Below are 111005 nucleotides of genomic sequence, written 5' to 3'. Positions count from 1 at the left end.
CCCTTCTCGCCGACGAAGTCGATCACTGCTTCCGCACCGTTTCCACCGGTCAGGCCCAGAACGGCTTCCACTTCGTTGCCGTCGGCTTTCACGAGATGATCGGCGCCCGATTTTTCGGCCAGTTTCAGCGATGCTTCGGACTTGTCGACGACAATGATGTCGGCCGCACACATCGCTTTGAGGCACTGGATTCCGATGTGGCCCAACCCGCCCGCACCGATAACAACGCAAGATTCGCCTGGCAAAAGGTGACGCGTGGCCTTCTTGACAGCGCGATAGGCGGTGAGGCCCGCATCGGCGTATGGCGCGACATCCTTGGGCGCCAAAGTCCGTGGCAGCGGGACGATGTTGCGTTCCGAGGTGCAAAGGAACTCTGCATAGCCGCCGTTGCAATCGAGGCCTGGAAACGTTCCGGGACCATGCATATCGAATCCTCGGCGACAGGCGAGACACGTCCCGCCGCTGATCTTCGGATGGACGATGACGGGATCGCCCTTCTTCAGTCCCTCGACTTCCTTGCCAATTTCTTCGATCCAGCCTGCATTTTCGTGCCCCATAATGAGGGGAAGCAGCTTGTCACCGCTCGGATCCATGTGCGGCTTCCACACGCCTTCGACGATGTGAAGGTCGGTTCGGCATACGCCCGCACCACCTATGCGGACAATGACGTCGGTCGATTTCGTCAACTTCGGATCAGGCACCTTCTCTTCCCCGACCCAAAGGTCGCTGGAAAGTTTCTCGTCGTAGGCTCTCAATACTTGGGCTCTCATTTTCTCCTCCGTGCCCCCGGCGAACTTCGGTGCGCCATCAGGTCATTCGAGCCTCAGCATTTTTTGTGCCAGTAGATTTATGTCGCGGCGCCAACGCCCATTGTCCGAGACGCGCCAACAGCCTTTCTGCGTTGCAGCGCGGACGTCACTGTTCATCCATGATGAAACAGCCGGTTACTACCAGGCATGGATCAGCGTCATCTAAAGTCCTCAATCATCGGAGGATCGATGGTCACGCTAAGCACGACAAAAACGAACAGGGGGTGGACTTTGCTGCGCATTGTTTGCGGCGCACCCCGCTCATGCCCAGATGCGCTTGCCTGCCGTCAGTCCAGGGAGCGGTCGAACTGGCCCTCCACCCTGCCCTCCACGAGCCGAGATCGCGGCCAAACGGAAGGCGGCCGACTATGTTGCCAGAATTCGCTCACGTGGAGCTGCAGCGGGACGGTTCGCCGGTGTCGATCTCTTCGTCACCGGCGATCATCGGCATAGCCTCACCGCCCCTGGAAGACCGCCGGACGCCGTTCGATAAAGGACTGAATACCTTCTCGCGCGTCAGCACTCTTGAGAACGCGGTCCCTGATCGCGGGGATGCACGCAATCGCGGCCGCCTCGCCCTGCTCGGCATATTTCGCGGCCGCTTCCTTTGTCACCTGAATGCCAAGCGGTGCGTTGCGGGCGATGATCGCCGCGATCTCCATGGCGCGGGCGACCTGCTGACCCGCCGGCACGACCTCCTGCACGAGACCGATCTCCCGGGCGCGCTGCGCGGTGAATTCATCGCAGAGGAAGAGATGGTACATGGCATTGCCCCAGCCTGCGCGGGACAGGTAGCGGAAATGTGCGCCGCCAAGGGGGGCGATACCGCGCTTTGCCTCCATCTGGCAGAACCGGCTGTCGTCGGCGGCGACCACGATGTCGCCGGCCAGCATCAGCTCGATGCCGACGGTGTAGATGATGCCCTGCGTCGCCGTCACGATCGGCTTCTTGCAACGCTTGGTGAGGCCGAAGACGTCGACATTGCCTTCCTTGATGTTCCGCCTCTCCGCATTCGGACCGAAGAATTTCGGCATGTCGAGTCCGGCGGTGAAGTCCTTGCCTTCGGCGCAGATCACGCCGACCCAGTAGCTGTCGTTGTTGTGCAGCTCGGTCAACGCGTCCGAAAGCTGGTCCATCATCGCCGGCGAGAAGGAGTTCTTCTTCGCGGGATTGTCGATGATGATCTTCAGAATGTGATCATGTGCCTCGGTGCGGATCGTGCCCTCGGTGGTCATTGCGTCGCCTCTTGTTTATCGGTCGTTCTTGATGGCAAGTGCGGTTCGAATGGCGGCGGCCCGCTCGGGCGGGAACGCTGCCGCGCCCTCCTGGAGAATATCGAGGAACGACAGCACGCCACCGCGTGAGCCCCAGTTGCCCTCTTCGATGATGCGGAAATTGACCCACCAGCCCGGAGGCGGATCCTTCAGCTCACAAGCATCCGCGAGGGCCCTGAGAACGTTGCGAATGACGGTGGCTCGATCCTCGCGGGTCCAGCAGCAGTCCATCACGACGACATCCACCACCATGACATCGCTCGGCTGGTCCGACAGCAACTCTCCGCCGTGCGCGATCATGTCGAGCGACCGCTCGAGGAAATGCACCTGGTAACCTCGCCGCGCCTGAGGAACGAGCCGGCCGACCTCCGGCACCAGCACGGCATCCGTCAGCGTCTTGGCAAGCACCCGACGCTGCTGGCCGGTCAATCGTCCTTGCGGGCTCATTACATGGATAAAGGTCATCGCAATCTCTCCAGGCCAACTATGTCACGTGACATACACTCACGAAGCACTGGCTATGTCAACTGTCATATTGTAGCTTCGGTAACGAGGTGCCTGATGACGTCTGACACGAGAGCGAAAATGGTGGCCGGGGCCGCCGATCTGATGAGCCGCCGCGGCGTGAATGCGACGAGCGTGCGGGAAGTCGTGCGTCACACCGGCACGCCGCGCGGATCGATCAGCCATCATTTCCCCGGGGGCAAACAGCAGCTCATCGAAGATGCCATTGTCTTTGCAGGCGCCCAGGTCAGCGGTCCCCTGCGGCACCTCACCAGCGAACGGGGGGCCATGGCCGGCCTGCGCGCCTTCATCGCGCTCTGGAAGAAGACGCTGGAGCGGACGAATTATCAGGCCGGATGTCCGATCCTGGCGGTCGCCGTCGAGGAATATGTGAGCGACCCCGCCGATCAGGACACCGCCGGCGGACAGGCGGTCCAGCGCCATCTGCTGGATCTTGCTCAAGGCATCTTTGCGGATTGGCAGGAGATCCTGTCGAGTGCGCTGAAGCGCGAGGGTCTTACCCCGTCGCGGGCGTGGCGGCTCGCGACGCTTGTCGTCGCGTCCGTCGAGGGCACGGTCGCAATGTGCCGGGCCGCGCGGAGCGCCGAGCCGTTGGAGGAAGTCAGTCACGAGCTCGAACTCGTCTTGAAGGGCGCGATCGGAAAGCTATAGCCAACCGCGCCAGAGCGTTTAGCGAGGTTGGCCTCATTCAATCCGCAATGCGATCGAGTTGATCACATCCCGCCATTTGGGAATTTCCTGCGCCATGAACTTCCCCAGATAAGCGGGACTGTTCGACGGCGCCGGGATGATTCCTTGCGCATCGAGGATCGGCTTGATCGAGCTGTCATTCATGGCGGCCACGAACGCCGCATTGAGCTTCTCGATGATCGGCTCAGGTACGCCCTTCGGCGCGACGACGCCGAAGAAGACGCTGACGTCGAAACCCTTCAGACCTTGCTCGTCGAAAGTCGGCACATCGGGCAGGACCGGCGTCCGCTCGATCGTCGTGACGCCGAGCGCGCGAAGGATTCCGGCCTTGATGTGAGGGGCTGAAACGAAAATGTCGGCGAAGCTCATCTGAACCTGGCCGCCGACGAGATCGTTTATCGCAGGTGCGCCCCCGCGATAGGGCACATGCAGGATGTCGGTGCCGGCGGCGGCGTTGAACATGACTCCGGCGAGATGAGTGGATGCGCCGTTGCCGGACGAGGAGAAGCTCAATTTTCCCGGGTTCGCCTTCGCATACGCGATCAACTCCTGCACATTCTGCGCCGGCACCGAGGGATGTACCGAGAGCACATTAGGCATTTTGCCGATCATGATGATCGGATCGAAGCTCTTGATCGGATCGTAGCTGAGCTTCGTGTACAGGCTCACATTGATGGCGAGCGGGCCCGATGTCCCGAACAGGAGGGTGTAACCGTCGGCCGGCGCATTCGCGACGAAGTCGGCTCCGACGTTGGCGCCGGCGCCGGCCCGGTTTTCGACAATGACGGCTTGGCCGAGCTTGGCTCTGACGCCCTCGGCCAGAGACCGCGCCAACGCGTCCGTCGGTCCGCCGGCCGCAAAAGGCACGACGAATTTAATCGGCCGCTCGGGAAATTCCGCCCACGCCATCGTGGGCATGGACAACACAATGGTCGCAAGAATTAATCTGCGGCAAAGACCGATGAACCCCATAAGCTTCTCCCTCCCCGAGGCAAGGCTTGAGCCACGCCGTTTCCAACTCCTTGCCGGTTGGGTGTGGCGACACTGTCGCGCAGCACATCCGACTATTGTTCTAGGAAAGTGTCCGTTCGGTCAGGTCACGCGTACGTCACCGTCACGTTGCCGAAGCGTCCAAAATCAGCGACGAACGTCTCACCGGCCTTCGGTCTCAACATTCCGGTCACCGTGCCCGTGCTGATCATCTGCCCCGCCTTCAGGCCGATGCCGGTCCGCGAGAGCTCGTTGGCGAGCCATGTCACCGGCACGATCGGATGGTCGAGCGCGATCGCCGCATTCCCTTTCCGCCTCAATGTCCCGTTGCAGGTCAGCACGACCTCCTGGCCGGCAACATCGCGCTCCCGCCAATTCTCGATCGGCGGACCGTATGCGATGGTCCCACTGCCGGCTCCGTCTGCAAGGATCGCCGGCAGAGGGGGAAATGCTGCGTCATGGACGAAGCGACACTCGGCCAATTCCACGCCCGGATGCAGCGAAACGACGGCTTCCTTGACTTCTGCCATGCTGTAAGGAGCTTCGCGCGGCGGAAGATCCGCGCCGAGCAGTGCCTGGTATTCGACTTCCGGGATGGGGCTGCACTGGCGTGCATGCTCAACCGTAACCGGCGATGCCTTGATGAGCGGAGCGTAGACCCGGCCATAGATCGGCGAGTCCGTGCGCAACTCGCGCTGCAACCCTTCCTTCATGGCCGCAATCTTCCAGCCCCCGACGTCCCAGCCGAGCTCCTCCTCGACCATGCGCGCGACGCGATAGGCAGTCGGCTTGTCCGGCGGCACGAGACGCTGGTCGAGGCCGCTCTGCTGGCGTCGTTCGCGGCGCAGGCCTGCGAGCAGGCGGGCGAGTTCGCGTTGAGCCGACTGATCCATCGTGACTACCTCACCAGGAGCTCGGCCGCGCGCGACAGCGGCACCGGCGCCTCACCCAACAGCAGGTCGATGGCCTCGCCCTCCCAGCGCTGGCCTTCCAGGTTCAGCGTGTTCGGCTCTTGCAGGCGATGCTCCAGCACGAAGCGGGCGAGCAGCAAGCGGCGAGCATCGCCGCCGGACGCCCCCAGGCGCAAGCCTTCCTGGATGAACAGCGCGGCGGTGACGGCGTGATAGAGCTTGCCCGCTGCCGCACGGCAGAAACGCTCGTTCTCCTTGCGTGAGGCGACTTCTTCGGCAAAGCGCAGCGCGCCGTTGATCGCCCCGTCGAGACGCGTACGGAATTGACCGGGAACACCTTGCGCGTCGCCGAGCCGGCTGAGGAGATCATCGCGCAAGGCGGCATGGGCGCCGACCTTTCCAACTGCGCGCTGCACGGCATCGAGCGCGTTGATGTTGCTGGTGCCCTCCCAGATCAGGCCGAGATGGGCATCACGCACCAGCCGTGCATTCGGCCAGTCCTCGATGTACCCGTTGCCGCCGCGCGCCTCCATCGCACCGGTCGCGACCGTGACATTGTCACGGCAGGCGCGGTACTTGACGATCGGCGTCAGCAGCCGCAGCACCTTCTCCTGCGCGGTCGCCGAATAGAGCAGCGCCGACAGCGCCTGCTCGGTCGGCACCATCAGCTTCACGAGCTGCCGGCGCATCAGGGGATGATCGACCACCGCGCGGCCGAAGGCATTGCGGTGACGGGAGGCCTGAAGCGCCTCGTTGAGGCAGCGACGCATCATGCCGGCGGCACGTGCCAGATGCGACACGCGGCTGGAGTTCACCATCACCAGCATGTGCTTGAGGCCCTGGTCGAGCTCACCGAGTTGGTAGGCAACGGCGCCATCGAAAACGATCTCGCCGCTCGCCATCGTTCGACTGCCGAGCTTGTCCTTGAGCCGCATGATCCGATAGGCGTTGCGGCTGCCATCCGGCAGTGTCTTCGGCATCAGGAACAGGCCGAGGCCGCGCCCGCCGGCCGGTGCGCCCTCCGGCCGTGCCAGCAACACGGCAAGCTCCGCATCTGCGTTTGAGCAAAACCATTTTTCGCCATAGAGCTTCCAGTGCGCGCCATCGCGCACGGCGGTCAGTTCGGCCGCACCGACATCGGAGCCGCCGGCCTTCTCGGTCATGAACTGCGCACATTTGAACAGCGTGGCCGGATCCTGACTCCACATGCGCGGAAGATATCGCTCATGAAGCTCGGCGCTGCCGAAGCGGCGCACCAGCTCCGAGGAGCTGTCGGTGAGGTTCACCGGGCAGAGCAGGCCGAACTCGGCCTGGGCGAAGAGGTAGTGAAACACGTATTTCGCGATCGGCGGCATTGCGGAGGGCCAGCCCAGCACGCCACTGCGGTTGCACATCGCGTGCATGCCGAACTGCCCGAACGCAATCCGTTCCATCTCGCGATAGGCGGGGTGATATTCGACCCACTCCTCGTCGCGGCCATAGCCGTCGCGGGGATGGAGCACCGGCTGATGGCGCTCAGCCTGATCGGACAGATCGTGCAGCCTGTTTCCGGCGAGCGCGCCGAGCTCGGCAAGATGCGGCTCGAGATGCGCCAGCAATGGCGCGTCCATGTAGAGGGGAAGCAAATCCCGAACGCTCTGGTCGATGGAATAGTAATTCAGCCCACGGCAGGTGGGCGCTAACGCCATCGAGCGCCGGGACGACGCTTCGCGACGGGCCAAACCGGCATGAACGGTCATAAGCTTCCTCTCCGGATGAGCGTGTCTTGGGCGGGGCGGACCCGGGCCAATTTTCGGGTATGACTTGACAGCGTTCCACGCAAACGACTTCTTGGGTGGGGGCCTTGAGCCAAACTCAAGGCTCGCTTATCCGCGGGGCGCACGATCATGGCTTCACGACGACTTCCTCCACTCCATGCCGTGCGCGCATTCGAAGCGGCCGCACGACATCTGTCGATCACGCGCGCCGCCGACGAGTTGAACGTGACAGTCGGCGCTGTCAGCAGGCACGTCCGCGCACTCGAAGTGCGAATGAACACGGCGCTGTTCCTGCGGGGATCGCGGGGCCTGGTCCTGACTTCGGCCGGCAAGGCTTTCGCCGATTCCGCCCGCGAAGCGCTGGACCGTATTGCGGATGCGGCTGAAGGCCTGCACCTGCGGCAGTTCAGGCGGCTATCCGTCGGCGTCTACGGATTCTTCCTGTCGCGCTTTCTCCTGCCGATGTGGCCGGGGCTCAAGGCGGCACATCCCGAGTTGGAGATCGACCTGCACACCAGTGCCAATCCGGTTGACCTTCTTGCCAGCCGCTACGACGCCGTCATTGCCGTCTCGGACGGAGAACCGAGAGCCGGCCTCGTCACCCGGCCTTTGCTCCCGATCGCCACCGTGCCGGTCTGCTCGCCAACTCTGCTGAAGGATGGCGCGCTGGACTTCACGTCGGTTCCGCTTCTGCACAACAGGCCGCGGCCGGACGATTGGCGGCGCTGGCTGGACCATGCGCAGCTCACCAAGGTGCCGGTCCGCGGCGGCAGCAGCTTCGAAAACCTTGGCCTTGCCATCGAAGCTGCGGCCGCAGGCCTCGGTGCCGCCATCGCGATCGAGAGCCTGCTCGACACCGATCTTGCGCAGCTCGACCTCGTCAGAGCGCATCCTATTGTCCGGCCGACGCGACGTCACTTCGTGCTCGAATACGAACAGCGCATGGCGGATGACCCGGCCGTCGCCGCATTTTCCAAATGGCTGTGTGACGCCTGTAAGCAGCAAGGCAGCAAGAAAACAGCGGCCAGGAAATCCGCGCGGAAGGGTTCGCTCGGCTGAGCGTTGAGTTTCACTCAAGACGCACCGAAAAAACCTCGTTTGCCAGCCTGATCCGGCTCTGACACAGACCCTTCATCACGCAGCGATGATGGGGGGAAACGCCGGATGAGATCAGTATTCGGACTGCTCGTCGCAGGACTGGCAATCGGGGCAAGCGCGCCTGTTCGTGCACAGATCTCCGGCGACGTCGTGAAGATCGGCGTATTGACCGACATGTCGGGCATCGTCTCCGACGCAACGGGCGAGGGCTCGGTCGTCGCCGCGCAGCTGGCTGCGGAGGAATTCGGCAACCGCGTCGCCGGCAAGCCCGTGCAGATCGTCTTCGCGGACCATCAGCTCAAGCCCGACGTCGGCGCCAGCATCGCCCGCAAATGGTTCGAACAAGATGGCGTGGACGCCATCGCCGATGTTCCCAACTCCGCCGTCGCACTCGCAGTGCAGGAGGTCGCCCGGACACGGTCGCGCGTCATGCTGTTCTCATCGCCTGGAACGACCGCGCTTACCAACCAGTTCTGCTCTCCGACCAGCGTCGCCTGGACGTTCGACACCTATGCCCTTGCCCGGGGAACGGCCAAGACCGTGGTCGAGGGCGGCGGCAAGACCTGGTACTTCGTGACTGCGGACTACGCTTTCGGTCATCAGCTTCAGAAGGATGCCAGCGCCGTCGTTCAGGCCAACGGCGGCAAGGTGCTGGGAGCCTCGGCGCACCCGCAAGGCACCACCGATTTCGCTTCGTTCCTTCTGCAGGCGCAGGCGTCCAAGGCAAGCATCGTCGGGCTCGCAAATGCCGCCGGCGACACAGTGGCAACCATCAAGCAGGCCGAAGAGTTCGGCTTGACGGCGGGCGGACAGAAGATGGCCGCGATGCTCCTGCTGCTCACCGACGTCCACTCGCTTGGCCTCCAGGCGACGCAAGGCACTTTCCTCACGACGCCCTTCTATTGGGACCTCAACGGACAGACCCGCGCCTGGTCGGACAAGTTCGCGGCACGGCGTAAAGGGCAGCGCCCCACCTTCATGCAGATCGGCGTCTACGAGGCCGTTCGTCACTATCTTCAGGCCATCGAAGCAACCGGTTCGGACGACGCAAACAACGTCGTCGCAAAAATGCGCGCAACACCGATCGAAAGCGCCTTCACGCATGGCGCCACGATCCGCGAGGACGGCCGCGTGGTTCGCGACATGTATCTCGCCGAGGTCAAGGCTCCCAAGGAGTCCAAGGGAGAGTGGGACCTCTACAAGATCCTGCGCACGATCCCGGCTCAAGACGTGACCATCCCCCTGGCCGAGAGCACCTGTCCGCTCGTGAAGCGCTGACGGGATATCAGACATCCGACTTCAACACCCGAGGACGACAATGACGATACCCGAAAGCGAGTGGCAGTATCCTTATGGTTCCAAGCAACGCTATCACCTGCAGCATGTGCATCTGTTTGCATCCAACGTCGATGCTACCATCGACTTCTACAAGAAATGGTTCGATGCCGAGGTAATGTGGGACGGCGACGTCGCCGGCGCACGTAACGTCTTCATCAAGGTCGGCATCGGCGCGCTGCATCTCTACGACCAGCTTCCGCGCGGCGAAGGCAAGAATGCCGTCCACCATCTCGGCATGCAGGTCGTCGGCATCGACGAGCTCTACGACCGCATGAAGGCCGCGGGCCTGCACATTCCCAATCCCATCCGGCGCCTGGGCGGTGGCGGCGGCTATTTCATGCTCGGCGCGCCCGATGGCGTCGTCATCGAGATCTTCGAGCCGGGCAAGCTGCGCGAGCCGGTGGTCCGCAGCTACTATGGCTTTGGAGGCTAAAGCCCGTGGAAACCGCTCCCCCGCTCGATACCGTCGCCGATCTCGTTGCCGCTCACGCTCTGAGGACGCCTGACAAGACGGCCCTGACATTCGTGGACGTGGCGGCTGACAGTACTTATCGGACGGAGGAGCGCTCCTACGCCCAGTTGGAACGAAACGGCGCTGCGCTCGCGTGGCGCCTCGCCGCGCTCGGCCTTCGGCGCGGCGACACGTTCGCGCTGATGATGGCCAATCATCCGGAATTCGTCGAAGCCATGCTGGCCGCCGCCATGCTGGGAGCGGTCTTCGTCCCGATCGATCCTCGAACAATCGGTGAGAAACTGAACTTCATGCTGTCGCATGCGGAGTGCCGCGGAGTGATCTGCTCGGCAGATTGTGCGGCCGCCATTGCTGGCCTTGACGGCAATGCCCTCTCCTGGGCCGTGATCCTCACGGAGAATGGCGCCTGGCCTCCCTCGGTCGCACGGGTGAACCTGAGCTACCGGGATGTCCTGGAGGAAGGCGGATCCTGCGATCGCATCGACGTTTCGCCGGCCGATCCCATGATGCTGATGTTCACGTCGGGGACGACGGGCAACCCCAAGGCCGTGGTCATCTCGCACGGCGCCTATATGAGCCGGGCCCGCGGCATGCACGGCATCGAGCTCAATGCCGATGATGTGCTCTACACCGGCCTGTCGCTAACGCATATCAATGCACAGGGCACGCTGCGCATCGGCCTGACCGCAGGCTTGCCGGTCGTGATCAGCCGCAAATTCAGCAAGCGGCATCTCTGGCCGATCTGCCGGAGGTTCGGCTGCACCATGTTCAACATTCTCGGCGGCATGATCCCTGAGATCTACAGCATCCCGGAAGCGCCCGACGATGCGAGCAACCCGGTCCGGCTTATCATCAGCGCCGGCATGCCGCCCGACCTCTGGAAAGAGTATGAGCGCCGCTATGGCGTGCGTATCTGCGAGATCTACGGCTCGACCGAAGGCGGCGGCGCCCTCACCAACCCGCCTGGATCCGGACCGGTCGGAAGCCTGGGCAAGCCACCGCCCGAGGTCGAAGCGGCCGTATTCGATGACGACGGACGGCGCTGCCCGGCGATGCAACCCGGAGAGCTGCGCTTCCGGCGCAAGGATGGTGTGCCCATCAAGACCACATACTTCAGAAATCCGGAGGCGAGCGAGGCAAAGGTTGTCGATGGCTGGTTCCGCACCGGCGACGTCGTGCACGAAGATGAAAACGGCTGGTTCTTCTTCCATTACCGGGTTGGAGGCGGCGTCCGGCGCAACGGCGATTTCATCAACACCGCTCTGGTTGAGGCGGCTCTGATCAGATCAGGCCTCGTCTCCGACGTCTTTGTCTATGGCGTCGCGACGCCCCGGAACGTAGCGGGGGAGAAGACGCTGGTTGCCGCCGTCGTCCCGTGCGCCGCCAATTTCAGAGAAGCAGATCTCCTGGCGTATTGCAGCAAGTCGCTACAAAAGCGAGACATCCCCGAGATATTTCAGGCGCTGGATGCCATTCCGAAAACCATCTCCGAGAAGCCGATCGAGCGGGCCTGCATCGAGCGGCTGCGGGAACATGGCATGCTGAGCCGACCGGCGGCCGAGCATTGAAGCCCGACTGTGACACCCCGAGCGAATTCACCGACCTCGATCTTGGTCGCCACCGCAGCGGCGTCTTGTGCGCGGCAGAGGGCGTGAGGACGTCACGGTGGCGGTCGTAACCCTCACCTTTGCTTGGCGATAAAGTCCTGCAACACCGCCGCGACCTCCGGCATGACCGGGTCCAGAACGACTGGCCCCGTCATCTCTGCACTGTCCTGAAGGGTGTGAAACAGAGGATGCAGACCAAACATGCCCAGGAAATTTGTATATCCGGCGCCCTTGACATCTCGCAACTCACCTGCCGCTGCACGATCGCCAACGAGCCATGTGGCCTGCTCCTGCTGCAGGTGATTCCGCGCGGACGCTGCCAGCGTCTCGCTCACACCGAAAAATCGGAGTTGAGCGTCGACTTCGGGCAAGATTTTCCACTGATCGCCATTCCTTACGCGCTGATAGCAGGCCAGTGACGCACCATAATGCAACCACAAGATCTTAGCATCGGGCCGTGGCGCCTTGTCGCGAAGGAAAAGCTCCATTCCGCCGTGTCCAATCTCGTGACCTGAGGTGGCGACGAAGATGAAGTTGGCATCGGGGAGTGACCTGGCCGCGAGAGCCGCAGTTGCGAGAAACGCGGCAATGCCGGGCCCTCGCTCGCAAGTGCTGGTGAACCAGCTGGTTACCGGGGTGGACACGATGATGGTCGTGTCCTTGCCGCGATCAAGCCGTCCGATCACGTTCTGACCGCCAACATTCCTTTCATAGCGCCCCTTCACAGCCACGGTGACGGGGCTGTCGGTCCGCCCTGCCTCTTCGAGCAGGGGCTCGTCTTTTGGCGCAACCAAGAGCACCGGTACGCTCCAGGGGGCGTCGGCCTGGGCAACATTGTAAGTGAAGATTTCTCCACTGGGATGATCGATCGTCAGCAGGATTGCCGCGGGCCCACTGCGCGACGCGGCGGCAATCGCGGCGCGATGCTTCTCGTTAAGATAGGCACCTCGGTCATATGGAATCTTAAGTCTGACAAATTTTCCGGCGACGTTTCCGTCTCGGGCTATCGGTGCGGTGAGCGTGAAGCTGGATTTGTCTTCCGGTATCCACCATTGCGGCACGATCGAAGCCGTCTTTTTCCCCACCGTCATGGTTGCGGAATCAAGGACGTATTGCCGCTCTATGGAAAACCGCTGGGCTTCGACCGCAAGGCCCGTGGCCTGAAGTCGTTCGGCGATCCAATCTAGCGCGGCGTTGGCGCCGACCGTACCGAACCGATGGAGACCGAACCGTTCATAGCGCTTCACATCATCGTACAAGGCACTACCCGCAAGGGGGTCAGTGGCTTGAACGACGGACGACGTGGAATTCACGGAATTTTGAGCCGACGCGCCGGCCAGCCCAGCCGCCGCCAAGCAGCAGGTGAGCATCAAAAACAGCTGCCTCATCCTCAGGCCCCTTCGATCCAGAGCGCTCCGATCAGACCTTGATCATACATCATCGCTCCTCGCCTGACGAGAAAGTTGCCGCGCCCTGAATTCAGTGCGCTGAAGCGCCTCACGCGTTCGCGATCACCAGACTGGGGGTAAGCATGTCGACGAACCCGCGCCCTAGAGTTCGGCTTCCAAAGCGGAAAACGTTTGCTTGATGAAGCTCGCGAGCGGCTCTGACCTGGTTCGTCGGCCGATGCGTCGTCGATCCCCTGAGTGCACTCATTATGCAGATACGGCAGACGGCGGAGATCTCGACCCGTCGACATGTCGACGGACTGTGCGCCTCTTCACGGGAAGCGGTACGCTCGGACCTGGAGTTTGCCTATGGGGATCCGAGCAGGTCAAATCTCGCGCGTACAAGGGTTCCGTTATGGTTTGCTCGGTGCGCTACAAGCCGCTCGCAGGTCACAATCCGGACGCGAGAACGACGAGGTTCATGATGTCCCACACGGGGATCAAGGTCCGGCTGGCTGCCTTGCAGGATATTCCTTATGCCCCGCTGATATTGGCGGTGCCGCTTCCTCGGGGAACGGGCAGCGTTCAGCTCGCTATGGCTGCACCACCTGTATCGGCAATTCTGGCCCCCTCGCACCCGTCATGGCGGAGGCAATCGCTTCAAGGACGATCGCGCCGGTCGCGGTGTTCAGGCGAGTTGATGACCGCAGGCGCGGCTTGTCGACAATGTTCAGCGCAAAGAGACAGCTACGCTTGTCGAGGTTAGATTCTCTTTGATCTCCCGGTGCACACGTCGTGCACACGCCGCCTTCTAACTGATTGAAGTCTCGCTCCAATCCATCATGGTCAAGTTTGAGCCAACTCCAGCAATCGATGTCCATTCGGATCGAAGAGGCACAGAGACACCCCTCCTCCTCATCACCGCGGCGGTCGCCACCACCTACGCCCTGTCGCTGCGGTACGAGCGCCATTTCATTGTCGCCGAGCGAGCGCGTTTAGGCAGACCATAGCGCTGCCGCCCGGCCGCGGCATCGCCGGGAACAACCGGTCATCGCGGTGCTGCACGACGGGCACAGCTTTCGGCTCGCGTACAGCACAGTCCTCGGATTTTTCCTGCCACCCGCATGCGTAGTTCATCGCTTGACGTCGGTGCAACAGTGTCGCCGAAAGTTGTCCGCGATCTCCTCAGCTCTTGACCTCTCCGCCGGCCGATAGTGAAATCCGGCTTTCAGTAATTGTTGCGGGGGTGGCGTCGTGGAAGAGTTCTACAGAGACTTCGCGCAGCGGGCGCGCGATCTGGCGGAGAATGCGGGCCCGTTCACCAAGCGGTGGCTGCTCGACCTGGCCAGCGGTACGATCTCAAGAGCGGATCAAGCTACGGACGCTCCGGTGCCAAGGGCAACGCCGCCGAACTTGCTGTTCTCCGGCTCGGGTGAAGTGAGTAAGGGCGGCATCGCAGAGATCCGGTGCACTTAGTCCGCAACGCACGAGAGCGCAGCGTTGGACGAGGATGTCACTCGGTTTGATTCACGCTCTCGATTCTGAGGACATCCATTCCTTCCGCGACGAAATATGGCATGTGATCTCCAACCCGGAGGCCGACAAGCGCGGCGCCCAAACCCGACAAAACGGAAAGCTGAGCCGGATTGGACGTGACGTCTTCAGGCCAGACCAACTGCACGGTGCGTCTGCGAATGCCCCAATTCGTCCAGAACTCGACCCAGAGCCGATCGCGACGAGCGATTTGACCTCGGGAGCGTTATCCGAGACGATACTTGCTCGATCGATTTCAGCAAGCAGAAACGCCCCACCCGTGTCTCCTTGCTGTGCAGCTACGCGCGCGAGTGTGTCTAGGCGCGGAAAGTCGGACGCGGTTAGAGCGATGGAAGGCAGAGGCATCACTACACTCTTCGTCAAGGTAAAGGGAGGCGATCCCGCAACGAAGCGCTGGAACAACCTGTTGGATCGAAAGACAGTCCGGACGGGCGAGGCTACCCGTCCGGCTAAATGCCTAGTTGCAAGCGTCCGCCATGCAGAGAACGCCGCGCAACGTGCGTATCAGGCTCAACCGCGTGAATCATAACAACTCCAACATAGTCCTTACTGACATTGCGAGCATTGCGGCGAATAGGGCACAAAACAATTGACGTAGTTCGGCTGATGCGACTGCATTCACAAAAGCTCACGCTCCTCGTCCGCAGAATAGCCATCCGTTCAATCGGCGCGAGTAGATCGCATGGGGGCCGAAAACGTCCCGGCTCGCGCTGCCGCTAAGCTCATCCAATCGCGAAGAAGCCCCTTGTCATGCCTCGAATGGGAGGCCCGGTGCCGAAGGTCTTCAATTGTATCGTCGGGATAACAGCGCGCAAAGTCTTCTCGGATCAAGGTTTCAAGGAAGTCTCGCTCAGCTTCGTCCGCTGGCTCTACGTAATGGAGGCAAGTACTCAACACTGCGTTGTTCACCCCTCTCTGCTTATTGCGCTTTTAGATTCGAGGCGGCCGAGCGCGCACGTTATTCATTCCGCAAGGCAGAACAAGTACTACCCCGCTGTACATCGCGATTACCATTGTCCCTTCGGAGCCTCAGGCACTCTATGGTAAGCGGACCTCAAGAACCGTCAATCGCCGAAGGTCGCCGGTCCGCGTCTCCCAGGTGATCGAGTTACCGGTATTAAGACCAATTAGAGCGGCGCCGACGGGCGTCAGGACGGAAAGCCTTCGCCGGGAGATGTCCGCGTCGTCCGGATAAACGAGCGTCGCGGTCCGAACGATCCCGGTCGAGTCGTCCCGGAACCGCACCTCGGAGCCCATGCAAACAGTTTGTACAGGATGACCATCCGCAAGCACGTGTGCCCGCTCCAGCTCCTCGGTTAGTACAGAGGCCACGTCGGGCATTTTGTTCTCCGCTGCTCGCGCGAGCAGCGAGAGCTGCTTGTAGTCATTTGCTGTGAGCGTTATCGGCGGCTTGATCTCACTACGCGTGGTCGTCTTAGTTGATGTTATTGACATCGTGTTCTTCTCCATTTTATTTTTTGCGTTCGGGTGTCGGCCCGACAAGACGTCTTCGGTCTGCTCGTCTGGTGGTTTGGGTCCCCTCGCCGCGCCAGTTCGAGTAGAGCTTGTCCAGGTAAATGAAGCGGCCCGAGCTTCTGAGCCGATCTGGGACCGGCCAAGTTCGGTTGCTCGGACTTGATTCATGACATCGGATGCATACGCCTCGCATCTACGGGCGCTCTAACACGCTTGCAGGCGGATTTTGGCTCGACCGAATGCAATGCGCTTTAGTTTGCCTAGTCGGCGGTCGCCCCGAGCTCGGAGCGGACAAGCGCGCTGAGCTCGGGGCTATTCGCCCGCGATCGGATACCTTGCTAGGTAAAGGCTCCCACGGAATGTTGCCAAGCTCACCATGATAAAGCTTAAGTGGGCATTCCTGGCATGAAGTCAAACGCGACATTTCGTCAGCAACGCATAACGCCTCAAGAAGAATAGAAGACCCTTCCCAGCCCGAAGGAGGTACACTTCCTCTCCTGCGCAAAAAGCCGCGGGCTTCTCTCATTGGCATTAAGTTTCAGTGATTGATCGCCTCTTCGGCGGGCAATATTCAAAGCCCTCTCAAACGAGAACCTCAATTCCGCTCGCTTTTTGATGGTACTTGTGCGTTTGCCACCGAGGTTCTCTGGCAAAAAGACGGCCGGTCGCCTGCTAAAAAGCGGAGATTGATAATGCCGAAAGAATACGAAACATCGGAGCAGCGAGAAAAGCGAGAACTGGACGAGGAGCTGGACCGGCAACTGCGGGAAACTTTTCCGGCCAGCGATCCCCCAAAAATCACGCGACCAGCCAAACGAGCTGCACGGAAATCAGCTGTCCGCGACACTGGGCGAACACGCGGCTGAGTCATCTCGGGAGAGCCATGGCGATCCGCGGACATGCGAATGCCCTGCGGACGCCAGGCTGCTGCGCAGGGGATCTCGCGCTCTGGTGCTGTTGAGACCCTGGGCCTCTCCCGGCGAGTCCCCAGTCGTTTCGCGTCACGCCTCAGAAGAGGCAGCCGTGGCCACCTTTGGAGGTCTGAGGTCAGCGCGGGTGGGAGGAACGACGAGAACGTCCACGTTCACGGACCGCAGAACTTCTTCTGTGACGCTGCCAATCAACGCTCGGAGCAACCCAGATCGGCCGTGAGTACCCAGTACGAGCATGTCCGGCCGCTTTTCCGCAATAGCGCGCGCGATCACCTGCATTGGTAAGCCCTCGTCGACCCTCAGCGACCATCGCCCGGTGCCGAACTCATTCGCCACGAGAAACCTGCTCATTTCCTCCATTGCGCCGTGGCGCTGGCTGTCGACATATCCACTGATGACCTCGGCGCTCGCACCGGAGCTGAGCAATCGTCTCTTAGCCACCGGCGAGAAGGCGTGAAGAAGGGTCGCTCCGTCTTCCAAGAGCCCGGCGGACAGGCCGAAGCGGATGGCATCGGCCGACGTCTCCGACATGTCGACCGGCACTAGAACCCGTTCGTAGTGCCGCTGCGCCTCGTTGTTCACCATCAAGACGGGATACTTTCCTCCGCGAATGACACGCTCGATAGTAGTCCCTGTAAAGATGTCGCGCAGAAACTGCTTGCGATGAGCGCCCATCACGATGAGATCGGCGCCAACCGCGGCGCTCGCACGCAAGATCCCGTCAAGGGGGTGCCCCCTGATCACGGTTGCATGGCAACGCGCGTCAGGCACCTCGGGGATGGACCCGATCTGCTCCGTCAGCACCCGCTGAGCCTCGCGTTCTTCCATGCGGACCAGATCGGCCGGCAAGTCTTCATCAACGACGTGAACAAGGTGCAGCTCGGCACGGCGGGCGCGAGCCAGAAGGCCGGCTTGACGCAGGGCGCGATGAGAACGCGTAGAGAAATCGGTCGCAGCGACGATGATCATGTTAGAACCTTTATATAGGTTGAGCGCGCCGAGCCGATTTCGGCAGGGCGCGATTTGATTGCCGGCTCATGACGCGGCCACACGCAAACGGCCCCGAGATCCGGAGCGCAGCTGCGTGTCGCGGTCGAAAACCCTAGGAGCGGGAGCGCGAGGTGACGAAGCACCTTCCAGCATCACCCTTCCGGGTGATGCTGTATCGGGGGCGCACGGCGCGCAAAAGCCGCGCGGAACCCATCGGGATCATAAATCCAGATGAACAGGATCCACGAGGTCAGGACCAGTAGTGCCAAAAAGACAGACATGAAGAACTCCCGGCTTGCTCAGAATCGTTGTTTGCGACGCCCGGGCGATGCGGAATCGCCCGGGTTACCGGCCGATTTGCAGCTGGTTCTCCCGAATTCTGTCTGGTCGCACGTTGGTCATCACGTCCTCTGTTGGGATACGCCTATTTCTCGTTCGGCATCCGCATGATCAGGCTGCCGCGACAGCCCGGGCGGTCGGGCTGGAGGGTCGCGGCAAATGCGAGTTCGGCTCAGCATTTTGCCCACACTGGACATAGGCATGCACCGCGCGAGATCAATTGCGACATTTAGCCGGCCTTGCCCTGCACAGCGTCGCCCGGAACCGGGCGCCTGGAAGCGCTCGTGCTATCTCTCGTCTGGATCCCCCCGCTGCGCCCTGTCGGCGGTGTCGCGAAAGCGAGCTGCGCCGACCAGAACGGTCAGCGCAATCGGGGTGGTCACGACGCCGAGTGCGACGATCAGGATTTCGTGCAGCACCGGTCTGCTCTGCAGAACCGAGAAGCAGACCATCGAAGCGGCCGCGATGAAGACGGTACCGAGCGTGGTTCCGAGCGTCGGCGCATGGACCCGCTCGTAGAATGTACCGAGCCGCAAAAGGCCCAGCGAGCCGATCAGCGCGGCGGCAGCGCCGGTCAAAAGGGAGACCGCTGTGAGGACGGCCGCCCAAGGGGGCAAGTGCTCGATGCCGTTCATTCGATCACCTCGCCGCGGAGGAGGAACTTGGCGAGCGCAACCGTGCCGACGAAACCGAACAGGGCCATGCCCAGGGCAGCCTCGAAATAGAGCGCCTCGCCGGTTCGAATCCCGACCGTCAGAAGCAACAACATCGCATTGACGGACAACGTGTCGAAACCGAGAACGCGATCCTGCGCGCGCGGTCCAAGGAAGATGCGCAAAGCGCCGCAGCCGATCGCCAATCCCAGCAACGCTTGCGCGACCAGGAGCGAGTAGGTCAGCATGAGCTGGCTCATTCAAATATCTCCAGCAGATGACGTTCGTAACGGTCCTTGATGGTGCGGACCCACTCCTCTTCATCGACGAGGTCCAGAACGTGGATGGTCAGCGCCCCTCGTTGGGTGTCGAAATTCACCCACAGCGTCCCCGGGGTCGACGTAATGATGCAGGCGAGCGAGGCCAGTCCGTAGGGGTCGCGCATGTCGAGCGGAATCTCCACAAAACCCGATCTGCGCTGTCGCCGCCCGAAACCGAGAACGATCCGTCCCACCGCCAGGTTCGAGTGAACGATGTCGACCGCAACCAGTTGCAACAGCCGCAAAATGACGCCAGGTCGCCTGATCCGCACGGGTGGTAATTCCAGCGCGGTCAGCATCTGCCCGCCGACCAGAGCGACCAGGCTGCCCAGCAGGATGTGCCCGAAGGTGACCGCTTGATTGAGCAGCAGCCACAGTGCGAGCAGGCAGACGCTGACAAGGGGAAAGGGCAGCAAGCGTGTCATTTGCCCTCCGGTTGTCGGCTGCTGGAGCGGTTGTCCAGGACGTCGCTGATGTAGTCCGCCGGCGCGTGGAGGGAATGCGCCGCGGCCTGCATGAAGCGGATCACGGGACCGGCCAGAACCGTTTGCGCAGCACAGATGAACAGCAGGAACATGATCGGGGCCATCTCGATCACGCGCACGCGCGGCACAGTGCGATCCGGCGAGGCCCAGAAGATGCGGATTCCCGCGCGCGCCATCGCGACCAAGGTCGCGAAACCCGAGAGGACCAGCACGGCGAGCAGAACCCATCCGCTGCCGGGAGCGGCTCCGCCCGGCTCGGCCGGATGCAGCGCCGCTGCGAGCAGCGCGAATTTGGCGATAAATCCGGACAGCGGCGGCAAGCCGGCGATAACCAGCGCACAGCCGATGAAAGCGATGCCGAGCCATGCCATGGTGGCCACGATCGCGATGCCCACGTCCGCTTCGGCTTCGTCTGTCTCGACCTCCTCGCCATAAGCTTCCCGCGTGACAGCGATCATGTCCGCTCCAGGTTCGCGGCCGCGCTCGATGAGCTCGACGAGGAGAAAGAATGCGCCGATGCCGAGCGTCGAGCTGACCAGGTAGAAGAGCGCTCCACTGGTGACGCCGACCTGCCCCATCCCCGTGGCAGCGAGCACCGTTCCGGAGGATATGAGCACCGAGAAGCCGCCCAGTCGGGCGGTGTCCTGCGAGGCCAGTGTTCCGATTGCTCCGAACAGGATCGTCGCCAAGCCGGCGAACAACAAGAACTCCCTCCCGAAGCCCGCCGATGCGCCGGCGTCCTCGCCGAAAAGCAAGAGCGACAGGCGCAGCACGATATAGACGCCGACCTTGGTCAGGATTGCGAAGATCGACGCCACCGGCGGACTTGCGGCGGCGTAGGCGGTCGGCAACCAGAAGTTCAAGGGCCACATTCCCGCCTTGAGCAGGAAGGCCACCGCCAGCACGCCCGCACCTGCCTCGAGCAAGCCGCGGCTCTCGGCGGTGACCGCCGGCACGCGTGCCGCGAGATCCGCCATGTTGAGCGTTCCGGTCACGCCGTAGATCAGGCTGACCCCGATCAGAAACAGCAGCGAGGCGGCGAGGTTGACGACGATGTAATGCAGCCCCGCCTTCACCCGGGCAAGGCCGGATCCGTGCAACAGAAGGCCGTATGACGCCGCCAGCAACAACTCGAAGAACACGAACAGGTTGAAGAGATCGCCCGTGAGGAAGGCGCCGTTGAGGCCCATCAGCAGGAATTGAAACAGCGAATGGAAATGCGCGCCTGCCCGGTGCCAGCGTGCAAGGGAGTACACGATCGAGGCCAGCGCGAGGATATTGGTCAGCAGCAGCATCAGAGCCGACAGCCGATCGAGCACGAGGACAATTCCGAACGGCGCAGGCCAATTGCCCAGACGATAGATGTCCCTTGTGCCGGTATCGGAGATTTCGATCAGGATCGCGGCAATGCAAACGAGGGCAAATGTTGCGCCGACGTTGAGGCCGGCGACGATCCACCGGTGCCTCTCTCCGTTAAGCAGCAGCATGCCGGCACCTGCCAGCAGGGGCAGGAGGATCGGGGCAATCACCAGAGCAGAGGCGCCGCTCACGCTTCCGGCTCCTGGCCGTCGACATGATCGGTTCGGGCAAGGCCGCGGGACGCCAGCAGCACCACCAGGAAGAGCGCGGTGGTCGCGAAACTGATGACGATCGCCGTCAGTACCAGCGCCTGCGGGAGCGGATCGGCATACCGGGCAGGATCTCCGGCCTCCTTTGCGATGAGCACCGGAGCTCCGCTCCGCACCCGCCCCATGGCCACGATGAAGAGATTGACGGCGTAAGAGAGCAACGACAGCCCGATGATGACCTGAAAGGTGCGCGGCCTGAGGATCAGCCAAACGCCGGACGCCGCAAGCGTACCGATACCGATCGCCAGCACGAGCTCCATCAGACCAGTTCCTCCCTCGATGGCTCACTTGCCAAGCCTCGACCGCTTTGAGGCGGAACTGCGTAGCGACGCACCGATTGATGCGCGATCGCGATGAGCATCAGCACCGTGGCGCCGATCACGAGTGAGAATACGCCGACGTCGAACAGGAATGCGCTTGCCGTGGGGACCCGGCCGATCAGCGGCAGCTCGGCATAGGCAAAGTACGAGGTCAGGAACGGATATCCGAAAACGCAGGCGGCGGCCCCCGTACACCCGGCGAGCAGAAGCCCGATCCCCATCCAGCGTACCGGCATGACGTTCAGACGAGCTTCCACCCATGTCGTGCCGCGCGCCATGTACTGCAGGATGAATGCAGTCGCCATGGCGACGCCGGCCACGAAGCCTCCGCCCGGAAGATCGTGCCCGCGCAACAGCAGGAAGATCGCCACGACACCGATCACGGGAAACATCAGCCTCATCATCAGCGCCGCCGTCTCCGTCGTATCCTTGGCGGTGTCACCCTTCTGTCGGTCAGGATGCGCCTCGTCGTGGGTGTCCTGGGCGTGCTGCTGTTCGGGAACGGGAATGCTCTCGGGTGCCGGACGGAAGCGGCGCAACAGCGCGTAGACGGTGAGCGCAACGACGGCGAGCACCGTGATCTCACCCATCGTATCGAATCCGCGGAAGTCCACCAGGATGACGTTGACCACGTTGGTTCCGCCACCTTTTGTATAGGCGTTTTCGATGAAGTATTGCGAGATGCTGTTCGTATCCGGGTGCTGCATGGCCGCAAAAGCGAGCGTCGCCAGGCCGACGCCGACGGAGAGCGCGATCGCGAAGTCACGCACGCGGTGCCATCGAATCGTGCCGGTTGGCGCGTCCGCCTCGGCCGGCGCGATACGTTTTGGCAACCACCGCAAGCCGAGCAAAAGGAGGGCTGTCGTAACCGTCTCGACGACGATCTGCGTCAGCGCCACATCGGGAGCCGATAGCCATACGAAGCTGACGCAGGTCACGAGACCGGCAGACCCGAGCAGGATCAGCGCAGCGACGCGATGAAATTTGGCCTGGATTGCGGCGCCGACCGCGCAGGCGGCGCCGACCGTCCAAAGCAAAGCGAACGCAAGGTCGAATGTAGTGCGCAGGGGATCCGCAAGCGGGACGCCGCGCGAATAGAGCGGCAGCAAGGCAGAGAGGAACGCTGTACCGGCCAGGACTCTCAATTGTGGCTGGAGACGTCTCGTTCCGAGCTTGCTCTCGAGCCAGCGTGCAAGACGCCAGGATAGCGTCACCATCGTCCAGTCGAAGATCTGCTTCCCGCTGAAACGGCCGAGCAGAGGCGGCCCCTCGTTAACGAGAAGGTAGGAGCGCAGCATCACATAGACGCCAACGCCACCAACCATCGCCAGGCCGCTCATCAGCAATTCGGGCGTGAAGCCGTGCCAGATCCTGAGACTGTACTCCGGCATGTTGGAGCCGAGCACGGCGCCAGCGGCGGTGTTGAGGACCGGTGCAACGGTCAACGCCGGAGCGATGCCCACCACGACGCATGCAAGCACGAGAAGCTCGGCTGGAAGCCGCATCAGGAGGGGCGGCTCGTGAGGCGTGCGCGGAAGGCCGACGGGGGCAGGACCGAAGAACACGTCGCGAATGAACCGGAGAGAATAGGCAACGGTGAAAGTGCTTGCCGCAGTGACGATGTAGGGAAGCGCCTGATCGACAAATGAATTGTCATGGACTTCGATTGTCTCGGCGAAGAACATCTCTTTCGAGAGGAAGCCATTCAGCAGCGGCACGCCGGCCATCGATCCGGCCGCAACCATGGCCAGCGTCGCAGTGATCGGCATGAACGCGTAGAGACCGCTCAAGCGCCTGATGTCGCGCGTGCCGGTTTCGTGGTCGATGATGCCCGCAGCCATGAACAGCGAGGCCTTGAAGGTGGCATGGTTCATGATGTGAAAGATCGCCGCGATCTGCCCGAACGGCGTGTCCAGTCCAGTCAGGAGCGTGATCAAGCCAAGATGGCTGATGGTCGAGTAAGCCAGCAAACCCTTTAGATCCTGCTGGAATACCGCGAGGAACGCGCCCAGCAGAAAGGTGATCAGGCCGGCCGATCCCACCAGCCACAGCCATTCGTTCGATCCGCCGAGGGCGGGCCAGAGTCTGACCAGAAGAAACACGCCCGCCTTCACCATCGTTGCCGAGTGCAGATAGGCGGATACGGGAGTCGGAGCCGCCATCGCGTGCGGCAGCCAAAAATGAAATGGAAATTGGGCGCTCTTGGTCAGGGCGCCGAGCAGGATCAGCACGAGCGCGGGAACATAGAGCGGATGCGAACGGATCGCCTCTCCTGACGCCAACACCTTGTCCAGGTCGTAGCTGCCGACGATGTGACCGATCAGCAGGACGCCGGCAAAGAGGCAGAGTCCGCCACTCGAGGTGATCACCAGCGCCATTCGTGCGCCGTCCCTCGCAGCCGAATTGTGATGCCAATAGCTGATCAGCAAGAACGAAAACAGGCTGGTCAGCTCCCAGAAGAAAACGAGCTGGAGCAGATTGCCGGAAAGCACGATCCCCAGCATCGCCCCCATGAATGCGAGCAGGAGAGAAAAGAACCGCGGAACGGGATCGCTAGGCGACATGTAATAGCGGGCGTACAGCACCACCAGAAATCCGATGCCGGTGACCAGCATGGCGAACGCCCAGGCGAAGCCGTCGAGTCTCAGAGCGAACGAAAGGCCAAGTTCGGCGATCCACGCCGTGCGCCAGCCGACGACCCCGCCGTGCGTCACGCTCGGATAGGCCACAGCAATGATGCAAAAGGCTGCAAGTGCAACTCCTCCGGCGAGCCATGCCGCAGCATTGCGGGCATGGACCCGCAGGAGCGCCGCAATGAAGCTTCCGACGAAGGGAAGGACGAGAACGGCAAGGAGGAACATGCCTTCGCTGCCCCAGCTGCTAGATGGAGGGTATATTTTCGCGACCCAGCTTGCTTAGCCGAGACAGACGCGTATCGCCACTGTAAGGTTTGGCGCCGCTCTGCGGGTCGACCGGCACGCCCCGGGGCCACCGGCCAGCCCTCATTCACAATCGAACGGTTCAGATCCAATGAGGAAGAGTGCCTACCAAGGCAGCAATTGCGGCCGCCAGCGCGCCAAGAAACGCGTACAATCCGCAGAGCGCGACCACCCGCCAGGCGCTTAGCGCAACGGCCTCGCCGTCTTTGGCTTCACTGAACTCTGAGCGGCGTCGCATGTCGTCGATGCCATTCGTCGTACCACGCAGGTGAGTCCAGCCAATATAACGATGTGCTGCGGAATTGCGGCTCACATTCACGTCAAAGGAGGCCGGCTCGGCCCAATTCGGACGACAGAACGTTAGGGTCCTCAGATGCGGACCGACATACTGTTCAGCGTACTATGTGCGTGCACAAATGTGTATGGCCGCCGCCTACTTCACCCAGCAGGGGTTTCACTCGCGTCAGTGCAAGCGACTGTGCGGTTTCGCCGCAATGTCGCCGACGGGCTAAGGACACCATATTAGTTGTAGTATGGCTTATAGCATCGACATTGATACGCGCGCGGCGCGCTTTGATCTTCACGCCGGCCTCCTTCATGCAGGCGGTTAGCCGGACGGCGTGCGCGCCGTCCGGGCTCTTTTCCAGCTTTCGTGATCTCCACCCGAGAGATCGAATTGAAGCAGAAGGAGTTTGTCATGCTGCCTCTTCCAAAACTCGCGCTCACCGCATCTGACTATCCACGGCTTGAACAACTCGCCCACATTGCCGCCCGACAAGGAGACTTGGACGGGATCTTCCTTATGGGTGAGATCAACAGGGCCGAGATCGTACCCGAAGAGTCGGAGGATCTCCCCTCATTCGTGACCATAGGATCGTGGGTCACCTATTCCCTCAACTGGGGCGTTCCTCCGCGAAGGGTCCAACTGGTCTGGCCCGAGGAGTGTCAAGCGGATCTTGCCCGCATTTCAGTTTTGACACCGCTAGGTGCGGCTTTGATCGGGCTTCAGGTCGGCGACCAAATGCCATACTTCGTTGCCGGCTGTTTGAACGTTGTCAGGGTGCAAAACGTGGCCCAGTCGGACGCCAAGGCAGTGCCACTCCTGCCCAAGGCGGCGCGTCGGCAGAGCAAGCCTCTTGATGATGACCCAGGACCATCTGCGGCATAGGAGAGATCAATGGCCAATTTCGGAGCCGAAAAGCGTCAGCGGATCGACTTCGAGTCACCCGGCAGGCGCAAAAGAGATCTAACCGTTCTGTCGGTTTCGGATGACAGCCAGATAGGTCGGTCCATCGGCGACGCTGGACCCACCATACGAGCGCGGCTTAGAGCCACGGTGTTTCCTCGTAAATGCCACGGATCAGTCCGGCCGCATCAAACTTGCAGCCCAACGCAAACCTCGGAAGAACGGGAGCAGGATATGAGAAAGACTAAAGGCGCAGAACTCGCTCTGTTGACCATTCTAACAGCCATATTGTTGCTCACCGGCGCTGGAGCTCTTATCACGTGGGGAGCGACCACCGGTGTGGAAATCGGAAAGCATGGCTGGATAGCCCTTGGCCTCGGAACATTCTTCTCCCTGTTGGTCGGTTGCGGGCTGATGGCGCTGATGTTTTTCAGCAGTCGCAGCGGCCACGACGATATGGCGGACCCCTTCCGTCGGACAGAGGTCAGATAGTCGTATCGTGCCCCTCGCGACAGTCGCCGGTCGCCGTAGCGGCTACCCGTGGCGCACAGCGCCTGATCGTACTTCCTACCGGCTACGCCTGCGCTCTTGAGCAGCCACCAGTCGGGGCTGTTGCAATTGCCTTGCATGCACTGACTTTGCTGATCGGGTGCCAACTGATAAACGAGTTTCAGAGACATGGTATTGACTGTTTTGTTGTGCCGCCGCTCTGTCCGCCGACCGAAAAGCCGTATTAAACAGTGGCCGCTAGAGCTGCTATCGAAGGATGCAAGTCCATCCGCACTTATCATCTTTTCTGAGGTTGACGCGCAATATTTATCGCTTGTCAAAGGCGGACAAGAGACAACACTAATGGCGCGACGTTAACCGCGGTCTTTGGATATCTGAGGTGCTTCGGTGTGAACAGCGGCGTCATCCAAATCCGTCGCCAGACGACCGGAGCACATCCATCGCCTCGCGCCGCGTCTATGCCCGTCGCATTCAACACGGAGGTAGCGCGATGAATCCGACAAGAACGCTTCACGATTTCGGTCAAAGCTTGTGGCTCGACAACATCACTCGCGATTTGCTCAACGATGGCACTCTGCAACATTACATGGACGAGCTCTCGGTGTCGGGTCTGACATCGAACCCCGCAATCTTCAACCATGCGATCAACAACAGCACAACCTATGACGTCGACATTTCGCGGCAAGCGTTGCCGACAAAATCGGCTGAGGATCTTTTTTTCGATCTGGCCCTGGCAGATTTGACCCGCGCCGCCGAGTTGTTTCAACCTGTTTTCGCGCGGACAAATGGGATCGACGGCTGGGTGTCGCTGGAAGTCTCGCCCGCCTTAGCTCATGACAGCGACAAAACCGTCGAGGCGGCGCTCGAGCTTCACCGGCGTGGCGGCAAGCCCAACCTGTTTATTAAGATTCCCGGCACTGCGGAAGGGCTGCCTGCCATCGAGGCGGCTATCTTTGCCGGCGTTCCCATCAACGTCACGCTGCTTTTTTCGCGCGAGCAATACGTCGCGGCTGCCGAGTCCTACCTGCGCGGCGTCGAGCGGCGCATCGCGGCGGGGCTGAATCCGGCAGTGGCCTCGGTTGCCTCGCTCTTCGTCAGCCGCTGGGATGTCGCAGTCGCCGGCAAGGTTCCGGGCGCGCTGACAACCCGGCTCGGCATAGCCGTCGCTCAGCGGACCTACAAGGCTTATCGAGAGTTGTTGGCCTCCCCGCGCTTCCTGCGCGCCGCCAACGCCGGCGCACTACCTCAGCGCCTGCTATGGGCCAGCACGGGCACCAAAGATCCGCACGCCTCCGATATCCTCTACATCAAAGCACTCGCGGCACCTTTCACGATCAATACGATACCGGACGCTACCCTCAAGGCCTTTGAAGACCACGGCGAGGTCGACACGACCCTCGATCCTGACGGAGGAGACTGCGAGAGGGTTCTCGCCGAATTCCTGAAGGCCGGCATCGATATCGACGTACTCGCTGCCAAGCTGCAGAACGACGGCGCCCAGTCTTTCGTCAAGTCTTGGAAAGATTTGATGGGCCGTATCAACTCCAAGGGGATCGCGATCCGCAAAGCAAGCTGACGTAGACGGTTATAACGTCCCGTACACCAGGCTTTGCGGGGAGCATTAGGCCGGTCACCCACGCCATGCCCCGCCTTTCTATAAAGCTGCAGCCTATCCCGTGCCCGTGCGCGGCGCCGCGGCGCGATCGGCGATTGCGGTCCCGCAAGATCTATTCAAGCGCCGCTTGTATCTCGCCACTCTCGCGCATCGCGTGGAGTGCTATTCACGCAGACCTTTACCTTTACGCCGATTTCCGCCGCACTCGCGGGTCGCCAGCGGGGGCATTTCAAAGCCCCGAAAATGACTTGGATACTGCATCGAGTTTGCGCTGCTAACTCTCGCCATTCGTCCGCCGCGTCTATCTCTGGATTGAATTCCTTAGCGTTGCCAACTCGAGGAACGCGTCTGCTTGCCGTCTCAGCTCTTCGGACGCCATCGCCGGTGTGGTCTGTAAACTCGACACGACCGTGACTCTGACCCCCAAACGCTGAACCGCTTCGACAAGGGCACGAAAATCGCCGTCGCCAGAGAAAAGGAACAGTTCATCCAGTTGCGGAGCGATCTCGAGCGCGTCAATGGTGAGGTCTATACCAATGCTGCGCCTCGACCTCCTACCCTCATCCTCATGGCGCCTGATCAACTTCGTACGAACGGTGAACCGATTGACCTCGAGCCAGTCAGTGAGACGCTGAACGTCGCCGGCCGCGCTTTCTCTTATCGCCAAGTAGAAGTAAGAACGGACAATGCTCCCGGATTCTTCGAATTCCAGCAACAATCTTTTGTAGTCGATCTCGAAGCCAAGGTTTCCGGCCGTCCGATCCAGATTGGCTCCATCGATGAAGAGCGCTCTTCGTCCTGTCATGCCTCTTGCTTCCGCGGCGATCTGAGCCGCCTGCTTCTTCGCGCCAACGTGCGCAGGGTCCCTAATGATCTCCCGAAATCCGAGGCAATACTTGGAATTGGTGGAACGGCGGCGGAGACGAAAGCGTCCACTCTAGCGTAGTCGCGCCGGGTCCCCACGGGTTGCTCGCTGCCCTCTCTTTCCGGACGAAGGCATACACCATGGTTACGAAGAACGTGATCAGACCTGCGGCCGAGAGATAGGATCCGATGGAGGCAATCTGATTCATGCCGCCGAATGCGTCCGGATAGTCTGCTATTCGTCGCGGCATTCCCGACAATCCGAGAAAATGCATAGGGAAAAACGCAATGTTGACGCCGACAAACGTCAGCCAGAAGTGCAGTTTGCCGAGGGTTTCCGAGAACATGTATCCGGTCATCTTCGGAAACCAATAATACCAGCCTGCAAAAATTGCGAACACGGCACCAAGCGACAGGACGTAATGGAAATGCGCAACGACGTAATAGGTGTCCTGCAGCGATCGATCGATGCCTGGGTTGGCGAGCACAACGCCGGTAACTCCGCCAACGGTGAACACGAAGATGAATCCGACAGCCCACAGCATCGGCGTCCTAAAGGATATGGAGCCGCCCCACATCGTGGCGGTCCAGGAAAAGATCTTGATGCCCGTCGGCACAGCGATAACCATGCTGGCCAAGGCGAAATACGCCTGCGCGCTGCTGGACATGCCGACGGTGTACATATGATGGGCCCAGACGAGGAACCCGATGACCCCAATTGCGAGCAGCGCATAGACCATGCCCAGATAGCCGAAGATCGGCTTGCGGCTGAACGTGGCGACGACATGGCTCACCATGCCGAAACCCGGCAGGATCATGATGTAGACCTCGGGATGACCGAAGAACCAGAACAGATGCTGGTACAGGATCGGGTCTCCGCCGCCTTCAGGCGCGAAGAACGTCGTTCCGAAATTGCGGTCGGTGAGAAGCATGGTAATGGCGCCGGCCAGTACAGGCAGAGACAGCAGCAGCAGGAAAGCCGTGACGAGGACCGACCAGACGAACAGCGGCATCTTATGCATCGTCATGCCGGGCGCTCGCATATTGAAGATCGTCGTGATGAAGTTGATCGAGCCGAGAATCGACGACGCACCCGCGAGATGCATCGACAAGATCACGAAATCGACTGCCGGTCCCGGATGACCAGCGGTCGACAACGGGGCGTAGAGCGTCCACCCGGTGCCGGCACCATCCGATCCAGGCGCGCCTTCGACGAACATCGAAATGATGAGCAGAGCAAACGACGCCGGCAGCAGCCAGAATGAAATGTTGTTCATGCGGGGAAATGCCATGTCGGGCGCGCCGATCATGAGCGGCACCATCCAGTTGCCGAATCCGCCCATCATCGCAGGCATCAGCGTGAAGAAAATCATGATCAGGCCGTGGCCCGTTACGAATACGTTGTAGACGTGCGGGTCCGTGAAGATTTGCAGGCCGGTATGCTGCAACTCCATCCGAATCAAAACTGAGAAGGTTCCGCCGATAAAGCCTGCACATATGGCGAGCACGAAGTACATCGTGCCGATATCTTTGTGGTTAGTCGAATAGAGATATCGACGCCAGCCGCCCCGATATGCCCGCCCCGCATCGTGCGCCTCGCCAACTGTCGACATGGTTGTCATCGTCAATTCCGATCAAGCATCGAATGCTAGACCTGCTTGCCTCGCGACCTTAAAAGCAGGCGCTTGCATCTTTCTTCCATCAGAGCACCCGGGCGGCAATCGATTTTAATTGCAGCTTAAATGCATGATTCTTGATCTTTGAAACTTCATGTCCTTCTTCCGCGCCGACGTCGGAGACGTTGCGGACCACGTCCATTTGGATTGCGCGATGTCACATGTGGCTCTCTGGTGATTGAAGACTTGAGCCAAAGGAGCGGGACACACCTCTTCGCCGGCGGCGGAACGGCATGTCGGCTTCAGACCGGGCGAGCATTTGCGCCCGCCGGTCGCGTCACTCACTTAAGATCGCCAGGAAGGTCTCGAGTATCTGGGAACCACCACCGGACACATCTCGCGGACTTTCCGAAATTCGCGTGCAATCTCTTCGTAGCCGACTGCGTCGAGGAACTCGCAGATCACCGTTTCGGCGCTGCTGTGCACGTTGCAGCCGTCGCTGCTTCGTTGCAGCGATTTCAGTTTAGCGATCGTGTCATGCTTGATGACGGCGTGCTCGAATTGCGGTTTGGACAAAGCGGGCATTTCAACGTGCTCCCTATCCGACGTGGCACGAACCTGTTCTTCCGCGCCTTCACATCGAAACCACCTCAATGCGGTTGTTCCGTCGCAAGCCGATGTCTCAAAGCCCGAGGTAAGCACGTCGGACTTCTGGATCGTCGATGAGCTGCTTGGCGGACCCGCTACGAACGATATGTCCTGTTTCCATGACATAACCCCGATTGGCGACCGAGAGAGCCAGATTGACGTCCTGTTCGACCAACAGAACTGTCACGCCCTCGCTGCGGATCGCCACCAGCGCATCGATCAACTGCTCCACAACTACGGGTGCCAATCCCAAGCTCATCTCGTCGATCATCAAGAGGATCGGAGCGGCCATCAATCCGCGGGCCATCGCGCACATTTGCTGTTCGCCTCCCGACAAGCTGCCGGCAAGCTGACGCCGGCGCTCCGCCAGGCGCGGAAATAGAGAATACATTCTGTTCAGGTCTCGGCTTATTCCAGACTTGTCCGCGCGTACGAACGCGCCCATCAACAGATTGTCCCTTACGCTCATGTGGTCGAAGAGCTGACGACCTTCAGGAACCTGCACGAGGCCGGCTCTAAAGGCACCGTCGGACGTCATCGGCAAGAGATCCCGGGAATTCAAGGTCATGCTGCCCTGGCAGGGAAGCACGCGCGACAGCGCGCGCAGCAGAGTGGTCTTGCCCGCCCCGTTGCTGCCGACCAGCGCCACGACCTCGGCCGGGTAAATCTTCAAGGTTATGTCCTGCAAGACCGGCATTCCGCTGTAGCCCGCACTTACTCCGCGCACGTCGAGCAGCGGGACCGCTTTGGCTGCCGAATCCAATTTCATGCCCGCCTCTTGCCGAGATAGGCCTCAACAACCGTTTGGTTCGACAGGACGCGGCCTGGATCGCCCTCGGCGATCTTCACGCCATGATTTAGCACCAGCAGCCGATCCGACAGACTTCTGATGGCCTTGATGACGTGCTCGATAACAAGGACGCTGATCCCCTCATTGCGAACTTTGCGGATCACTCCGATCACGTCTTCGATCTCGACCTGATTGAGGCCAGCCATGACCTCATCGCAAAGAAGAACCTTCGGCTTCATTGCCAGCGCCTTTGCCAGCTCAAGCCGCTTGCGGCCTGGCCCTCCTAGTTCGTCGGCGCGCTGATCGATATTTCTGGCCAGTCCGACGAACTCCAGCTGAGCGCGGGCCTGCTCACGGGCTTTCGCCATCTGGACCTGTCCGCCTCCCCGTCCGAACAGTGCCCCTACGGCAACGTTGTCCAGGACCGATAGGCCGGCAAATGGACGCATGATCTGGAAGGTGCGGCCTATGCCCAGTCTCGCACGGCGATATGCAGGCAAGTGGACAATGGACCTTCCTTCGAAGAGGATGTCGCCGGAGCTCGGAGCCAGCGTTCCGCTTATGAGGCTGACCAGCGTGGATTTGCCTGCACCGTTTGGACCGATCAGGCCGAGGATCTCGCCACGCAGCAGCATGAAGCTGACGTCGTCGACGGCGACTAGGCCCTCAAACCGCCGGGTGACGTGATTGATCTCGAGCATCGCCGTCATAGTTGGTGGCTCCGAATATTTTCGCCGAAGTAACGCCAGCCCGTGCCGCGAAAGCGCCGCAGCACGTCGGCCAGGCCACGCGGCATCAAGACGACCGCGACGACGACGACAACGCCGAAGAACAGGCCCGCGAAACTAGTGATCTCGCTCGACAGAAGCTCTGAGACGGCCGAGAGCGAAAGCGCCCCGACGACGGGACCGAAAACCGTCCCGGGTCCGCCAAATACTGCCATGATGATCATCTTGACGTTCAGGCCTATATCGAATGCGCTTTCCGGGTCGATGAACGTAACCCAGTAGGCGTGAATGCCGCCCGCCAGCGCACTGAATACGCCCGAGATGGCGAAAGCCACGGTTTTGTAAAGGGTCGTATTGACACCCATCACCGCCGCGCCTTCTTCGTTTTCGCGGATCGCGATCAGTCCAAAGCCGAAGCGGCTACGTGTCAGCCAGTAGACGGTTAGCGTCGCGAGCACGAGCAGGAGCAGCGACAACTCGTAAAAAAGCGGGTCGTTGTTGAGGGGCGGCAAGACGAGTCCGACGTTCCGCCCAGCCAATTTCACGTTGGAGACGATCGCGGCCATGACCTGGGCGAGCGCCAACGTCGCGATCGCGAAGTAGTGCCCCCTCAACCGCAGCACCGGCATCCCGATGAGCACGGCAAACACGACCGCAAGCGCAGCGCCGAACAAGAGGCCGACCCAGAAAGGCAATTGCCACTGCGCCATCGCGATGGCCACGCCGTAGCTACCGAGCCCGTAGAAAACCGAATTGCCGAACGAGGCATAGCCCGCATAGCCCCCAATGACGTTCCAGCTCTGCGCCAGAACGGCCAGAAGAAGGGCATTGATGCCGAACTGGATGAGCACGTCCGAACCGAACCACGGCACCGCAGCCAGGACGGCAAGCGCGGCCAGAAGTAGCATGGTACGTGCCGTCTTCATGCCGCCTTCCCCAATAGACCGTGGGGACGCACGATTAGCACCAACACCAGCACGCCGAAGCTTGCCACGTCGGAGAAGGTCGATCCGATATAGAGCGCGGTCAGGGACTCCAGGACTCCCAGGAACAAGCCGCCGACGATCACGCCGAGCGGATTGTCCAGTCCGCCGATAATCGAGATGGCAAAGCTTTTTGCCGTCAGCGCCGCGCCAATATACGGGTTGATTTGTGACACTGTTCCGTAGAGGCCTCCGGCGGCGCCAGCCAGCGCAACCCCGATTCCAAACGTCATGGCGTAGAGGTGCCGGGGATCGACGCCGTAGAGCCGGGCCGCAACCAGATTTTGCGCGGTGGCGCGGATCGCACGTCCGAGCCGTGTGCGCAGCAAGAAGAGCCACATGCCGACCGTCAACACGATCGCAATGCCGAACGCAAAAAGACGCGACACCGGCAGCACCACCGCTCCGAAGGCGATGCTGTTCCCGGCAGAGGACGGGTTGATGGTGCGAAAGTCGGCTGAGAACGCCAACTGAGCCAGGTAGGTGATCACGACCTCGATCCCGAAGGTCACCAGCAGAGTGTTGAATATCGGGGCCCTGACGATCAGGTTCAAAAGACCTCGCTGCACGCCATATCCCACCGCGAACATCACCACAGCAGTCAGGGGCAGCCCCAGAAATGGGTCGATGCCGGCATAAGTGTAGAGGTACCAGGACACATAGCCGCCGAGCATGATGAACGCGCCATGCGCAAGGTTGACGATATTGAGGACGCCCCAGACCAGGGCGAGACCGAGCGCCATCACGGCGTACAGACCGCCCAGGAGCATTCCGTTGATAAGAACTTGCGCGAGCAGGTCCACATCTTCCTCTTCTCAGCCGAAGGCTCGTTCACAGTCTACCTAGCGCACGTCCCAGGCCGGCATGGGATATTTCGGCCCCGCAATCTTGCCATTGCCACCGTAAATCGCGACCAAGCGGTCGCCCTGGACCTGAATGACCGTCTGGGGCAGATCAATCTGGCCGTTCTCATCGAATGCAATCGAACCATACAGGCTGTCGAACTTCACTTTCGAGAGCGCATCGCGCACCTTCGTGGGATCCGTCGAGCCTGCCATTTCCGCGGCCTGCACAAGGGCTTCAACGTCGGCGACACCGGAGGCGGCATGATAATCGGGGTCGTAGCCGAATTTCGCCTTGTAGACGGCCGCGAACTGCGCGGCGTCGCCAAACCAGCGGTCCTTCAGCTCTGTCGAAGGCAGCCAGGCCGTCATACCGAAGGCATAATCGGCATCCTTGCCCAGCGCCTTGCGGAAATCCTCGCTCGGAACGCCCACAGTGAAGGAATACATCTTCGGGGCGACCGCCAGGCTCTTCGCCTGTCGCACGAAATTCAGGATCTCGGTTTCATGACCCGCGACCAGCACCGCATCGATGTTCTTGCTTTTGATCTGCGCCAGAAGCGAACTGAAGTCCGTGGCGTTCGTGCTGTATCGCTCGTCCAAGACCAACGTCAGACCCGCCTTCTTCAATTTTGGCCGAGTCCCCTCCGCGACCGAAACGTCGAAGGCATCGTCCGCGTATAGCAGCGCGACCGATTTGGGAGCGGGATCGAGCCCGCTCAACATCTCGATTGTCGAGCCAAAATAGTTGCTGGCCGGCGCCAGCGTCCCGAAGATGTACTTGAAGCCGCGCGAGAAGATCTGGTCTGACGCGCCGCCCCCCTGCACCATGGGAATTCTGTATTTTTCGGACACAGCCGAATCCGCCAGCGCGAAATTGCTCGCAAACGGCCCCAGCAGGAAATCGACCTTGTCCTGCGAAACCAACTGTGTGTACTGACGCACACTCAAGTTCACGTCGGACTGATTGTCGTAGAGCTTGAGCGCGAGCTTGTACGATTCATTGCCGATCTTGACGCCGCCCGAGGCATTAACGCGATCGATCGCGAGTTGGTAAGCGTCGCGATAGTAGCGGCCGGTATTGGCGACGGGTCCCGTCAGCTGCACCGACGCTCCCAAGACGATCTCCTTTGCAAGGACCTCGCCCGAAGGCATCGAGACGGCTGCGGCACACATCAGAAGAGCCGACAGACGGGAGATTTTGAACACGAAGTTCATGCCTTCCTCCTCGTCTTTGGTTGCTGCATCGGCGTGACGCTGCTCGCCGTCCGCTGGGGCTTTATGGCGATCAGAACGCTGCAGGGCGGCTGGTGCAGGATCGACTCGCCGACCGATCCGTTCAGCCACCGCGCAAGAGCCCCTTGATCGCGATGGCCCACGACAATCAACCTGGCGCCCATTTCCCGGGCACACAGCACTATCTGTTCGGCCGGCCTTCCATACCGGATCTCGCTGGTCGCGATGCATCCGGCGCGTTGAAACCGCTTGACGCCCTCCTCGAGCACTCTCTGCATCACAAACTTCTGATTCTCCGGGATATAAGTCATCGCTTCCCCGATGAGCATGCTTTCGGCAGCATCGACGACCGCCAGAAGATGAACCGTCGCACCGCACCTTGATGCCAATGTCTCGGCCTGCGCCAGCGCCTCGCGGCCATCGGGCGAGCCGTCGAAAGCCAACAAGATTTTCTTATACATGGGGGCTTCCTTTCCGTACTGATGTGCGCGGCCGGAACACGCCCGGCCGCTAACGCATGCGGCAATCTATGGCGCGAGCGGCAGGCGCCTTCATCGACACGTTCGAGCCGCTAGGGCAAAGATGGTCGACACCCATCGAGCTTTCAGGACAGTCTCGACGCCACCGCACGTCGAAGGCCCGGCGAGGCGTTTTGAAAGATCACTTACTGAAGTTCGCGTCATCTCGGCATTCCTCTGTAGCACGCGCTCGGTGCCAACGATCTGCACCATCAAGCCGCCATCAACGTATGTCCGGGATCAAGTTTGACAAACGAAATGTATCAACACTTGATATCAGTTTTGTTGCTGCGGGATTTCGTGCGGCACCAACGTACAATTCGAGAATGCTCGAAGGTGTGACATGCGACGAAGCGACAAGGGATCCGACGCTGTCGGTCGAACATCCATCTGCATCGAACTTGCACTGAACTGGCAACGAATTTCGTTTGCGCCGTTCAACCACGGATGAATACAGTTCTCTCAAGCACACAACAAAGCGGCTCAGGTCCGCCCAAGGAGGTTTCGATGTCGCGAGACGTAGTACGGCAGCTTGCCCATCGTCGTGAGCTTCTCACCGTCGGCGCCGCTATCGCCGGTCTTCTGCCTCTCTCCAACAGTGGGTACGCGGCCGCCAGGCGCTCGCGCACCAACAAGGGAAACACTCGCACCGACAAGACTTCCGAGACGGCGGCCACGCTTCGCGATCTTTGGATCGGACACATTTTCTGGGTAAGAGCCGTCTCGCTCGCGACGATCGAGAAACAGGGAGCGATCGCAAAAACGGCAGAACGACAAGCCGTCGCCAATGCTCAGTCCATCGCCGCGACCATAGAGCCATTCTACGGCGCAGCGGCCAAGGACGCCTTCTTCAAGCTCCTTGCGGGACACTATGGTGCCGTAAAAGCCTATCTTGCAGCGACGGTCGCAGGCGACACCACCAGGCAAGGCGCAGCAACTCAGTCTCTAACTTCGAACGCCGAGGAAATTGCAAGCTTCCTGAGCAAGGCAAACCCATATCTGCAGAAGGATGCCGTGAACGGCCTACTCCAGGCCCACGGTAGTCATCACATCCAGCAGATCCAGCAATTGACCGATCACCAGTACGACGCCGAGGCTCAAACCTGGGAAGAGATGAAGAATCACATCTATCAGATCGCGGATGCCACCGCTGATGCTCTGGCAAAGCAATTTGCCGAGAAGTTCTCCTGACTTTCAAGGCAGACAAGAGCACCGAGAAGCACTGCTCGTCGCCGCGATCCATCCTGCCAGCACGAGCGGCAACGGCATCAGAACTAGCCGAAAAGACCGGCCGAGCCCCGCGAGCTCGGCCGGAACGAAGCGCCGTTCAATCGGATGTGAACCGCGACCCGTCACGGCACGGACGTCATGCGCGCCCATGCGGCGATGAAATTGTGCCGCATGGGACCCAATCCTTCATGAGCTGGGCTGAATGCGCGATAAATGCCGATCGCCGCAGGCTGGCGATCTTGCCGAACTCGCTGTCGACCGGAGGACGGTCACGCTGCTCGGCTCGCCGCTTGCTGAACACCAGTCGACAGAGTGGCCTTCCGACAGCCCGATCAAGGCTGCTCCCAGAGGACTCAATACCGAAACCGCGTTCTGTTGTTCCGACGTTTCGTGGGGCATGACGAGGACGACCTGCCTTGTCGTGCCGGTAACATTATCGCGCACGTCCACGTGCGAGTTGACTGCTACGACGTTCTCTGGAAGCTCGTCGTCAGGGACGATTTTCGCCCGAGATATCTCCCGTAGTACGTTCGATGCGGACGACGCCATACGGCTGTTCGTCAGCGCGGAAATGGCGATGGCGTATAGCCTGTCTCGGTCTGCTTCTGAAAGCATGACTGGAGGAAGTGCAATCGGATGGTCGTGGGGCGCATTCATGGCGGACTCCTGGCGGGTCAAACCTCGCTATTTTCGCTCACCGCTTGCTATCCGCAAGCGAAAAACATTGCGCGTCATGATCAAGAAAATTGATCTATCCTTCTTACGCTTGAGCGTCGTTTCCGATGTACTCGACGATTAAAGCGCTGCAACGTGAACTTCGGCGCCCCGCGAGAGTTGACGACGGAACGCCCCACGAGGGCCAGAGGATATCGTTTACTAGAGGGCTCCATGAAAAACGACCTCTTGTTTGAGATAATTCTCGACCAAATTGCCGACGCCATCATCTACGCGGACCGATCGGGTGAGATCGCGCGATGGAATCGCGCTTCGGTGGCCATGTTCGGCTTCTCCTCGGAAGAGGCGCTCGGCCAACGTCTCGATCTGATCATTCCAGAGCATCTGCGCGCTCCGCATTGGCGGGGGTTCGACGCAGCTATGTCAACCGGCGTATTGAAGCTACAAGGTCGTCCGACTTTGACGCGAGCCCTGCATAAGAGCGGACGCAAGCTCTACGTCGAGATGACCTTTGCCCTCGTGAAGGGTGTCGACGGCGACGTGCTTGGCTCGGTCGCCATGGCCGCGACGTCACCGAACGCATCGAGCGAGAGCGTTCTGCAACACGCGCGGCCTGACTTCGGCGGTCATAGCCGCTCGACTCTACGCTGCGCGGTCGCAAGGAAGCGCGACAGGAGCTTGGCGCAAGCGCACCCGTCGCGCTCCCACGAGCCAACAACATTCTTGATGCAAACTTGCAATACTTTTCGCTTGTCGAACTCGACCGAATAGCTGGTACTGGTGCGCGGCAGCCCAAGACTTCGATGGCCCAATGAGCCAAGGACTGCAGATCCTTCTCGTTCTCGCAGGGAAACGACATCATGCGGAAAGCCCGTGTACCCCAACAAACGAACGCGGACGTCACAATCCGTCAGTTTGCGCCCTCTCCTCTCAAGGCGAATGCGCTCGGCTCCAGCTACTTTGGCTATTGGTCCAAAGAGGAGATACTGAGCTTTCTCAAGCATCTGCTTGACGGCGAACACATCGGCCTGACCGCATACGCAGCGATCGGTCGTGCGGCCTGCACCCAACTTGCAGACCTGGCCTTGGAGGCCGAAATGGGCCAGGGAGCGATTTGCATCCTGCTCAGAAAGGAGATTGCCGCGAGAGGCGAGACCGGCATGCTTCGCGCAAAGGCGGCGGACGCCATTCCCAATATCGATTGCAGTCTCCGAAGCCGGATCAGATTTGCAAGCCGCAATCAGGCCATGCTGGCCGACATGATCGAGGATGCTGTCGTGGACATATTCGACTCCAAACTGAATGCGAAGCTCATTTACTTGCTGCTGCTACACCGCAAACAGGTCGAGCAGCTTGAAGCCATCGCCGCATAGCCCACGTGGGGCCAGCAGGTCTTTCGTGTCGCGCGGCACATGCAGAAACGAAGGGAGATTGTCGTGACCGCCAAAGAGTCTTTTGCACAGTGGGAGAAGAGAGAGATCGATCGTCGACTGAACGATGAGCTGGAGGGCACATTTCCGGCAAGCGATCCACCCAAGATTACCCGCTTTTCCGCGAAGTCGCATGGCGCCCCGGACGATACACGGCAGGGCGCCCGTGTGCCCAAGTTGCGAATGAAGCACCGATCAATCTTGTGATGTTCAATCAAAATCCGCCGACGTCGCGTAGGACGCCGCAGCGCTGACGAAGCAATGAGGTCATGGGAGGATATCATGGCCGGACTGTGCGGTCTCGACTCTCAATACGACGCGTTCTTGTTTGCCTCAATATGCGAGACAGATCAGAGCAACTTGAGCGTCTTGTCACTACTCGCACGCCAGGACGTCGATCCCTGGCAGGAGGCGGCTCGCCTATCCAGCCTTTCAAAGGCTCAGGCAATACAAAGCTTTGCCGCGACGATTTCACAATCGAAGAGCGAGCAATGGTCTCCGTCGGAGGCAATCGTGCTCGCTGGTCCCTTGATCGATCTATTGCCGTCGCATGGCCGTCTCTCATCGGCAGCGCCCTGGGCAGGGGATGGAATCGGTGGCTTGACGGTGTGGCTGGTGGTCGGGGCGTTATTCATCTCGATCGCCATATCGGGAAACAACCTGCGGAATTCGACCAGGGACTCCGGCGAGCCGATCAACGTCGTCAGCAAGACTGCACGGGCGGATACGGCCACACGATCGTCGAGTAGAATCGGAACGGATTAGAGCGTCGCTCCGAATAGAACGAACCGGTCGAGAGAAGGGAGAGGCATCAATGGGACGCAAGATTGTCGCGGAGAACATCAAGTTGAAGCGCGCATACGATGATGTTCACTCCGGTGACGGCACGCGAATTCTGGTGGACCGTCTTTGGCCTCGCGGCGTCAGGAAAGTGGACGCGGCGATCGATCTGTGGGCCAAGGACGTGGCGCCTAGCACGGGGCTGCGGAAGTGGTTCGGGCACAATCCCGATCGTTGGACCGAGTTCCGCCGCCGTTACTCGGAAGAGATACGCCAGCACCGCGAGCGGCTTGACGAGCTACGCGCCCTTGCCCAGCGGGGGCGTATCACGCTCGTTTTCGCAGCGCATGATGCTGCTCACAACGATGCCGTCGTTCTTAGGGAAATCTTGCTCGGCCGGAGCACCTCCGGAGCGCCTTAGCCTCGCATCGGCCGGTAACCAAGCGCGATGCGAGACTTGACTATCTCGTGATTAGCAAAATGTTTCTCGCGCTCTCGATGGATCAAGGCCAAGTTCGCGCCGCGGATATAAAAACACCTAATCGCAGCGCCCGCGCGCCCGTATTGTCTGCGGTGAGAGTATGGGGAAAGACCCGTCAGGGCGTCCATGATCCGCGGTCGCAGAAGCCCCGCGGGCCGGACCGTTCTGCCCTACCTGCCTCCCCTAGCTGGAGCAGAGCGCGTGATTTTCGGCGGATCGCTCGCGGGAAATGTTTGTTCCAGCTGCCTGTCCAATTCCTCATCCAGTTCCCGTCTCTCGCGCTGTTCTCGGGTCTCAATTTCTCTTGTCACGACTAATCTCTCCTATCTCGGCGGACAACCAAACCTGTTGACCTTCTCCGCGACCGCGCTGAATGCGTGGTTGGCGAATGGATTTCTTGCGGCAAGGGGTTGCGACCGCAAGACGAGGCCCCTGCTTCACTGCGGGACCAGATTTGGGGGCTTCGGACCTCCGGGCGCGAGCACGCGATGCGGCGCACGCCCGGTTCACGAGCGGATTTGTCGATACCCCGGGCTGCGAGGAGAATGCTTGGAAACTCGATTAAACATCATTGCTCTCATGTATGGTCTAAAGACGGGATCCCAAGGCAGCTGCGGACTTTTGCCGCACAGTCACACTGCTGCGAACTCGATTCAGGCGAGCATCATCAGCCGCCGTCAGACCAGGAGGGATTGGTGGCGCACCGGGGTTCGACAAAAGAGGCTCGCGCCCGGTAGCCTCGTCTGCGCCTCATGGGCGTTAAGCTGCTTGCGTGCGCTCAGACTTCGCCAATACAAGCACGCTGCATGGCAGTGGAGACAAGGTCGACCCATCTGCCAGGCCATTGAAGTAGCGGGCGAGCGCTCCGTGATCTCGGCGACCGACGATAATCAGATCCGCGCCTGTCTCAACGGCGGCGAGCATTATCTGCTCCGCCGGCTTCCCGTAGTGCAGCTTGCCTGCTGCCGCGCATCCGGTGCCCGTGAGCTGCCTCACAGCCTCGTCGAGCACTGCCTGGGTCTCAACTCCCTGATTCACGAAGGACGATGCCCCCGCCTCGACGGCAAGCATTCGCTCGGGCGATTCAACGATCGCAACGAGATGAACTATCGAACCGCACGCGGCCGCCACATTCTGGGCATGAACGAGTGCGTCGCGGCCTTCCGGTGATCCATCAAAAACCAGGAGAATCCTTCTGTACATCAGAGTCCTTGGTTCGACATACGTTGAAGCTCGGAACGTCGACGGCACCGCAATGGTTCCTCGAGGGCATGGTCGGTCGGCATTTTTCTCGCTCCTGGTGCGCGGATCACGCTGAGGTCACCCTGCACGTCGATCAACATTCGACAAACGAAAACCGTCATCGGTTGATGCCGATTGACCGAAGGAAAATGGGGCGAGAATTCTTCAATCTAAACGACCATGGACGCACGACTTGCCGGGCGTTGCACCTAACATTCTCGTCGATGAGAACTGACAACATTTTTCGTTTGCAAGACTCGCACAATGGACGACAACTCAGGAGGCTCCATGGGGACGCCGAACGCGGACTATCACAACGGATGCAATGCCTCTGCCGCTCGAAATTTTCGCCAAGCATGCAATGAGCACCCCCGCGCTCACAGCGCCCCAACTGACATTGCTCCTTTTGGCAATTATTGTCTGCCTGGGCATTGCTCTCGTGTGGACCCTTTGGGAGATCGAGCACGATGCGAATCCGCGACACGATAGATATCGGTCGGATTAGGTATAGCCAATCGCAGCCCAGCAACGAGCTGATTGGATCAAAGTGGGCGCGATGGCACCCGTCGCGTCCACGTTCTCTCTTCGGCGCCCGACTAGTCTTCGCGGCCGACCTTGAGCACGGTTAGCTCGCGCCTTTCGCCGGTCCTGGTGCGGAACGAAATCGTCTGATTGACCGAAAGTCCCAGAAGTGCGACGCCAACCGGCGTCAGCACCGATACACGTCGGCATGCAATATCGGCATCAGGTGGATAAACTAGAACTACTTCTTGAACCTTTCCGGTCTGTTCATCCCGAAATTTCACTTTACTGCCGAAAGTGACGATATCGGGACGGAATTTATCTGCCGGCAGGACATGCGCTCGCTCGAGTTCCTCCCGAAGATATTCGCATACCTCGGCCATCGGCCCGCTTGCCACCGACGAGAGCGCCGATAGTCTGGCGAAATGATCAGCATCAATGGCAATCGGCGGTCTCATCTCAGCTACTCTGTCGCGCTGCATTTCCCACTCCTCAAGTCTTATCGAGCGATCCAGCTCTCTGCGAACACATCCGCTCCTAAGCCGCCTGAGGGCCGTCGTCATCGGACCCAGGAGAGCTAGTGGAAGCCCGACCGGAGCTGGGGCGGGATTTTGCCGGAAACAACAGGGGTGCTCCCGCCGGTGGCAGGACGCCTTCGACAATGACGGAATGAAGCCCGCCCTCGATACTGAAGAACTTCATACGCTGCCCAACTCTCATTCCGAGAAGGGCGGCACCAAGCGGCGAGAGGACCGATAGTTCCATCAGCCCGTTTCTAAGAGCTGGCGGGCACACCAGGATTTTGCTTTCCGGCTGCCGACCACCATCGACCCTGTAGGTCACCCACTCGTTGAGACGCACAGTACCATCCGGTACCTGGTTCGTATCGAACACGACGGCCCGCCGAATCTCTGACATCAGGAATCTGCCGACCGGATGACCTTCTTTCATGGCATCATCGGCTAACCGTTCAAGGCGCGCATGGTCTCGTCGCGCTATAGAGATCGAGGGCAATTGCTCGGTGGGTTCGAATTGAATGTTTGACATCGCGCAATACTCCTCAGTGTTCACGAGCCGGTAAGACGCCTTTGTCCGCCTCTTGGCGTTCGGTGGGGGCTAGACATATGCTTCGCATCCTCTGGGTTAGGTCGATCAGATTGTTCGCGTGCTGCCCCAGCGCACCTATCTGATTTCGATAATACGCGTTTGAAACCTCGATCGCTTCCACTGCAGTTTTGGCGCCTGCAAGTCGGGCAAGATGTGCAAATGACTGCAACGTGTTGTTGCCGGCCAGTTGCATGGTTTTGCGACTATGGTCTGCAATGCTGGCGACTACATCGCTCGCGGCGTTCATGTACACTCGCCCGATCTCTCTCACCTCTGTCATCGTTTGACTCCTTGTGTTAGCTCGATCGTGCGTCCTTTGCTGGACGCGCACTGACGCAGCTTCGTATCGCGGCGCACCTTCGCCGACAGGCTCATGTCAAGCGAGCGCGCAGCGCGTGCTACGCACTTCGTGACAGAGCAGGAAAGATTGTTTTAGAAGTAGTTAGCCCGGACAGCCATTAAGGCTACCCGGGTCACCTGCCAATTTGCAGGTGGCCCTCGACGCAATTTGGCTGATCGAGCGCAATGATATTCATGCCAACATACTTGGCGCGACGGTCTGCGAAATCAAGATACTCCGTTGGTCCGCGCCGTTTTGTCGCGAATTGCTTCGTACCTTCGTACTTAGACACCTTCCGATCTCCGCGGAATGAAAACGCGATGAGATAACGGCTTCCCATCGCGATCAAGTTGTCCTGCCCGTGAAACCTCCCCCGGAATCAACAACGAACGAGGTGGCTCTCGCCTGACATCTCAGACGATAAAGCGCGGGCTTGTGATCTGGATAGCGCGTCATTCGGAGAACGCGCACAACCCCACCGTCGTGCGGTCACGTTGCCCCGCCCAATTGCACAGCGCGCTCGGTGGCTCTTATCGCTGCGACTTTTGCGCGCTGCCGCATTGGATCTGTGTCGCTCAGCCCAGCGTTTCATTGCATCGAACGGTCAAATAGATTCGTTTGTCGACTGGGGCGGCCGATGGGAAAGTGTCGCTTTCCGGGAGAAGAGTACCATGACCAGCGCTGGACAGAGACGCCCTGATCGACCGTCCATAGTTCTAACGAGAATGGACCGACAAAAGCTGCTCAGGCTGCTTCAAGACTATCCGACGAGGAGCGTCGGTACCGATTGCCTTCTTCGAGACGAGATTGATCGCGCCGATATGATTTCAGACACCGCCGCATGGAGTTCGGCCGTCAGACTGGGATGCGAGGTGAAGTTCGTCGAGCTTGGAACCTCACATATTCGTCGCGGTCGTCTCGTACTTCCGGACGAAACCAGAACCGCTCATTGCATCTCGGTTCTAAGTCCGATTGGTACCGCCCTCATTGGACTTGGACCTGGGCAGTCAATTCATTGGACCGAGTCTGGTAGGGAACGAGGCCTCGCGGTGCTTGAAGTGCGGGCGAGCGGAGTATCACCACCGACCTAATCGGGGGGCACAGCGTGTCGATGATGCATGGTAACGGTCTTGGCGGCGTTGCCTTAGCGCTTCGCTAATGCTGACGCGATTGCGCGTGCTCTTACTGCGCGAGCGGCCACACTTTCCTATCGAGCTAGTTCCCCGTGCTTGCAGCCTTCCGCAATGCGACGAGTGCCGCCTCCAACGCTGCGGCATCAACGTTTGTCGCGTGTGTGGCGTAAACGGGGAATGAGAACCGAGGCGCGCCAGGAACGAGGTGAAGTTTCCGCTCGGCAAGATATGACTGAACCGCATGCATTCGGAAGTATCCGGAGCCTCCCTCCAGGAGAATATAGCTCAGCGCAAGCGGACCGAGATTTGTTACGAGACTCGGCACGGTTTCCGGAAAGCTCACTGCATGATGAAGAGCGAACTCAGAACCCCATTCGACGTGAACATATCGAGGATCGTTCTCGTGATACTTCGCGAGATCGGTGGTCACGAGTACGAGTTCTTCCTCCATGACCAGATCGACCTCCAACCCTGGTCGATGTTGGGGAGCGTACATGATCGCGATATCTACAAGCCCGGCAGCAACGTGCGTAATCAAATCCTGAGGAACGTCGACGTGAACACGAAGCGCAATGTCTGGGTTTGATCGCCTCAACTCCCTGACCCATTCGATCAAAAGCGGCCGCCATAAGCTGACTTCGCTTCCAATCGTCAAGACAGCGCTGTGTCCTTCCGGCACTGCCACTTGCTGTTTTGCACGCTGCCACAATTGCACGAAACTCGGCGCGAACCGAAGGAACTGTTCACCAGCCGGCGTGAGGCTCGCACCGCCCTTGTTTCTAACGAACAGCGGGCGCCCGAGCTGCTGCTCGAGGAGGCGCACGCGCGCGCTGACCGTGGTCTGGGCAACATGCAAGCGGTCGGCAGCTTTGATGAAACTACCGGTTGACACGATCTCGATGAAAGTTCTGGCGAGTTCGATATCCATCGTTTCATAGCATAATTGCTGCAGCAAAATGTCAATTGAATTCGTTTATTTGCTTTGTTCGTGCGATCGGCGGGATTGAACTACGGCCAGGCCATTATTCCTCATGGCTTTAAATGGCCGACGTTCCACAAGCGCCGCCGCAAGGAAGCGTCCGTCCCAAGCAAATCAAGATCGAGTGCGACCGAATCTTCTTGCCAAAGGCCGGCGGATCGATCCCCGATCCATCGGCCGGTCGCCGGCCACCTACCCGCCGCCCCTGACGTCGGACCTGCCTTTTCGCCGAAAGTCTATGCCGCCGAAATCCCGCAGCCGGAACCCAAGGGCGAGACGCCCATTGGTCTCGACTGGGTACGTTGAATGGCTCGGATCGAAGACTATGCGTTGATCGGCGATTGTGAGACCGGAGCCCTGGTTGGGCGCGACGGGTCGATCGATTGGCTCTGCCTGCCTCGTTTCGATTTCGATAGCTGCTTCGGACGGCTCCTCGGCAACGAGGAGAACGGGTACTGGAAGCTTTGTCCGGTCTATGGACATCCAAGCGAGCGCCGCTACCGGCCAGGGACGCTGATCCTGGAGACGGTCTTCACCACCGATCGGGGGCGTGTCCGCCTCACCGATTTCATGCCTCCAAAGACAGACGTTTCAAAGGTCGTGCGGATCGTCGAGGGCCTCGAGGGCAAGGTCGACATGCGCAGCGAGCTGGTCGCGCGCTTCGACTACGGCATCAGCGTGCCATGGGTCAGTCGCATTGAAGACGGGGCGCTCAGCCTAGTTGCGGGGGACTCGATGCTGCTGTTGAGAACCGAAGCGCCCATGCGCGGCGAGTCCATGAAGAGCATCAGCTCGTTTTCGGTCAAGAAGGGGCAGCGCGTCGCTTTCGTCCTTTCCTACCAGATTTCGTACCAGGACCCTGCGGCTGCCGAGGATCCAGGCGCGCTATTGGGCGCAACGGACCGTTTCTGGCGCGAGTGGTCTGGCCGCTGCGAAGCAGCAGGAGCGTACTCCGATGCTGTTCAGCGCTCTTTGATCACTCTGAAGGCACTGACGTTCGCCCCGAGCAGCGGCATGGTTGCCGCGGCGACGACCTCCCTTCCTGAGAAGATCGGCGGCCCAAGAAACTGGGATTATCGGTTCTGCTGGGTGCGCGATGCCACGCTGACCCTCTTGGCCCTCATGGGAGCTGGGTACTACGACGAGGCGCGCGCCTGGCGAGATTGGCTCGTCCGCGCTGTGGCGGGAAGCCCCAAGCAACTCCAGATCATGTACGCGGTCACGGGCGAGCGCCGGCTGACCGAGTGGGAGGTGCCGTGGCTCTCGGGATATGAAGGTTCGAAGCCGGTGCGCATCGGAAACGCGGCGCACACCCAGCTTCAGCTCGATGTCTACGGCGAGTTGATGGACGCTCTCTATCAGGCGCGTCGCGGCGGGCTTCATGAGAACAAGCGGGCATGGGCGATCCAATGTGCCCTGCTCGACCATCTCAAAGGCATCTGGACCGAACCAGACGAAGGCATTTGGGAAGTTCGCGGCGGCGCCAAGCACTTCACCTACTCGAAGATCATGGCGTGGGTGGCCTTCGATCGTGCCATCAAGTCGGCGGCCGAGTTCGGCATGCATGGGCCGGTACGAGAGTGGGAAGCACAACGCGCCGCGATCCACGAAGATGTGTGTCGGCACGGTTACGATGAACATCGGCAGAGTTTCGTGCAGGTGTATGGCGAGCCGCAGCTCGATGCCAGCCTACTGCTGATTCCGGCAGTCGGCTTCTTGCCGCCCGATGATCCGCGCGTGATCTCGACCATCAAGGCGATCGAGCGGGAATTGCTCCAGGACGGTTTCGTCCGCCGATATGACACGGGTGCAACAAAGGACGGTCTCCCGCCCGGCGAAGGCATGTTCCTCGCCTGCAGCTTCTGGCTTGCCGACGCGTATCACCTGATTGGCCGTGACGCGGATGCCAAGGCCTTGTTCGAGCGGCTTCTGGCGCTGCGCAATGACATTGGCCTGCTCTCGGAAGAGTACGACGTCGAACGCCGGCGCTTCGTCGGGAATTTCCCACAGGCGTTCTCGCACATCGCACTGGTGAGTACGGCCCACAACCTCACACACCGCGAGAAACCCTCTGAGCACCGCGGCAGCAAGAAGCCGGTTCCCAGCAAAGGACAGCAGGCGACGAACTCGCTTTAGGAGGCAACCATGGCTGAGAGCACGACCGACCCCACAGCACCAGCCCTCCCCGGCGAACGTCCTCGACCCGCAGCCCGTTTTCCGGTCGTGCTGGAGGGCCAGCCAGCCCTCGTCACCGGCGCAAACTCTGGGATCGGCCGTGTCGCCCTGGGTCTCGCCGCCTCTGGCGCCGACGTTGCCGTCAACTACATCGTGGACCCGCAAGCGGCTGAAGACGTGGCCCACCGGATCGAAGCGTTGGGTCGGAAGGCGATCACGGTCAAGGCGGACGTCAGCAGTGAGGAGGACGTCCAGTCGATGTTTGCCCGCGCTGTCGAGCACTTCGGGACACTGCACATCGTGGTCAGCAATGCGGGTCTGCAGCGCGATGCTCCATTCCATGACATGACTCTCGAACAATGGAATAAGGTCATCGGCGTCAACCTGACCGGCCAGTTTCTCTGCGCCAGGGAAGCCATCCGCGAATTCAAGAGGCGAGGTGTCGTGAAGGACGTCTCCGTCGCGGCCGGCAAGCTCGTCTGCATGAGCTCTGTCCATCAGGAGATACCCTGGGCGGGGCACGCAAACTATGCAGCCTCGAAAGGCGCCGTCATGCAGATGATGCGAAGCGTGGCCCGGGAGGTGGCTCCGCTCGCCATTCGTGTCAACGGGATTGCACCGGGCGCCATTCGCACGCCCATCAACCGGCCGGCCTGGGAGACCAAAGAGGCCTACGAAAGCCTGATGACCTTGGTGCCCTATAAGCGCATAGGAGAGCCAGACGACATCGCCCAGGCGGTCGCGTGGTTGGTGTCGGACGCCGCCGACTACGTGACGGGCGCGACCCTGTTCATCGACGGCGGCATGATGCTCTTCCCCGGCTTTGCGACCGGAGGGTAGGTCGTCACCGCTGATGGAGCATGTCTCGGGCCGCCTCGACGCCTGAATTCCCCAACATGCCGGCAGCAGCCGGCGACCGCTTCGCACGTTACACGTCTGCTTCCCGGGGACCGGGAAGAGGGATTTTCGGCTATTCCAACCGGCAAGCGCTTGCACAATAAACGAAGCAAATGACTCAAGCGGTCGTCAACATCGTCGATCTTTGCGTCCCCTCGTGGGAGCGGAGGCAACCAGCAAGTGCGCTTTCTCCCCTCCCGTCGGAATTTTTCGGTCGTGCGTGCGCCAACCGGAGGCGGCTCCGCCCTTCTTCAGAAGGTCTGCTCACACTGGATGCAGCAAGATTTTTCCTGATCTCCCGGTGCACACGTCGTGCACACTCCGTCTGCTAACCGACTGAATAACTTGAACTCTCGCTCCAATCCATCATCGGAGCTACAGAAAGACAGAAGTCCCACCATTTCAAGGAATCACGAGATCCTCTTAGCGGATGAAACATCAAACGCGCACTCGAAATTAGCCGAAATTGCACACGTTTGTATTCACCTTGATCTTTCAGTGCGCACGTAGCGCACACGAAATAAGGAGTTCACAGGGCATGGCTGCGCTCATCCAACTGCCAGCATCGATCACAGTGAATTACCAAGGCCAAAAGCCACTGCAAGGGCCAGTGCGTTCTGTGCCATCGACATTCGTCCGGGAGCATGTACGAGGTCGGCGTGCCCCGACGTCTCAAGACTGCAGCATTGGCTGAAGAAGTTCTAGAGAAACTCGAAACCGTCCCAGCCGAGTCGATCAAGAGAACATGATCGCCATCCTCTTCTTCGACTTCGCTAGCTCAAGATGATTTTTGGCTCTTTCGACTATCTCACAATAGTCCAAGTTTTATCTGCCTTCACTAGCTGACTACTGAACGCCGTGGTTGAATAAATCAACGTGGCGCTCTCTCACGTGCCATTCCTCCTTCGGTTTCGCGGCAACCAACGCGGAGGCTGATGCTAAACGCGCTGTGGTGCGCACTCGGAATGATTGGTGTCGCGTGATGGGAAGCGCGCAGCCGGAACGTTCACACGATAGGAGAAAGGTCATGCCGCGGCGTCCGGCAAAGGTTACACAAGCCGACCTAGCTCGCGCGATCCGCGCCGCCAAGGAAGCCGGCGCGAGCGCGGTCAGCGTCGATGCAGACGGCGTTATTCGGATCGCGCTGATCTCGAGCGCCGCGCCAGCCCTGCCCACAACAAGTCTCGACGAAATATGGGTACCATCGGAGGCGTTGCAGCGTTACCTGAAGCGCACCGAAAGCGGGTGAAAGGCACCTTATGCAATTGATGCGGACTCAACGCGTCGCTAGACTCCAGGCATTGGTTTACGGAGACCGCCAATGCTTGGAACTGAGAAACGCGCCCCCGGGGATCTGCGCAGGTATCTCTACTTCGATTATTCTGCGCGGGGCGCGCTGCGCTGGTATGTGAAGGTGAGCGCCAAGGGCCGCCGGATCGGCATCAGTGAGGAATACGGCACCGAAGCGTTCGACATCGCCTACGACGCGGCGATCTCGGTGCTCGGCGGAGTGAAGCGTATGCGTCGGGTGAAGCCCACGGTGAAGCCGGACCAGCCGGAGCGGCGTTATCTTCATGTTGACGTCAGCCAATGGGGACAGGTGCGCTATTACGTGCAACTGCGCAACAAGCTGCCGAAGATCCGGATCAAGGCCGAATTCGGCTTACCCGAATTCAACGCCGAGGTCGATACCGCTGTCGCCGCCCAAATCGCGCTCTATGGCAACGAGGGCGATTACATCAACGCGCAGAAGCAGCGCAACGAGCCACGCCCTACTCTGCCCGCGACGCCGCCGAAGCCGGGTACCTTGCGATGGTACTGGAGCGTGTACAAGGAGAGCGACCACTGGTTTGGCGATCTCAGCGTCGGCCAACAAGGCCTTGCGGACTCAACGCGACTTCAGCGCACCGGGCTGATTGAGTCGCTGCTGCCGGAAAACGGCGAGAAGCCATTTGCGGTGCTGACTCGCAGGGTCATCAAGGCCGAGATGAAAGCGCGCACACCGTCACAAGCGGGCAACCTGCTGTCGGCGCTGCGCGGCATGATCCGCTGGATGATCGATGAAGGTCATCTCGACGAGGACGACGATCCGACCATTGGGCTGAAGTCCGGCAAGGCGAAGGCGAGCCGCGAGAGCGGCGGTTTCCTGCCCTGGACCGAGGAGGACATGGCACTCTTTCGGGCGAGGTGGTCGCTCGGCACCGAGGCGCGGCTGATGTTCGACATCCTGCACTACACCTTCCTCCGGCTTGGTGACGCGCACCGCTTCGGGCCGCCGCATCTACGACAGATTGTCCGCAAGATGGCCGTGCAGATCACGACCGAGAAGAGCCGAGGCAACACCACTGTGACGGTGCCAGTGCACCCGGAGTTCGCTGACAGCCTGCGGGCGGCGCGGGCGGCGGGGATCATAGGCGCGGAGGTGTTCACCGGCAAGAAGCTGCGCGGCCGGGTACTGCCTATGAACAAGAAGGCATGGGCGATGAAGTTCAAGAAGTACGCGGTCCTGGCCGGCGTCAACGAGCCCAAGAAAAGCTGCCATGGGGTCCGCAAGGCGCGGGCCGAGGTGGCCGCGTATGCCGACTGCACCGAGAGCCAGATGATGGCGATGTTCGGCTGGACCGATCCGAAAATGCCCGCGCACTACATCGGAAGGGCGAACCGGGAGAAGCTCGGGATGAGCGGCATGGAGAAGATCGTGGCGTTCGATCATAGCCAGTCGCTGGATGAATTCATGTTCGCGCCCGGCGCGAACACAGCCGGAACAGCCAGCGAGAACAGAGTAGTAACTTTGCGTAGTAACTCACGCAAAAAAGTCTAGCGATTTCAATGCCAAAACTGGGTTTATGGTGCGCTCGGAGGGACTCGAACCCCCACGGTGTTACCCACTGCCACCTCAAGGCAGCGCGTCTACCAGTTCCGCCACGAGCGCTAGGAGATGCCGGCCTGAGGTCGTTAGGCTGGCCGGATCAGCGGCCGCCGATCTAACAAATCCATCAGGGGGATACAAGCCTGCAAGGGCCCCGAATTCCACAAGCTTGGCAGGAAAGTTTCCGGCCCCTTCCCCAGGGATCGGCCCTATCGGGCGCCCAGGACGCTCCCGCGTGCCCGGCCCGCGACCGCGTCCCCGGGGCGCTACCGCGTCCCCGGCGTGCGCGGCAGCATCTGCTTGACCTCGACCGCGATCCGGTTGCGATCGACCAGCACGACGCCGGAGGCGACCGGCAAATTGTTGGCCAAGACCTTGACCTCGTCGGCCTCGGTTGCGTCCAGCTCGATGATGGCGCCGCGGGAAAGACGTAATACCTGATGGATCGGCATGGTGGTCGTGCCGAGGACGACCATGAGATCCACGGTGACTTTATCGAGAGTGGGCACTGTCAGGACCGCCGCAACTTGGGACTTTGAACCAAAGGACTTGGTATTTGCTCCCGTGATGATCACCACGTTATGGTTAGCCAATGGTTAATTCGCCTAAAAGCCCCCGCCAAAACCAGCGTCAAGAGCTGGATTTGACGTCGTTTTCCGCCGCCAGCGGCGAGCCCGTCGCGTGGCATATCTCGGACGCTCCGGTGCCCTATCCGGACGCGGTGGCCGCCATGGAGGCCCGCGTCGCGGCGATCGCCGCAGGCGAGGCTCCCGAGTTGGTCTGGCTGCTCGAACATCCCCCGCTCTACACCTCCGGCACCTCGGGCAAGGAATCCGACCTGCTCGATCCCCGATTCCCGACCTTTGCGACTGGACGGGGCGGCCAGCTCACCTACCACGGCCCCGGCCAGCGGGTGGCCTATGTCATGCTCGACCTCAAGCGCCGCCGGCCGGACGTCCGGGCCTATGTCGCGAGCCTGGAGGAGCTGATTCTGCGCACGCTGGCCGCCTTCAACGTCCGCGGCGAGCGGCGCGAGGACCGGGTCGGCGTCTGGGTGAAGCGGCCCGACAAGGGGCCTGAGCACGAGGACAAGATCGCGGCGATCGGCGTCCGGCTGAAGCGCTGGGTGTCATTCCATGGCATTGCCATCAACATCGAGCCGGAGCTGTCGCACTTCGACGGCATCGTGCCTTGCGGCGTCGCCGATCCCCGCTACGGCGTCACCTCGCTGGTCGATCTCGGCCAGCTCGTGACCATGGCCGATGTCGACATCGCGCTCCGGCAGGCGTTCGAGGAGCTGTTCGGGCCGACCCGCGCGCTGCTGCCGGAAGCGGCAGTCTAACATTTATTTGTTCGAGGCCGATCGCGCGTGCTCTCCGCTCGCCGCGGAATCGGCTATGTTTGATTCTGGTGCCGCCCACGCCTCCCCCCCTCCGCCGGGAAAGCAGACGTCATGCCGGGCGATTCGATCATCGGACCGACTGTTCGAGCGCCAGGCATAAGGAGGGATTGCGCTTTCTGCTCGCAATGGGAGGTTCTCTCGATGAAGTTGTCTGCACCCATTTATCGTCTGAAGCGAAACGCAAAGCGCCTGTCGCACGAGCAAGGCATTCCGCTCCACGCCGCGCTTGACCGCATCGCCACGGCGGAAGGCTTTTCCGCCTGGAGCATGCTGGCGGCGAAAGCTGCCGCGGTGACGCCGGCCAACAGGCTGTTTCCGCAATTCCGGCCGGGCGACCTCGTGCTGGTCGGCGCTCGCCCCGGGCAAGGTAAGACACTGATGAGCCTCGAGCTTGCCGTCGAAGCCATGCGGTCGGGCCATCGCGCTGCGTTCTTCTCGCTCGAATATACCGAGAAAGACGTTCTGGACCGCCTCAGCGCGATCGGCGTAGACCCCGTGCAGTTCGACAAACTGTTCGAGATCGATTGCTCAGACGCCATCAGCGCCGACTACGTCGTGAAGCAAATGGCCGCAGCTCCCCGCGGCACAGTCGTGGTGATCGACTATCTGCAACTGCTCGACCAGAGGCGGGACAACCCCGACCTCTCCGTTCAGGTGCGCGCGCTGAAATCGTTCGCACGCGACGGGGGATTGATCGTCGTCTTTATCGCACAGATCGATCGATCCTATGATCCCTCAGTCAAGCCCTGCCCCGATCTCAGCGATGTCAGGCTGCCGAATCCGCTGGACCTGAAGCTGTTCGACAAGACGTGCTTCCTGAACAATTCCGAGGTTCAGTTCCGGGCGGCGAGCTGAAATTCGGGCCGCGGGTGAGATCATCACCCGCGGCTTCCTGTCTCACGCCGCCTTAAGCGAAACCTCGAGCTTGCCGGCGATGTAGCGCCGCTCCTGGGTCAGGCCGCCAAAGCCATAGGCATCGCCCTTGACCTCGTCGACGTGCAGATAGGTCTCGGGATGCAGCGGGCCCAAAATCTCGGCCATGCGCTTGAACATGGCAGCGAGATAGGCAGCTTTCTCGTCCTTGGTGTTGGTGCCTTCGCTGACGTGGATGTCGATCCAGTAGCTCGCAAGCTTGTGCTCGGCGAGCGACTTGCCGCCGGCGAACCAGTCGCCCGCATCGACCGATTTCACGATGATGGCGGTCACCTCGGGATCCTTGTGCAGGATCTTTGCGGTGAGCTCGGACACGGCGTTCGCGATGTCGGCCTTCAGCGACGGCGACTGGCGGGACGTGGTGTAGGATACGGTGATCAGGGGCATGATGGTTCTCCCAAGAATGTCGCGCGATTTGCGCGGCGTCGATGAGAAGCTAGACCTCCCCTCATCATTTTGGTATCTTATCTCTGTTGATACCAGTGATAAAGCCTTATAATGACAGCTACGCTCGACATCGCCACCGTTCAGGCTTTTCTGCTGGTTGCCGACCTCCAGAGCTTTACGCGCGCCGCCGAAGCGCTCGGCACGACGCAGGCGGCGGTCAGCCTCAAGCTGCAACGGCTGGAGGCGTTACTGGGAAAACGTCTCGTCGAGCGTTCGCCGCGCGCGGTCCGGCTCACCGCCGACGGCGCCGCGTTCCTCGATCGCGCCCGCGCGCTGATCGCGGCGCATGACCGCGCGCTGTCGGGTGAGGCGGCGACCGCGCAGTCGCTTTCCCTCGGCATCTCCGACCACGCCGCGGGCCCTGAGCTGGTGCCGCTGCTCGAACGACTGCATGCGATGTCTGCGAATCTCACCCTCGCCGTCACCATCGGCTTCTCGCGCGAAATGCAGGATGCTTATGACGCGGGAGAACTCGACGCCGTGATCGTCCGCCAGGAAGGCAGCCGCCGCGGCGGCAAAAAATTGGCCGAGGACGAGTTTGGCTGGTTTGCCGCACGCCGCCTCACGCTGCCGAAGGGCGAGCCGCTGCCGCTCGCAACGCTCGCCCCGCCCTGCGGCGTCCGCGCCATCGCCGTGCGCGCGCTCGACAAAGCCGGCATCGCCTGGCGCGAACGCTTTGTCGGCGGCGGCGTCGCCGCGGTGGTGGCGGCCGCGCTTGCCGGGCTCGCCATCGCACCGCTGGCGCGGCGGATCGCACCTCCCGGATTGATCGACATCGGGCCGGCGCAGAAGCTGCCGAAACTCGGCAGCTCGAAGGTGATGCTACATTCGAAGGTCAGCGATCCCGCCAAGCTGGCGGCGCTGCGCGCGGTGGCGGCGACCTTCCGGAGCATGCCGGCTTGAGACCGCGAACGCTCACAAGATCGCTTCGAGCGCGCTGCGTGGCGTCTCGTGGGGGGTGGTGGCCGATCTGCATACGGCCCCTGATGTTTGCCTAAAAATGTCCCAGATCCCGGGAACCAATCCGCCGCCCCCAGCGTTTGTCCCCGTCGAGGCGGGGTCCGGAATGGTAAAAAAGTCTAATCAACAGAGAGACTTGTTCGAGAGCGAACGCAGTTTCCGGCTGTTGGTCGAAGGCGTTGCGGACTACGCCCTCTATATGCTCGATCCCGCCGGGATCATCACGAGTTGGAACATCGGCGGCGAGCGCATCAAGGGCTACGCGCCCGAGGAGATCCTCGGCCAGCATTTTTCCCGTTTCTACACCGAGACCGACCGCGCCAATGGCAAGCCCGCGCGCGCTCTGGGCATCGCGCGGGAAAGGGGCCGCTACGAGGAGGAAGGCTGGCGCGTCCGTAAGGACGGCACGTTCTTCTGGGCCAGCGTCGTGATCGATCCGATCTACGAGGACGGCGAGCTGGTCGGCTTCGCCAAGATCACGCGCGACATCACCGAACGCCGCAATACGCAGATCAAGCTCGAAACGATGCAGAAGCAGCTCGCCGAAGCCCAGAAGTTCGATGCACTCGGGCAGCTCACCGGCGGGGTCGCCCACGACTTCAACAATCTCCTGATGATCATCAGCGGCAGCCTCCACATGCTCAAGAGAGGGGCCAAGGACGAGGCCAAGCTGCAGCGCGCGATCTCGGCCATCGAGACCGCCGCCAAGCGCGGCGCGGCGCTGACCAACCAGCTGCTCACCTTCGCGCGCCGGCAGAGCGTCAATCCGCAGGCGATCGACTTCGCCGAGCGTATCGCCGCGATCCGCGAGGTGCTCGATGCCGGCGTCGGCAGCTCCGTGCGCCTCGCCTTCGACATCAGCCCCGATCTCTGGCCGATCAAGACCGACGTCTCCGAACTCGAGACTGCGCTGCTCAATCTCGTCATCAATGCCCGCGATGCGCTGCCCGACGGCGGCACGGTGACGATCGGTGCGCACAACGTCGTGCTGCATGAGGACCCCTTCGCCGGCAGGTTCGTCGCGATCAACGTCACCGATACCGGGCTTGGCATTCCCGATGACGTTCTCGACAAGATCTTCGAGCCGTTCTTTACGACCAAGCCCATCGGAAAGGGCACTGGCCTTGGCCTCTCCCAGGTGCACGGCTTTGCTCATCAGGCGGGGGGAACGATCAAAGTCGCAAGCGAGCTCGGCAAGGGGACCACCTTCACCATCCTCCTGCCACGCGCAGACGACGCGCCATCACGTGAGACGGCGGGAGCATCACCGTTCCGCGGCAGCGGCACGGTGCTGCTGGTCGAGGACAATCCCGAGGTCGCATCCGTCAGCGTCGGCCTGCTGGAACAGCTCGGCTACAGCGTGCGCAGGGTCGCCGATGCCGAAGCCGCGTTGCGCGAGATCGAGACGAACGGCGTCGACTTCGTCTTCTCGGACATCGTCATGCCCGGCAAGATGGACGGGCTCAGCCTCGCCCAGCATCTGCGCCAGATCCGCCCAGGCCTGCCGATCCTGCTCGCCACCGGCTATAGCGAGGTCGCCGCAGGCGTACGCGGCGATTTCCCGATCCTGCGCAAGCCCTATGAGATCCACGAGCTGAGCGAGGCCATTGCCAAGCTGCCACGGTGAAGGCTTCGTTTGCCTCTTCCCCCGCGCGCGGGCGAGGGAGTCGATGCACCTACACCGTCGGCAAGACCGAAAACGCCTCCCCTGCCCGGCGCAGGTTTAGCTCATCCGCACCGGCGGTCTCGCTGGTGACGCTGTCGACGCGTGAGGACGGCGGGCCGTGGCGGCACAGAGCCACCATGTCGGCGACGTGCTTGGGCGCGCCCGCGAACAGCGCCTCGACGCTGCCGTCGCGGCGGTTGCGGACCCAGCCTTCGAGACCGCTGGTGGTCGCCTGGTACTCGACCCAGGCGCGGTAGCCGACGCCCTGGACGCGACCGCGGATCATGACCTGGAGGATCGCCCTGCTCATTTTTTCAGCCCAAGAAAGTTGGCGCTGCGCGCCCTCACGTCGGCCTCGCGCATGACGCCGCTGGTCAATTCCGCTGCGGGCAATCCCTTCAGCGCTTTCGGCGCCGTGCCGTCACGCAACGCTTTCTGAACCTCGTACACGGCCTGCATTGCGGCCGCGATCGGGGCATGCCCCTGGAGGGCGATGCGCACGCGTCGGCTCTCGAGATAGTCGGTCGCGTTCAATTCCTCCGGAACGCCGCCGAGCACGAGCGGCAGGTGCGTGGCGGATGCGATGGCCGCAAGCTCCGCGCGCGACTTGATGCCGGTGAAGAACAGCGCGTCCACACCGGCGGCCTCATAGGCCACGGCGCGCCGGATCGCATCTTCGATCGAAGTGATCGAGGCAGCTCCAGTGCGGCCCATGATCACGAGCGAGGGATCGCTGCGGCCGTCGAGCGCCGCCTTCATCTTGCCGACGCCTTCCTCGAGCGGGATCAGCTGCGTCTTCGCCTCGCCGAACGCCGCCGGCAGCAGCGTGTCCTCGATGGTGAGCCCGGCAGCCCCCGCTGTCTCCAGCTCCTGCACCGTTCGGCGCACGTTCAGAGCATTGCCATAGCCGTGATCGGCATCGACGAGGACGGGGAGCGCGGAGGCGCGCGACATCCGCCGCATCTGCTCGGCAAGCTCGGTGAGCGTGATCAGCGTGACATCGGGATCGCCGAGCACGGCGAGCGAGGCCACCGAACCGCCAAACATGCCGAGCGGAAAGCCGAGGTCCTCGGCAATGCGGATCGAGATGGCGTCGTAGACCGAGCCGGGACGGACGCAAGTCCCGCCCGACAGGATCGATCGCAGTTTCTCGCGGCGGGAACGAAAGGCCATGGTGCTGTCTCGGTTAAATCACGGAGGCCGCAGCATACCCCGTCATTGCGAGCGAAGCGAAGCATCCAGAAATGTATCCGCGGAAAACAGACTGGATTGCTTCGTCGCTTCAGCGCAAAATTGTTTTGCAATTTTGTCGCCCGCTCCTCGCAATGACGGTGGTTGCGGGCAGACCGCCCGCCTCACTCACACGTTTACGCAAACTCCAAAATCAGCGCATCCACCGCGAGCGTCGCACCGGCGCTGGCGTGGATCTTCTTCACGGTACCGTCCTGCTCGGCGCGCAGCACGTTCTGCATCTTCATGGCTTCGACCACCGCGAGCGTCTCGCCGGCCTTGACCTCCTGCCCTTCGTTCACGGCGATCGAGACCACGAGGCCCGGCATCGGACAGAGCAGCTTCTTGCCGGTATCGGAGGCCGTCGTCACCGGCATCAAGCGTGCCGAGGCCGCTTCCGCCTCGGTCCAGACATAGACCGGCACCTCGACGCCCTGATGCGCGAGGCGGATGCCATTGGCAATCGGACGCGTCTGCACCGCGATGAACTGGCCGTCGATGGTGCCCTGCCAGACCGGATCGCCGGGCTTCCACGGTGACTGCAACAGATGCGCATTGCCGGCCTTGCCCTCGGCATCGATGAAGCTCACCGCGATCGCCTCGCTCTCGCGTCCGACCTCGAGCAGGATCTCCTGGTGATCGAGCCAGACCGCGCGACGACGCTCGCGCTGTACGATGCGGCCGCCTAACTGGCCCGAGATCTGCCGCTTGCGCTCGCCAAGCACATGATCGATGGCGGCGCCGACCGCAGCGATCCGCCGCGCGACCTCGCCTTCGGGTACGCGCACCGCAAAGCCCTTCGGGAATTCCTCGGCGATGAAGCCGGTCGAGAGCCGGCCTTCGCGCCAGCGCGGATGATGCATCAGCGCGGACAGGAACGGGATGTTGTGACGGATGCCGTCGACATAGAACGAGTCCAGCGCGGTCGCCTGCGCTTCGATCGCGGCGGCGCGCGAGGGTGCATGCGTGACCAGCTTGGCGATCATCGGATCATAATGGATCGAGATCTCGCCGCCCTCCTGCACGCCGGTGTCGTTCCGCACGGTGATGCCATCCTTGCCGGCTTCCGCCGGCGGGCGGTATTTCACCAAGCGCCCGATCGAAGGGAGGAAGTTGCGGAACGGATCTTCGGCATAGAGGCGCGATTCCACCGCCCAGCCGGTGAGCGTGACGTCCCTCTGCGCGATGGCGAGCTTCTCGCCCGCGGCAACGCGGATCATCTGCTCGACGAGATCGATGCCGGTGACGAGCTCGGTGACGGGATGCTCGACCTGGAGACGCGTGTTCATCTCCAGGAAGTAGAAGCTCTTGTCCTGCCCTGCGACGAACTCGACGGTGCCGGCGGAATCGTAGTGCACGGCCTTGGCCAGCGCGACGGCCTGCTCGCCCATCTTGCGGCGGGTTTCCTCGTCGAGCAGCGGCGACGGCGCCTCCTCGATGACCTTCTGGTTGCGGCGCTGGATCGAGCATTCACGCTCGCCGAGATGGATCACGTTGCCGTGCTTGTCGCCCAGCACCTGAATCTCGATGTGGCGGGGATCGACGATGAACTTCTCGACGAAGACGCGGTCGTCGCCGAACGAGGCCTTGGCCTCGGCCTTGGCGAGGTTGAAGCCTTCGGCGACCTCCGCCTTGGAGTTTGCGATACGCATGCCCTTGCCGCCGCCGCCGGCGGAGGCCTTGATCATCACGGGATAACCGATCTCGTCGGCGATGCGGACCGCGTGCTTGTCGTCCTCGATGACGCCGAGATAGCCCGGCACGGTCGAGACCTTGGCCTTGGCGGCCGCCTTCTTGGATTCGATCTTGTCGCCCATCGCCGCGATCGCGCCGGGGTTCGGGCCGATGAAGACGAGGCCGGCCGCCTCCAGCGCGCGCGGAAACGCCTCGCGCTCGGACAGGAAGCCGTAGCCGGGATGCACGGCCTCGGCGCCGGTCTTGCGGCAGGCGTCCACGATCTTCTCGATCACCAGGTAACTCTCGGCCGCAGCCGGCGGGCCGATCAGCACGGCCTCGTCGGCCATCTCGACATGGAGGGCATCGCGGTCGGCCTCGGAATAGACCGCAACCGTCTGAACGCCCATCCGGCGGGCAGTCTTGATGACCCGGCAGGCGATTTCGCCGCGATTGGCGATCAGAATGCGTTTGAACATGCTTTTCTTGAGTCTCGACCTTGGGCGGGGACCCTTTCCTGGCCGTCGGGGCCTATGGGAAATGGGCCGTGTGGCTCCCGTGGTACATCAAAATGGGCCGGAGGCAACGGTCTAAATCCCTCCCCTCTGGCGTACCAGCGCAAGACCGGAACGGGCTTGCGGAACGGGGCCGGCGGGCCCTGGCACCGCCTACGGCTTCCCGGCCTTGGCTACGTCCCGCACGAGGCTGTGAACAAAGCCCAGTTTGGCGATCACGGCGGGCGACAGGATGAAGGGATAGAGGTCGCGCAGGCCCATGGCGCGGTTGACGCTGTTCATGGCGAAGGTAAAGGGCAGCCATGCGCTGACCAGCGCCTCCACATCCCGGGCCTCGTAGGGGTTGAAACGAATGCGCGTCGTCAGCTCCCCGTCGCGGTCGACCTTGGGGCGTACCTCCATGCCGAACTCGGCGGCCATCTCCAGCGTGTCGACGATGTGGAGATAGTGCGCCCAGGTCTCGGCGAAGTCCTCCCACGGATGCGTCGTCGCGTAGGCGGAGACGTAGTTCTGCCGCCAGTCCGGCGGCGCGCCTTCGGCATAATGGCGCTGCAAGGCCTGGCCGTAATCGGCCGAATCGTCGCCGAACATGGCGCGGCATTGGTCGAGCTTGCCGCCGTCCCGCACCAGCACGTCCCAGAAATAGTGTCCGACCTCGTGGCGGAAATGCCCGAGCAGCGTCCGGTAGGGCTCGCCCATCTCGAGCCTGCGCCGCTCGCGCTCGATGTCGTCGGCCTCGGTGAGCGCGATCGTGATCAGGCCGTTGTCATGACCGGTCATGACCTTCTCTCCGCTGTGCGGATCGTCGGCGAGGAAATTGAAGATCAGCCCATGCTTAGGGTTGTCCTGCCGGGTCTGGAGCGGCAGCTTCCAGCGGATCAGGGAATAAAACAGGCGGTGCTTTGCCACCTCCAGCTCGCGCCAGCCGGCGAGCTGCGCCGGATCCGACAGATCCGGCACGATGCCGTTGTGACGACAGGCGCGGCAATAGCCCGTGCGGTCGACCGTATCCGTCAGCCAGTTGCAGGAATCGTATTCGGCATTGCGGCACAGCATGCGGATTTCGCCCGCGTCGGTCAGCGTCTTCCAGGCCTCGCCGTCGGGCTCGACGGCCGACATCGTCTCCTTCTCCGGCAGGAAGGCCACGCGGTGACCGCAGCGTTCGCAGGCGCGGTTCTCGAAATAGAGGACGTTGCCGCAGGCCTGGCAGACAAAGAGCTTCAAGATTTAGCCTCTTCGCAAAGGGAGTCTTGTGGAATCAGAGTTGTCGCGCCTCGCAGATACGCGCGCAGAGGGCGCATCGTTCCAACGTCAGGAACAAATAGCCGGTGGAGGCATTCGTTCATACCCGCCGGAATCCGCGCCCTTCCCTGCATATTCCCTTCTAAGCGATGGCCATCACGCTCCGACTGTGTGAATATCGGTCCGGCACGTGCGCACCCGCATGACAACGGCCCATGCCTTGAACAAACCCTTGCCCGAGACAATCGCTGCCGAAAGGCTGCGCCAGCACCTCGAAGACGTCGCGCGCGAGCGTGACAACGCCTATCGCGCGCTTCAGGAGCGCGAGGCCGAGCTCGCGCGCATCCAGCGCATCGGCAAGGTCGGCGGCGTCGAGGTCGACTTCCGTGAGGGCTTCAAGAACCGTCGCTCGCCCGAATATCTGATGATCCATGGGTTGCCCCCGGAAGCCGCGGACGAGACGCACGAGGACTGGGTCAACCGCATCCATCCCGAGGATCGCGACGCGACCGTCAAACATTTCTTCGAGGCTCTCGCCGGAACGAGCGAAGACTACACCGCCGAATACCGCATTATCCGCCCCAATGACGGCGAGACTCGCTGGATTCGGGTCGTTGCCAAGATCGAGCGCGACAAGGACGGCCGCGCCATCCGCCTCGTCGGCGCCCACATCGACATCACCGCCCAGGCGCTCGCGCGCGAGACGCTGCGCGAGAGCGAGGAACGCTTCCGGCTGATCGCCGACAGCGCGCCGGTGCCGATCTGGGTGACCAAGCTCGACCGCAAGCGCTCCTTCGCCAACCAGGCCTATGTCGATTTCGTCGGCCTGCCCTATGATCAGGCCATCGACTTCGACTGGCGCAAGGTGTTGCATCCGGACGACCTGCCGCATGTGCTCCAGCAATCCGTCCAGGGCGAAGCGTCGCTAAAGCCGTTCGTGCTGGAAGCACGCTACAAGAATGCCAAGGGGGAATGGCGCTGGCTGCGCTCGGAATCGCAGCCGCGCTGGGACCCGACCGGCAAGCATATCGGCTTCATCGGCGTCGCCCACGACATCACCGCGGCCAAGCAGGCCGAGATCGAGCTCCGGCAGCTCAATGAGACTCTGGAAGAGCGCATCGCCCAGCGCACCGCCGAGCTCGAATCCAACGAGGCGCGGCTACGTGCGATCCTGGAGACCAGCAACCAGTATCAGGGCCTCGTCAATCTCAGGGGCGAGTTGCTTTACGCCAACAAGACTGCGCTTGACGGCATCAAGGCGAATTCCTCGGACGTCATCGGAAAGCCGTTGTGGGAGACTCCCTGGTTCAGCGCAACGGAGGGCATGAGCGCGCTGGTGCGCGACGCCTTCGATGCCGTGCTCAAGGGCGAAGCCGTGCGGCTGGAGATGCGGCTGCGCCTTCCCATCGGCGAGCGCGATTTCGACTTCGGCATGCGCCCCGTGCTCGACCGCCACGGCAACATCACCGGCGCCGTGCCCGAGGCCGTCGACATCACCGAGCGCCGGCGCGGCGAGGAAGCGCTGCGACAGTCGCAGAAGATGGAGGCGATCGGCCAGCTCACCGGCGGCGTCGCGCACGACTTCAACAATCTCCTCACCATCATCCGTTCGGCGACCGACTTCCTGCGCCGCCGTGAGTTGCCGGAGGAGCGCCGCCGCCGCTATGTCGACGCCATCTCCGAGACGGTCGAGCGGGCCTCCAAGCTGACTGCACAGCTGCTGGCGTTCGCGCGGCGGCAGCCGCTGAAGCCGCAGATCTTCAATGTCGGCAGCCAGGTCGAGGGCGTCGCGCAACTGATCCGCCCGCTGGTCGGAGGCCGCATCGAGATCGCGGTCGAGGTTGAGGATCCCGGCTGCTTCACCGTGGCCGACATCGCGCAGTTCGAAAGCGCGCTGATCAATCTCGCCGTCAACGCCCGTGACGCCATGAACGGCGAAGGCGGCCTCACCATCGCCGTCCGCAAGGTCTTTGGGATTCCGAGCCTGCGCGCACAATCGGCGCGCGGCGGCGACTATATCGCCATCTCGGTCACCGACACCGGCTGCGGCATCGCGCCGGAGCATCTCGACCTGATCTTCGAGCCCTTCTTCACCACCAAGGAGGTCGGCAAGGGCACCGGGCTCGGCCTCAGCCAGGCCTTCGGCTTCGCAAAACAGTCCGAGGGCGACATTGCGGTGACGAGCAGGCAAGGCAAAGGCGCGACCTTCACCATCTATCTGCCGCAGGCACAAAGCCCTGCGACGGACAAGGAAGCCGCGGCACTGACCCATGAGGCCGCGGCCACCGGGCGCGGCTACCGCGTGCTCGTGGTCGAGGACAACGACGAGGTCGGCCGCTTCTCCACCGAGCTGCTGGAGGATCTCGGCTATGTCGTCCGCCGCGTCGCCAGCGCCGATGCGGCCCTGACCATCCTCGGTGAAAACGAATTCGCCGTCGATCTCGTCTTCTCCGACGTCATCATGCCCGGCATGAATGGCGTCGAGCTCGCCAGCATCATCCGCGAGCGCTATCCGGGCCTGCCCGTCGTGCTCACCTCTGGCTACAGCAACGTGCTCGCCGAGAACGCGCATCGCGGTTTCGAGCTGATCCAGAAGCCCTACTCGGTGGAATCGCTGTCGCGTATCCTGCGCAAGGCGATCACGGAGAAGCTGTCGGTGGTAAGGTGAGTTTGATGGGCGCACCGCGTTGCCGCGCATTCCGTCATTGCGAGCGCAGCGAAGCAATCCAGACTGCCTCCGCGGAAAGACTCTGGATTGCTTCGCTGCGCTCGCAATGACGGCGCGGGCGCGCCGTCCTAAGCAACGGATATCGATGACATAAAACCCGCGCTCCTCTCCGCCTGGCAGACCTGGGCGATCCTCTCCGCCTGCTTTGCGGCGCTGACCGTGATCTTCGCCATGATCGGCGGCGGCGTGGTGCTGCTCGCGGTCAAGTTTTGAGGAGCCCGACGTGATCCGCGGAACCAGGCCGACATCACGATGGTTGCTGCCGGGGCCACTTTGAGCCTCGACCGAGAGACCCGATGTCGAGCGCAAACTCCGATCAGACGAGGCGCGCCGGCCGCGCGCTGGATGCGGCCAACTTCTTCCTCGCAGATGTCCGCGATGGGCTGGGGCCCTATCTCGCGGTCTATCTGCTCACCGAGCAGCGCTGGGATGAGGCGCGCATCGGCCTCGTGATGTCGATCGCGACGATCGCCGGCATCGTGGCGCAGACGCCGGCTGGTGCGCTGGTCGACGCCACGCGGGCGAAGCGGCTCGCGATGGTGATTGCCGCCATTTTGGTGACGCTTGCCTCGCTATCGCTGCCGTTGTTTCCGAACTTCGGGCCGGTCGCGATCTCGCAGGGGACCGCCCAGGCCGCCGCTGGCATCTTCCCGCCTGCAATCGCCGCCGTCTCGCTCGGCATCTTCGGTCATGCCGCCTTCGCCCGGCGGATCGGACGCAACGAGACCTTCAACCATGCCGGCAACGCTGTCGCGGCGGGTCTGGCAGGCGTCTTCGCCTACTGGTTCGGCCCGACCGTCGTGTTCTACCTGCTCGGCGCCATGGCGATTGCGAGCCTCGCCAGCATTGTCGCAATCCCCGAACGGGCCATCGACCATGATCTCGCCCGCGGTCTGCACGACAGCAACGCCAGCACGGAGCCCGAACAGCCCTCGGGCCTCAGCGTACTCCTGACCTGCCGCCCACTGCTCGTCTTCGCAATCTGTGTGATCCTGTTTCACCTGTCCAACGCGGCCATGCTGCCGCTGGTCGGGCAGAAGCTCGCGCTGCAGGACAAGAACATGGGCACCAGCCTGATGTCGGCCTGCATCGTCGCCGCGCAAGTCGTGATGGTGCCGTTCGCAATGCTGGTAGGCGCGAAGGCCGACCGCTGGGGCCACAAGCGCTTCTTCCTTGCCGCACTGTTGATCCTGCCGATCCGCGGCGTCCTCTATACGCTCTCGGACAATCCGTTCTGGCTGGTCGGCGTGCAGCTTCTGGACGGCGTCGGCGCCGGCATTTTCGGCGCAATTTTTCCCGTCATCGTCGCCGACCTCATGTGCAATACCGGCCGCTTCAACGTCGCGCAGGGCGCGGTCATCACCGCCCAGAGCATCGGCGCGGCGCTATCGACGACGCTTGCCGGCCTGGTCGTTGTCGGCGCAGGTTACAATGCAGCGTTCATCTCGCTCGGCATCGTGGCGGCGCTCGGCGCCGTGATCTGCTTCTTCGCTCTGCCGGAGACGCGGCAAAGCACAGATGGCGATCTGTGCCTGCGGGGGAAGACAGCGGCGTCCGCATCAGCTATCGCTGCCGAATAGATCTGGTTCACCTTGAGGACTGACCGTGCCGTCTGACGCCATCTGGGCCTGGAGCATCATCGTAGCCGCGACCGCAGGCGTCATCATCCGGCCCTTTCGCCTGCCGGAGGCGGTCTGGGCCCTGATCGGCGCCGTTGTACTGGTGCTGCTCGGATTCCTACCTTGGCACGATGCGCTCACCGGCATCGAGAAGGGTGTCGACGTCTATCTCTTCCTGATCGGCATGATGCTGATCGCCGAACTCGCCCGCCTCGAAGGCCTGTTCGACTATCTGGCCGCCTTTGCGGTCGAGCATGCACGCGGCTCCCCGCAGCGGCTGTTCCTGCTGATCTACCTCGTCGGCACGCTGGTGACGGTGCTGCTCTCCAACGACGCCACCGCGATCGTGCTGACACCCGCCGTTTACGCCGCCACCCGCGCGGCCGGCGCCAAGCCGCTGCCTTATCTGTTCGTCTGCGCCTTCATTGCCAATGCCGCGAGCTTCGTGCTGCCGATCTCCAATCCGGCCAACCTCGTGGTGTTCGGCAAGCACATGCCGCATCTCGGAACGTGGCTGCGTCAGTTCGCGCTGCCGTCACTTGCCTCGATCGGGCTCACCTATGTCGCCTTGCGCCTTGCGCTGCACCGCGAGTTGAAGGATGAAACGATCGAAAAGAGTGTCCCTCACCCGAAACTCGGACGCGGCGGCCGTTTGACCGCCTATGGCATCGGCGCCATCGGCATCGTGCTGATCTGGGCCTCTGCGCTCGATCTGCAATTGGGCCTGCCGACATTCGTCTGCGGGACCGCGACGGCGGCCGCCGTGCTGCTGATCAACCGTCAATCGCCTATGCCTGTGCTGCGCGGCGTGTCCTGGAGCGTGCTGCCGCTGGTCGGCGGGCTCTTTGTCATGGTGGAGGCGCTGGTGAAGACCGGTGTGATCGCGCAGCTCAGCGGGCTGCTGCACCAAGCGGTGGCACAATCCGTCCCGCAGGCCGCCTGGAGCGTCGGCATTGCCACCGCGCTCGCCGACAACATCGCCAACAACCTTCCGGTCGGCCTCGTCGCCGGCTCGGTCGCCGCCAGCGATCATCTGCCCGTGCCTGTTGTCAGCGCCATCCTGATCGGCGTCGACCTCGGCCCCAATCTGTCGGTGACCGGCTCGCTCGCCACCATCCTCTGGCTGGTCGCGCTCCGGCGCGAGAAGATCGAGGTCGGCGCCTGGCTGTTCCTCAAGCTCGGCCTGCTGGTGACGCCACCCGCACTGATCGCGGCGTTGGCGGCGGCAATCCGGTAAGGGATGCCGAACCCAGCTTTCGAAATCGAGTGCAAGCTATTTGCGGTGCATCAATGCCGGCGGCGACGCCGTGGCTAGAATTCCATTGTCGCGCAGATCAGATGGATATGGCGCGGCAAGGAAGGTTCATCATGATGCAGATTCGATCGAAAGCATTGCCGCAGAGCTCCTCCCTGCGTCGCCCGATTCGCGGCGACGAGAGCCGGGCCGAGACGGCCCATCCGCTGCTGGTCTTCTCCGCAGTGGTGTTGTTTACCCTGTTCGCCATCGTGGAAATCGACCTCCACTCCGCCCAGCTTCAGGCGATCGGCCTGCTCGGCCATGGAGTCGGGATCGACCCGGTCTTCTTGAGCCCGTAGCCGCCGGCGCGCGACATCCCGAAATAGGCCCCGATCGCGGCGACGACGCCGCGACCGGGTCACGCTTCGTCAGTCGTTCTCGTAGCCGTAGACCTCCGGCAGGATGACGGTTGCAGCGAGCAATCCGATCACCGGGAAGATCGCCACGAACAGGGTGGCGTTGGCTTGTCCGATCGCCGCGAACAGCGTCGGGAACAGGAAGATCGCCAGGAAGGACGGCAGCTTCACGAACATGTAGGCGAAGCCGCTGGCGGTGCCGCGGTATCGCGGCCGCGCGACCATCGTCGGGATGGTCATGCAGTTCGACGCGTCCCAATAGTGGCCCCAGAGCATGCCGGCCGCGGCGAACGGCAGCAGCATCTTGTTGTCCGTGTAGAGCGCAAACGCAGCGACCAGCAGTGACGCCAGCACAATGGAGAAGCCCGCGATCGCGATGCCGCGATGGCCGATCTTCGGCGTCAGCAGCGGCCCGACCCACCCCGACAGGGCTGCGAAGGCAAACAGCGCCATCGTCACCAGATTGTTGCCGAGGATCGACGACACGCCGACCATTGCAAACAGCACCGGCAGGTAGAACGCAAAGGTCGAGAACTCGCTCGCCTGCGCGAAACAGGCGATCCAGCCATACAGCGTGGCACGCCAGCGGATCGGATCCTTCTTGAGATCGGCGAGGAACGCGCGGGTCGATACCTTCGGCATCTCGACGTCCCGGTCCGGCAGCATGTCGAGATTGTCGTTGAACATCTCGCGCGCGACCTGCTTGGCCTCGCGGTAGCGTCCCTTCTGCACCAGCCACACCGCCGTCTCCGGCACGTCGTGGCGCATGATCAGGATGATCAGCGCCGGCACCGCGCCGAGGCCGAGCGTCACGCGCCACAGCATCTCGTGGTTCATGTCGGTCAGCAGGAAGATCACGATGACGCCGATGGTCATGACTTCGCCGACCGCGAACATGAACTGCCAGCGGTTGCCCATGACCTCGCGCTCGCCCTTGGCCATGGATTCCATGATGTAGGTGTAGCCGGTCGAGATGTCCGACCCGAGCGGAATGCCGAGCAGGAAGCGGATCACGACGAGCCAGGTAACGTTGGGCACGAAGGCCTGCGCCAGCGCCAGCACAATGAACATCACCATCGTCACCAGGAACATGACGCGGCGGCCGATCTTGTCGGACAGCCAGCCGCCGAGCAGCGCGCCGATCAGGGCGCCTCCTTGCGTGCCGGCCGCGGCAAGGCCCAGTATCAGCGGATCGGGGTTGTACTGCTCCTTGATGAAGATCAGCACGAAGGCGATCGAATAGAGATCCCAGGCTTCGACCAGGATCGAGGCCATCATCAGCCAGCCGACCTTGTTGCCCTTGGGACTGTAGTTCGTGATGAGGTAGCGGACCGCGGCTTCGCTCGCGATCGGTTGTGGCATCGCCATCGTTGACATGCTTGGTCCTCTCTTCAAAACTCTCTAGGTGCCGAGCAGCGGCTCGATGCTGCAATCGAGCAGGCGCGGGTCGATGCCCGCCTCCATGCCGGTGAATATCGCGTCCATGTAATCGATCAGCGCATCGCTTGCCTTCACAGCATCCTCGACGCGGCGATTGGCGACCGCAGCGAGGATGGCGAGATGGCAATCGATCGTGCCCGACAGCTCGGTCTGTCCCGGCATGAAACGATGGTGGATGAAGCCGATGCGGCGATACAGGGTGTGCAGCGGCCGTAGCGTGTGGGCGAGGAAAGGCTCGCCGGCGGCTTCCAGCACCAGCGCGTCGATGCGACGGTCGATGCTGTTGAATTCGTCGAGGGTCAGGCTGGCGCGGCGCTCGCGCAGCAGGCGTTCGATGTGCAGTGCCTGATTGCGATGCGACAGGCTGGCGCGATCGGCCGCAAGGCGGATCACGAAGCGCTCCATGTCGCGGCGCAAGCCAAGCAGCATGCGCTCACGCGCCAGATCAATCGGCGCGATATGCAGGCCGTGCCGCGGACGAATGATGATGAGCGTGTCGGCCGAGAGACGATTGACGGCATGATGCACCGGCGTGCGGCCGAACCCGGTGATCTGCTGCAATTCCAGCATGGTCATGAACTGGCCGGGTTTGAGCTCGCAATGAACGAGGAGTTCTTCGATCCTCTGATAGGCCAGCTCGAAGAAGTTGAGGCGATTGCGCCGGGAGGGCCTGCCCTCGCCGTCATCGTCGTTTCTCACCACCTCGAGCGCGCGCTTGCGCCGTGCCATGTCGTCCTCCCGTCAGCCTGCGCTCTCGATGCAAGGCGGATGTCTTATTTGTGATATCCTTAAAACATGTTGTGATATATTACAAGCGGCGTAAGACTGGGCCCTGCCCGTCGGATGGCGGCGCAGAAATGAAAAGCAAAATGGGCGCTATGGGCCCGACGGGAGGATTGTTGCCGTGAAGATCACGTCGATCGAGACCCTGCGCACCGAGGAGTTCTCCAACGTCATCTGGGTACGCATCCACACCGATACGGGCATGATCGGGCTCGGCGAGACCTTCTATGGCGCGGGCGCGGTCGAGGCACAGATCCACGACACCTTTGCCGGCCGCCTGCTCGGCCGCAATCCCCTGCACATCGAAGCCATCCACCGCGACATGCTGAACCTGCCGATGGCGCAGTCATCCACCGGCGTCGAATATCGCGCGGCCTCCGCGATCGACATCGCGCTGTGGGATCTGTTCGGCAAGGTCTGCGGCCAGCCGGTGCACCAGATGCTCGGCGGCCTCTGCCGTGACAAGCAGCGCATCTACAACACCTGCGCCGGCACGCAATATGTCCGCTCGACCAATATCAGCCCGGTCGCCAACTGGAATCTCGGCGCCTCCAAGGGGCCTTACGAGGATCTCGACGGCTTCATGCATCGCGCCGATGCGCTCGCCGAGAGCCTCCTGGAGAGCGGCATCTCCGCGATGAAGATCTGGCCGTTCGATCCGGCGGCCCAGGAAAACAAGGGTCTCTACATCACCGCCGCCCAGATGAAGCAGGCGATCGAACCGTTCGAGAAGATCCGTAAAGCGGTCGGCGACAAGATGGAGATCATGGTCGAGCTCCACTCGCTGTGGAATCTGCCGACCGCCAAGCAGATCGCGCGCGCGCTCGAGCCGTACAAGCCGACCTGGTACGAAGATCCGATCCGCATGAACTCGCCGCAGGCGCTCGCCGAATATGCGCGCTCGACCGATGTCTGGGTCTGCGCCAGCGAAACGCTGGGCTCACGCTTTCCCTACAAGGATATGCTCGACCGCGACGCCATGCACGTGGTGATGGCGGATTTGTGCTGGACCGGCGGCCTTACCGAGGGCCGCAAGATCGCCGCGATGGCCGAGACCTACCACCGGCCCTTTGCACCGCATGACTGCATCGGACCGATCGGCTTCATCGCCGCCATCCACATGTCGTTCAGCCAGCCCAACACGCTGATCCAGGAATCGGTGCGCGCCTTCTACAAGGGCTGGTACAATGAGCTCGTCACCACCATGCCCACGATCAAGGACGGTTTTGTCTATCCGATGGAAGGCCCCGGCCTCGGCGTCGATCTTCTGCCCGCCGTATTCGACCGCTCCGATCTGATCGTACGCCGCTCCAACGTCTAAGGATTCCTAAGATGAGCACCGCCCTCTTCGACCTTTCCGGCCGTACCGCGCTGGTGACCGGCTCCTCCCGCGGCCTCGGCCGCGCCATTGCCGAAGGCATGGCCAAGGCCGGCGCCAAAATCATCGTCAACGGCGTCGATCCCAAGCGCGTCGAGCAGGCCGTCGCCGAGTTTCGCGCCGCCGGACACCAGGCTGAAGGCGCCGCATTCAACGTCACCGACGAGCCCGCGATCGTCGCTGCCTTCAACGATTTCGACAAAAAGGGTCTCGCCGTCGACATCGTCGTCAACAACGCCGGCATTCAGCACCGCAAGCCGCTGGTCGAATTCACCACCGATGAATGGCGCAAGGTGATCGAGACCAACCTCACCAGCGCCTTCGTGATCGGCCGCGAGGCGGCCAAGCGCATGATCCCGCGCAGGCACGGCAAGATCATCAATATCGGCTCGCTCGGCAGCGAGCTCGCGCGCCCGACCATCGCGCCCTACACCGCCGCCAAGGGCGGCATCAAGAATCTGACCCGCTCGATGGCAGTGGAATGGGCCCAGCACGGCATTCAGGCCAACGCGATCGGCCCCGGCTACATGTTGACCGACATGAACGAGGCGCTGGTCAACAACACCGATTTCAACAATTGGCTGATGGGCCGCATCCCGTCGAAACGCTGGGGCAAGCCGGATGAGCTGGTCGGCGCGGCGATCTTCCTGGCCTCCGACGCTTCGACTTACGTCAATGGCCAGATCATCTATGTCGATGGCGGCATGATCGCCGCGATGTGATCCGCGAACCGCCGAAGGAACAAGCCCATGCGCGCCGTCGTCATCCACGCCCCGAAAGACCTGCGGATCGATAGCTATCCCGATGCGGAGCCCGGCCCGGGCGAGGTCCGCGTCAAGATCGCCAATGGCGGCATCTGCGGCTCCGATCTGCACTACTACCATCACGGCGGCTTCGGCGTGGTCCGCATCCAGCAGCCGATGGCGCTGGGGCATGAGATCGCCGGCGTGGTCGCTTCCGTCGGTGACAGCGTCACCGGCGTCAAGCCGGGAACGCGCGTCGCGGTCAATCCGAGCAAGCCGTGCGGCCAGTGCCTGCATTGCCAGGAAGGCATGCGCAACCAGTGCCTCGACATGCGCTTCCTCGGCAGCGCGATGCGCTTTCCCCATGTGCAAGGCGGCTTTCGCGAATTCATCACGGTCGATGCGATGCAGGCCGTGCCGATCGCCGACAAGCTCTCGCTGGCGGAAGCCGCGGTGGCCGAACCACTGGCGGTGTGCCTGCATGCCGGCAAGCAGGCCGGCCCCCTGCTCGGCAAGCGCGTGCTGATCACCGGCTGCGGCCCGATCGGCGCGCTGATGATCCTGGTCGCGCGCTTCGGCGGTGCCGCCGAGATCGTGGTGACCGATGTCGCGGACGCACCGCTCGCGGTTGCGAAGAAGCTCGGCGCCACCCACGCCATCAATGTCGCGACCAACGCCACTGCGCTCGATCCCTGGCGCGCCGGCAAGGGCGTGTTCGACACCCTGTTCGAAGCCTCGGGCAACCAGGCTGCACTCCGCACCGCGCTCGACGTGCTGCGGCCAGGCGCAACGCTGGTTCAGCTCGGCCTCGGCGGTGAGATGACGTTGCCGATCAACAGCATCGTGGCGAAGGAATTGCAGCTCCGCGGCACCTTCCGCTTCGATCCCGAGTTCGAGCTCGCGGTGCGGCTGATGGGCGAAGGCCTGATCGACGTGAAGCCGCTGATCACGGCCACCATGCCGTTCGAGAACGCGGTCGCCGCCTTTGAGCTCGCCAGCGACCGCGCGCAGTCGATGAAGGTGCAGCTGACGTTCTGAGCGCGACATGGCTTGCTTCACCTCTCCCGTAGGGAGAGGTGAAGACCTGCGCTATCGGCTCTCGATCAGCCGGTCGCTGACCAGGCGGACCGCACCCCGTTTCCACGAATAGTCCGCGCCCATGCGCAGGCCGCTATCGGCGCGCGTCAGCACCGCACCGGTCCTGGCATCGCGGAGCTGGAAGCCGAGCGTGTATTCGGTGCGGCTGACCCGCCGCACCACGCCGATCAGCGACTGGTCCGCACCCAACTTTTGCGCGATCCCGGCCTCGCAGCCGCCACAGTCGCGCAAGGCCTGCACCTTCGCCGCCTCGCCGCTGACATCGACGATGCGGTAGCGGCCGGACTGGCCGAGCGCCTCGCGCACGCTGGCGGTGACTTCGGCCAGATATGATGCATCCGACGTGGCCGACGCTCCCACTGACGCGGCTGTGGTATCCTCGAGCTCGAAATCGAACACCGCAAGCGCGACCGGTGCAGGCATCGCGAGCGCGGCCATCACCTCGCGGGAGACAAATATCTCGGCCCGCTCCCATGATTCGTCATTGTCGCCGCGGAAGGTGTATAGCTTGTCCATCACCAGCCTTTTGCTGCCGACGTCGATCACGGCGACCTTGGCCCATTGCACCAGCGTGCTGGTCTTCTGGATGCCGCCGATGATCTTGAAGGCCGCCCCGTCCTGTCCCGATGGCGTGAGCCGGTAACGACCGTCGGCACCGACATCCCGCCTGAGCGCGGCCATGAATGCCGACAGCCGCCGCTCGTGAGCGGCGGTCTGGTTGGCCGGCTCGGCCGACGTGTCGGTATAGCTGAAATCGTCCACGGCAACGCCGATGGCCTCGGCGCCGGCCGGCGCATGAGAGAGGACGAACAGGAGAATGGCAGCGGGAATCAGCCGGGAGCGGTGCATGAACGCCTCGTGGGATGGAGCGGCGCCGCAAATCTGGACGAGTGGCCGGAGACCACGCAGCCATAACTGTCCCGACGAGCGCCGGGAAAATTTCACGACGTTGCACTGCGGTACGGCGGGAACGCTTCCCGCCGCTTGCGTTCTGCCGTTTAATGCGGGAGCGACAAACCCGTTCGCACCAGGTACCCGCCGATGTGGAATCGCCCGAGGTTCGATCTCAAGGTCCGTCTGACGTTGCGCGTGGCCGCCGTATCGGCCGCCTGCTTCGCCGCGATCTCCGCCTATTTCCTTGTTACCGCCGACAGCGCCGCGCACGCGCGCATCGACGGTATCGCTGCCATCGTGGCGAAGACATTGGAGCTGCAACAGGGCAAGATCCAGTGGGTGGCCAGCCCGCGCTCCGACTTTCCGAACCTTGACCCGGTTTCGGCCCATGTGATGACGCCCGGCCTGTGTCTTGGATTCCGGAGCGCGAGCGGCGACATGCTCCAGCGTTTCTGTAGTGGCGCGCCTGCCCCGGCGAGCCCGCCGCCGCAAGCCTTCGCCGCCTTCTATCGCAGCCTGTTCGACCCCGGCCGCGAGGCGGCGCGGCCCGTGATCGTGCGCGGAACGAAGCTCGGCGAGACCGTTGTCTCGGTCGATCCGGCGGTGCAGACGGCGGAGGCCTGGCACGAGGCTGGCCGCCTGATGATCGCGCTTGCGATTGCGCTGCCGCTGCTCTGCGCGCTGGTCTATGCCGCACTCGCCCGTGCCCTGCGCCCCACCGGCATGATCGGCAACGGCCTCGAGCGGATCGCCGCTGGTGACCTCACCACACGGCTGCCGCCCTTCGACCTCGCCGAGCTTTCCGCCATCCGCGATGTCTTCAACCACCTTGCCGAAAGCCTCGACACCGCGCTTGCCGAGCGCAGCGAGCTGACGCGGAAGCTGATCGCGCTCCAGGACGAGGAGCGGCGCCATCTCGCGCGCGAGCTGCATGACGAGTTCGGCCAGTCGCTCGCCGCAATCCGCGCGCTTGCCGCGTCCGCCCGCCAGACTGCGGCGCAGGAATGCCCCGGATTGCTGGGAGAGTGCGACAGCATTGCCCGCACCGCGACCGGCATGATGGAGACGCTGCGTGGCGCGCTGTTCCGGTTGCGGCCACCCGATGTCGACGAGCTCGGCCTCGTCGCGAGCCTCGAAGGCCTGGTCTCGGGTTGGAACGGCCGCAGCCGCGGCCAGACCCGCTTCGAAATCCGGTTCGAGGGCGCCTTCGAGAGCGTGCCCGCCTCCGTCAGCGCCAATCTCTATCGCATCGTGCAGGAGGCGCTCACCAACGCGGCCAAGCACGCCGACGCAACGAAGGTCAGCCTGCGTCTGACGATGGCCGAAAGTGAGATCGCGCTCGCGATCGAGGACGACGGCCGGCCGAACGAGGCGGCCGTCAAATCGGGCATGGGCCTGCTCGGCATGCGCGAGCGCGTCGCCGCGCTTCGCGGCCGGCTGAGTTTCGAAACCGGTCCCCATGGCTCGGCATTGCGCGTGGTCATTCCGCTCGCGGCCGCCGATGGGCAGGCGCTGGAGCACGCGGCATGAGCGGGACTGATGCGACCATCTTGCTGGTCGACGATCATTCCGTCGTCCGCGAGGGCTATCGCTCCGTGCTCCAGAAGCAGCCGGGCTTGCGCGTCGTCGCCGAGGCGGCCGACGGTGCGGAAGCCTACCGCCTGTACAAATCCGAGGCGCCCGACCTCGTCATCATGGACCTCAGCATGCCCGGCATCGGCGGCATCGAGGCCGTCAGGCGGATCAGGCAATGGGACAAGAGCGCACGGATCCTGGTTTTCACCATGCATGAGAATGCCGGCTTTGCCGTGCAGGCGATCCGCGCCGGTGCGAGGGGTTACGTCACCAAGACCAATCCGCCCGAGACGCTGGTGCGCGCGGTGAAGGACGTGCTCGCCGGCAAGATCGCCATCAGCCCCGACATCGACCACGAACTTGCACTCAGCCGTATCAGCGGCGAGAGTTCGGCCGCCGACGTGCTCACACCGCGCGAATTCGAGGTGCTGCGGCTGCTGCTCGCCGAGAACACGACGGAGGAAATCGCCGAGACCCTGCATGTCAGCCCGAAGACGGTGGCAAACCTGCACTCGCTGATCAAGGACAAGCTCGGCGTCGGCTCCGACATCGAGCTGGTGCGGCTGGCGCTACGCCAGGGACTCTTGACGGAGGTCGATCTCGGCGAGGCCTGACGCTGCGTGGCCGCGGATCATTCGCGTGCGATCAGCGAATCCAGCCACGCGCAGTTGAGCGGCGGCACGCGCGGGTCGGCGACGCGCACGCCACGCGCCGCCGCATCGAGTCGCATGGCGCGCAGCCGCTTGCGCTGCTCTTCGGGCATATGGAGCCGCTCGTGACCCCACAGCGACGGGCCGTCAAAGGTCTCGTGCGGCTGCCAGGTCTCGGGATCGATCACGCGCCCGCCCCAGCCATATTCGATGAAGAAGCCGGACGGGGTGTTCACATAAAACGAGGTCATGTGATCGTTGGTGTGCCGCCCCAGCGTATAGGCAACGCGGCCGTCGTCCATCTGCGCGAGATCATAGCCCTGCCCGACATCGTCGAGACTGCCGAGCTCGACCATGAAATGGTGCAGCGCCTTGCGCCCGGAGCCGACCATCGCAAAGGAGTGGTGGCGGCCGTTGACGTGGAAGAAATAGAGCCCGTAGGGTTTGAGGCCAAAGTCCGAGACATGGAAGCCGAGGACGTCGCGATAGAACGGCAACAGCGGCTCGACGTCCTCGACATTGAGCACGACGTGTCCCATGCCGAGCGCGCCGGTGCGGAAACCCGAGATCGGTCGGCCGGGCCTGAACGGTTCGGTTGCAAGCTCCGGCTTGCAGAACGCCTCCAACCGGTTGCCGGCTGGATCGGCGAACGTGATCAGCTCGGTGACATGCCGCTCGTCAGCCAGTGCGCGTGACCCGCGGACGACCTTGACGCCCTGCCCTTCAAGCCTGCCAGCGAGCTGGTCCAGTTCGGCGGCCGAGTGAACTTCCCAGCCCATCACCGCAAGTCCGGCATCGCTGCTGCCATCGACGATCAGGCGCTGCTTGCGGTCGTCCATGCGGAAGGCGCACATCTTGCCGCCGCGGTCGACCTGCTGCATGCCGAGCAGCCTGGTCGCCATCCGGTTCCACGAGTCGAGCTGGGACGAATTGATCCCGATATAGCCGAGCGCGGTGATTTCCATCGACGTCCTCCCGAAGGCATCGCATGTGCCGCAGTGCGGCGAACTTGATACCGGCCGCGTGCGATCCTACGGTGAAGTCCCGCAATCGCTTCGCGTTCGCAACGACGATAATCGCGCGACCGTGCGCCACAAGGGAGGAAATACGAAGTGTCCAAGGAGCGGACGCGGAACGGCCAGCCCCGTCAATCGGAAGGCGTTCGTGCCTTCAAGCGCGGGCTGGACGTGCTGCAGAAGGTCAACCGCTCCGGCGGCATCCGCGCCGGCGACGTTGCGCGCGCGCTCGACCTGCCCCGCCCCACCGTCTATCGCCTGCTCGAAACGCTGGAGGAACTCGGCTATGTCGCGCGCAGCGCCAGCGACGACCGTTTTCGTGTGACCCGGCGGGCACTGAGCCTCGGTGACGGCTATGATCCCGGCGTGGTGATCTGCCAGGCGGCAGCGCCTTATCTCGCCGAACTCAGCAAGACGCTGGTCTGGCCGGTCGATCTCTCCACCTACGAGAACGCCGCGATGGTGGTGCAGGAAACGACCCATTCGCGCAGTCCCCTCTCGATCGACCGCGGCATGATCGGCAAGCGCCTGCCGATGCTGCGCACCTCAGCCGGCCGCGCCTATCTCGCCGCCTGCCCCGCGCGCGAGCGCGATCTGATCGTGGCCCATCTGCGCCGCATCGACGACGCCGACGACCGCCCCTTCCTCGACCAAGGCCGGCTCGACCGCATGATCGCCGAGACCGCCGCGCGGGGTTACGCGATCCGCAGCGAGGGTGAATACAATCCCAGGACGGCTTCGATTGCCGTCCCCATCGTGCGGAACGGCGCCGTATTTGGCTGCATCTCAATCATTTGGATTCGCTCCGCGCTGGGCATCGAGGAAGGGGTGGCGCAGTTCGCGGGCCAGCTTCAGCAGACCGCGTCAGCCATTCCTGTCGAGGTCTAGTCGCCGTCCGCTGGGCGGACACTTGGCGCGGCGGCGTTGAAGGGATGGCATTGTTTGGGGAAGAGATAGCCCCATGCAAGATAAATCCGCCCCCGAAGAATTCGACGTCGTCATCGTCGGCCGTGGTCCGGTCGGCGCCACGCTCGCCAACCTGCTCGGCCTGCGCGGCGTGCGCACGCTGGTGCTCGAGCGCGAGGCACGGACTTATCATTTGCCGCGCGCGGTGCATTTCGACGACGAATGCATGCGCGTGTTCCAGACCATTGGCCTTGCCGAGGCGATCCTGCCGCAAACCATCCTCAGCCCCGGGATGCTCTTCCTCGACGCCGATGGCCGCATGCTGCTGGACTGGTCGCGGCCGCAGACGCTCACCCCGATGGGCTGGAATCTGAGCTATCGCTTCCATCAGCCCGATCTGGAGGACGCGCTGATCGGCGGCCTCGCGCGATGGCCGCACGTAACCTTGCGCAATCGTTGCGATGTATTCGCACTGGACCAGGATCAGCATGGCGTGCGCATCCGCTACGAGGACCTCTCCAACGGGAGGCTCAGCGAGGTCCGCGCCGGCTACGTAATTGGCTGCGACGGCGCCCGCTCCTTGGTGCGACGCTTCATCGGCTCGGGGATGGACGATCTCGGCTTCCACGAGCGCTGGCTGGTGATCGACGTCCTGCTCAAGCGCGAGCGCGACGACCTCGGCGACTACAGCCTCCAGCATTGCGATCCGCGGCGGCCCGCAACTTACGTGCGCGGCACCGGCACACGACGGCGCTGGGAGATCACGGTTCTTGCCGATGAGGACTCTCAGGAGGTAGCGCAACCTGCCAAGGTCTGGGAGCTGCTGTCGCGCTGGATCACGCCGGATGATGCCGCGATCGAGCGCGCCGCGGTCTACACGTTTCATTCCGTCATCGCGCAGCGATGGCGCAGCGCTCGACTGCTGCTCGCCGGCGATTCCGCGCATCAGACACCGCCCTTCCTGGGCCAGGGCATGTGCGCCGGAATCCGCGATGCTGCAAACCTCGCCTGGAAGCTCAGCGCGATCATCCGTGGCGGCGCTGCAGCTGACCTCCTCGACACCTATCAGAGCGAACGCCAGCCGCATGTGCGCGAGTTCATTGAGCTCGCCATTCGCCTCGGCGGGGTCATCAACACCAAGGCGATCGAAGCCGGCCTTGCCGCAGGCAAAGCGCGCGAGAATGCGCCGGTCAGGCTCGAGGTGAAGAAGCCCCTGCTCGGCCCGGGCCTTGCGCTCGGCGACCTGCCTCTCGCCGGACATCTCGCGCCGCAATTCATCTTGCGCGACGGTGGCCGTAGTGACGACCAGATCGGCTACAGCCATGTGCTCCTCGTCGCGAGCGCGGCCACGTTGTCGTCATCTCTCAATCCTTCACAGGCAGGGATCAAGATCCTGTCCAGCGACGATGCCGAAGGTGTCGGCCACTGGCTTCGCGAGCACGGCATCATCGCCGCGCTCGTTCGGCCCGACCGTTACGTGCGCGGCACCGCCCGCAACGATGCCGAGCTCGACCGGCTTATCGCCGCCATCACGCCTTCAACCCACGTGCCGTCCGCGGCCTGACCGAACTTTTCAAGGATACCTCATGAAGCTGCTTTCATTTTTCGCCGATGGTCGCGCCTCCTTCGGCGCCGTCAAGGATGGCGGCGTCGTCGATCTCGGTGCGCGCATGGCCGGCGACGACTGCACCACGCTGCGCCGGCTGCTCGAAAAGGGCCATCTCGCGGAGGCCGCGAATCTCGCCGGCTCCGCCACGCCGGATCACGCGCTCGATAAGATCACCTTCGCACCCGTCATCCCCGATCCCGGCAAGATCATCTGCGTCGGCCTGAACTATCGTGACCACGTCGCCGAGACCGGCCGCACCGTCACCGAGAAGCCGGCACTGTTCGTCCGATTTCCCTGTAGCCAGGTCGGCCATCTGCAGCCCCTTGTGAAGCCGAAGGTCAGCGACGATTTCGACTATGAAGGTGAGCTCGCGCTCGTCATCGGCAAAAAAGGCCGCCACATCCGGGCGAGCAGCGCGCTCGACCATATCGCGGGCTATTCCTGCTACAACGAAGGCAGCGTCCGCGACTGGCAGCGCCACACCAGCCAGTTCCTCTCTGGCAAGACCTTTGCCGAGAGCGGCAGTTTTGGGCCTTGGCTGGTGACTGCGGACGAGATCCCCGATCCGTCAAAGCTCTCCTTGCAGACGCGGCTGAACGGTAATGTCGTGCAGGACACCACCACCGATCTTCTGATCACCGCCATCCCCGAACTGATCGCCTACATCTCGACGATTTGCCCGCTCGTGCCCGGCGACGTCATCGTCACGGGCACGCCCGGTGGCGTCGGAGCCAAGCGCACGCCGCCACTGTGGATGCGCCCCGGCGACACCGTCGAGGTCGAGATCTCCGGCATCGGTACTTTGCGCAACAAGGTCATCGCCGAACCGACCTGACTGCCGGCACCATCGATCAACGATAAAATCGGGAAACGCCATGACCACAATCCGCACGACGTCCACCGCCATCCTGCTGTCCGCGCTGGCGCTTGCAAGCGCCACTGCGCGCGCCGAGATCAAAGGCGATGCGATCCGCATCGGCGTCCTCACTGATATGAACGGCGTCTTCGCAACCGCCATGGGTCCCGGCTCGGTCGAGGCGGCGCGGATGGCCGTGGAGGAGTTCGGTGGCAAGATCAACGGCAAGCCGATCGAGATTTTGCAGGCCGATCACCAGAACAAGCCGGATCTCGCCGCCTCCCTCGCGCGAAAGTGGTTCAGCGACGGCGTGCAGGCGATCGCCGACGGTGGCAGTTCCGGCGCCGCACTCGCGGTGCAGGAGCTGGTGCGCGGCAACGGCAAGATCTTTCTCGTCTCCGGCGCCGGCGCCAACCAGCTGACCGATGAAGCCTGCGCGCCGACCAGCGTGCAATGGACCCAGGACGCCTATTCCACGGCGACCGCGGTGGTCTCCGGTATCATGCAGACCAGCAAGGAACCGTGGTTCTTCATCACCGGCGACTACGCTTTTGGCCACTCGATCGAGGCGACCGCGCGCGAGCGCATTGCCGCGCTCGGCGGCAGGGTCGCCGGCAGCGTCAAGGCGCAGCTCGGCACGCCCGACTACAGCTCGTTCCTGCTGCAGGCGCAGTCGTCGGGCGCAAAGATCCTCGCGATCAACGTCGCCGGCGACAACGCCACCGCGATCAAGCAGGCCGAGGAATTCGGGCTCGCCAGCCAAGGCATGAAGATCGTGCCGATGTCGTTTCAGAACGTCGACATCGAGGCGGTCGGGCTCAAGGCCACGCGCGGCGATCTCATCGTCACCTCCTTCTTCGAGGACGTCTCGCCCGCCGCCCGGAAGTTCTCCGATGCGTTCTATGCGCGCAGGAAAGCAATGCCCTCGCAGATCCAGGCCGGCGTCTATTCTGCCGTACGCCACTATCTGCAGGCCGTGAAAGACACCGGCTCGGACGACAGCGCCGCCGTGATGGCCAAGATGAAGGCAACTCCGGTATCGGATGCCTACACCCCCAACGGCCGTATCCGCGAGGACCAGCGCATGGTGCACGACCTCTATCTGGTGCAGGTCAAGACGCCGGAGGAATCCAGGGGTCCCTGGGATTTCGTCAAGCTGATCGCAACGATCCCGCCGGACCAGGCCTTCCGTCCGCTCGACCGCAGCAAGTGCGGCCTGGTCGGCAAGTAACCGTCAGGCGAGATAGCGCGTGAGATAGCCTTCCATGGCGTAGAGCGCGCAGAGCGCGAGGCTCGACCACACCGCGGCGCTGAAATACAGGAACATCCAGGTCAGCTCGCCCTTCCAGTGCGCGATGTCGTGGGTCACGACCCAGCGCGTCGCGACGTCGTGCAGGCCTTCGAGGAAGCCCAAGAACCTGCCGCCCTCGGCGTGCCCTGCCCGCCAGCGGCTGAGATACATCGGCACGTCGACGGTGACGAGGAAGGCGAGGAAGCAGGCAATGCCGACGATTCCGGCGATCAGCGCCCAGCGCACCACGCCCTGGAATTCCGGCATCAGCCGGCACAGCGCAATGCCGGCGAGGAAGAAGGTCACCGCCCACAGCGAGTTCTCGATCGCATTGTAGAGGAAGTTGGTTGTCACCACCGCGTACCAGGAGAAGCACTCCGCAATGATGATGATCGGCACGATCACGAGCGCGATGTTCACCGCGGTCTCCGCACCGGTCATGTTCCCGAGCTGGTGCAGGATGATCGCCCATTGCGCGGCAAAGCAGACCTCGGCGACGGTCGCGACCGTACGGCCGACGAACACGCTCGACAGCCAGGTATCGAACAGGCAGATGCGCTGCACATCGGCGCGCGGCAGCACCGAGCGGAAGGCGCAGCCGAACACATAGGCCGCGCACAGCAGGAACATCAGGCCGATATCCGAGCCGCCACTGACGCTGCCCGCAACGGTCGGGTAGAACTCGCGGTACAGCATGAACCAGACGAGGATGTTGGCAGCGCTGACCAGCGTCAGGGACCCCCACCACCACGCGAGGGGATTTGACCGTGCCTGCCACTGCAACATGAATCGCTCCGCTGTAATCGACCTGACATGTATTCGTAATAATCCTGTCACAAGACGCCATGGAATCACGACAAAAGTCTGTGTGCGCGGGCGCTTTCCGCGCAGTTTTGGCCCGGGCGCCCTTGTCGCATCCCTGTCGAGCCCGCCATTTTGCGCACGCGCTGAGGAGGCCTGGCCGTCACGCCTGGTGCGGCTGATCTCACCCTATGGACCCGGCGGCTCCAACGACATCTCGCTGCGCCTCCTGGCGGAGGATTTCGGCCGCAGCCTGCATCAGCAGTTCATCGTCGAGAACAAGCCGGGCGCCGGCACGCGCATCGCCAACGATATGGTCGCGCATGCGCCGGGCGACGGCTACACCTTTCTCTATGTCGCAGCTCCCTATGCCACCGCCGAAGCGCTGTTCGGCAAGCTGACCTACGAGCGAAAGGATCTGCAACCCGTCGCGATGGCGGTGATCGCGCCGCTGTTCTTGATCATCAGTGCCGACGCGCCGTTCAAGACGCTCCCCGAAATGATCGCCTATGGCAAATCGAAGCCCGACGGCCTCACCTTCGCTTCGCCCGGCGCCGGCTCGCAGCCGCACCTTGCCGGCGAGCTCCTGTTCCGGGATGCTGGCGTCAAGGGCCTCAACATCCCGTTCCGCGGCGACGCCGCTTCCTACACCGAGCTGCTCGCCGGCCGCGTCGACGCCACGCTGACCGCGCTGCCGACCGCCCTGCCCTACATCCAGAGCGGCAAGTTCATCGTGCTCGGCGTCGCCTCGCCCGAGCGCAGCGCGCTCTACCCGCAGGCGCCGACTTTGCGCGAGCAGGGTTTTCCGAACGTGGCCGCCGCCGGCTGGTACGGCTTCATGGCGCCATCGACGACACCACGCATGATTGTCGAGAAGCTTCAGGCCGAGGTGCTGCGCGCACTCGCCGAACCCGCAATCAAGGACAGGCTGACCGCGCAGGGCCTCGAAGTGCGGCCCGGCACCGCGGCGGAGTTTGGCCAATTCATCGACAACGAAACGCAGAAATGGACCAAGCTGATCCGCGACGCCGGCCTCAAGGGCGAATGACGATCGATGCGGCGCTCAGTGCCCTCCGGCGCGGCGGCCGCCGCTGCGGATGAAGTCGTCGCGTTCGTCGACGTGGTGCTGATATTCGGAGATCGCGCGATTGGCCATGCGGATCCGATTCGTCTGTCCCTCCTCCACCATCACGGCGATACGTTGCGCCAGGAACACGCAGGCTTCGAATTCGTCGCTGATGGCGTCCGTGCGCGCGAGAAAGTCCCAGGCGATCTCGAAGGCCTGCTCGGCGGCGGGATTGCGGTAATCGCTGAAGATAATGTGCGTCATCACTGCCAAAGCCGGAGGGCCACTATCGTTCCTACCGGCCTGGTGCACGATCCGGTGTTCCGATTTTCGGACCGGACGATGCGACGAGATCGCCGCGCCTTCACATCGATGAGCGTAGGAACGGTTGGCAACGCGCGTGATTGGTCCCCTCGTACATCTTTGGGAGCAACAACATGCGTAAGACGATTCTGACGATCTTCACGGCCGCGATGCTGGCCGGCGCTTTCATCGGCGCAGCGTTCGCACAAGGTGCGGGCGGCGGCGGCGCCGGTGGTGGTGCTGGAGGCGCTGGCGGCGGAGCCGGTGGTGGCGCTGGCGCCGCAGGTGCCGGAGCAGGCGCAGGCTCGGGCGATGGAGGCAGCGCAGGCGCCGGCAGTGCAGGTGGCGGCGGCGGTATCACGCATGTGGAGCGTGGCGGACAAGGTGCCTCCAGTCCAAAAGGCATGCGCAACGAGACGACCCCACCGTCCGGCGGCACACCGCGTCGTTAGCGGGAGCAATGATCAGGCCCCTTCGAAACTCGACATGACCAAGTGGCGCGCATGAGTGCGACCTCGGCGCGTCCTCTGCGCCGGAGCCGCACTCGTTTTTTTTCAAACGGCTGAGCGATGAACTTAAGACACGTTCAAGTGGCCGCGAGAAATCTTTGCGAACGCGATCTCACCGCTTCATCCCCGCCACATACGCCGCCAGCTTGTCCAGCGTCTGGTAACCGTATTCGACCGCGCCGAATCCGATCATGCCATCGCGCTGCTCGGTGCTCGAGGCCAGCTGGCGCATCATCAGCACGGTCTTGCCGTTGCTCTGCTCGGCAAAGGTGACGGTGAAGCGGAACATGCCGGGATCCTCGTCCTGGTCGACGCCGTGATCCATTTCCATCAGAGACGGCCGCTCGATGCGGCGGAAGCGCATGCGGTTCGGATAGACGGTGCCGTCGGGGCCGATCATGTTGAAGCGCCAGACGCCGCCGACGCGAACGTCGATCTCGAAGGTCTCGATCTTGAATCCCTTTGGCCCGAACCATTGCGGCAGATGTTTCGGGTCGGACCAGGCCTCGAACACCAGATCGCGCGGCGCGTCGATCACGCGCGACATCACGATCTCGCGGTCGAGGGACCATTGCGACAAGGCAGCATTGGCAGATTTCGTCATCACTCGGAACCTTTCCGTTTGGTTGTTCGGGACGGACGCTTGGCGGCCGCCCTCTCCTTCTCTTTCTTGAGCTTCATCACATAGGCTTCGAACCGATCGAGCCGCGCCTCCCAGATCGCACGCTGCTGCTGGAACCAGTCTTCCGCGCTGAGCAGCGCATTCGGGCTGAGGCGGCAGGTGCGCACGCGGCCGGATTTCTCCGACAGCACGAGCCCGCTCGTCTCCAGCACGTGGATGTGTTTCATGAAGCTCGGCAGCGCCATGTCGAAGGGATCGGCGAGCTCGCCGACTGACGCCTCGCCCGCGCAGAGCCGCATCACGATCGCCCGCCGCGTGGGATCGGCGAGCGCGGAAAAAACCTGGTCGAGCCGGGACAATTGGTTAGCCATGAAGCTAACTATAGGGCCGCCGCCATCCGGCGTCAACAATTGTTAGCTCACAGGCTAAGTTATTTTGTCGCGAGCCCCACACGGGGGAACCCACAACGCGCAATCGTGAATTGGGGCGCGCGCTCGTTCACGTTAAGAGGGGCTCGGGGGCACATCACATCTTGCGTCAGAGCCGTGCCGTCTGTTGTCACCTCATCACACCTCACCCGGCGGGCGCTTTGCCGGGCAGCGCTCGTTCCGCTCGCGCTTGCCTGGTCCGGCCGCGGCTTGGCGGATTCCGACATGATCGCGCAGATGCGCGACATCGTCGCGAACGAGCTGGCGCCGACCGCGACGCCGGACTATTCAGGCGGGCTTGCCGCCGCCCTTTATGCCGGCCGCCATGTCGAGTTCTTCACTTACGGTCTCGCCGATGATGCCGCCAAACGGCCGGTGACGCCGGACACGCTTTTCAATCTCGCCTCCTTGCGCAAACCTTTCGAGGCGACCCTCGTGGCGCTCGGCGCACTGCGCGGCGAGCTGCGGCTCGATGACCACCTGCCGAAATACCTGCCCGAGCTGAGCGGCGACTACATCCGCGGCGTCACCGTCGGTGAGCTCGCCACGCACACCTCCGGGCTATTGCTGCCGACCGATCATCCGCCCTGGCCGGACGAGCAGTTTACGCGCGACCAGTTCATCGCCATGCTAAACACCTTCGTGCCGCCGCCCGGCGTCGCATCCGGCCGGCAGCGCATCTACACCCATGCCGGCTACGTGCTGCTTCAGCTCGTGCTCGAGCGCCGCTACGGCGCTCCGACCGCGGCCCTGTTCGAACAGCGCATCCTTGCGCCGCTCGGCATGGCCACCACCTGCGTCCCCGAGCGCGGCGAAGACAACCGCGCCACCATGGACGAGGCCTGGATGCGGCGCGTGGTCCAGGGCTATTCGGATCAGGGCATGGCGATCGGCCCGATCGGCAACCAGCAGAGCTATTTTGACTTTTCCGGCACCGGCCAGATGTTCTCTTCGGTGCGGGATCTCGCGAGCTTCGTTGCTGCCTGCGTCGATGGCCGCTCGGTCGATCCGCATCTGCGCGAGGCGTTGCGGATGACGCAGCATGAGTCCTTCCGCGTCGACGAGAAGTTCGGACAGGGCATGGCCTGGGAGAGCGTGCATCTCCCCGGAGTCACCATCGTGGACAAGCCGGGCGGCCTCAACAACGCCTCCGGCTATATCGGCCTCGTGCCGGCGCGGCGGCTCGGCATCGTCCTGCTCGCCAATCGCGGCGAATATCCGCACGAGATCGCGCGCTACAAGATATTGCCGGAACTGGCGCGGCTTGTCGCCTCACATTGAGGCGCCGCTTTAGAGCGTTTTCGAGCGAAGTGGATACCGGTTCGCGTGAAGAAAACGCGTCAAAACAAGAATCTAGAGCTTCGGTTCTGATCCAATCAGAACCGATCATGCTCTAGACCGAGCGCGTCAGCCCGCCGTCGACGCGGATGTTCTGGCCGGTGATGTAGGCCGCGCCGTCGGATGCCAGGAACGAGACCGTCGCCGCGATCTCCTCGACCTTGCCGTAGCGCTTCATCGGCACGTTGTCGCGGCGCGCGTCTAGCTGCGGCAGGCTGTCGATCCAGCCCGGCAGCACGTTGTTCATGCGGACATTGTCAGCGGCATAGGTGTCCGTGAAGATTTTCGTGAAGGCGGCAAGGCCCGCCCGGAACACCGCCGAGGTCGGGAACATCGCGCTCGGCTCGAACGCCCAGGCGGTCGAGATGTTGATGATGGCGCCACCCTTCTGCGCCTGCATTACCGGCGTCACCAGCCGCGTGGGGCGGATCACGTTGAGCAGGTACGTATCGAGGCCGGTATGCCATTGCTCGTCGGTGATCTCGGTGATCGGCGCGCGCGGCCCATGGCCCGCGCTGTTGACGAGCACGTCGATGCGTCCCCATTTGGCCAGCGCACCGTCGACGAGACGCTTCAGATCGTCATTGGATTTGTTCGAACCGGTGACGCCGAAGCCGCCGAGCTCGGCAGCCAGGGCCTCGCCTTTGCCGGAGGACGACAGGATCGCGACGCGAAACCCGTCCGCTGCCAGCCGCCGCGCGGCCCCCGCGCCCATGCCGCTGCCGCCCGCAGTGACGAGTGCAACCTTGTCCGCCATGAGCGATTCATCCTCTGTGATATCGTTGAGGCGAGCCACAGGCCCAGCCTATCATGAGGCCTTCTACCGCCGGACCCGCTGTCAGGTCCACCGTCGAGAGCATCCGTCATGAGTGATTTGCAGATCCGCAATTTGCGTCCCGAGGAGATCGCCGTCGCCATCGACTGGGCCGCGGCGGAGGGTTGGAATCCGGGCCTGGCCGATGCTGCCTGCTTCGCGATCCCTGACGCGCAAGGTTTCTTAGTCGGCGAGATCGACGGCGAGCCGGTCGCGACCGTCTCCTGCGTCAATTACGATGACCGCTTCGCCTTCCTCGGCTTCTACATCGTGCGTGCAGACTTTCGCGGCAGCGGCCACGGCCTGCGCATCTGGAACGCGGCGATCGCGCATGCGGGCGCCCGCGTAATCGGGCTCGATGGCGTGGTCGCACAGCAGGACAATTACAGGAAATCGGGCTTCCAGCTCGCCTACGCCAATATCCGCTATGGCGGCATCGTGACCGCACCACCGAAACCGCCCGCCGAGGTCGTCGCCCTCGACAAGATCCCGTTTGCACTTGTTGAAGCTGATGACGCCACCGTCTTCCCTGCGCCGCGCAGCGCCTTCCTGCGCGCCTGGATCAACACATCGGGCCATGTCGGCCGCGCGCTGCTGCGCGATGGCAAGCTCGCCGCCTGGGGCGTGATCCGGCCGTGCCGGACGGGCCACAAGATCGGCCCGCTCGTCGCGCACGATCTCGCGGCGGCGGAAGCGATCGTGCAAGCTTTGCTGTCGAACGCAGACGGCGGCGAGGTCTTTCTCGATGTCCCCGCCGTCAATCGCGAGGCCATCGCGCTCGCGGGCGAGCTCGGGCTCAAGCCGGTGTTCGAGACGGCGCGGATGTACACCGGGCCGATCCCGCCGCTGCGCATCGACCGCGTCTTCGGCGTGACCAGCTTCGAACTGGGCTAGCTCAGTAACAGCGCATGATGTTGACGGTGTGCTCGCCGCCGCCGCGCCCGGGCACCGTCACCTGCTCGGTCGGGCAGCTCGGCACATAGGGCCGGTCGGAGGGCACGACGTTCGGCGGGAAGCGATGCGCCCAATCCCAGGGAACGTCATACGTATAGGTGTAGCGCACGTCATTGGAGAGCGGCTGCGCCGCCTCGCCGAAAGGCTGGCTGTACGTCGCGCCGTCGTAGAAGAACCCGCCCCCGCCCGGCCAGTAGACCCAGGGATTGCTGCGCCGGTGGAACCGGGCTCCCGGCCCGATCGGCGCACGTGCCATTGCTCCTGACGGAGCTGCGGTGACACCATGCGGCGCGGCGCCGCCGGGTCTGGCAAAACTGTCGCTGGCGCTAAGGAGCAGCGCGGCTGCGCTGAGCGAGGCGAATAGCGCCCCTTGTGATCTCGACATCATGATACACACCAACTCGTTTGGCTTCGCAGGTAGCGGCTCCCCACCGCACGCTAGGCCGGGCTGTCGCCCGCCCGCAAACGTATAATTAATTATTGGTTAAGACACGGGATTAACGGGGAACATGGCGCGGCAGAACGCCCGGATTCCCGTCCCGTTTGCGCCACTTCGTTCCGCGCCACGCGATTCATAACCAGTTGATCGGAGTTGATCGCTCCTGGCCAATACGTCCGGAACGCTCCCGCATTGCAACCGTTGGCCCCCGACACAAGCAAGGAGCACTCGAATGCAGAACAAGTCAAAACTCCTCTGCCTGGTCACGGCATCGCTCGTTGCAGGCGCTACAGCCGCGTCGGCGCAGGGCTACTACGATTGGAACGGACCGCGCGTGGGTTGGGACGCGCCCGCCTACGAACCGGTTCAGCCGCGCGCGTACTATCCTGACGTCGCACCGTATGGCGCGTACTACGGCATCCGCCATCCGACCCCGAGCTCGACGCAGGGCGACGTCGGCCCTGACGGTAACAACAACGGCACGCTGACCGGCGGCTATCGCTGGTAGCGACAGGGCTTCATTTGCACGACCCGTCGCCTTCATCGAGCGGCGGGTTGTTCTTTTGCGGCCTACTTATTGTGAGCTGAAGAATCGCCGTTGCCGCCGGCTGCGCGATAATGGCCGTAGCCCGGATGGAGCGCAGCGCAATCCGGGACCGCTGGGTCCGCACGGATGGAAATCCCGGATTACGCTTGCGCTCCATCCGGGCTACAAGACCTTGCGTTACCTGTCGGGCAAAACACGCAAGCCATGGGTCAACCGCGCCATCCAAAATATTCCGCTTACCGAAATTCGGAAACGGCGTATGTGTCGCGCAACCCGGCCCAAGGAAGAGGGGCGTATCGCGATCGTCACGAACGCGGGTCGGGCGGCGGTGGACATGGACCACACCGGCGCGAAAGGCTTCGCAGGGCGGGCAACCGTGAGCGAACGCGTCGCGCCAACGACGGGTGCGGTTCGCGTACGGCCAAATCGTGTGGTCCTGGCGCCCGGGGTTCTGTGCGCCAAGTCTGGCGGTGATGTGGCGGCCCGACCGGGTTCGCAGCATCAGCGATCCGCAAGGCGACGGGGGCAATAGTGCATCGCTCCCCGGGGAGAGCGCGACATAAGCCGTTCCAACCACTGCGCAGGGAAGGCCGGGATGCTTCCGGTTGCCCTGTTTCCCGCTATGCATTGAAGCACACGCAATCTGCTCTCGGCATGGCGGTCCATAGGAGCCAACCGGCTCCCGGTCTTCCCTGCGCCCTCTTTCATTGAGGGCAAGGCACCGAAGCAAAGCTCGGGCGAACAAGCCGCGAGGATGAGAAGGTGTGTCTGCAATTGAAATGCGAATGATGAGCGACCATGCCGCCTCAAACTCCGTCATTGCGAGGAGCCCTTGCGACGAAGCAATCCAGACTGCCTCCGCGGTGGCAGTCTGGATTGCTTCGCTCCGCTCGCAATGACGGTGTTGAGGCAGTTGCGCGATAAAATTCCAGTCTCGTGCCCCGGACGCGGCGCAGCGCTTCTTCAGCGGTGCGCTGCAGAGCCGGGGCCCATGCAACAGCGAAACGCGCCGCCCTCCTGGGTCCCGGCTCTGCGCAGCAACGCTCGCGCGTTGCAGCGCGTCCGGGATGCGCGAGTGCTCTGCCCTTCTTTGCACGCTTCTCCGCTCTTGTAACAAAACGGTCATCCAGCGAAACTAAACGAAGCCGGGGCCGCCGCCAGCGGCCGAGCCGCCTCACCGCAGGGAGAGATTTGATGCGCCGTTCACTGGTGTTGCTGTCCGCCGGACTGACCATCCTGTCCACCGGACTTGCCTCCGCCCAGAACAACACGCCACGCAACCTGATCCTGTTCATTCCGGACGGTCTTCGCGCGCTGAAGGTCACACCGGAGACGGCGCCTGCGATGGCCGAGGTCCGCGACAAGGGCGTCAACTTCAAGAACCCGCATTCGCTCTTCCCGACCTTCACCATGGCCAACGGCTCGGCGATGTCGACCGGACACTATCTCGGCGATACCGGCGTGTTCTCCAACACGATCTGGACCAACTACACCTCCGTCCCCGCCGGCGACACGGTGGTCCCCTTCATCGAGAACGATGCCGTGCTCGGCGACATCGACGAGCATTTCAAGGGCAACTATCTGAACGAAGAGACCATCCTGAAGATGGCCCGGGACAAGGGGTTCAGCACTGCCGCGCTGGGCAAACATGGTCCCACCTACCAGTTCGATCACACCGACAAGCCCGAGAAGGCCGGTCTGCATTCGATCGTGTTCGACGACGCCACCGGCGGCAAGATCGGCGTGGCGCTCTCGGACGAGGTGAAGGACGCGCTGACCAAGGCCGGCCTGCCCACCGCCACGCCGCCGCGCGGTGACAATTCCAAGGCGGGCGATGCCAAAACCCCTGGCACCACGGTCGCCAACGTCGCGCAGCAGGCCTATTTCGCCGATGTCGCCACCAAGGTGGTGCTACCCATGTTCAAGGCACGCAACAAGCCATTCGTGCTGGTGTTCTGGTCGCGCGACCCCGACGGCAGCCAGCACAATACCGGCGACAGCCTCAATCAGATCAAGCCCGGCATCAACGGCCCCACCTCGATGGCCGGCATCAAGAATGCCGACACCAACCTCGCCCAGCTCCGCAAGGCGCTCGACGAGCTCGGGCTAGCCGCCTCGACCAACATCATCGTTTCGGCCGACCACGGCTTCTCGACCATCTCCAAGGAGAGCAAGACCAGCCCCTCGGCCAAGATCAGCTATGACGACACGCCGAAGGACTTTTTGCCGATGGGCTTCCTGGCGCTCGACCTTGCGAAAGCGCTCGACCTGCCGCTGTTCGACCCCAACGACAAGAATGCGAAGATCGAGGGCAACAAGCATCCCAAGGCCGGCAACGGCGTGCTCGGCAAAGATCCGACCAAGCCCGATCTCGTCGTCGCCACCAATGGCGGCTCCGACCTGATCTATCTGCCGAGCAAGGACAAGAAGCTGGCGGCGAAGACGATCAAGGCGCTGCTCGAGCAGGACTACGTCTCCGGCCTGTTCGTCGAGGACGCGCTCGGCCGCTTCCCCGGCACCCTGCCGCTGTCGAGCATCAATCTGCGCGGCAAGTCGGCGACGCCGACGCCGTCGATCGTCGTCAACTTCCGCTCCTATGCCAGCGATTGCGGCGAGGCGCCGACCAACTGCTCGGTGCAGGTCGCCGACACCGTGCTGCGCCAGGGCCAAGGCATGCATGGCAGCTTCAGCCGCGGCGACACCATGAACTTCATGGCCGCCATCGGTCCGGACTTCAAAGCCGGCTATGTCGACGAGATCCCGGTCAGCAATGCCGACGTCGGCATGACCGCTGCCCGGCTCATGGACCTGCGCGGCGCGCAGAATGGCGATCTCGTCGGCCGCGTGATGTCGGAGGCCATGCCCAACGGCACGGTGCCGAAGGCCTATGCCGGCACGCTGAAGTCCAAACCGGCCGAAGGTGGCCTGATGACCGTTCTGAACTTCCAGCGCGTCGGCACCCAGCGCTATTTCGATGCCGCCGGCTTCCCCGGCCGCACGCTCGGGCTCGAGGATGAGGGCGGCAAACAAAAAACGGCGGGGAAATAACCCCGCCGCTTCATCACGTCCTCGATTGAGACGCGTAAATTTACAAGCCCAAATCTTACATGCCGATGTCGAACACGTTCGGCAATTGGCCTGCCAGAGGCAGCGCGGTGGCGCCCAGGAAGGTCGCCACCATCGCCATCAGGCGACGGTTGTTGTGGCGCTTGCCGCGCATCTGGCCGGCGATCCACTCCAGCATCTCACTGTTGACCTTGGAGGCATAGGACGGCGCCCAGCTCTCGATCTCGGTGTCGGCCGACAGCGCGACGCTGCGCGGCGGCACCTTCAGGCCCGAGGCGCTGGCGGCATAATGGGCGACCGCCTTGGCGAGCAGGTCGTCGAACCGGCCACCGTCGGCGCGCTCGGTCGCGGCCTCGTTGATCTCGAACAGCACTTCGGCCTCGGTGCGGCTCACGGGCTGGTCGTTGACGGCGGTGGCGGTCAGGATGCGCATGCACCAGGCGGTGTCATCGGCATCGAGCGAACGGGAGAAATGCACCCTTCCCTTGGTGGTCGGGCCTTCCCCCGTGATCACGCCGTCGCGCACGATGCTCAGCGCATGGGCCGCGGTATCGCGGCAGGACGGTTCGAGGGACGACGAGTCGGTAGGCTTAGGCGCAGCGGCAGACATAGTTCACTTCCAGATTTCTTCTGATCGGCCAGCATTTTCATGCCGACGTAAAGGGGTGGTTAACGATTCGATACGGGGATCACGACTTTTCTAGATGGTTGCCAATTGGTCGCTGTTAGGACCATTCTGGTTCTAGGAAGCGCCGGGCGAGCGTGATGAAAGTCATAAAAGGCATTATCGGGGCAATCGCGACCGTGTGACCCCGGGTGGAGATACTTCGCCGCAGGCGCCGCTGTAACAGAAAGGTGCTAGGAAATCGGCTCTTCAAAGAAGGAATTCACATTTTACTTGAGCCGGTTCACTTGGCCTCTCCGGCATTCTATACTGACGACGACGGCAAAAGCTGAATTCTAAAGTAAATTCAATGAGATGAGGTAGAACCATGACACTTCCGATTGGCGCCACCGCACCCGACTTCGAAGCCGAGACCACCGAAGGGAAGATCAAGTTCCACGACTGGATCGGCAACAGCTGGGCCCTGCTGTTCTCGCACCCGAAGGACTTCACGCCGGTTTGTACGACCGAGCTCGGCGCTCTCGCCAAGTTGAAACCGGAGTTCGACAAGCGCGGCGTCAAGCTGATGGGCCTCTCGGTCGATCCGGTCGACCGCCATTCCAAATGGTCGGAGGACATCAAGGAGACGCAAGGCGCCGCACCGAACTACCCGATGATCGGCGACACCGATTTCAACGTCTCCAAGCTCTACGAGATGCTGCCGGCCTCGACCTCGGGCGATCCCCTCACCCGCACGCCGGCCGACAACCAGACCGTCCGCAACGTCTTCGTCATCGGGCCGGACAAGAAGATCAAGCTGGTGCTGGTCTACCCGATGACCACAGGGCGAAACTTCCAGGAGATCCTGCGCGCCATCGACTCGCTCCAGCTCACCGCCAAGCATCGCGTCGCGACGCCGGCCGACTGGACCCAAGGGCAGGACGTCATCATCGCGGGCTCGGTCTCCAACGACGAGGCCAAGACGATCTACCCGCAGGGCTGGAAGGAGCCGAAGCCCTACATCCGCATCGTGCCGCAGCCGAAGTGATTTTTGGCCGATAGCGACTGCAAAACGTCATCCCGGGATGGTCCGAAGGGCCAGCCCTGAGGTGCGCAATTGCGCACCGGGGTTCGGTGCTAGCGCACCGCCCCGGAACGGCTGCATTGGATCACGCCGCGTGGACACGGTCGAGGAAGCCGTCGACCTCGGCCTTGAGATGCAGGCTCTCGCCCGACAACGCCTGGGCGGAGGCAAACATCCGGCTCGAGGTCTCGCCCGTCTCGCCCGCGCCCTTGGCGGCGTGACGGACATTGACGGCGACATCGGCCGTGCCCGACACCGCCGCGCGAACGCTGGCCACGATGTTGTGGGTCGCGCTTTTCTGCTGCTCGACCGCAGCCGAGATCGAGCCGGCGATGCCGCTGATGCGCTCGATGGTCTGGCTGATCGCCTTGATGGCAGCGACCGATTCCTCGGTCGCGAGCTGCATGCTCTCGATCTGGTTCGAGATCTCGTCGGTCGCCTTGGCGGTCTGGCCGGCGAGCGTCTTGACCTCCTGGGCCACCACCGCGAAGCCGCGGCCGGCATCGCCCGCGCGCGCGGCCTCGATGGTGGCATTCAGCGCCAACAGGTTGGTCTGCTCGGCGATCGAGGTGATCAGCTTGACGACGTCGCCGATGCGCGCGCCGGCTTCCGAGAGCTGAGCGATGCGCTGGTCGGTCGCCTCGGCCTGCCGCACCGCCTCGGCGGAGATCTCGTTGGATTCCTGCACCCGGCGGGTAATCTCGGAGATGGATTGGGACAGTTCGTCGGAGGCCGACGCCGCCGAACGCACGTGCTCGGAGGCGCTTTCGGAGGCTCCGGCGGACCGCGCCGACAGATCGGCCGTGGAACGCGCGACGTCGGTGAGCTGCCGCGCCACGCGCTCGAACTCGCCCGACGATATCAGCACCTTGTCGAGGATACCGCCGACGCTGCCGCGGAACTCCTCGACGAAGTTGCGCAGGTCGGATTTGCGCTGCTCGGCAGCCGCAGCTGTGGCCGCCGCCTGCTCGCTGCGCAGGCGCGCCCGCTCCTGCGAATTGCTCTTGAACACCGCGACCGTGCGGGCGATCTCGCCGATCTCGTCGGCGCGGTCCTCGCACTCGATCGCGACGTCGCTCTGGCCGTTGGCAAGCGCCGTGAGCGAATGCGTGACCGAGGTGAGCGGTTTCGTGACCCGGCGGACGATCACCAAGGTGAGGATCAGGACTAGGAGCGCAGCGAGCCCAGCGGCGGCGGCCATGCTCTCGATCGCCTGGGACAGCATGCTCTCGAACTGGGCCATCGGGATGCCGACATAGAGGATGCCGGCGACCTTGCCGGTCGCGTCCAGAATCGGGAAATAGGCGGTCATGAACGTCTTACCGAACAGCGTGGCCGGCCCCTTATAGGCCTCGCCACGACGCAGCGGCGCCTGCCCCGGATGATCGGCGGCAAGCTGGGTGCCGACGGCGCGGTCGCCATTTTCCTTCTTCACGTTGGTCGAGCGTCGCACGAATTGCCCGCTCGCCTCGTCGAACACGAACAGGGTCGCATTGCCGCCGACATAGGACACCGCGCGATCGACGATGGCGTGATCCCTGAGGTCGGGCATATTGGGAATCTCGGCGCGCTGGACCGCGCCATCCCGGATCGTGATCTTGACGTCTGGAACGGTCTCGGCAAAGGCCAAAGCCAACGTGCGCAGATTGACCTCGATGTCGCGGAGCGCTCGATCATTGAAGGCGGATGTCAGCGACCAATAGCCGGCGCCGACCACAAGCGCTGTATTCATGGCGATCAGCAGTACCGCGCACAGGACGGCCTTGGTGCCGAGCTTGAACTGCGGCAGGAACTTCGCCGAGAGAAGGTTGGACATGGATGAAATGACCCCCGTAATTCCTGCATATTCGTGCAATCGGCTTACGGCCCCATTAACGACCGTTCGCACCGCGGCCCGCGGCATGCTTTCCAAATCGTAAACGAGGACACCGCTGACCGGCGGCCCGTGCTGGCGCCTGGCGCCCCCTGCCCGCATCGAAGGAGCTGCGTCCTCCACCGAAGATCGCAAGCGATGCCATCGAAAGCCTAGCGCTGGGTGCCGGAGCTGAAGGACCGGCCGGCGAAGCTGATCCACCCGCCGTGGCAGGCAACGCCGATCGAGCTTGCGAGCGCGGGCATCATGCCCGCAGCTGATCGTCGATCATGCCGAGGGATGCGAGCGCTCGCCGCCTACGCAAAGATCCGCAAAGGTTGAGCGTTGCTTTGACACAATTTTGAAACCCGCTATCGTCATCGCTTCGTTCAAACAATGGGGGACGACATGGACGACGATAAGCCGATCACAGAGCAGGCGATGGGCACGATCACCACCGCCGTGGAAGCGACCAAGGACGCCGCGGTCACCGCCGTCAAGCAGGTGAAGAAAGCCGCCAAGAAGGTTACGAAGAAAGTAGCGCCGAAGAAGACTGCGAAGAAGGCTGCGAAGAAGACCACGAAGAAGGCCGCAAAGAAATCGTCCAAGAAAGCCGCGAAAAAGGCCGCCAAGAAAGCCTCCAAGAAAGCCGCCAAGTCGAAGAAGAAGGCCAAGAAGGCCAAGCGCTGATCGCACTCAGAGCAGATCTCCGGGCGCGGGCGCGCCCGGAGACAGCTCCAGCGCCAGCCTACCCTCGCCGTTTGGCTGCGCGCCGGCCAGGATGATGCTTGCCCTTGGGATCGCGGAATTCACTGCGATGGCCGCGCCGGTCCTCGGCGTTGAAGCGCCGCCGTTTTTCCGGTGAGCCGAACTGCTTGATCACCCGCCTGCCGTTGAACTTCTTGATCACGTAGCCGCCCTCGGTCATCGAGAACGGCGCCTCAAGCGACCCCATATGCACGCCTCGCCTTCTTCATGGACATCACCGCGCTGAAAAAGAAATAGGTTGAATGCCCCACCCTAGCACGAAAACAGTCAACACACGTCAGGGCTGTGCGCGCTGGATATCGCTAAGAGCGTCGATTGACCACAAAGACCGCTGCGGCGCAGAGCGCCATGCCGACAATGGCAATTGCGTCCAGCTTTTCTCCGAACAGCAGATAGGCCATCAGCGCCGTCACGGCCGGCACCAGATAAAACAGGCTCGCGACCGAGGTTGCCGCGGCGTGGCGGATCAGCCAGTACAACAGCCCGATCGATCCAATCGAGAGCGCCACGGCCAGCCAGGCGAGCGCAAGCACGAATTCCCGCGTCCAGTGCACCACGCGGTCTTCGAACAGAAAGGCTCCGATCGCGAAGAAAATTGTGACGGACACGTATTGCACGAGATTGCCGGCGCGCCAGTCGATGTGATTGCAGTAGCGGCGCTGATAGAGCGTGCCGAGCGTGATGCTGATCAGCGAGACCACCGAGGCGAGCCAGCCGAGCCCGGCTTCGCCGGTCATTGGGCGGTTGTGCAGGATCAGCACGACCCCGCCGAGGCCGAGCACGAGACCGGCCCATTGCATCACCATTCTTCCGGACAGGGATCGATGATTTTCCAGAGCTCGACCCCGTTCTTGATCTTCTTCATGTCGGTGGTGAGCCCGCCATTGCGGCGGATCCAGTCCTTCACCTTGTCGGGGTAGTAGGACATCAGATCGGAGGTGCCCTCGGCGCTGGTGACCTTGATGCCGAAGGTGAAGGCCTTGTCGTAGTAGGCCTGGTGGAAGCCGAGGCTGGCGCGCGGCGTCACACAGATCTTGTTCATCGGCACGATGCCGAGCACGAGCGTGCAGGCCGAATTGCAGATGCCGTCGATGATGACGCGCTCGCCCTTCTCACGCACGCGCTTGTACTTGGCCTTGTACTCCTCGACATAGCCGCCGTGGTCGCGGGTGATGTGCAGCTCGGCGCGCGCCGGCGTAGCGGCGGCGAGGCAGAGCGACAGCAGGCTCAAAAGCGGGATGCGCATGGCGACGTGACGGCGAAAGCCTTCAGGAATGGACCGGCCTCGAAGGAGCCCCCCAAGGGCCGGCAGCAAGATTCTTAGCCGAATAGTCTTTGGTCATACTTGTGTGGGGAATTCGTTAAGCATCCCGAAAAGGCCAAAAATGGGCAGCTTTCGACCGCATGTCCGGCAATTCTGTCACACCCACCCGGAAATCTGCGGGGTTGGGCCTGATTCCGCGCCTCCGAACCGATGTCCTGGCCACCCGAAATTGCTATAAATGGCCGACCTATTCGCGGGTTCCGGAGAATCGAGATGAGCAAGTTGAAGCTTGTAGCCGCAGTTGCTGCCCTGTCGGCTGCAATCCTAGCCCCTGGCCTCGCGGAGGCGCGGGGACATCACCGGTATCACCGCTCCTACGCCAACCCGCTGCCCTATCCGATCAGCTATCTGCACAATTACGGGCCCGGCATCACCCCCGGGACCTTCGCCTATTACGACGGCCCGTCGACCAACCACTGCTACCGGGGCGCGGCCGCCTATATCGGCCAGGACGGCCGCCGGCACCCCTGCTACTGAGGCGCCGCGCGTCCTTCCCCGCGGGCGCCCCTATCTCGCGGCGCCCGACCAGAGCAATTGCTTCTCGATCTCGTAGACCGGCAGCTTGACGAGGTCTTTACCGACCTCGCACTGAAGCGCCTTGCGCACCACGTCGGAATAGTCGGCGCGGATCATGCCCAGCGCACGCGGTGAGGCCACCATAGTCAGTGCCGAGGTCTCTCCCGCACTGACGGCGGCATCGAGACGGCCGGCCAAGCTCCGCAGGAAGGCGCGCTCAGCCTCATCGTGCCAATCGGTTTGTTCGACGGAGCTGCGCGCCCCGCCGGCCGCCCCATGCAATCGGCCCGGCGCATCGGTCCCTAGCGCGCCGGTCGATGGGTTGGGCTGCTCATGCACTTCCCTGGTGTGAAGGTTCGGAAACATCTCGTCGCCGAGATTTTCCAGAATGAGCGCCTTGCGCCCGTCGCACACGACCAGCCAGTCCCCCTTGTCCAGTCTCATCTTGTCCATTGCACAGCTCCAAGCAACCCATGGGCCTGCCCTTCGAATTCCTCGAAGGGCTGGCCGTGCGGCAAGACTAGGGATGAAGCCGCGCCGACGAATTGCGCAGGATCAAGGATGGCGGCATGTCGTGCGGCACCTGCCGGCGCCAGCGCAACATTGGTCAGACGCTCGAACCTGGAATAGTCTGGCGCATTAAGGTCACGCCTGCGGCGGGCTCGCTGAAGATTTATTCATCAGCATTACATTTCGGTTCCGCCACAATTTGATCAGAACATCATCGATATCCTGCATCTGCGTCAGCGGAGGAAGACATCATGAAGCTCAAGATTGGCCTCGTCGCCGCATCCCTGTTCGGTGCCCTCGCGGCATCGCCGGCGGCGTCCGCCATGCCCATCGCGCCCGCCACCTGCAACGCCAGAAGTCTCCGACGTCGAGCAGGTCCGCATGGTCTGCAACGCCTGGGGACGCTGCTGGTGGCGTCCGAACTATTATGGGTATTACGGACCGCGGCCTTACTAGCCCCGGTATTATGCGCCGCGCTACTATGGCCCAGCTATTATGGCTACGGCTATCGCCGCTGGTGATATCGAAGGGGCCTGGGCCCTTCGCTTTGCCAGGGGCATGAAATGTGCAGACGCATTTGGAGAAGGTGCAAAGACAGGAGGTCGGAGCTTTGCCCCTTTGCCTGTCCCGCGTGCACGCGCCTGCATTTCATCGACTTGCCTCCGGCCAGCAGATCAGCAGATGAAGTTAATAACATTGATCTGCCGTGGTCATGGCATGAGGTCCGCAATACTCGGCACGAAATCGATCGATTTACTGAAGCATGATGTTTCGCCATTGATGGCGATGCACCGACATCCATTTGCGTGTCCATTGCGCAGCCCAGCCGCCAGAGCATGTTGTTCGACGCCCTCGTCCCGTCCTCCGCGCTCCAACTGATCGGCTTTGCCGACGTCGATGCGTTCTCGGCCGATCGAGTCGCGGAGGACGCGAGGAGCATTCCGCTCGACGTTGCGAACTTCGCGGCGGCCCGCGCCGTCGTCTCCCTGCCGGCATGCCGCATCGTCGTGATGAGGTCGTTCGCGCGCATCCTCGACACCGCCTATCGGATGCCGGGCGGGATGGTGATCCTGGCGATGACCGACGACCTTCAGGCCAATTTCAGGGGTGTGGATCTCGACGCCCGCTTCTTCGTTGCACTGCGCGGTAACGATGAATGCCACTACGTCGAACCCCAGACCAATCATCACGCGATGATCATCCTCTCGCCTATCTTGCGAGACCGGGGCTGGTTCGATCGTGCCGACGATTTGCGGGCCCAGGTCGCGAACCGGCCGGCCCTGCTCCACGCACGGCAGCTCCTGCTCGACATTCTGCGAACCGCATCGGTGCAGCCGCGCCTGTTCGAGACCACCGAGGTCGCCGCCCATCTCCAGGAAGGCTTGCTGCTCGCGCTCGATGATCTGTTTCGGATCGATCCCCTGTCAGATCGGAGCACCTCCGTTCGCAGCGAGCGGTCGATCAAACTCGTGCAGCAGATCGACGATTACGTCGCAGCCTATCCGACCGCTCCGATCTATACGGCCGATCTCGCCAGCGAGTTTGGCGTCTCGATCCGGACGCTCGGCGGCGCGGTCAGCAAGGTGCGCGGCATGAGCCTGCACCAGTACATTCGCCTCAAAAGACTGTGGGCAACCCGCGCTCGCCTGCTCAAAGGCGGCGGCGCCACCGTCGCTACATGCGCGCGCGCCCAGGGTTTCCATCATCTCGGTGAGTTCGCCGCAGCATACCGCGCGACCTTCCACGAGGCGCCCTCGGACACGCTGGCCCGTGGCCGGCAAATCCGAGTGTCGGCAGGCTGACGCCGCCAGCCCAAGCGATGGTGACCAGCATCAGTGCTGATACAGAACAGATCTAGAACGCAGGGAGGCGTGGCGCGCTCGGAAGGATTCGAACCTCCGACCCTCGGAATCGAAATCCGATGCTCTATCCAGCTGAGCTACGAGCGCCTTGGCCCAGCATTGGGCCGCAACCGAGACGCGCTTATCCACTGCTGGCGAGTCAGCGCAGCAGACGGCGTTCGGATGGGTTCGAATTAGCAGAGAGGCCGAACAATAAAAAGCCCCACCCGCCTCCGTTCAAGACGAGTCAAAGGTGCTCTCACCAGGTCGTGTTGAAAAGGCCGAAATGCGGCTGCTGGGCGATCATCATCGGCTGTGCCTGTTGCGGCGCCCGATGCGTCCTGACGACCTTGCGCTTGGGCTGAGCCTGGGCCGGAGAAGCCGCGGCAGCCTGAACCTGGGCCTCGGTCTTCCGGGCTGCGGCGGCGGTATCGGCCTTCGGGCCCGGCGTGAACTGGGCGAACGTCTCGCGGACCCGCACCTTGGCCGACATCTCGGCCAATGCGGGCGACATGCCAGCCTGCACTGGCGGCTGAGGCGCAACGACGGCGGTCTTCATCGCAGGCGCGGCGATGGTCGGCTGGCTGGTGTCGAGCACGACACGTTCAGGCAAATGGCGATCGGACCGGATTCGGATCAGCGGCTGGTCGTTGCTCGCGGTCGCAACAGCTTGCGCCACGGGTGCTGCCGGCAGCATGAAATCCGCCGCAAACAACAGTGTGAGCAAAGCTCCACCGACAAAGATGAAATACCGAAAGATGGGCATTGGCCGCGCTCCGCCCCCCGCATCCCCGCGTGGGCTCTTCGCCTTAACAGGCGATTCTCTAGTTGGTTCCTGGCCCTGCCCCTTTGGTTCAAATGGCAACGCCAAGTATTTTGGCCAAGACCTGCGGATGGTAACTTTTCCGCTATCCGGAAAAATGCCGCCCTTTAGGCGCGGCGTGCTGCAACCAGCGAACACTTCGCCTGGTCGGCATTCACATTGACGAAGCCGACGGGAATATGCGCATAGGTCTTGCGGCTCTTCATGCTGACAGCGTCCGCCAGCACACGACTGCGATCAGTGAGATGACTGCCGTCGCGCCGCGCGAACACGCAGACGATCTCGACGTCCTTTACGGCATAGTCATTGTCGTTTCGCAGCGTGAACGTCACCAGCGCCTTCGAGCCGAGGCCGCCGCGGCGCCAGGTCTGCGATGAAATCCTGAGACGACCAAGTTCTGCCATTGCCGGCGCCTGAGCTGCGGAAGACGGCGAGCCCGCAGCTGCCGCATCGCCTGAAGGCGCCGTCTCGACGGCTGCCAGGCCGGTGGTCACCGGTTGCGCGCTATTGCCTTTGGAGAGAGGCAGTAGCATCCAGATTCCGCAGCCCACAATGATCGCTGCCAGCAGCCACAGCAGGCTTCGGCCAAACGAGACGCTCGCAACCGTCACGGCCCGCGCCAATCGTTCGCCAGTCCCGGCGAAACGCCCCAACCCGAACCGGTCAAGCCTAACGTTCATGGTTTTCATCACCGACAGCGGCTGAAGCACGTCCTACGACGGACTAAGCCACCGTTTCACTTAATCGGGAACACGAACTAAGGTTCCCGGCCCGTTGCGAATCAGCAAAGACGGTGGCGATCGCCGGCTGGGGCCGTTAAACATGCTGCGCAACATCGAAAGACCGCGTTGGGAGAGAATGAAATGCCAGTCGTCACTTGGGATCACGTCCATCTGCGCAGCCCCGATCCGGAGGCTACGGCGGCCTGGCTGCGGGACATCCTCGGTGGCGAGATCGTGCGCGCGCCCGGACGGATCGACGTGAACCTTGGCGGCGCCAGGGTCTTCATCGCGCCGCTCGAGGGCGACGCCGGCGTCAGCCCGCCGCCCCCGCATCCGCATCAGGGCCTCGACCATTTTGGTCTGACGGTAAAAGACATCGACGCCGTCGCCGCCGAGATCAAGGCCAAGGGCGTCATCTTTACGCGCGAGCCGACGACGATCAGGCCCGGCGTACGCATCTGTTTCATCCGCGGCCCCGAAGGCATCTCCATCGAACTGCTCGAGCGCGACAAGAAGTATACCTGACGCGACGCGAGCGGCATCAGGCACCGGCCTTCCGAGCGAAGCGCTGCCCGGTGTGTCTACGTCATGCTACCGGGCATAAAGCAACGGATGGTGACGCCCATGTAGCCGTAGATCGGCCAGACCATGGTCCGTCCGACCCGGTTCGGCTCCGAGATCACGGCTTCCTCCGGCACGTCCACCCAGACGAGTTCCTGCGGCTGGCCGTCGATGGCGGAGCCATAGCGCGGGACGCGGACACGATAGTGCCCGTCCTTGCTGTCCCAGTCGGAGTCCGAGAGCGCCGAGCCGTCGGCGTCGGAGCAGCACGGCCCCTTGCCGCTACGCAGACCGTCGAACCAGGCCTTCAAATCCGCATTGGTGTTGACGAACTGGCCACGGTCACGCGCGTGCCCGAAGGGAGCCGCGAGCGCAATCAGGCCCAAGGCGCACGCCAGCCTTGTCACGCTTAGCCAGCGTGTCGCGCTGCCGATCCGCCGTCGTTCGCTTTTGCAATTCGTGGGACGCGCACCGTACAGACGCGGCTCATCGCCGCCGGAATCGATCCAGTTGCTCACGTTCGTCTTGCTCCAGCACTCCGCGGCCAGTGCAACAATGGTTATGCATTTCGCGGGCCAACTCCGATTCGCAACGTTCGGCCTCGCCTCATCATCAGACCGTCATGACGGCGTCACGCACAAGCCGGGACAACTACGGTCGCGACGGCAGCTCCCGCTAACCGGCAAAAGTGACGCGTTGCGCCGGCGGACGCGCTTTGGCATAAATGCTCTACCGGTTACGCCATTGGGCGATGGCGGCCGACCTGCGGGACGTTATGAAGAACGGCCTCTATTCGATTCACGTGACCTTGCTCGACGGTCGAGTCGGCAAGGGCAGTGGCGTCATTCTCTTCCGCGACGGCAAGATCCTTGGCGGCGACGCCTACCTTTATTACACCGGCAGCTACACGGTGAAGGGCAACAACACGTTCAAAGGCGAGGTCCTGGTGCAGCGCCACACCTCGCCGCGCGGCGACGACAATCCGCTGTTCGGCGGCCCCGCCCCCGTCGGCATCGGCGTCAGCGGCACCTTCACGGAGACGCGCGGGGAGATGACTGGCACGGCGCTGGTCGGCAAGGCTAGCCAGATCTTCGGCGCGACGCTGCACAGGCTCGCCGACGTCGATTAGGGCGTGCCGCCATAAGTCACGACGCACGGCCCAAACTAGTCCGCAGCAAGCCCCTGACATCCTGAGCAATAGATCGTATGCAGTAGGGATGCCTGGATCGTGGACATATCGCCCATGGCACGTGACGCGGCGATCGAGCTCGGCCACCTCGCGGCGGCACAGTCAGTCGCGCTCGCCTGTCACGTACATCCGGATGTCCAAGTTGCCGCCGTCAGCGAAGGATGGCGCATGTACGTGACCACGGTCGGAGAGTTCCGCGCCATCGCGGGCGATATCGTCGTCATCCCGGCGGGCGTACCGCACGCCTCGCACGGCGGCGCCGGCTCGATCGTCAGCCATCTCTATCTATCGAGCGATCATGCGGCGGTGAAAGGGATATCTGGGCCGCTCTGTATCCGCAACTCGCGGGCAACCTTGCCGGACGAGATGCTTGACGCGATCGGCTCGTGCCCGAAACGTCTCACGCGGCCGGCCCGATGTGCCGCGCTGACGGAGCTGGTTTCGTGCAACGATCTCGCCATCCGCACGATCGCTGCACGGCAGGGTCGATCGACAGATGGCTTCATTCGGCTGTTCAAGCGAGAGGTTGGAATGACCCCCGCCGCCTATCGTCTTGCGCTGCGACTGGCGTGGGCACGCTCGCGTTTGAAGCGCGGCGACACCGTCGCCGACGTGGCTTATGCCGGCTCGTTCTCCGACCAGAGCCACCTGGGTCGCCTGTTTCGACGCGCTTACGGCGCAACGCCTGCCGCCTACCGTTCAGCGTTCGCGGATTGAGACGGTCGATTTCGTTCCAGACGTGAATTGGACTCGGGCGCTAAGCTGGCTCCACCTCTGCATGCCACTGCGAGCCGCGCATGAACCTCTTGGCACCTTTCGTGGTCCTGTCCGCAGGCCTGAGCCTCGCCTTTCAGCAGGTGCTGAACGCCAGTCTTGGCAACGCCATGCAATCCGCGCGGTGGGCGGCGTTCGTGAGTTATCTTGGCGGAACAATCGCGTTGCTGCTGGTTCTGGTCGCCGTACGCGAGCCGATACCCGCTGCCGCCCTGGCCGGACGAGCTCCTTTGATCGCATGGACCGGGGGAATCTTCGGCGCGATCTTCATCGCGACCAGCATCCTCATGGTGCCGCGCCTCGGCATGGCGACGGTATTGACGTTGATCGTCGTGGGTCAGTTGCTCGGTTCGTTGGCGTTCGACCACATCGGGATGTTCAGCCTGCCGCACCATCCGATCACGTTGACACGCATTTTGGGCGCCGGGTGTCTCATCCTGGGCGCGGCTCTCGTTCGCGGGTAACGATCGCCGAAGCGCCGCGCGCTAATGAGTCCGCGACCTGGTTATTCCGCCGCCTGTTCGAGCGGCGCTATGCGCGGCAGGATCATCTGGATGCGCGTGCCGCTGCCCGGCTCGGAATCGAGATCGAGCCGGCCGCCGAGCCGGTTGGTGACGATGCTGTAGACGATGTGCAGGCCGAGGCCAGTGCCGCCCTGGTCGCGTCGCGTCGTGAAGAACGGATCGAAGGCGCGGCGGCGGACGTCGAGCGACATGCCGCAGCCATTGTCGGAGAAGATGATCTCGACATTGTCCTTGCCGGACTCACGCACCTGGATGTCGATGGTCCCCGGCCGGCCGTCCGGGAAAGCGTGCGCCACCGAATTGAGAAACAGGTTGGTCAGCACCTGACCGTAAGGGCCGGGATAGCTGTTCATGGTGAGGTCCGGCTGACACTCGACGTTGAGCGTCAGATTGTGCTTGCGCAGGCCGGGTCGCAGGCTCATCACCACCTGCTCGGTGAGGTCGCCGAGGTCGAAGCTGCGCTGGTCCGAATAGTTACGGTCGGCCGCGACCTGCTTGAACGACTGGATCAGCTCGGCGGCGCGGTTGAGGTTGGAGCGCGGCGAGCTTCTCCGCCTCGATCAGCGAGGCCTGGGTCTCGCGCAGATTGCGCAGCGCGGTCTCGGCGGCTTCCTTGGCTTTGCGCATCTCCTGCTCGCCGCGCTTGCGCTCGCCGATGTCGAGCGCGACGGTCACGATGCGCTCGATCTCGCCTTCGGCGTCGAGCAGCGGCAGCTTGTTGACCAGCCATTGCCGCATGTTGCCGGAGGCGTCCTTGTACTCCTCCTCATAGAAGCCTAGTCCCTTGCGGAACTTGAGCACGCGCTTGTCGCTCTCGTCGGACTTGGCCGCGCCGTAGCGCGACATCAGGTCGGCCGTGGTGCGGCCGAGTGCGTCGCCCGGCTCGATGCCGAAGATGCCGGCCATGTAGCGGTTCATCAGCACGTAGCGCAGGTCGCGGTCCTTGACATTGATCACCGCAGGCACGGTGTCGATGACCTGCTGGAGCAGGCGCCGGCCTTCGGCGATGGCGTCTTCCGCCCGCTTCTGGTCGGTGATATCGCGCAGCGTACCCTCGTAGCGGACGATTTTGCCCTGCTCGTCCCGCACGCCGGTGGCGCTGTCGGAGAGCCACAGGATGTTGCCGCTGCGCTGGCGTACCTGATATTCGAACTCGCGCACCATGCCGTCGCGCGCCATCAGCCGCTGATATTCGGCACGCGCCTCGGGGTGGACGTAGATCGTATGGGCGATGTCGTTGATGCTGTCGATGAGGTGCTGCGGGCTGTCATAGCCCATCATCCGCGCCAGCGCCGGATTGGCGTTGAGGAGGTCGCCGGCCGGTGTCGTCACGTAGATGCCATCGACCGATCCCTCGAACAGTTTGCGATAGCTCTCCTCGGCGAGGCGCTGCTCGGTAAGCGCGCGCACCGCCGCTTCGCGCGCGGTGTCGGCCTCCTCGAGCGCGCGGCGGAACACCTCGGCCGCCCGTGCGATGTCACCGATCTCGTTGTCGACGTCGGCGGACGGGATCGACGTGTCTTTCTGGCCCGCCGCAAGCGCGCGAATGGAGCGCGCGATCTGGGCGAGCGGACGGACGGTCCTGCGCACCACGAACAGCGCGGCGCCGATACCGATCAGCACGCCGACCGTGCCGAGCACGATGCTCTGCCACCGCGCCTCGGTCAGCGTGCGGGCGAAATCGCGCGACAGCACGTGGCCGCGCCGGGCGCTGACCTCGCGCAGCAATTCGGTGACGCGGCCAATCAGCCGGCCCTCGGTGCCCAGCACCTCGCGGTCGATGTCGGCGATCTGCCGCTCGCGGACGGCGACCGCCATGATCGCCTCGGCGTAATCGTTCACGGCCGACCTCAGCTTGCCATCGGCGATGTCCATCGCCCGCATTCCCTCCGCGGCCTGCTCGGCCGCGGACGGGTTGCGCGCCAGCAGTCCGAGCGCGATGCGGCTCTGCGCCTCAGACAGGCGGGAGGCCAGCTCGCGGTCCGCAGTGCCGGCGACGGCCGCGTCGAACCGGTCGCGCAGCGGCGGCAGGCCGGCGAGCAGCTGGGCGCGGCGGTCGATCAGGGTCGAGATCCGCTCCAGACCGGTCCGGTAGGTCGCCAGCCGCTCGGTGACCCCGTCGATCATGTCCTGCTGCTCGGGCGCGAGCTCGATGCGGGTCTTCTTCAGGATGTCACTTAAGGCGGAAGCCGCCTCACCGACCTGCTGGAACTGGATGCCGGCGCCGGGATCGGTGACGAAGTCGCGCGCGGCAAGGCGCAATTCGTTCATGCGGCGGTCGATGTCCTCGGCGAGGTCACCAACGCTCTGGAGCCGTTGCAGCTCGGCGAAGGTGGTGTCGATATGCCGGATCGCGATCACGCTCGCGGTCGAGGTGACGATGATCACCGCCAGCACCAACAGGAAGCTGCCGAAGGTGAGCTGGCCGATGGAGAGCGAAAAAGTTCGCTTTTTCTCAGGGGTCGGCGTCAATTCGGCGGACATTGGTGTTTGGGGGACCGGGCTATTGGAGGTCCAATATACGACGTATTGCGCCCCCGGGGGAACATGCCTCTGGCCGCCGAATATCCTTAATATCGGGCCTGCCGCCCCTCCTCCGTTTCCGACTATGAGCCTTTGAGGCTTGTCCGCCGCCGGGCCGGGATCGTCATGGCGGCAACGCCGAGGACGACGCAGGCCAGCCCGATCCAGGCGGTCCGGCTCAAGGTCTCGCCGAGGAAGGCGACGCTGATGGCAACCCCGATGGGGACGCGCAGATAGGCCTGCGCGGTGGTCCCGACCGAGCCTAGGGTCTGGATCAAGCGGAAGTAGATCGCAAACGCTGCTGCGGTCGAGAACACCGCGAGCGCCAGCAGAGCCAACACGGACGCCAGCGAGGGCGACAGCCTCCATGGCTGCTCGATGACGAGCGAGGCTGGCATCAGAACCGCCGCGCCCGCCAGCAGCGAGCCGGCGGCGGGCACCATGGGATCGAGCCACTTGAAACTGCGGCCGAAGATCGCGGCGCAGGCATAGCAGATCGTCGCGGCCACGATCGCCGCCTCCGCCAGCAGGCCGCTGCCGATGTCATGGAAGGCATCGACGCCGACGATCAGCAGGATGCCGGCCATGCCGGCGATCACGCCGAACAGCTTTCGCGGCGTCGTCGCCTCGTGGTGGGTGATCAGCGCCGTGAGCAGGAACGTGAAGATCGGCCCGGCCGAGTTGAGGATGGTGGCGAGCGCGGCATCGACATGGCGCTCGCCCCAGGCGATCAGCGTCCAGGGGATCACGCTGTTGAGCACCGCCTGAAACGCGAAGCGCTGCCAGGTTGCAGCGTCCGTCGGCATCCTGATGCCCCGCAACCACATGACGGCCAGCAGCAAGAAGCCCGCGATGGCGGTGCGCGCCGCAATCAGCGTGATCGGCGGGATGGTGGCGACGCCGAGCTTGATGAGGGTGTAGGAGCCGCCCCAGAGCGTCGCTAACGCGACCAGCAACGCCAGCTCGACGGCGATGTTGGTACCCTGCCGGTTGTCCATGCGTTGCGTCCCGTCCATTCGCGATGAACGGAACCTAGCGCGTCCGCAGCCACCGATACTTCGTTTGGTGTCGAACTATCCTAGCCGAGTGCCCCGACCTCGAACACCTCGCCGTCGTAGCCGGCCTCGCGGGGAATGTGGAGCTGACGGCCGGTTTCGGTCTTGGTCATCACAGGCATGACCGTGACGATCGACATCCCGCGGGCGTGCTCCAGTGCGGCACTCACGTTTGGCTGCTTGGCGAGCCGGATCAGATTGCGCGTGGTCGGGAACGGCAGCTTAAAGCGGCCGCTCTCCCCGCCCTCCACCGCCTCGCGCGGCGAGACCCAGATCGAATCCGTGGACTCGCGACCATCATGGGCGCCGAGCTGATCGGGCGGCGCTGCCGCAAGAAAGAACCAGGTGTCGAAGCGCTTCGGCATGCCCTCCGGCGTGATCCAGTGCGCATACGGCACGAGCGTGTCGAGCGCGAGCTGGAGGCCGTTATCTTCGAGGATTTTCTGGAAGCTAATATTATGCTCGTTTAGCGCGACGCGATGCGCATCCGCGATCTCGCCGGCACGCTTGGCGTCGACCGGCGCGCCCGAATCCTTCGATCGCGCCAGCAGGATGCCGCTTTCTTCAAAGGTCTCGCGGATCGCGGCAATCCGAAAGCCGCGGTCCGCTTCGCTGAGGCCCTCGCCGCCCGAATAAAGATCGGCGCGAGCGACGATTTCCTTGTCGCCGGCATCGACGCTGCCGCCGGGAAACACCAGCGCGCCCGAGTTGAACTCGATCTGATGATGGCGAACCATCATGAAGACTTCGATCTCGTCGCGGCTCTTGCCGTCGACACCCGCACCGTCGCGCAGCAGGAGAATGGTCGAGGCAGGGCGTGATGCGGCAGCTTCAGCCATGCGACTAACCTGCGGCGCTGGATTGCGGGCCGAGATTGGCGCGCTTGTCGACACGGGCGACGCGCGAGAGGAGATACTCGACCTCCGCCTTCGCCGCCGGGGTGATGGTCGCGCCGGGCTTGCGCTGCGCGCTGGAGGCGATGATGCCGCGCTTCTGCAGCACGTATTTGCGCACGGCAAGACCGGCGCCCGGCTGCTGCTCGTAGCGGATCAGCGGTAGATGCGCGTCGAACAGATCATGCGCGGCGTCGCGCTTGCCCTCCTTGGAGAGGCGCACGACGTCGATCAGGAGTTCCGGGAAGGCATAGCCGGTCATGGCACCGTCGGCGCCGCGCTCCATCTCGAAATCCAAAAAGAGCCCGCCATTGCCGCAGAGGATCGAGAGCGGACGGAGCGAGCCGTCCTTCTGG

General features: G+C 62.8%; 110 protein-coding genes, 2 tRNA genes and 6 pseudogenes (2 of these 118 cut by a window edge). 53 read left to right on the top strand and 65 right to left on the bottom strand.

Going from position 1 to position 111005, the window contains the following annotated elements; translation table 11 throughout:
• From ACNJX8_RS17940 to ACNJX8_RS17930, 3 genes are all read right to left on the bottom strand, one after another.
• Window positions 1-770, bottom strand: the 5' portion of a protein-coding gene (locus ACNJX8_RS17940; protein ID WP_439361524.1) for an NAD(P)-dependent alcohol dehydrogenase. 283 nt of this gene lie to the left of the window's left edge; only the first 770 of its 1053 coding nucleotides appear in the window; its start codon is at window positions 768-770; its stop codon lies off the left edge, out of view.
• A 494-nt stretch (window positions 771-1264) separates the two neighbouring features.
• Window positions 1265-2044 (bottom strand): crotonase/enoyl-CoA hydratase family protein, encoded by a 780-nt coding sequence (locus tag ACNJX8_RS17935; RefSeq protein ID WP_439361523.1) that lies wholly within the window; start codon window positions 2042-2044, stop codon window positions 1265-1267.
• Between the two features lie 15 nt (window positions 2045-2059).
• On the bottom strand, window positions 2060-2548 hold the full coding sequence (locus tag ACNJX8_RS17930; RefSeq protein WP_439361522.1) for a tautomerase enzyme: 489 nt from the start codon (window positions 2546-2548) through the stop codon (window positions 2060-2062).
• A gap of 96 nt (window positions 2549-2644) precedes the next feature.
• Between ACNJX8_RS17930 and ACNJX8_RS17925 the strand changes: the two genes are divergently transcribed.
• Window positions 2645-3259: a TetR/AcrR family transcriptional regulator gene (locus ACNJX8_RS17925; protein WP_439361521.1), complete on the top strand. Its 615-nt coding sequence runs from the start codon at window positions 2645-2647 to the stop codon at window positions 3257-3259.
• A gap of 33 nt (window positions 3260-3292) precedes the next feature.
• Here the strand turns inward: ACNJX8_RS17925 and ACNJX8_RS17920 are convergent, their stop codons facing one another.
• The 3 genes from ACNJX8_RS17920 to ACNJX8_RS17910 all read right to left on the bottom strand — a co-directional run bounded on the left by ACNJX8_RS17920 (window position 3293) and on the right by ACNJX8_RS17910 (window position 6938).
• Window positions 3293-4216 carry a Bug family tripartite tricarboxylate transporter substrate binding protein gene (locus tag ACNJX8_RS17920; RefSeq protein WP_439361520.1) on the bottom strand — a complete coding sequence of 308 codons (924 nt, stop codon included), beginning with the start codon at window positions 4214-4216 and terminating at the stop codon, window positions 3293-3295.
• Between the two features lie 179 nt (window positions 4217-4395).
• On the bottom strand, window positions 4396-5181 hold the full coding sequence (locus ACNJX8_RS17915; RefSeq protein WP_439361519.1) for a 2-keto-4-pentenoate hydratase: 786 nt from the start codon (window positions 5179-5181) through the stop codon (window positions 4396-4398).
• A 5-nt stretch (window positions 5182-5186) separates the two neighbouring features.
• A complete protein-coding gene (locus ACNJX8_RS17910) occupies window positions 5187-6938 on the bottom strand; it encodes an acyl-CoA dehydrogenase family protein (protein ID WP_439361518.1) in 1752 nt (583 codons plus the stop codon).
• 147 nt (window positions 6939-7085) lie between these two features.
• Here ACNJX8_RS17910 and ACNJX8_RS17905 point away from each other — a divergent pair, with 147 nt between their 5' ends.
• The 4 genes from ACNJX8_RS17905 (at window position 7086) to ACNJX8_RS17890 (ending at window position 11432) form a co-directional block, all read left to right on the top strand.
• Window positions 7086-8015, top strand: a complete 930-nt coding sequence (locus ACNJX8_RS17905; protein WP_439361517.1) for a LysR substrate-binding domain-containing protein — start codon at window positions 7086-7088, stop codon at window positions 8013-8015.
• Between the two features lie 105 nt (window positions 8016-8120).
• On the top strand, window positions 8121-9332 hold the full coding sequence (locus ACNJX8_RS17900) for an ABC transporter substrate-binding protein (protein WP_439361516.1): 1212 nt from the start codon (window positions 8121-8123) through the stop codon (window positions 9330-9332).
• Between the two features lie 40 nt (window positions 9333-9372).
• Window positions 9373-9825 (top strand): VOC family protein, encoded by a 453-nt coding sequence (locus tag ACNJX8_RS17895; protein ID WP_439361515.1) that lies wholly within the window; start codon window positions 9373-9375, stop codon window positions 9823-9825.
• 5 nt (window positions 9826-9830) lie between these two features.
• The gene (locus tag ACNJX8_RS17890) at window positions 9831-11432 is read left to right on the top strand and encodes an AMP-binding protein (protein ID WP_439361514.1); all 1602 of its coding nucleotides are present in this window, start codon (window positions 9831-9833) and stop codon (window positions 11430-11432) included.
• A gap of 113 nt (window positions 11433-11545) precedes the next feature.
• On the opposite strand, the gene ACNJX8_RS17885 is transcribed toward ACNJX8_RS17890, so the two are convergent.
• Both ACNJX8_RS17885 and ACNJX8_RS17880 read right to left on the bottom strand, forming a co-directional pair.
• Window positions 11546-12859: a hypothetical protein gene (locus tag ACNJX8_RS17885; protein ID WP_439361513.1), complete on the bottom strand. Its 1314-nt coding sequence runs from the start codon at window positions 12857-12859 to the stop codon at window positions 11546-11548.
• Window positions 12860-13452: 593 nt separating this feature from the next.
• A complete protein-coding gene (locus ACNJX8_RS17880; protein WP_439362078.1) occupies window positions 13453-13830 on the bottom strand; it encodes a hypothetical protein in 378 nt (125 codons plus the stop codon).
• A gap of 283 nt (window positions 13831-14113) precedes the next feature.
• On the opposite strand from ACNJX8_RS17880, the gene ACNJX8_RS17875 reads away from it, so the two are divergent.
• Window positions 14114-14335 carry a hypothetical protein gene (locus ACNJX8_RS17875; RefSeq protein ID WP_439361512.1) on the top strand — a complete coding sequence of 74 codons (222 nt, stop codon included), beginning with the start codon at window positions 14114-14116 and terminating at the stop codon, window positions 14333-14335.
• A 37-nt stretch (window positions 14336-14372) separates the two neighbouring features.
• On the opposite strand, the gene ACNJX8_RS17870 is transcribed toward ACNJX8_RS17875, so the two are convergent.
• The 12 genes and pseudogenes from ACNJX8_RS17870 to ACNJX8_RS17815 all read right to left on the bottom strand — a co-directional run bounded on the left by ACNJX8_RS17870 (window position 14373) and on the right by ACNJX8_RS17815 (window position 24808).
• A complete protein-coding gene (locus ACNJX8_RS17870) occupies window positions 14373-14540 on the bottom strand; it encodes a hypothetical protein (protein WP_439410341.1) in 168 nt (55 codons plus the stop codon).
• Window positions 14541-14638: 98 nt separating this feature from the next.
• A pseudogene (locus ACNJX8_RS17865) lies at window positions 14639-14758 on the bottom strand (GreA/GreB family elongation factor); the annotation flags it as partial.
• Between the two features lie 693 nt (window positions 14759-15451).
• Entirely contained in the window at window positions 15452-15883 is a 432-nt protein-coding gene (gene rnk / locus ACNJX8_RS17860; protein ID WP_439361510.1) for a nucleoside diphosphate kinase regulator, read from the bottom strand.
• A gap of 1007 nt (window positions 15884-16890) precedes the next feature.
• The gene (locus ACNJX8_RS17855) at window positions 16891-17790 is read right to left on the bottom strand and encodes a universal stress protein (RefSeq protein ID WP_439361509.1); all 900 of its coding nucleotides are present in this window, start codon (window positions 17788-17790) and stop codon (window positions 16891-16893) included.
• A 173-nt stretch (window positions 17791-17963) separates the two neighbouring features.
• Entirely contained in the window at window positions 17964-18092 is a 129-nt protein-coding gene (locus ACNJX8_RS17850) for a hypothetical protein (RefSeq protein WP_439361508.1), read from the bottom strand.
• Between the two features lie 345 nt (window positions 18093-18437).
• Complete coding sequence (gene mnhG, locus ACNJX8_RS17845) at window positions 18438-18785, bottom strand: monovalent cation/H(+) antiporter subunit G (protein WP_439361507.1); 348 nt, start codon at window positions 18783-18785, stop codon at window positions 18438-18440.
• Complete coding sequence (locus tag ACNJX8_RS17840; protein WP_439361506.1) at window positions 18782-19063, bottom strand: K+/H+ antiporter subunit F; 282 nt, start codon at window positions 19061-19063, stop codon at window positions 18782-18784. Before ACNJX8_RS17840 ends, mnhG begins: the two co-directional genes overlap by 4 nt.
• Window positions 19060-19548, bottom strand: coding sequence for a Na+/H+ antiporter subunit E (locus ACNJX8_RS17835; protein WP_439361505.1), 489 nt, complete (start codon window positions 19546-19548; stop codon window positions 19060-19062). The genes ACNJX8_RS17840 and ACNJX8_RS17835 overlap by 4 nt, the downstream gene beginning before the upstream one ends.
• Window positions 19545-21158: a monovalent cation/H+ antiporter subunit D gene (locus ACNJX8_RS17830; RefSeq protein ID WP_439361504.1), complete on the bottom strand. Its 1614-nt coding sequence runs from the start codon at window positions 21156-21158 to the stop codon at window positions 19545-19547. Before ACNJX8_RS17830 ends, ACNJX8_RS17835 begins: the two co-directional genes overlap by 4 nt.
• Window positions 21155-21496 (bottom strand): Na+/H+ antiporter subunit C, encoded by a 342-nt coding sequence (locus tag ACNJX8_RS17825; protein ID WP_129145106.1) that lies wholly within the window; start codon window positions 21494-21496, stop codon window positions 21155-21157. Before ACNJX8_RS17825 ends, ACNJX8_RS17830 begins: the two co-directional genes overlap by 4 nt.
• On the bottom strand, window positions 21496-24417 hold the full coding sequence (locus ACNJX8_RS17820) for a monovalent cation/H+ antiporter subunit A (protein WP_439361503.1): 2922 nt from the start codon (window positions 24415-24417) through the stop codon (window positions 21496-21498). The genes ACNJX8_RS17825 and ACNJX8_RS17820 overlap by 1 nt, the downstream gene beginning before the upstream one ends.
• Before the next feature lie 160 nt (window positions 24418-24577).
• Window positions 24578-24808 carry a hypothetical protein gene (locus ACNJX8_RS17815; RefSeq protein ID WP_439361502.1) on the bottom strand — a complete coding sequence of 77 codons (231 nt, stop codon included), beginning with the start codon at window positions 24806-24808 and terminating at the stop codon, window positions 24578-24580.
• Between the two features lie 363 nt (window positions 24809-25171).
• On the opposite strand from ACNJX8_RS17815, the gene ACNJX8_RS17810 reads away from it, so the two are divergent.
• The 3 genes from ACNJX8_RS17810 (at window position 25172) to tal (ending at window position 27767) form a co-directional block, all read left to right on the top strand.
• Window positions 25172-25663 (top strand): GreA/GreB family elongation factor, encoded by a 492-nt coding sequence (locus ACNJX8_RS17810; protein ID WP_439361501.1) that lies wholly within the window; start codon window positions 25172-25174, stop codon window positions 25661-25663.
• Window positions 25664-25915: 252 nt separating this feature from the next.
• Entirely contained in the window at window positions 25916-26173 is a 258-nt protein-coding gene (locus ACNJX8_RS17805) for a hypothetical protein (RefSeq protein WP_439361500.1), read from the top strand.
• 508 nt (window positions 26174-26681) lie between these two features.
• Entirely contained in the window at window positions 26682-27767 is a 1086-nt protein-coding gene (gene tal / locus ACNJX8_RS17800; RefSeq protein ID WP_439361499.1) for a transaldolase, read from the top strand.
• A 340-nt stretch (window positions 27768-28107) separates the two neighbouring features.
• Here tal and ACNJX8_RS17795 read toward each other — a convergent pair whose 3' ends face one another.
• The 8 genes from ACNJX8_RS17795 to ACNJX8_RS17760 form a co-directional block, all read right to left on the bottom strand.
• A complete protein-coding gene (locus ACNJX8_RS17795) occupies window positions 28108-28611 on the bottom strand; it encodes a LabA-like NYN domain-containing protein (protein ID WP_439361498.1) in 504 nt (167 codons plus the stop codon).
• Between the two features lie 61 nt (window positions 28612-28672).
• A complete protein-coding gene (ctaD, locus tag ACNJX8_RS17790) occupies window positions 28673-30292 on the bottom strand; it encodes a cytochrome c oxidase subunit I (RefSeq protein WP_439361497.1) in 1620 nt (539 codons plus the stop codon).
• A gap of 676 nt (window positions 30293-30968) precedes the next feature.
• Window positions 30969-31703, bottom strand: coding sequence for an ABC transporter ATP-binding protein (locus ACNJX8_RS17785; protein WP_439361495.1), 735 nt, complete (start codon window positions 31701-31703; stop codon window positions 30969-30971).
• On the bottom strand, window positions 31700-32434 hold the full coding sequence (locus tag ACNJX8_RS17780) for an ABC transporter ATP-binding protein (protein ID WP_439361494.1): 735 nt from the start codon (window positions 32432-32434) through the stop codon (window positions 31700-31702). The genes ACNJX8_RS17785 and ACNJX8_RS17780 overlap by 4 nt, the downstream gene beginning before the upstream one ends.
• A complete protein-coding gene (locus ACNJX8_RS17775; RefSeq protein WP_439361493.1) occupies window positions 32431-33378 on the bottom strand; it encodes a branched-chain amino acid ABC transporter permease in 948 nt (315 codons plus the stop codon). The genes ACNJX8_RS17780 and ACNJX8_RS17775 overlap by 4 nt, the downstream gene beginning before the upstream one ends.
• The gene (locus tag ACNJX8_RS17770; protein WP_439361492.1) at window positions 33375-34238 is read right to left on the bottom strand and encodes a branched-chain amino acid ABC transporter permease; all 864 of its coding nucleotides are present in this window, start codon (window positions 34236-34238) and stop codon (window positions 33375-33377) included. Before ACNJX8_RS17770 ends, ACNJX8_RS17775 begins: the two co-directional genes overlap by 4 nt.
• A gap of 39 nt (window positions 34239-34277) precedes the next feature.
• Entirely contained in the window at window positions 34278-35453 is a 1176-nt protein-coding gene (locus ACNJX8_RS17765) for an amino acid ABC transporter substrate-binding protein (protein ID WP_439361929.1), read from the bottom strand.
• 38 nt (window positions 35454-35491) lie between these two features.
• Window positions 35492-35974 (bottom strand): universal stress protein, encoded by a 483-nt coding sequence (locus ACNJX8_RS17760; RefSeq protein WP_439361491.1) that lies wholly within the window; start codon window positions 35972-35974, stop codon window positions 35492-35494.
• Window positions 35975-36538: 564 nt separating this feature from the next.
• On the opposite strand from ACNJX8_RS17760, the gene ACNJX8_RS17755 reads away from it, so the two are divergent.
• A complete protein-coding gene (locus tag ACNJX8_RS17755) occupies window positions 36539-37222 on the top strand; it encodes a hypothetical protein (RefSeq protein WP_439361490.1) in 684 nt (227 codons plus the stop codon).
• A gap of 225 nt (window positions 37223-37447) precedes the next feature.
• On the opposite strand, the gene ACNJX8_RS17750 is transcribed toward ACNJX8_RS17755, so the two are convergent.
• The gene (locus ACNJX8_RS17750) at window positions 37448-37810 is read right to left on the bottom strand and encodes a GreA/GreB family elongation factor (RefSeq protein ID WP_439361928.1); all 363 of its coding nucleotides are present in this window, start codon (window positions 37808-37810) and stop codon (window positions 37448-37450) included.
• A gap of 339 nt (window positions 37811-38149) precedes the next feature.
• On the opposite strand from ACNJX8_RS17750, the gene ACNJX8_RS17745 reads away from it, so the two are divergent.
• From ACNJX8_RS17745 to ACNJX8_RS17725, 5 genes are all read left to right on the top strand, one after another.
• Window positions 38150-38707, top strand: a complete 558-nt coding sequence (locus tag ACNJX8_RS17745; RefSeq protein WP_439361489.1) for a PAS domain-containing protein — start codon at window positions 38150-38152, stop codon at window positions 38705-38707.
• An 89-nt stretch (window positions 38708-38796) separates the two neighbouring features.
• A complete protein-coding gene (locus ACNJX8_RS17740) occupies window positions 38797-39309 on the top strand; it encodes a hypothetical protein (RefSeq protein WP_439361488.1) in 513 nt (170 codons plus the stop codon).
• A 63-nt stretch (window positions 39310-39372) separates the two neighbouring features.
• The gene (locus ACNJX8_RS17735; protein WP_439361487.1) at window positions 39373-39573 is read left to right on the top strand and encodes a hypothetical protein; all 201 of its coding nucleotides are present in this window, start codon (window positions 39373-39375) and stop codon (window positions 39571-39573) included.
• A gap of 75 nt (window positions 39574-39648) precedes the next feature.
• Window positions 39649-40131: a hypothetical protein gene (locus tag ACNJX8_RS17730; RefSeq protein ID WP_439361486.1), complete on the top strand. Its 483-nt coding sequence runs from the start codon at window positions 39649-39651 to the stop codon at window positions 40129-40131.
• Between the two features lie 49 nt (window positions 40132-40180).
• A complete protein-coding gene (locus ACNJX8_RS17725; protein ID WP_439361485.1) occupies window positions 40181-40567 on the top strand; it encodes a DUF488 domain-containing protein in 387 nt (128 codons plus the stop codon).
• A gap of 819 nt (window positions 40568-41386) precedes the next feature.
• Here ACNJX8_RS17725 and ACNJX8_RS17720 read toward each other — a convergent pair.
• The 4 genes from ACNJX8_RS17720 to ACNJX8_RS17705 all read right to left on the bottom strand — a co-directional run bounded on the left by ACNJX8_RS17720 (window position 41387) and on the right by ACNJX8_RS17705 (window position 43778).
• Window positions 41387-41830 (bottom strand): universal stress protein, encoded by a 444-nt coding sequence (locus tag ACNJX8_RS17720; RefSeq protein WP_439361927.1) that lies wholly within the window; start codon window positions 41828-41830, stop codon window positions 41387-41389.
• Window positions 41831-42465: 635 nt separating this feature from the next.
• Complete coding sequence (gene rnk, locus ACNJX8_RS17715; RefSeq protein WP_439361484.1) at window positions 42466-42873, bottom strand: nucleoside diphosphate kinase regulator; 408 nt, start codon at window positions 42871-42873, stop codon at window positions 42466-42468.
• A 55-nt stretch (window positions 42874-42928) separates the two neighbouring features.
• Window positions 42929-43438 carry a GreA/GreB family elongation factor gene (locus ACNJX8_RS17710; protein ID WP_439361483.1) on the bottom strand — a complete coding sequence of 170 codons (510 nt, stop codon included), beginning with the start codon at window positions 43436-43438 and terminating at the stop codon, window positions 42929-42931.
• A gap of 13 nt (window positions 43439-43451) precedes the next feature.
• On the bottom strand, window positions 43452-43778 hold the full coding sequence (locus tag ACNJX8_RS17705) for a phasin family protein (RefSeq protein WP_439361482.1): 327 nt from the start codon (window positions 43776-43778) through the stop codon (window positions 43452-43454).
• A gap of 731 nt (window positions 43779-44509) precedes the next feature.
• Between ACNJX8_RS17705 and ACNJX8_RS17700 the strand changes: the two genes are divergently transcribed.
• Window positions 44510-44929, top strand: coding sequence for a GreA/GreB family elongation factor (locus ACNJX8_RS17700; protein ID WP_439361481.1), 420 nt, complete (start codon window positions 44510-44512; stop codon window positions 44927-44929).
• A 124-nt stretch (window positions 44930-45053) separates the two neighbouring features.
• On the opposite strand, the gene ACNJX8_RS17695 is transcribed toward ACNJX8_RS17700, so the two are convergent.
• Complete coding sequence (locus ACNJX8_RS17695) at window positions 45054-45899, bottom strand: LysR family transcriptional regulator (RefSeq protein WP_439361480.1); 846 nt, start codon at window positions 45897-45899, stop codon at window positions 45054-45056.
• A 357-nt stretch (window positions 45900-46256) separates the two neighbouring features.
• On the opposite strand from ACNJX8_RS17695, the gene ACNJX8_RS17690 reads away from it, so the two are divergent.
• The 4 genes from ACNJX8_RS17690 to ACNJX8_RS17675 all read left to right on the top strand — a co-directional run bounded on the left by ACNJX8_RS17690 (window position 46257) and on the right by ACNJX8_RS17675 (window position 51843).
• Entirely contained in the window at window positions 46257-48086 is a 1830-nt protein-coding gene (locus ACNJX8_RS17690) for a glycoside hydrolase family 15 protein (protein ID WP_439361479.1), read from the top strand.
• Between the two features lie 9 nt (window positions 48087-48095).
• Entirely contained in the window at window positions 48096-48965 is an 870-nt protein-coding gene (locus ACNJX8_RS17685) for a glucose 1-dehydrogenase (protein WP_439361478.1), read from the top strand.
• A 1084-nt stretch (window positions 48966-50049) separates the two neighbouring features.
• Window positions 50050-50271 carry a hypothetical protein gene (locus tag ACNJX8_RS17680; RefSeq protein ID WP_439361477.1) on the top strand — a complete coding sequence of 74 codons (222 nt, stop codon included), beginning with the start codon at window positions 50050-50052 and terminating at the stop codon, window positions 50269-50271.
• A gap of 165 nt (window positions 50272-50436) precedes the next feature.
• A complete protein-coding gene (locus ACNJX8_RS17675; protein ID WP_439361476.1) occupies window positions 50437-51843 on the top strand; it encodes a tyrosine-type recombinase/integrase in 1407 nt (468 codons plus the stop codon).
• 26 nt (window positions 51844-51869) lie between these two features.
• Here ACNJX8_RS17675 and ACNJX8_RS17670 read toward each other — a convergent pair.
• Window positions 51870-51954: transfer RNA gene (locus ACNJX8_RS17670), tRNA-Leu, on the bottom strand.
• A 203-nt stretch (window positions 51955-52157) separates the two neighbouring features.
• A complete protein-coding gene (locus ACNJX8_RS17665) occupies window positions 52158-52400 on the bottom strand; it encodes a FliM/FliN family flagellar motor switch protein (RefSeq protein WP_011088012.1) in 243 nt (80 codons plus the stop codon).
• An 83-nt stretch (window positions 52401-52483) separates the two neighbouring features.
• Here ACNJX8_RS17665 and lipB point away from each other — a divergent pair, with 83 nt between their 5' ends.
• On the top strand, window positions 52484-53233 hold the full coding sequence (gene lipB, locus ACNJX8_RS17660) for a lipoyl(octanoyl) transferase LipB (RefSeq protein ID WP_439361475.1): 750 nt from the start codon (window positions 52484-52486) through the stop codon (window positions 53231-53233).
• Window positions 53234-53434: 201 nt separating this feature from the next.
• Window positions 53435-54148 (top strand): DNA helicase, encoded by a 714-nt coding sequence (locus ACNJX8_RS17655; RefSeq protein ID WP_164940030.1) that lies wholly within the window; start codon window positions 53435-53437, stop codon window positions 54146-54148.
• Window positions 54149-54190: 42 nt separating this feature from the next.
• On the opposite strand, the gene ACNJX8_RS17650 is transcribed toward ACNJX8_RS17655, so the two are convergent.
• Window positions 54191-54613 (bottom strand): tautomerase family protein, encoded by a 423-nt coding sequence (locus ACNJX8_RS17650; RefSeq protein WP_439361474.1) that lies wholly within the window; start codon window positions 54611-54613, stop codon window positions 54191-54193.
• Window positions 54614-54724: 111 nt separating this feature from the next.
• Between ACNJX8_RS17650 and ACNJX8_RS17645 the strand changes: the two genes are divergently transcribed.
• Window positions 54725-55576 carry a LysR family transcriptional regulator gene (locus tag ACNJX8_RS17645; RefSeq protein ID WP_439361473.1) on the top strand — a complete coding sequence of 284 codons (852 nt, stop codon included), beginning with the start codon at window positions 54725-54727 and terminating at the stop codon, window positions 55574-55576.
• A gap of 163 nt (window positions 55577-55739) precedes the next feature.
• Window positions 55740-57260: an ATP-binding protein gene (locus ACNJX8_RS17640; protein WP_439361472.1), complete on the top strand. Its 1521-nt coding sequence runs from the start codon at window positions 55740-55742 to the stop codon at window positions 57258-57260.
• Between the two features lie 49 nt (window positions 57261-57309).
• Here the strand turns inward: ACNJX8_RS17640 and ACNJX8_RS17635 are convergent, their stop codons facing one another.
• From ACNJX8_RS17635 to ACNJX8_RS17620, 4 genes are all read right to left on the bottom strand, one after another.
• A complete protein-coding gene (locus ACNJX8_RS17635) occupies window positions 57310-57609 on the bottom strand; it encodes an acylphosphatase (protein WP_091889695.1) in 300 nt (99 codons plus the stop codon).
• Window positions 57606-58472 carry an isocitrate lyase/PEP mutase family protein gene (locus ACNJX8_RS17630; protein WP_439361471.1) on the bottom strand — a complete coding sequence of 289 codons (867 nt, stop codon included), beginning with the start codon at window positions 58470-58472 and terminating at the stop codon, window positions 57606-57608. Before ACNJX8_RS17630 ends, ACNJX8_RS17635 begins: the two co-directional genes overlap by 4 nt.
• 194 nt (window positions 58473-58666) lie before the next feature.
• Complete coding sequence (locus ACNJX8_RS17625; protein ID WP_439361470.1) at window positions 58667-60682, bottom strand: acetyl-CoA carboxylase biotin carboxylase subunit; 2016 nt, start codon at window positions 60680-60682, stop codon at window positions 58667-58669.
• A gap of 189 nt (window positions 60683-60871) precedes the next feature.
• Entirely contained in the window at window positions 60872-61942 is a 1071-nt protein-coding gene (locus tag ACNJX8_RS17620; RefSeq protein WP_439361469.1) for a zinc-binding metallopeptidase family protein, read from the bottom strand.
• Window positions 61943-62150: 208 nt separating this feature from the next.
• Here ACNJX8_RS17620 and ACNJX8_RS17615 point away from each other — a divergent pair, with 208 nt between their 5' ends.
• The 4 genes from ACNJX8_RS17615 (at window position 62151) to ACNJX8_RS17600 (ending at window position 67903) form a co-directional block, all read left to right on the top strand.
• Window positions 62151-64628: a PAS domain S-box protein gene (locus ACNJX8_RS17615; protein WP_439361468.1), complete on the top strand. Its 2478-nt coding sequence runs from the start codon at window positions 62151-62153 to the stop codon at window positions 64626-64628.
• A 356-nt stretch (window positions 64629-64984) separates the two neighbouring features.
• Window positions 64985-66268 carry an MFS transporter gene (locus ACNJX8_RS17610; protein WP_439361467.1) on the top strand — a complete coding sequence of 428 codons (1284 nt, stop codon included), beginning with the start codon at window positions 64985-64987 and terminating at the stop codon, window positions 66266-66268.
• 25 nt (window positions 66269-66293) lie between these two features.
• The gene (locus ACNJX8_RS17605) at window positions 66294-67544 is read left to right on the top strand and encodes an arsenic transporter (protein ID WP_439361466.1); all 1251 of its coding nucleotides are present in this window, start codon (window positions 66294-66296) and stop codon (window positions 67542-67544) included.
• Window positions 67545-67675: 131 nt separating this feature from the next.
• Complete coding sequence (locus ACNJX8_RS17600; RefSeq protein ID WP_439361465.1) at window positions 67676-67903, top strand: hypothetical protein; 228 nt, start codon at window positions 67676-67678, stop codon at window positions 67901-67903.
• A gap of 69 nt (window positions 67904-67972) precedes the next feature.
• On the opposite strand, the gene ACNJX8_RS17595 is transcribed toward ACNJX8_RS17600, so the two are convergent.
• Window positions 67973-69337 carry an MFS transporter gene (locus ACNJX8_RS17595; protein WP_439361464.1) on the bottom strand — a complete coding sequence of 455 codons (1365 nt, stop codon included), beginning with the start codon at window positions 69335-69337 and terminating at the stop codon, window positions 67973-67975.
• A gap of 24 nt (window positions 69338-69361) precedes the next feature.
• Entirely contained in the window at window positions 69362-70129 is a 768-nt protein-coding gene (locus tag ACNJX8_RS17590) for a GntR family transcriptional regulator (RefSeq protein ID WP_128933217.1), read from the bottom strand.
• 175 nt (window positions 70130-70304) lie between these two features.
• On the opposite strand from ACNJX8_RS17590, the gene ACNJX8_RS17585 reads away from it, so the two are divergent.
• From ACNJX8_RS17585 to ACNJX8_RS17575, 3 genes are read left to right on the top strand one after another with little or no spacing between them, the layout of a single operon-like run.
• Window positions 70305-71504, top strand: coding sequence for a mandelate racemase/muconate lactonizing enzyme family protein (locus tag ACNJX8_RS17585; RefSeq protein ID WP_128933216.1), 1200 nt, complete (start codon window positions 70305-70307; stop codon window positions 71502-71504).
• Window positions 71505-71515: 11 nt separating this feature from the next.
• Entirely contained in the window at window positions 71516-72283 is a 768-nt protein-coding gene (locus tag ACNJX8_RS17580) for an SDR family oxidoreductase (RefSeq protein WP_439361463.1), read from the top strand.
• A 27-nt stretch (window positions 72284-72310) separates the two neighbouring features.
• Window positions 72311-73342: an L-idonate 5-dehydrogenase gene (locus ACNJX8_RS17575; RefSeq protein WP_439361462.1), complete on the top strand. Its 1032-nt coding sequence runs from the start codon at window positions 72311-72313 to the stop codon at window positions 73340-73342.
• 51 nt (window positions 73343-73393) lie between these two features.
• On the opposite strand, the gene ACNJX8_RS17570 is transcribed toward ACNJX8_RS17575, so the two are convergent.
• Window positions 73394-74251 carry a DUF2380 domain-containing protein gene (locus ACNJX8_RS17570; RefSeq protein ID WP_439361461.1) on the bottom strand — a complete coding sequence of 286 codons (858 nt, stop codon included), beginning with the start codon at window positions 74249-74251 and terminating at the stop codon, window positions 73394-73396.
• A 192-nt stretch (window positions 74252-74443) separates the two neighbouring features.
• Between ACNJX8_RS17570 and ACNJX8_RS17565 the strand changes: the two genes are divergently transcribed.
• Together ACNJX8_RS17565 and ACNJX8_RS17560 are read left to right on the top strand one after the other, a co-directional pair.
• On the top strand, window positions 74444-75826 hold the full coding sequence (locus ACNJX8_RS17565) for a histidine kinase (RefSeq protein WP_439361460.1): 1383 nt from the start codon (window positions 74444-74446) through the stop codon (window positions 75824-75826).
• Entirely contained in the window at window positions 75823-76485 is a 663-nt protein-coding gene (locus ACNJX8_RS17560; protein ID WP_439361459.1) for a response regulator, read from the top strand. Before ACNJX8_RS17565 ends, ACNJX8_RS17560 begins: the two co-directional genes overlap by 4 nt.
• A 17-nt stretch (window positions 76486-76502) precedes the next feature.
• Here ACNJX8_RS17560 and ACNJX8_RS17555 read toward each other — a convergent pair whose 3' ends face one another.
• Window positions 76503-77486 carry a VOC family protein gene (locus ACNJX8_RS17555; protein WP_439361458.1) on the bottom strand — a complete coding sequence of 328 codons (984 nt, stop codon included), beginning with the start codon at window positions 77484-77486 and terminating at the stop codon, window positions 76503-76505.
• Window positions 77487-77633: 147 nt separating this feature from the next.
• Here ACNJX8_RS17555 and ACNJX8_RS17550 point away from each other — a divergent pair, with 147 nt between their 5' ends.
• The 4 genes from ACNJX8_RS17550 to ACNJX8_RS17535 all read left to right on the top strand — a co-directional run bounded on the left by ACNJX8_RS17550 (window position 77634) and on the right by ACNJX8_RS17535 (window position 82139).
• On the top strand, window positions 77634-78425 hold the full coding sequence (locus tag ACNJX8_RS17550) for a DNA-binding transcriptional regulator (protein ID WP_439361457.1): 792 nt from the start codon (window positions 77634-77636) through the stop codon (window positions 78423-78425).
• 73 nt (window positions 78426-78498) lie between these two features.
• The gene (gene mhpA / locus ACNJX8_RS17545; RefSeq protein WP_439361456.1) at window positions 78499-80007 is read left to right on the top strand and encodes a bifunctional 3-(3-hydroxy-phenyl)propionate/3-hydroxycinnamic acid hydroxylase MhpA; all 1509 of its coding nucleotides are present in this window, start codon (window positions 78499-78501) and stop codon (window positions 80005-80007) included.
• 22 nt (window positions 80008-80029) lie between these two features.
• Complete coding sequence (locus ACNJX8_RS17540; RefSeq protein WP_439361455.1) at window positions 80030-80887, top strand: fumarylacetoacetate hydrolase family protein; 858 nt, start codon at window positions 80030-80032, stop codon at window positions 80885-80887.
• A gap of 40 nt (window positions 80888-80927) precedes the next feature.
• Window positions 80928-82139, top strand: a complete 1212-nt coding sequence (locus ACNJX8_RS17535) for an ABC transporter substrate-binding protein (RefSeq protein WP_439361454.1) — start codon at window positions 80928-80930, stop codon at window positions 82137-82139.
• A 3-nt stretch (window positions 82140-82142) separates the two neighbouring features.
• Here ACNJX8_RS17535 and ACNJX8_RS17530 read toward each other — a convergent pair whose 3' ends face one another.
• Window positions 82143-82985 (bottom strand): hypothetical protein, encoded by an 843-nt coding sequence (locus ACNJX8_RS17530; protein WP_128941227.1) that lies wholly within the window; start codon window positions 82983-82985, stop codon window positions 82143-82145.
• 133 nt (window positions 82986-83118) lie between these two features.
• On the opposite strand from ACNJX8_RS17530, the gene ACNJX8_RS17525 reads away from it, so the two are divergent.
• Window positions 83119-84048, top strand: coding sequence for a Bug family tripartite tricarboxylate transporter substrate binding protein (locus tag ACNJX8_RS17525; protein WP_439361926.1), 930 nt, complete (start codon window positions 83119-83121; stop codon window positions 84046-84048).
• 15 nt (window positions 84049-84063) lie between these two features.
• Here the strand turns inward: ACNJX8_RS17525 and ACNJX8_RS17520 are convergent, their stop codons facing one another.
• Complete coding sequence (locus ACNJX8_RS17520) at window positions 84064-84378, bottom strand: hypothetical protein (protein WP_420809149.1); 315 nt, start codon at window positions 84376-84378, stop codon at window positions 84064-84066.
• 125 nt (window positions 84379-84503) lie between these two features.
• Between ACNJX8_RS17520 and ACNJX8_RS17515 the strand changes: the two genes are divergently transcribed.
• The gene (locus ACNJX8_RS17515; protein WP_439361453.1) at window positions 84504-84821 is read left to right on the top strand and encodes a hypothetical protein; all 318 of its coding nucleotides are present in this window, start codon (window positions 84504-84506) and stop codon (window positions 84819-84821) included.
• A 169-nt stretch (window positions 84822-84990) separates the two neighbouring features.
• On the opposite strand, the gene ACNJX8_RS17510 is transcribed toward ACNJX8_RS17515, so the two are convergent.
• Window positions 84991-85482 (bottom strand): SRPBCC family protein, encoded by a 492-nt coding sequence (locus ACNJX8_RS17510; RefSeq protein WP_439361925.1) that lies wholly within the window; start codon window positions 85480-85482, stop codon window positions 84991-84993.
• The gene (locus ACNJX8_RS17505; RefSeq protein WP_091889742.1) at window positions 85482-85871 is read right to left on the bottom strand and encodes an ArsR/SmtB family transcription factor; all 390 of its coding nucleotides are present in this window, start codon (window positions 85869-85871) and stop codon (window positions 85482-85484) included. The genes ACNJX8_RS17510 and ACNJX8_RS17505 overlap by 1 nt, the downstream gene beginning before the upstream one ends.
• A gap of 282 nt (window positions 85872-86153) precedes the next feature.
• Here ACNJX8_RS17505 and ACNJX8_RS17500 point away from each other — a divergent pair, with 282 nt between their 5' ends.
• Window positions 86154-87209, top strand: coding sequence for a serine hydrolase (locus ACNJX8_RS17500; RefSeq protein ID WP_439361452.1), 1056 nt, complete (start codon window positions 86154-86156; stop codon window positions 87207-87209).
• 112 nt (window positions 87210-87321) lie between these two features.
• Here the strand turns inward: ACNJX8_RS17500 and ACNJX8_RS17495 are convergent, their stop codons facing one another.
• Complete coding sequence (locus ACNJX8_RS17495) at window positions 87322-88023, bottom strand: SDR family oxidoreductase (protein ID WP_249756501.1); 702 nt, start codon at window positions 88021-88023, stop codon at window positions 87322-87324.
• A 108-nt stretch (window positions 88024-88131) separates the two neighbouring features.
• On the opposite strand from ACNJX8_RS17495, the gene ACNJX8_RS17490 reads away from it, so the two are divergent.
• Window positions 88132-88974 carry a GNAT family N-acetyltransferase gene (locus tag ACNJX8_RS17490; protein ID WP_439361451.1) on the top strand — a complete coding sequence of 281 codons (843 nt, stop codon included), beginning with the start codon at window positions 88132-88134 and terminating at the stop codon, window positions 88972-88974.
• Window position 88975: 1 nt separating this feature from the next.
• Here the strand turns inward: ACNJX8_RS17490 and ACNJX8_RS17485 are convergent, their stop codons facing one another.
• The gene (locus ACNJX8_RS17485) at window positions 88976-89422 is read right to left on the bottom strand and encodes a hypothetical protein (protein WP_249756502.1); all 447 of its coding nucleotides are present in this window, start codon (window positions 89420-89422) and stop codon (window positions 88976-88978) included.
• A 283-nt stretch (window positions 89423-89705) separates the two neighbouring features.
• Here ACNJX8_RS17485 and ACNJX8_RS17480 point away from each other — a divergent pair, with 283 nt between their 5' ends.
• Window positions 89706-89981, top strand: a complete 276-nt coding sequence (locus tag ACNJX8_RS17480; protein ID WP_439361450.1) for a hypothetical protein — start codon at window positions 89706-89708, stop codon at window positions 89979-89981.
• A 1233-nt stretch (window positions 89982-91214) separates the two neighbouring features.
• Window positions 91215-93068 (top strand): alkaline phosphatase family protein, encoded by a 1854-nt coding sequence (locus tag ACNJX8_RS17475; protein WP_439361449.1) that lies wholly within the window; start codon window positions 91215-91217, stop codon window positions 93066-93068.
• Window positions 93069-93123: 55 nt separating this feature from the next.
• Here the strand turns inward: ACNJX8_RS17475 and ACNJX8_RS17470 are convergent, their stop codons facing one another.
• Entirely contained in the window at window positions 93124-93696 is a 573-nt protein-coding gene (locus ACNJX8_RS17470; RefSeq protein ID WP_164939111.1) for a hypothetical protein, read from the bottom strand.
• Window positions 93697-94078: 382 nt separating this feature from the next.
• Here ACNJX8_RS17470 and ACNJX8_RS17465 point away from each other — a divergent pair, with 382 nt between their 5' ends.
• Window positions 94079-94738 (top strand): peroxiredoxin, encoded by a 660-nt coding sequence (locus ACNJX8_RS17465; protein ID WP_091889756.1) that lies wholly within the window; start codon window positions 94079-94081, stop codon window positions 94736-94738.
• Between the two features lie 121 nt (window positions 94739-94859).
• Here ACNJX8_RS17465 and ACNJX8_RS17460 read toward each other — a convergent pair whose 3' ends face one another.
• On the bottom strand, window positions 94860-96590 hold the full coding sequence (locus tag ACNJX8_RS17460; protein ID WP_439361448.1) for a methyl-accepting chemotaxis protein: 1731 nt from the start codon (window positions 96588-96590) through the stop codon (window positions 94860-94862).
• A gap of 213 nt (window positions 96591-96803) precedes the next feature.
• Here ACNJX8_RS17460 and ACNJX8_RS17455 point away from each other — a divergent pair.
• Window positions 96804-96968, top strand: a pseudogene (locus ACNJX8_RS17455) (deoxyribodipyrimidine photo-lyase); the annotation flags it as partial.
• 66 nt (window positions 96969-97034) lie between these two features.
• Window positions 97035-97316, top strand: a complete 282-nt coding sequence (locus tag ACNJX8_RS17450) for a histone (RefSeq protein ID WP_164939110.1) — start codon at window positions 97035-97037, stop codon at window positions 97314-97316.
• Window positions 97317-97374: 58 nt separating this feature from the next.
• Here the strand turns inward: ACNJX8_RS17450 and ACNJX8_RS17445 are convergent.
• From ACNJX8_RS17445 to ACNJX8_RS17435, 3 genes and pseudogenes are all read right to left on the bottom strand, one after another.
• A pseudogene (locus ACNJX8_RS17445) lies at window positions 97375-97584 on the bottom strand (hypothetical protein); the annotation flags it as partial.
• Between the two features lie 112 nt (window positions 97585-97696).
• Window positions 97697-98194, bottom strand: a pseudogene (locus tag ACNJX8_RS17440) (DMT family transporter); the annotation flags it as partial.
• On the bottom strand, window positions 98194-98640 hold the full coding sequence (locus ACNJX8_RS17435) for a hypothetical protein (RefSeq protein WP_091889766.1): 447 nt from the start codon (window positions 98638-98640) through the stop codon (window positions 98194-98196). The gene ACNJX8_RS17435 and the pseudogene ACNJX8_RS17440, both read right to left, overlap by 1 nt.
• A 291-nt stretch (window positions 98641-98931) precedes the next feature.
• On the opposite strand from ACNJX8_RS17435, the gene ACNJX8_RS17430 reads away from it, so the two are divergent.
• Window positions 98932-99195 (top strand): hypothetical protein, encoded by a 264-nt coding sequence (locus ACNJX8_RS17430; protein ID WP_128933188.1) that lies wholly within the window; start codon window positions 98932-98934, stop codon window positions 99193-99195.
• Window positions 99196-99225: 30 nt separating this feature from the next.
• Here the strand turns inward: ACNJX8_RS17430 and ACNJX8_RS17425 are convergent, their stop codons facing one another.
• Complete coding sequence (locus ACNJX8_RS17425; protein WP_439361447.1) at window positions 99226-99687, bottom strand: host attachment protein; 462 nt, start codon at window positions 99685-99687, stop codon at window positions 99226-99228.
• Between the two features lie 308 nt (window positions 99688-99995).
• Between ACNJX8_RS17425 and ACNJX8_RS17420 the strand changes: the two are divergent.
• Window positions 99996-100265: pseudogene (locus tag ACNJX8_RS17420) on the top strand (hypothetical protein).
• 315 nt (window positions 100266-100580) lie between these two features.
• A complete protein-coding gene (locus ACNJX8_RS17415) occupies window positions 100581-101546 on the top strand; it encodes a helix-turn-helix domain-containing protein (RefSeq protein WP_439410340.1) in 966 nt (321 codons plus the stop codon).
• A 70-nt stretch (window positions 101547-101616) separates the two neighbouring features.
• On the opposite strand, the gene ACNJX8_RS17410 is transcribed toward ACNJX8_RS17415, so the two are convergent.
• The 3 genes from ACNJX8_RS17410 to ACNJX8_RS17400 all read right to left on the bottom strand — a co-directional run bounded on the left by ACNJX8_RS17410 (window position 101617) and on the right by ACNJX8_RS17400 (window position 103088).
• Window positions 101617-101693, bottom strand: a tRNA-Arg gene (locus tag ACNJX8_RS17410).
• Window positions 101694-101844: 151 nt separating this feature from the next.
• Window positions 101845-102351, bottom strand: a complete 507-nt coding sequence (locus ACNJX8_RS17405) for a hypothetical protein (protein WP_439361445.1) — start codon at window positions 102349-102351, stop codon at window positions 101845-101847.
• A 164-nt stretch (window positions 102352-102515) separates the two neighbouring features.
• Window positions 102516-103088, bottom strand: a complete 573-nt coding sequence (locus tag ACNJX8_RS17400) for a hypothetical protein (protein WP_249756510.1) — start codon at window positions 103086-103088, stop codon at window positions 102516-102518.
• 183 nt (window positions 103089-103271) lie between these two features.
• On the opposite strand from ACNJX8_RS17400, the gene ACNJX8_RS17395 reads away from it, so the two are divergent.
• Window positions 103272-103655: a VOC family protein gene (locus ACNJX8_RS17395; protein WP_439361444.1), complete on the top strand. Its 384-nt coding sequence runs from the start codon at window positions 103272-103274 to the stop codon at window positions 103653-103655.
• Window positions 103656-103711: 56 nt separating this feature from the next.
• Here the strand turns inward: ACNJX8_RS17395 and ACNJX8_RS17390 are convergent, their stop codons facing one another.
• Window positions 103712-104209, bottom strand: coding sequence for a hypothetical protein (locus tag ACNJX8_RS17390; RefSeq protein WP_128933178.1), 498 nt, complete (start codon window positions 104207-104209; stop codon window positions 103712-103714).
• Between the two features lie 257 nt (window positions 104210-104466).
• On the opposite strand from ACNJX8_RS17390, the gene ACNJX8_RS17385 reads away from it, so the two are divergent.
• The 3 genes from ACNJX8_RS17385 to ACNJX8_RS17375 all read left to right on the top strand — a co-directional run bounded on the left by ACNJX8_RS17385 (window position 104467) and on the right by ACNJX8_RS17375 (window position 106118).
• Window positions 104467-104820: a GrlR family regulatory protein gene (locus ACNJX8_RS17385; RefSeq protein WP_164934954.1), complete on the top strand. Its 354-nt coding sequence runs from the start codon at window positions 104467-104469 to the stop codon at window positions 104818-104820.
• A 114-nt stretch (window positions 104821-104934) separates the two neighbouring features.
• The gene (locus ACNJX8_RS17380) at window positions 104935-105597 is read left to right on the top strand and encodes a helix-turn-helix domain-containing protein (RefSeq protein WP_439361443.1); all 663 of its coding nucleotides are present in this window, start codon (window positions 104935-104937) and stop codon (window positions 105595-105597) included.
• Between the two features lie 80 nt (window positions 105598-105677).
• Window positions 105678-106118, top strand: a complete 441-nt coding sequence (locus tag ACNJX8_RS17375) for a DMT family transporter (RefSeq protein ID WP_439361442.1) — start codon at window positions 105678-105680, stop codon at window positions 106116-106118.
• A 41-nt stretch (window positions 106119-106159) separates the two neighbouring features.
• Here ACNJX8_RS17375 and ACNJX8_RS17370 read toward each other — a convergent pair.
• From ACNJX8_RS17370 to ACNJX8_RS17355, 4 genes and pseudogenes are all read right to left on the bottom strand, one after another.
• Window positions 106160-108662 (bottom strand): annotated as a pseudogene (locus ACNJX8_RS17370) (PAS domain S-box protein).
• A gap of 122 nt (window positions 108663-108784) precedes the next feature.
• Entirely contained in the window at window positions 108785-109699 is a 915-nt protein-coding gene (locus ACNJX8_RS17365; RefSeq protein WP_439361440.1) for a DMT family transporter, read from the bottom strand.
• 80 nt (window positions 109700-109779) lie between these two features.
• The gene (locus tag ACNJX8_RS17360; protein ID WP_439361439.1) at window positions 109780-110595 is read right to left on the bottom strand and encodes an NUDIX hydrolase; all 816 of its coding nucleotides are present in this window, start codon (window positions 110593-110595) and stop codon (window positions 109780-109782) included.
• Between the two features lie 4 nt (window positions 110596-110599).
• Window positions 110600-111005: the final stretch of a dihydrodipicolinate synthase family protein gene (locus tag ACNJX8_RS17355; RefSeq protein WP_128941202.1), read on the bottom strand. The gene runs 548 nt beyond the window's last position; the window shows 406 of its 954 coding nt (coding positions 549-954); the start codon falls outside the window, past its right edge; it ends in the stop codon at window positions 110600-110602.

This window comes from Bradyrhizobium sp. SPXBL-04 (assembly GCF_051853035.1).
GTDB classification, from domain to species: domain Bacteria; phylum Pseudomonadota; class Alphaproteobacteria; order Rhizobiales; family Xanthobacteraceae; genus Bradyrhizobium; species Bradyrhizobium zhanjiangense.
This window is presented reverse-complemented; position numbering and strand designations above follow the sequence as displayed.

Bases quoted from the DNA above. Each gene is read 5' to 3' on its own strand.
- ACNJX8_RS17935 (WP_439361523.1), bottom strand. From the start codon at position 2,044: ATGACCACCGAGGGCACGATCCGCACCGAGGCACATGATCACATTCTG.
- ACNJX8_RS17930 (WP_439361522.1), bottom strand. From the start codon at position 2,548: ATGACCTTTATCCATGTAATGAGCCCGCAAGGACGATTGACCGGCCAG.
- ACNJX8_RS17925 (WP_439361521.1), top strand. From the start codon at position 2,645: ATGACGTCTGACACGAGAGCGAAAATGGTGGCCGGGGCCGCCGATCTG.
- ACNJX8_RS17920 (WP_439361520.1), bottom strand. From the start codon at position 4,216: ATGCCCACGATGGCGTGGGCGGAATTTCCCGAGCGGCCGATTAAATTC.
- ACNJX8_RS17915 (WP_439361519.1), bottom strand. From the start codon at position 5,181: ATGGATCAGTCGGCTCAACGCGAACTCGCCCGCCTGCTCGCAGGCCTG.
- ACNJX8_RS17910 (WP_439361518.1), bottom strand. From the start codon at position 6,938: ATGACCGTTCATGCCGGTTTGGCCCGTCGCGAAGCGTCGTCCCGGCGC.
- ACNJX8_RS17905 (WP_439361517.1), top strand. From the start codon at position 7,086: ATGGCTTCACGACGACTTCCTCCACTCCATGCCGTGCGCGCATTCGAA.
- ACNJX8_RS17900 (WP_439361516.1), top strand. From the start codon at position 8,121: ATGAGATCAGTATTCGGACTGCTCGTCGCAGGACTGGCAATCGGGGCA.
- ACNJX8_RS17895 (WP_439361515.1), top strand. From the start codon at position 9,373: ATGACGATACCCGAAAGCGAGTGGCAGTATCCTTATGGTTCCAAGCAA.
- ACNJX8_RS17885 (WP_439361513.1), bottom strand. From the start codon at position 12,859: ATGAGGCAGCTGTTTTTGATGCTCACCTGCTGCTTGGCGGCGGCTGGG.
- ACNJX8_RS17880 (WP_439362078.1), bottom strand. From the start codon at position 13,830: ATGGCGCTCGTACCGCAGCGACAGGGCGTAGGTGGTGGCGACCGCCGC.
- rnk (WP_439361510.1), bottom strand. From the start codon at position 15,883: ATGGAGAAGAACACGATGTCAATAACATCAACTAAGACGACCACGCGT.
- ACNJX8_RS17855 (WP_439361509.1), bottom strand. From the start codon at position 17,790: ATGATCATCGTCGCTGCGACCGATTTCTCTACGCGTTCTCATCGCGCC.
- ACNJX8_RS17850 (WP_439361508.1), bottom strand. From the start codon at position 18,092: ATGTCTGTCTTTTTGGCACTACTGGTCCTGACCTCGTGGATCCTGTTC.
- mnhG (WP_439361507.1), bottom strand. From the start codon at position 18,785: ATGAACGGCATCGAGCACTTGCCCCCTTGGGCGGCCGTCCTCACAGCG.
- ACNJX8_RS17840 (WP_439361506.1), bottom strand. From the start codon at position 19,063: ATGAGCCAGCTCATGCTGACCTACTCGCTCCTGGTCGCGCAAGCGTTG.
- ACNJX8_RS17835 (WP_439361505.1), bottom strand. From the start codon at position 19,548: ATGACACGCTTGCTGCCCTTTCCCCTTGTCAGCGTCTGCCTGCTCGCA.
- ACNJX8_RS17825 (WP_129145106.1), bottom strand. From the start codon at position 21,496: ATGGAGCTCGTGCTGGCGATCGGTATCGGTACGCTTGCGGCGTCCGGC.
- ACNJX8_RS17820 (WP_439361503.1), bottom strand. From the start codon at position 24,417: ATGTTCCTCCTTGCCGTTCTCGTCCTTCCCTTCGTCGGAAGCTTCATT.
- ACNJX8_RS17805 (WP_439361500.1), top strand. From the start codon at position 25,916: ATGAGAAAGACTAAAGGCGCAGAACTCGCTCTGTTGACCATTCTAACA.
- tal (WP_439361499.1), top strand. From the start codon at position 26,682: ATGAATCCGACAAGAACGCTTCACGATTTCGGTCAAAGCTTGTGGCTC.
- ACNJX8_RS17795 (WP_439361498.1), bottom strand. From the start codon at position 28,611: ATGACAGGACGAAGAGCGCTCTTCATCGATGGAGCCAATCTGGATCGG.
- ctaD (WP_439361497.1), bottom strand. From the start codon at position 30,292: ATGACAACCATGTCGACAGTTGGCGAGGCGCACGATGCGGGGCGGGCA.
- ACNJX8_RS17785 (WP_439361495.1), bottom strand. From the start codon at position 31,703: ATGAAATTGGATTCGGCAGCCAAAGCGGTCCCGCTGCTCGACGTGCGC.
- ACNJX8_RS17780 (WP_439361494.1), bottom strand. From the start codon at position 32,434: ATGACGGCGATGCTCGAGATCAATCACGTCACCCGGCGGTTTGAGGGC.
- ACNJX8_RS17775 (WP_439361493.1), bottom strand. From the start codon at position 33,378: ATGAAGACGGCACGTACCATGCTACTTCTGGCCGCGCTTGCCGTCCTG.
- ACNJX8_RS17765 (WP_439361929.1), bottom strand. From the start codon at position 35,453: ATGTGTGCCGCAGCCGTCTCGATGCCTTCGGGCGAGGTCCTTGCAAAG.
- ACNJX8_RS17760 (WP_439361491.1), bottom strand. From the start codon at position 35,974: ATGTATAAGAAAATCTTGTTGGCTTTCGACGGCTCGCCCGATGGCCGC.
- ACNJX8_RS17755 (WP_439361490.1), top strand. From the start codon at position 36,539: ATGTCGCGAGACGTAGTACGGCAGCTTGCCCATCGTCGTGAGCTTCTC.
- ACNJX8_RS17750 (WP_439361928.1), bottom strand. From the start codon at position 37,810: ATGGCGTCGTCCGCATCGAACGTACTACGGGAGATATCTCGGGCGAAA.
- ACNJX8_RS17745 (WP_439361489.1), top strand. From the start codon at position 38,150: ATGAAAAACGACCTCTTGTTTGAGATAATTCTCGACCAAATTGCCGAC.
- ACNJX8_RS17740 (WP_439361488.1), top strand. From the start codon at position 38,797: ATGCGGAAAGCCCGTGTACCCCAACAAACGAACGCGGACGTCACAATC.
- ACNJX8_RS17730 (WP_439361486.1), top strand. From the start codon at position 39,649: ATGGCCGGACTGTGCGGTCTCGACTCTCAATACGACGCGTTCTTGTTT.
- ACNJX8_RS17725 (WP_439361485.1), top strand. From the start codon at position 40,181: ATGGGACGCAAGATTGTCGCGGAGAACATCAAGTTGAAGCGCGCATAC.
- ACNJX8_RS17720 (WP_439361927.1), bottom strand. From the start codon at position 41,830: ATGTACAGAAGGATTCTCCTGGTTTTTGATGGATCACCGGAAGGCCGC.
- rnk (WP_439361484.1), bottom strand. From the start codon at position 42,873: ATGCAGCGCGACAGAGTAGCTGAGATGAGACCGCCGATTGCCATTGAT.
- ACNJX8_RS17710 (WP_439361483.1), bottom strand. From the start codon at position 43,438: ATGTCAAACATTCAATTCGAACCCACCGAGCAATTGCCCTCGATCTCT.
- ACNJX8_RS17705 (WP_439361482.1), bottom strand. From the start codon at position 43,778: ATGACAGAGGTGAGAGAGATCGGGCGAGTGTACATGAACGCCGCGAGC.
- ACNJX8_RS17700 (WP_439361481.1), top strand. From the start codon at position 44,510: ATGACCAGCGCTGGACAGAGACGCCCTGATCGACCGTCCATAGTTCTA.
- ACNJX8_RS17695 (WP_439361480.1), bottom strand. From the start codon at position 45,899: ATGGATATCGAACTCGCCAGAACTTTCATCGAGATCGTGTCAACCGGT.
- ACNJX8_RS17690 (WP_439361479.1), top strand. From the start codon at position 46,257: ATGGCTCGGATCGAAGACTATGCGTTGATCGGCGATTGTGAGACCGGA.
- ACNJX8_RS17685 (WP_439361478.1), top strand. From the start codon at position 48,096: ATGGCTGAGAGCACGACCGACCCCACAGCACCAGCCCTCCCCGGCGAA.
- ACNJX8_RS17680 (WP_439361477.1), top strand. From the start codon at position 50,050: ATGCCGCGGCGTCCGGCAAAGGTTACACAAGCCGACCTAGCTCGCGCG.
- lipB (WP_439361475.1), top strand. From the start codon at position 52,484: ATGGTTAATTCGCCTAAAAGCCCCCGCCAAAACCAGCGTCAAGAGCTG.
- ACNJX8_RS17655 (WP_164940030.1), top strand. From the start codon at position 53,435: ATGAAGTTGTCTGCACCCATTTATCGTCTGAAGCGAAACGCAAAGCGC.
- ACNJX8_RS17650 (WP_439361474.1), bottom strand. From the start codon at position 54,613: ATGCCCCTGATCACCGTATCCTACACCACGTCCCGCCAGTCGCCGTCG.
- ACNJX8_RS17645 (WP_439361473.1), top strand. From the start codon at position 54,725: ATGACAGCTACGCTCGACATCGCCACCGTTCAGGCTTTTCTGCTGGTT.
- ACNJX8_RS17640 (WP_439361472.1), top strand. From the start codon at position 55,740: ATGGTAAAAAAGTCTAATCAACAGAGAGACTTGTTCGAGAGCGAACGC.
- ACNJX8_RS17635 (WP_091889695.1), bottom strand. From the start codon at position 57,609: ATGAGCAGGGCGATCCTCCAGGTCATGATCCGCGGTCGCGTCCAGGGC.
- ACNJX8_RS17630 (WP_439361471.1), bottom strand. From the start codon at position 58,472: ATGGCCTTTCGTTCCCGCCGCGAGAAACTGCGATCGATCCTGTCGGGC.
- ACNJX8_RS17625 (WP_439361470.1), bottom strand. From the start codon at position 60,682: ATGTTCAAACGCATTCTGATCGCCAATCGCGGCGAAATCGCCTGCCGG.
- ACNJX8_RS17610 (WP_439361467.1), top strand. From the start codon at position 64,985: ATGTCGAGCGCAAACTCCGATCAGACGAGGCGCGCCGGCCGCGCGCTG.
- ACNJX8_RS17600 (WP_439361465.1), top strand. From the start codon at position 67,676: ATGATGCAGATTCGATCGAAAGCATTGCCGCAGAGCTCCTCCCTGCGT.
- ACNJX8_RS17595 (WP_439361464.1), bottom strand. From the start codon at position 69,337: ATGTCAACGATGGCGATGCCACAACCGATCGCGAGCGAAGCCGCGGTC.
- ACNJX8_RS17590 (WP_128933217.1), bottom strand. From the start codon at position 70,129: ATGGCACGGCGCAAGCGCGCGCTCGAGGTGGTGAGAAACGACGATGAC.
- ACNJX8_RS17580 (WP_439361463.1), top strand. From the start codon at position 71,516: ATGAGCACCGCCCTCTTCGACCTTTCCGGCCGTACCGCGCTGGTGACC.
- ACNJX8_RS17575 (WP_439361462.1), top strand. From the start codon at position 72,311: ATGCGCGCCGTCGTCATCCACGCCCCGAAAGACCTGCGGATCGATAGC.
- ACNJX8_RS17570 (WP_439361461.1), bottom strand. From the start codon at position 74,251: ATGCACCGCTCCCGGCTGATTCCCGCTGCCATTCTCCTGTTCGTCCTC.
- ACNJX8_RS17565 (WP_439361460.1), top strand. From the start codon at position 74,444: ATGTGGAATCGCCCGAGGTTCGATCTCAAGGTCCGTCTGACGTTGCGC.
- ACNJX8_RS17560 (WP_439361459.1), top strand. From the start codon at position 75,823: ATGAGCGGGACTGATGCGACCATCTTGCTGGTCGACGATCATTCCGTC.
- ACNJX8_RS17555 (WP_439361458.1), bottom strand. From the start codon at position 77,486: ATGGAAATCACCGCGCTCGGCTATATCGGGATCAATTCGTCCCAGCTC.
- mhpA (WP_439361456.1), top strand. From the start codon at position 78,499: ATGCAAGATAAATCCGCCCCCGAAGAATTCGACGTCGTCATCGTCGGC.
- ACNJX8_RS17540 (WP_439361455.1), top strand. From the start codon at position 80,030: ATGAAGCTGCTTTCATTTTTCGCCGATGGTCGCGCCTCCTTCGGCGCC.
- ACNJX8_RS17535 (WP_439361454.1), top strand. From the start codon at position 80,928: ATGACCACAATCCGCACGACGTCCACCGCCATCCTGCTGTCCGCGCTG.
- ACNJX8_RS17530 (WP_128941227.1), bottom strand. From the start codon at position 82,985: ATGTTGCAGTGGCAGGCACGGTCAAATCCCCTCGCGTGGTGGTGGGGG.
- ACNJX8_RS17515 (WP_439361453.1), top strand. From the start codon at position 84,504: ATGCGTAAGACGATTCTGACGATCTTCACGGCCGCGATGCTGGCCGGC.
- ACNJX8_RS17510 (WP_439361925.1), bottom strand. From the start codon at position 85,482: ATGACGAAATCTGCCAATGCTGCCTTGTCGCAATGGTCCCTCGACCGC.
- ACNJX8_RS17505 (WP_091889742.1), bottom strand. From the start codon at position 85,871: ATGGCTAACCAATTGTCCCGGCTCGACCAGGTTTTTTCCGCGCTCGCC.
- ACNJX8_RS17500 (WP_439361452.1), top strand. From the start codon at position 86,154: ATGATCGCGCAGATGCGCGACATCGTCGCGAACGAGCTGGCGCCGACC.
- ACNJX8_RS17495 (WP_249756501.1), bottom strand. From the start codon at position 88,023: ATGGCGGACAAGGTTGCACTCGTCACTGCGGGCGGCAGCGGCATGGGC.
- ACNJX8_RS17490 (WP_439361451.1), top strand. From the start codon at position 88,132: ATGAGTGATTTGCAGATCCGCAATTTGCGTCCCGAGGAGATCGCCGTC.
- ACNJX8_RS17485 (WP_249756502.1), bottom strand. From the start codon at position 89,422: ATGATGTCGAGATCACAAGGGGCGCTATTCGCCTCGCTCAGCGCAGCC.
- ACNJX8_RS17480 (WP_439361450.1), top strand. From the start codon at position 89,706: ATGCAGAACAAGTCAAAACTCCTCTGCCTGGTCACGGCATCGCTCGTT.
- ACNJX8_RS17475 (WP_439361449.1), top strand. From the start codon at position 91,215: ATGCGCCGTTCACTGGTGTTGCTGTCCGCCGGACTGACCATCCTGTCC.
- ACNJX8_RS17470 (WP_164939111.1), bottom strand. From the start codon at position 93,696: ATGTCTGCCGCTGCGCCTAAGCCTACCGACTCGTCGTCCCTCGAACCG.
- ACNJX8_RS17465 (WP_091889756.1), top strand. From the start codon at position 94,079: ATGACACTTCCGATTGGCGCCACCGCACCCGACTTCGAAGCCGAGACC.
- ACNJX8_RS17460 (WP_439361448.1), bottom strand. From the start codon at position 96,590: ATGTCCAACCTTCTCTCGGCGAAGTTCCTGCCGCAGTTCAAGCTCGGC.
- ACNJX8_RS17450 (WP_164939110.1), top strand. From the start codon at position 97,035: ATGGACGACGATAAGCCGATCACAGAGCAGGCGATGGGCACGATCACC.
- ACNJX8_RS17435 (WP_091889766.1), bottom strand. From the start codon at position 98,640: ATGCGCATCCCGCTTTTGAGCCTGCTGTCGCTCTGCCTCGCCGCCGCT.
- ACNJX8_RS17430 (WP_128933188.1), top strand. From the start codon at position 98,932: ATGAGCAAGTTGAAGCTTGTAGCCGCAGTTGCTGCCCTGTCGGCTGCA.
- ACNJX8_RS17425 (WP_439361447.1), bottom strand. From the start codon at position 99,687: ATGGACAAGATGAGACTGGACAAGGGGGACTGGCTGGTCGTGTGCGAC.
- ACNJX8_RS17415 (WP_439410340.1), top strand. From the start codon at position 100,581: ATGTTGTTCGACGCCCTCGTCCCGTCCTCCGCGCTCCAACTGATCGGC.
- ACNJX8_RS17405 (WP_439361445.1), bottom strand. From the start codon at position 102,351: ATGCCCATCTTTCGGTATTTCATCTTTGTCGGTGGAGCTTTGCTCACA.
- ACNJX8_RS17400 (WP_249756510.1), bottom strand. From the start codon at position 103,088: ATGAACGTTAGGCTTGACCGGTTCGGGTTGGGGCGTTTCGCCGGGACT.
- ACNJX8_RS17395 (WP_439361444.1), top strand. From the start codon at position 103,272: ATGCCAGTCGTCACTTGGGATCACGTCCATCTGCGCAGCCCCGATCCG.
- ACNJX8_RS17385 (WP_164934954.1), top strand. From the start codon at position 104,467: ATGAAGAACGGCCTCTATTCGATTCACGTGACCTTGCTCGACGGTCGA.
- ACNJX8_RS17380 (WP_439361443.1), top strand. From the start codon at position 104,935: ATGGCACGTGACGCGGCGATCGAGCTCGGCCACCTCGCGGCGGCACAG.
- ACNJX8_RS17375 (WP_439361442.1), top strand. From the start codon at position 105,678: ATGAACCTCTTGGCACCTTTCGTGGTCCTGTCCGCAGGCCTGAGCCTC.
- ACNJX8_RS17365 (WP_439361440.1), bottom strand. From the start codon at position 109,699: ATGGACAACCGGCAGGGTACCAACATCGCCGTCGAGCTGGCGTTGCTG.
- ACNJX8_RS17360 (WP_439361439.1), bottom strand. From the start codon at position 110,595: ATGGCTGAAGCTGCCGCATCACGCCCTGCCTCGACCATTCTCCTGCTG.